Genomic DNA, 115,343 nt, shown 5'->3' on the forward strand with positions numbered 1-115,343 from the left:
AGGCGCCGCACGCCGTCTCGAGCCTGATCACCTCGCACGTGACGGCGTCGGACCCGGCGTACGCGGCGGGGATGAACGTACGCCGCCAGGTGCTCGGCGACGCCCACGTCGACCGGGCCACGGCCGCGATCACCGACATCAACCGCGACTACCAGGACCTGATCACCCGCTACGCCTGGGGCACCATCTGGACCCGCCCCGGTCTGGCCCGCCGGGACCGTTCGATCGGCGTGCTCACCGCCCTGGTCGCGGGGCGCCACTTCGAGGAGCTCGAGTTCCATCTGCGCGCTGCGCTCACCAACGGGCTGACCCGCGAGGAGATCATCGAGGTGCTCCTGCAGACCTCGATCTACGTCGGCGTACCCGCCGCCAACACCGCGTTCGCCGTCGCCAACCGGGTCCTGAACGAGGGCGCCTGAAACGAGTGAGCCCGACCGGCCGATCCCGGTCGGGCCACATCCTTCACCGATCCGACCGCCCCGTTCGCCGCGCCAGCACGACCGCCGCCAGGACCGTCCACACCATCGACCCGACCCGGCCGAGCGGCAGGAACAGGTTGGCGTAGTAGACGGCGAGCGAGATCACCGAGAGCATCGACAGGGTGCCGACGACGTACCCGAGGATCGCGGTGCCCTTCCCCACCGCACCGATGCGGAGGAGCCGGCGCGAGGCCACGAAGGCGACGAAGCCGAGCGTGGCGACGTTGAGCACGCCGCCTGCGTAGAAGCTCGCCATGCGCAGCATCGACAGGTTGTCGGCGGAGAGGTCGGCGGCGAACAGCGCCGACACCAGGGTGATCGCCGAGGAGATCAGCATCGCGGCCACCGAGACACCGGCGACGACGCCCAGGGTCCGGTTGCCGGTCATCGGCACCACCACGCGGGCGAAGGCCGCGAATCCGAGGACGGAGACGGCCTGCAGGACCGCCCCGGAGACCGCGGCGAGCGGGCTGGCGACCAGGAACGCCTTGACCTCCTCGCCGGGATCGGTCGGCAGCGGGATGTCGCCGGTGGCGAACAGGCCCGCCACCGGGCTGACCGCCAGATAGGCGACCAGGAAGACGGCGGCTCCTGCGAGCGCCCAGGCGGAGCCGGACGCGGTTCTGTCTGCCTGTGCAGACGTGATCGACGTGGACATTCTCGAGTCTCCTCGTTTGCTGGGATGGGATGACTCGAGACTTCCGCTGCCGCGCCGCCCCGGCGTCCGGCCTGCCGCGTCATCGACCTACGCAGTTCCACGTACGTCCGCGCGTCGCTTGCCCCCGGTCAGGGCCCGCGTCAGGCTGTGTCCGATGTCGTCCACCGCAACCGTCGTCGGCGCCGGCCCCAACGGCCTGGCGGCGGCGGTCGTGCTCGCCCGTCACGGGGTGGAGGTCACCGTCCTCGAGGCCGCGGAGACCGTCGGCGGCGGCACCCGCACCGCCGAGCTGACCCTCCCCGGACTGCACCACGACATCTGCTCGGCGATCCACCCGCTCGGGGTGGCCTCGCCGCTCTTCCGCGAGCTGGGGCTGGAGAGGTACGGCCTGACCTGGCGCTTTCCCGAGATCGAGCTCGCCCATCCACTCGATGAGGGCGAGGCCGCGCTGCTGCACCGTTCGGTCGAGTCGACGGCCGCGGGGCTGGGCGCCGACCGGCGACGTTGGGAGCAGGTGTTCGGCCCTGTCGTACGTGACTTCGACTCGATCACCGACCAGATCCTCGCTCCGCTGCTGCGCCTGCCGAGGAGGCCGTTTCGGATGGCCGGCTTCGGGCTCCGGGCCGCCCCGCCGGCCACCGTGCTCGCGCGGGCGTTCCGGGAGGAGAAGGCGAGGGCGCTCTTCGCCGGCTGCGCCGCGCACGCGTTCCAGCCGCTCGACCGGCCCGGCACCTCGGCGGTGGGCACGATGCTCGTGGTCAGCGGGCACCGGCACGGGTGGCCGGTCGCCGAGGGCGGCTCCCACGCGATCACGCTCGCCATGGCGAGGCTCCTCGAAGAGCTGGGCGGCACCGTCGTCACGGGCGTCACGGTCCGCACCCGAGCCGACCTGCCCGCGGCGGACGTCACCCTCTTCGACACCAGCCCCGGCGGTTTCGCCGACATCGTCGGGGATGCTCTGCCGCAGCGGCCACGACGGGCCATGCGGCGGTGGCGGCACGGGCCCGCGGCGTACAAGGTCGATCTGGCCGTCCGCGGCCCGATCCCCTGGCGTGACCCGGCGGTCGGTCGCGCCGGGACCGTCCACCTCGGCGGGACGATCGCGGAGGTGGCGGCGAGCGAGCAGGAGATCGCGGTCGGCCGGATGCCGGAGCGCCCGTTCGTGCTGCTGGGCCAGCAGTACGTCGCCGACCCGTCGCGCTCTGCCGACGGTCTCAACCCGGTGTGGGCCTACGCCCAGGTCCCGCACGCCTACGAGGGCGACGCGACCGACGCGGTCCTGGCCCAGATCGAGCGCTTCGCGCCCGGCTTCCGCTCGCATGTCGTCGCCACCCACGTCACCACGCCGGCGGACTATGCGGCGTACAACCTCAACTACGTCGGTGGCGACATCTCCACCGGCGCCAACACCCTGCGCCAGCTCATCGTCCGCCCCACCCTCGCCGCCTACGACACCGGCATCCCGGGGATGTTCCTCTGCTCCGCCGCCACCCCGCCCGGCGCCGGCGTCCACGGCATGTGCGGTTACCACGCCGCCCACCGCGCCCTGCGCCACCTCGGCCGGGGCTAAACCAGGTGCCGGCGGCGTACGTCCTGGCTAACGTCTCGACCATGCCACAAGCCCATCTGCACACCGAGCGCCTCGAGCTGGTCCCGCTGAGCGAGGAGCACCTGCCGTTCCTCGTCGACCTCAACTCGGATCCGGAGGTGCTGCGCTACCTGTTCATCCGCGCCCTCACCCCGGAGGAGACCGAAGAGCGGATGCACCGCTGGATCCAGGCCGCGAGGGAGACCGAGGCGCAGGGCAAGTGGATCGGGTACGCAGCGGGTGAGGCGATCGGGCTCTACATGCTCGAGCCGCCCGACGCCCCGCCGCGGACCGACGCCGCCGAGCTCGGCTACCGGCTCCCCAAGCGCCACTGGCGCAAGGGGTTCGCGAAGGAGGGGTCGCTCGAACTGCTCCGGCACGCCTTCGAGGACCTCGGCTTCGACCGCGTGATCGCGCAGACGATGGCCGTCAACGAGCCCTCCCGGGCCACCATGGTGTCCGTCGGGATGAGCTTCGTCCGCGCCTTCCACCAGGACTTCGAGGAGCCGCTCCTCGGACATGCCGAGGGCGAGGTCGAGTACGAGATCACCCGCGAGGCCTGGCTCCGGCAGCGCGCGGGGTAGGCTGCGAGCACGCTCGTGGCGCAGGAACCCGGTGAGAGTCCGGGGCGGTTCCGCCACTGTGACGTCCGTGCCGCTGTCGGGCACGGACACAGCCAGACACTGGCCGCGGGCGATCCGACCGATCGACGGGGCGAGAACCCCTAGGAGGACCCCGGCATGGCCGACCCTGCACGCGTACGCATCGCTCTTCTGTCCACCTCGGACACCGACCTGCTCTCGGCCCGTGCCAGCGGAGCCGACTACGCCTGGGCGAACCCCTCGCGGTCGACCGACCTCGACGCGGTGGTCGCCGACGCCGACCTGGTGGTGTTCCGGCTGCTCGGCTCCCCCACCGACCTGTGGGACGGCCTGAGCGCGGTCAAGGAGCGCGGCACCCCGGTCGTGGTCCTCGGCGGCGAGCAGCAGCCGAGCGCCGAGCTGATGGAGCACTCCACCGTCCCGATGGGCGTCGCCGCCGAGGCACACCGCTACCTCGCCGAGGGCGGGCCGGCCAACCTCGCCCAGCTGCACGCGTTCCTCTCCGACACCGTCCTGCTGACCGGGTTCGGGTTCGAGCCGCCGGCCACGGTGCCGGCCTGGGGGTTCGCGGAGCGGCCCGCGCCTGCCGATGACACCCTTCCCCGCATCGGGGTGCTCTACTACCGCGCCCACGAGACCAGCGGCAACACCGCGTTCGCGCACGCGCTGGCCGATGCCATCGACGCGACGGGTTCGGCCACCGGCGTACCCGTCTTCGCGGGGTCGCTGCGCTCCGCGCCCGACGACCTCTACGAGGCGCTCGGCAGCCTCGACGCACTCATCGTGACCGTGCTCGCGGCCGGCGGCTCGGTGCCGGCGTCCGCCTCCGCCGGCGGCGAGGACGAGGCCTGGGACGTGGAGCGGATGGCGGCGCTGGACATCCCGGTGCTCCAGGGCCTCTGCCTGACCTCGTCCCGTGCGGAGTGGGAGGCGTCCGACGACGGCGTCACGCCGCTCGACTCGGCCTCGCAGATCGCGATCCCGGAGTTCGACGGACGGATCATCACCGCGCCGTTCTCGTTCAAGGAGCTCGACGAGCAGGGTCTCCCCCACTACGTCGCCGACCCCGAGCGGGCCGCACGCGTCGCCCGGATCGCGGTCAACCACGCCCGCCTGCGCCACACGCCCAACGCCGAGAAGCGCCTCGCGCTGGTGCTCTCCGCCTACCCCACCAAGCACGCCCGTATCGGCAACGCGGTCGGCCTGGACACCCCGGTATCCGCGATCCGGATGCTGCGCCGGCTCCGCGAGGAGGGCTATGACCTCGGCCACGACAACGAGGTCGTACGCATCCTCGACTCTGTTGGTCTCGACACGCCTCCGCCTAGCGGCTCCGGCGGCTCGACCAGCGAAGCGTCGGTCGAGCCCGCGAGCGGTGTCGAGACCAACACATCAGTCTCCGAGCGCGAGACCGCGGCCGGCGACGCGCTGATCCACGCGCTGATCGCCGCGGGCGGCCAGGACGAGGAGTGGCTGACCAACGCGCAGCTCACCGACGCGCACGTCCGGATCTCGAAAGCGTCCTACGACGAGTGGACCAAGGATCTCCCTGCTGACCTGCGCGAGCAGATGGTCGAGACCTGGGGGGAGTCGCCGGGCGGTCTGTTCGTCAACGACGACGGCGAGCTCGTGCTGGCCACGCTCCAGGCCGGCAACATCGTCATCCTGATCCAGCCGCCGCGCGGCTTCGGCGAGAACCCGGTCGCGATCTACCACGACCCCGACCTGCCGCCGTCGCACCACTACATCGGCGCCTACCGGTGGCTGGAGAACGGGTTCAAGGCCGACGCGGTCGTCCACCTCGGCAAGCACGGCTCGATGGAGTGGCTGCCGGGCAAGAACGCCGCGCTGTCGGCGTCCTGCGGCCCGGACGCCGCGATCGGCAACATGCCGCTGATCTACCCGTTCCTGGTCAACGACCCCGGCGAGGGCGCTCAGGCGAAGCGCCGCGCGCACGCCACGATCGTCGATCACCTGGTGCCGCCGATGGCCCGCGCGGAGTCCTACGGCGACATCGCGCGGCTGGAGTCGCTGATGGAGGAGTACGACCGGATCTCCTCCATGGACCCGGCCAAGCTGCCCGCCATCCGTGGCGAGATCTGGCAGCTGATGAAGGCCGCCGAGCTCCATCGCGACCTCGGCATGGAGGAGCGTCCCGAGGACGACGAGTTCGACGACTTCATGCTCCACATCGACGGCTGGCTCTGCGAGATCAAGGACGCCCAGATCCGCGACGGCCTGCACGTGCTCGGCGGCGCCCCTGAGGGCGAGGCACGGATCAACCTGGTCCTCTCGATCCTGCGCGCTGCGCAGGTGTGGGGTGGCGTCGGCGGCGCCGTGCCCGGTCTGCGGGCGGCGCTCGGTCTCAAGGAGGGCGCCGACACCCGGGCCGTCGACGAGATCGAGACGCAGGCGCGCGACCTGGTGCAGCGGATGGACGCTGCCGGCTGGGACCCGGCCGTCGCCGAGACCCTCCACGACGACCCGGCGGTGCGGCAGGTGCTCGTCTTCGCGGCCGAGCAGGTGGTGCCGCGGCTGGCGAGGACCACCGACGAGCTGTCCGCCGTCCTGCACGCCCTGGACGGTGGCTTCGTCCCCGCGGGACCGTCGGGTTCGCCGCTGCGGGGGCTCGTCAACGTACTGCCGACCGGGCGCAACTTCTACACCGTCGACCCGCGCGCGGTGCCCTCGCGGCTGGCGTGGCAGACCGGGCAGGCGATGGCCGACTCGCTGCTGCAACGCTACCTGGACGAGACCGGCGACTACCCGACGAGCGTCGGGCTCTCGGTGTGGGGCACGAGCGCGATGCGTACGTCCGGCGACGACGTCGCCGAGGTGCTCGCACTGCTCGGCGTACGTCCCGAGTGGGACGAGGCGTCCCGCCGGATCACCCACCTCGACGTCATCCCGCTGGAGGAGCTGGGAAGGCCGCGCATCGACGTGACCGTACGCATCTCCGGGTTCTTCCGCGACGCGTTCCCGCACGTCGTCTCGATGCTCGACGACGCCGTCCGGCTGGTGGCCGACCTCGACGAGCCCGCCGAGAAGAACTTCGTCCGCGCGCACACCCTCGAGGACCTGGCCGAGCACGGTGACCAGCGCCGCGCGACGTCGCGGATCTTCGGCTCCAAGCCGGGGTCGTACGGTGCCGGGATCCTGCAGGTGATCGAGGCCGGCAACTGGCGCTCCGACCAGGATCTGGCCGACGTGTACGCAGCCTGGGGCGGCTTCGCCTACGGCCGCGACCTCGACGGCGCCCCGGCAGCCGACGACATGCGCGCCAACTACCGCCGGATCAAGGTCGCCGCGAAGAACGTCGACTCGGCCGAGCACGACATCGCCGACTCCGACGACTACTTCCAGTACCACGGCGGCATGGTCGCGACCGTCCGCGCGCTGACGGGCTCGGACCCCAAGGCGTACGTCGGCGACTCCACCTCCCCCGACGCCATCAAGACCCGGACGCTGCAGGAGGAGACCAACCGTGTCTTCCGCGCCCGGGTGGTCAACCCGCGCTGGATCTCGGCGATGCAGCGCCACGGCTACAAGGGCGCCTTCGAGCTGGCCGCGACCGTCGACTACCTCTTCGGCTTCGACGCGACCGCCGGTGTGGTGCAGGACTGGATGTACGAGAAGCTCGCCCGCGAGTACGTCCTGGACGAGACCAACCAGGAGTTCATGCGATCCTCGAACCCGTGGGCGCTGCGCGGCATCGTCGAGCGGCTCCACGAGGCGGCCGAGCGAGGGCTGTGGGAGGAGCCGGACCCCGAGCTCGTCGCGCAGATGCAGGAGATCTACCTCGACATCGAAGGTGAGCTGGAAGAGGAATGACCCGACGGATCAAGATCATCGGCGTCGGCCCCGGCGATCCCCACCAGGTCACCCTGGAGGCCGTCGCCGCTATGCGGTCGGTCGACTACTTCCTGGTCACCGACAAGTCGGGCACGGCCAAGGGCGGGATGCCGGATCCGCTGGTCCGGGCGCGCGAGGAGCTGCTCGACCGTCATCTGTCCACGCCCGCGCGCGTGGTGAAGGTCGCCGATGCTCCTCGCGAGCGGCGCGAGGAGTTCACCGGGACCGACGAGGACTACCGGGCGGCCGTCCGGGAGTGGCACCGCGCCCGGGTCGAGCGCTACCTCGCCGTGCTCGCCGAGCACCCCGGTGACGTCGGCTTCCTGGTCTGGGGCGATCCGGCCTTCTACGACTCCACGATCCGGGTCGTCGACCAGATCGCCGAGGAGCTCGACATCGAGGTCGACGTCATCCCCGGGATCTCCTCGGTGCAGCTGCTCGCCGCCCGCCACCGCTTGGTGCTCCACGACGTCGGGCGCCCGCTCTACGTCACCACCGGCCGCGCGGTGCTCGAGGCCGTCGAGGCCGGCCACGACAACCTCGTGGTGATGCTCAACCGCGTCGTCGACCTCCCCGGGCTCGAGGACTGGCGGATCTGGTGGGGCGGCAACCTCGGCACGCGCGAGGAGGAGCTGGTCGCGGGCACCGTCGGCGAGGTGCTTCCGGCCATCGACGAGGCGCGCGCACGATTGCGGGCATCGGCCGGCTGGGTGATGGACATCTACCTCCTGCGAGCACCCCGCCGATGAGCGGGCTGCTGGTCGCCGGCACCACCTCCGATGCCGGGAAGTCGGTCGTGACGACCGGGCTGTGCCGGGCGTTCGCCCGCCGCGGCGTGAAGGTGGCGCCCTACAAGGCCCAGAACATGTCCAACAACTCGATGGTCTGCGCCGGTCCGGACGGCACGACGGCCGAGATCGGCAGGGCGCAGTGGGTCCAGGCGCTGGCCGCCCGGGTCACCCCGGAGCCGGCGATGAACCCGGTGCTGCTCAAGCCCGGCTCCGACCGCCGCAGCCACGTGGTGCTGATGGGGCATCCCGCCGGCGAGGTGTCCTCGCACGACTGGGAGGCGGGGCGCCGGCACCTGGCGACCGCTGCCCATGCTGCATACGACGATCTCGCCTCGCGCTTCGACGTGATCGTCGCCGAGGGCGCGGGCAGCCCGGCGGAGATCAACCTGCGGGCCGGCGACTACGTCAACATGGGGCTGGCCCGGCATGCGGGCCTGCCGACGATCGTCGTCGGCGACATCGACCGCGGCGGGGTGTTCGCGGCGATGTACGGCACCTTGGCGCTGCTCGAGCCCGAGGACCAGGCCCTGATCAGCGGCTTTGTCATCAACAAGTTCCGCGGCGACGCCGGGCTGCTTGCTCCTGGGCTGGAGTCCCTGGAGTCGCTCACCGATCGCCGCGTCTTCGGTGTGCTCCCCTGGGAGCCGTCGTTGTGGCTCGACTCCGAGGACGCGCTCGACCTGGAGGGCCGGCGCTCCGCGGCCGGGGCCACCCGCAAGGTCGCGGTCGTACGCCTCCCCCGCATCTCCAACTTCACCGACGTCGACGCGCTCGGCCTGGAGCCGGACCTCGACGTCGTCTTCGCCTCCTCGCCCGCCGACATCGCCGACGCCGACCTGGTCGTCCTGCCCGGCACCCGGTCCACGATCAGCGACCTCGCCTGGCTCCGCTCGCGCGGACTCGACGCGGCCCTCATCGAGCACGTACGCCGCGGCCGCCCGCTCCTCGGGATCTGTGGCGGCTTCCAGATGCTCGGCGGCGTGATCGCCGACCCCGACGGGGTCGAGGGGTCGGTCGCCGAGGTCGACGGGCTGGGCCTGCTGGACGTACGCACCGACTTCGCGCCCGCCAAGAACCTCCGCCTGCCCACCGGGTCGGCCCTCGGGGTCGAGGCGAGCGGCTACGAGATCCACCACGGCCGGATCACCCGCGGCGACGGCGTCACCGAGTTCCTGGGTGGCGCGCGGTCCGGCCAGGTCTTCGGGACGATGTGGCACGGGTCCTTGGAGGGCGACGCTCTCCGCGGCGCGTTCCTCGCAGCGACACTGGATCGCGAACCCTCCGCCGTCTCGTTCCCGGCCGCCCGCGAGCGCCGCCTGGACCTGATCGGCGACCTCGTCGAGGAGCACCTCGACGTCGACGCGCTGCTCGACCTCGCCGTCTCCCCCGTCGGTCGAGCCGACGCACCCGTCGGTCGAGCCGACGCACCCGTCGGTCGAGCCGACGTCGTGAGGGACGAACGACGTCGTGTCGAGACCAACACAGTCCCCTCGAGGTCGACAGAGGACTGTGTTGGTCTCGACACGCCTCCGCCTAGCGGCTCCGGCGGCTCGACCAGCGGCGGGATCCGATGAGGCTGCTGATCCTGGGCGGGACCGGGGAGGCGCGGGACCTGGCGGCGCGGCTGCTCGAAGCGGGGGTGGACGTCACCTCGTCGCTGGCGGGTCGGGTGGCTCGGCCCCGGCTGCCGGTCGGCGCGGTGCGGATCGGCGGGTTCGGAGGGGTCGAGGGCTTGAGGGGGGCTCTCGACCACTTCGACGCCGTCGTCGACGCGACCCATCCGTTCGCACGTGGCATCTCGGCCAACGCGGCCACGGCCTGCGCGCAGACCGGACATCCGCTGCTCCGCCTGGAACGGCCGGGCTGGCCCGCGGACCCGTCCTGGGCTTACGTCGACACCCACGACCAGGCCGCGGCGCTCGCCGCCGACCTCGGGAGGCGGCCGTTCATCACGGTCGGGCGCCAGGAGCTCGCGCGGTTCGTCCCGGCGCTCGCCGGCCATCAGGCGCTCGCCCGCGTGGTCGACCGGCCCGACCTCGACCTGCCCGAACCCTGGACGCTACTGACCAGCCGTGGCCCCTACGAGATCGAGGGCGAGCTCGCGCTGATGCGCGAGCACGGGACCGACGTGCTCATCACCAAGGACTCCGGCGGCACCTTCACCTGGCCGAAGATGGCGGCGGCGGCCGAGCTCGGGGTGCCGGTGGTGGTCGTACGCCGCCCGCCCGGCACCGAGGGCGTCCGCACGGTCAACGACGTCGCCGAGGCGGTCGCCTGGGTCCGGAGCCTCGGATGAGGGTGGTCGTCGGGATGTCGGTGACCGACGTCGACCGGCGCCAGGACCTGCTCGCCTGGGCCGATGAGCTCGACGCGAGCCTCGCGTTCCTGCAGATGGGCGGCCCGTCGCTCTCCGCCGAGCTGACCCGGATCGCCGACACCGGCGCCGAGACGATCACCTTGGTCGGGGTCAGCCTCGGCCCGCTCGCCCCGGGCCACTCCTGGCTGCGCCGGATCGCGGCCCACTGGTGGCGCGAACGCTCCGGCGACCGCCCCGAGATCCAGGTGGCGCCCCGGCTGGCGACGACGCGCGACGAGCTCGTCGAGGCGCTGACCGAGACCAGGCCGGTCACCGGCACCGAACCCGGGCTCACCTCGCCCGCCTGGGAGCGGGTCCCCGGCCACGTACGTCAGGTGCTGATCTGCCGCGGCCCGCGCTGCACCGCGAAGGGCTCGGAGGAGACCGCCAGGGCGGTGATCCTGGGGGCGATGGAGGCCGGTCTCGGCGACGACGACCTGCTGATCACCCACACCGGCTGCCAGTTCCCGTGCAACCAGGCGCCCGTGCTCAGCGTGCAGCCCGACGACGTCTGGTACGGCAACGTGGAAGCGGCCGCCGCCCGGGCGATCGTGCGTGATCACCTGGACGGCGGCCGTCCGGTGGAGGCCTACCGCCTCCCCCGCTAGCCCGTCAGAGGCTGGCGGCCAGGGCCTTTCGCTCCGCGACGGCGCGCTCCGCCGCGTACAGACGAATGACCAGCCCGGTCAGCGCCACCCCGAGCACGCCCCACATCGTGGCGAGCGTGATCAGCGAGGCCCGGCGGAAGAACCACAACGTGTCGGCCGGGAAGTCCCCGACCTCGTTGACCGTCGGGAACAGCTCGCCGGCGACGACCATCACGGCCAGATAGGCCGCGATCGCGCCGACGACGGCGAGGTAGGTGCCGAACCGCCCGCGCAGCCGCACCGCGGCGTACGCCACGACCACCGCCGCCACGACCGAGAGGGCCTGGAAGGCGAAGTAGACCGCGGTGCGTACACCGATGGTGTCACCGCTGCCGACCGCCGGCGGGGTCGCCGGGTACTTGAGGAACGGCACCAGCGCGACCGCGACGAACCCGATCAGGGTGACGAGCGCGGTCGACTGACCGGGTGTCAGCCGTCCGAGACGGCCCAGCGTGGCGGCGGCGACCAGCCCGACGATGCCGCCGAGCGCGACGCCGACCGCCAGGGTGCCGGTCAGCAGCCCCCAGGTGCTCTGGTTGGCGCGGGAGACCTCAGGGGCCTCTTCCTCGCCACCCTCAGCAGCGTGGGAGTGCGAGTGTCCGTCGCCGGCCTCCTCCAGTGCGATGGCTGCACCGACCTGCGGCTCACCGACGGAGTACGCCACCAGGAAGGTGACGACCCCGGCGAGGAGGCCGGCTAGCAGGCCGCGTACGAGAAATGCACGCGGACTCATCAGTGGCAGGGGTAGCCGAGCAGATGACGACCGTCGTGGACCCACTCGTGGATCAGGGTGCCGGACGGGATCGAGACCGCGCCCTGGTCGGCGCTGATGAAGAAGAGCACCAGCAGACCGAGCAGTCCGAAGAAGAGCGCCCAAGGAGCGAGCTCACGGAGCGGGATGGTGGGAAGGTCGGCGCCGGCGACGGGCGCCACAGCGTGCTGCGACATATGTCCTCCTCAGGGATACCTGCGTCCCTGTTCGTTGGGGTTGGACGGACACTCGGGTCTGACTCCACCGCCGCGAGGCGATGTCACAGTAGCGCGACTGTGCCGGAGTTCCACCGGCTTCCTCATGTCCGTTGGGTGCACTCTAGGGCATCGGTACGTCCCCTGGCGACTGGTCAGCTCCGCCGATCGCGACACCTGATCGCGGCCGCGGCCAGGGCCCCCGTGATCGCCGCGCCGACGCCGACGCGGAGGGCCAGTTCGGTGGCGCGCGGGATGTCGGCGGGCTCGGTGGCGAGGCCGTCGCCCATCACCGCGCGGTGCTCGACGCGGTTGCCGTAGTAGGTGTTGGTGCCGCCCAGCCGGACACCGAGGGAGCCGGCGAAGGTGGCCTCGACAACGCCCGCGTTGGGGCTGGGGTGGGCGGCGGCGTCGCGGCGCCAGGCCCGGGCGGCCTCGCGTGCCGCGTCCGGGCTCGGGGAGGTGGCGATCGCGAGGAGGCCGGACAGGCGTGAGCCGGGGAGGTTGAGCAGGTCGTCGAGGCGCGCGCTGGCCCAGCCGAAACGCTCGTAGCGGTCGTTGTGGTGGCCGACCATCGCGTCGAGGGTGTTGGCGGCGCGGTAGCCGAGCAGGCCCGGTACGCCGCCGAGCGCACCCCACACCAGCGGCGCGACGACCGCGTCCGAGGTGTTCTCCGCGACGCTCTCGACCACGGCCCGGGAGACCTCGGAGGCGTCGAGCTGGGCGGTGTCGCGGCCGACGAGGTGGGTGAGCCGCTGCCGCGCGGCGGGCAGGTCACCCGTGTCGAGGTGGGCGTGGACGGCCATGGCCTCACGCTCCAGCGAGCGGCCACCCAGGACCGCCCAGGTCGCGGCCGCGGTCACCAGTGCCTTCGCCGTCGGGCCCGGGGCGAGCCGCTCGGCGGCGGCGCCCAGGACGACCGCTCCCCCGACCAGGGTGACGGTGTGCAGGACTCCTCTGGCCCGGTCGTCGGCGTACCAGGCCTGCTCCGCCTTCATCGCGACCGTGCCGAAGCCGGCAACCGGGTGGTGGCGCCGAGGGTCGCCGAGGAGACGGTCGAGCACGAAACCGGCCAGCAGCCCGATCGCCCGCGGGCTCACCGGTCTCCCCTGGTCCGGCGCAGCGCGGTCAGGAGCCGGCCGGTCGGCTCCTCGGGCCGCACCGCGATCCGCACCCAGTCGGGGCCGAGGCAGGGGAAGGTGTCGGCGCGGCGTACGGCGATGCCCTGCTCGCGCAGGGCCTCCCGGACACCGACGCCCGGGCGGGCGAGGACGAACGAGGCGGTCGAGGGGACGTACTCGATCTCCTGCTCGCGCAGACCCGCTTCGAGACGGTCGCGCCAGGTGGCGATCCGCTCGGCGCGCTCGCGGGCCTCGGCGCTGGCGCGCTCGGTGGCGCAGGCGAGCATCGCCGCGGCGGCGGTGGCCGAGACCGACCACGGGGTGCGTACGGCCTCCAGGTCGTCGATCACCGCGGCGTCGCCGACGACGTAGCCCGCGCGTACGCCCGGGATCGACCAGTGCTTGGTCAGGCTGCGGATCACCAGCAGCCCCTCGGCCCGCTCCGCGGTGAGGGTCTCGGGCTCGCCCGGCACCGCGTCCATGAACGCCTCGTCGACCACGACCAGCCGGCCGGGCTTCAGCAGAGCGCAGAGGGTGTCGGTGGGATGGAGCACGCCGGTGGGGTTGGTCGGGTTGCCGACGACGACCAGATCCGCGTCGTCGGGCACGGTTGCCGGGTCGAGGACGAACCCGTCCTCAGCGCGGAGGCGGACCTCGGTGACGGTGTGGCCGGCCTGCTCGAGCGCCGCATGTGGCTCGGTGAACTGGGGGTGCACGACGACCGGCTTCCGCCAGCTCCTGGCCCGTGCGACCAGCGTGAACGCCTCCGCCGCCCCCGCCGTCGGGAGCACCTCGGCGCGCTCGCGGCCGTGGTGCTTGGCCAGCGCCGCCCGCGCCGGCTCCTCGTCGGGGTAGGCGGTCGGGGCCAGCGAGTCGTGGAGTGCCTGGTCCAGCCACTCCGGGCGCGGTTCGGGGTAGACGTTCACCGCGAAGTCGAGCAGTCCGTCGCCCACCTCGACGTCGCCGTGGTGCCGGAGCGGATCAGCCACCCCGCTGTCCCCACCGCCGGTCGAGCCGCCGGAGCCGCTAGGGTCAGCTCGACCGACGGGGGCGGACGAACGTGCGGCGTCGGCGAAGCGGCGGGCGAGGTGTGGGTGGCCGGCCCAGTGCACGTGCAGGTACGACGCGTGGACGGTGTCGCTGCTGAAGCCCGTCGGTGCGTCGTCGACCGTCCATGCCGCCCTGGTCCCGGCGGGAGGGGTCGTCGTGGTGCGGTGGAACTCGTGGCCCATGACCTCCTCGCCCGCGCGGGTGAGCAGGGAGTCGGAGGCGGCGACCGCGACCGGATAGCGCAGGGTGAGACGCTCGCTCATCGCGGCGTGGGCGGGGATGGCGCCGGCCATGGGTACGCCGTCGAGGGACTCGGCCAGGTAGAGCAGACCGGCGCACTCGGCGACGGTCGGGACCCCCGCCTCCACGGCGGTCCTGAGGTCGCGGAGCAGGCTGTGGTTGGCGGCGAGCTCGGCGGCGTACACCTCCGGGAAGCCGCCCCCGAGGTAGATCCCCCTCGTACCCTCGGGGAGCGCGGGATCGGTGAGCGGGTCGAAGGAGCGTACGTCGGAGCCTGCCGCCTCGAGGAGCTCCTCGGTCTCGGGGTAGCGGAACGTGAACGCCCTCCCGCCCGCGACGGCCACGACCGGACGGTCGCGCCCCGGCGAGGCTTCGATCCCCAGCGCAGCGACCGGGTCCCACGGCTCGGTCTCGAGGTCGGGAGCAGTACGGGCGACGTCCAGCAGTGCCGACAGGTCGAGGTGGGCGGCGACCTGCTCCCCCAGGCGCTCGATCAGCGCGACCGACTCGTCGCGCTCGGCGACGGGGACGAGACCCAGGTGACGCGACGGCGAGGCGAGCGACTCGTCACGCGGCAGCATGCCGAGCACCGGCAGACCGGTCTGCTCCAGCGCCCGCCGGATCTCGTCGGCGTTGCGCCCGGGAGAGCAGCGGTTGAGCACGACTCCCCCGATGCGTACGGACGGGTCGAAGGCCGCCATGCCCGCAGCGATCGCGGCAGCGGAGCGGGACATCCGGGCGACGTCGAGGACCAGGACGACCGGCGAGGAGGTCAGGGCGGCGACGTGGGCCGTGGAGGCGAAGCCGTCGGTGCCGAGGCGGCCGTCGTAGAGGCCCATGACGCCCTCGATGACCGCGACCTCGGCGCCGCTGGCGCCGTGGAGCAACAGCGGTACGACCCGCGACTCCCCCACCAGGTGAGGATCGAGGTTGCGTCCCGGGCGTCCGGTGGCGAGCGCGTGGTAGCCGGGGTCGATGTAGTCGGGGCCGACCTTGTGGCCGCTCACCGCCGTTCCGGAGGCGCGCAACGCCGCCATCAGCCCGGTGGCGATCGTCGTCTTCCCCGAGCCGGTCGAGGGAGCGGCGACCACCAGCCGGGGCAGGGTCACCATTCGATGCCCCGCTGGCCCTTCTGGCCGGCGTCCATCGGGTGCTTGATCTTGGTCATCTCGGTGACCAGGTCGGCGACCTCGAGCAGCGCCGGGTCGGCGTCGCGACCGGTGATCACGACATGCTGGCGCCCCGGCCGCGCGGCGAGCACCGAGGCCACCTCGGCGGCGTCGACCCAGCCCCACTTGATCGGGTAGGTGAACTCGTCGAGGACGAGCAGGTCATAACGCTCGTCCGCCAGGCACCGCTTGATCTCGGCCCAGCCCTCGGCGGCGGCCGCGGCGTGGTCCTCCTCGGCACCCTGCTTACGGCTCCAGGACCAGCCCGAGCCCATCTTGTGCCAGTCGACCGGACCGCCCTCGCCGGTCTCCTCGTGGAGCTTCCCGAGGCGCTCGAGCACGGTCTGCTCGCCGATGCGCCACTTGGCCGACTTCACGAACTGGAAGACCCCGATCCGCCAGCCCTGGTTCCACCCGCGCAGCGCGAGCCCGAAGGCGGCGGTCGACTTCCCCTTGCCGGGGCCGGTGTGGACCATGATCAGCGGCCGGTTGCGGCGCTGGCGGGTGGTGAGCCCGTCGTCGGGTACGTTCAGCGGCTGTCCCTTCGGCATCAGGCAGCGCCCCTTCCCATGGTGGTTCCGGTGAACCCGTGGACGGTGGTGGTCAGCGCCTCGGCGCTCACCTCGGCGACCGGCACGTGCTCGGCGCCCAGGTGCTCGGCCAGCCGGCGCGCCAGCCCGAGCCGCATCGGCCCGCTCTCGGAGTCGATGACGACGGTGGTGACGCCCAGACCGGCGACGTACGCCGCGGCCTGCTGCGAGCGCCGCACCGCGTCCTTCCCGTGGGCCTTGGAGTTGGCACGGCCGTCGGTGACCACCACCAGCAACGGCCGCAGGTCGGGATCACGTAGGTGCTCGCGCTGCAGCACCCGGGCAGCCTCGAGGAGGCCTGCGGCCAGCGGCGTACGTCCCCCGGCAGGCACCTCGTCGAGCCGGGCCGCGGCGAGGTCGACCGATCCGGTCGGCGGCAGCACCAGCTCGGCACCCTCACCGCGGAAAGTGATCATCCCGACCTTGTCGCGGCGCCGGTAGGCGTCGAGGAGCAGCGAGAGGACCGCGGCCTTCACCTGCGCCATCCGCTTGCGCGCGGCCATCGAGCCGGAGGCGTCCACGCAGAAGAGCACCAGGTTGGCCTCCCGGCCCTCACGGACCGCGGTGCGCAGGTCCTCGCTGCGCAGCTCGACCTTCGCGGAGGTACGCGGCCGGGTGGCCTGCTTGCCCGCGGCCGCCTTGAGCGTCTCGACGAGGTGGAGCGAGCCGCGGGTGCTGGTGTTCGCGCCGATCCGGCGGCCGCTGCTGCCGATCGCCTTGCTCCGGCCACCGGTGCGGCCGGTGCCGAGACCGGTCACGGTCAGGAGGCGGGGGCGGTAGGCCGGGGCGGCGGCGGTGACGGACTCGGGTGCTAGGCCGGGAGCGGAGGGCGTGGGCGGAGCCTCGGGCTGGTCGTCCACGGAGTCCGCTGTGTTGGTCTCGACACCGTCTCGCTGGCGCTCGCCGGGCTCGACCGACGGGGGTTCGGCGTCGGTCGAACCGTCGTCGCTGGGCGGAGCCGGGTCGGGCCGGTCCTCCGGCCCGTTCTCCGGCCCACCCTCAGGTGGCTCGGGCGGGAGCTCCTCGTCGCCGAGGATGCGGTCGAGCAGGTCCTCGTCGAGACCGGGGGCGTCGAAGGGGTTGCGCCGGCGCCGGTGCGGCAGGGCGAGCAGGGCGGCGCGGCGGATGTCGGTGCGGGTGACCTCGGAGCGGCCGGCCCAGGCGGCGTGGGCGACGGCGGTGCGGGCGGTGACGATGTCGGCGCGCAGCCCGTCGACCTCGAACGCGGCGCAGACCTCGGCGATCTTGAGCAGCCCGGGCGCGGTGAGCCGGACCTTCCCGACCAGCGCGCGAGCGGCCGAGATCCGGGCGGTCAGGTCGCGCTCAGCGCTGACGTAGCGCTCGACGAATGCGCGAGCGTCCAGGTCGAAGGCCATCCGGCGGCGTACGACCTCGGCGCGCAGCTCCGGGTCCCGGGGCGCGGCGACCTCGACGGTGAGCCCGAAGCGGTCCAGCAGCTGCGGGCGCAGCTCGCCCTCCTCGGGGTTCATGGTGCCGATCAGCACGAACCGGGCCGCGTGCTCGACCGAGACCCCGTCACGCTCGACCGAGACCCGGCCCATCGCGGCCGCGTCCAGCAGCAGGTCGACCAGGTGGTCGTGGAGCAGGTTGACCTCGTCGACGTAGAGCAGGCCGCGGTGGGCCCGGGCGAGCAGCCCCGGCTCGAACTCGACCGCACCACGCGACAGCGCGCTCTCCAGGTGGAGCGATCCGACGACACGGTCCTCGGTGGCACCCACCGGGAGCTCGACCAGCCGTACCGGCCGGCTCTCCACGACGGCGGCCGAGCCGAAGGGACCGTCCGGTGACTCCGCGGACGGGTCGTCGGGGTCGATCGAGAACCGATCCCCCGCGTAGACCGAGATCGAGGGCAGCACGGCCGCCAGGCCGCGTACGGCCGTGGACTTCGCTGTGCCCTTCTCGCCGCGGACCAGGACCCCGCCGATCTCCGGGGAGATCGTGGTGAGCACGAGCGCGAGGCCCATGTCGTCGAGATCATCGGCTTGGCAGCCGAGGACGGCAGAAAATGGGTAGTGCACCGGCATGGAGAGGCTCCCGCTCCCTGTAGTTGTTGCCTGTTGGGGAAGGCGCGGGGCCGGTCTTCGGACTTGTCGAGTCCCTCGTCGGGCTCGATATACCGCAGCGGGCCTGTGCCGGATTCTCACCGGCTTCCCAGATTCTCCCCTCCCACCCGTACACGGATGGTCGGGGCACCTCACGCCTGTGCGGTCACTGTAGCGTCTGGCCTCATGATCGTCGTGGTGGGCATCGGTGCCGGAGGTTGGGACGAGATTCCCGTACGTCACCAGCAGCTGATCCGGGAGTCCGCAGTCCTCCTCGGAGGCAAGCGTCATCTCGACCTCGTCCCGGACGTCTCCGGACAGCGGCGCGAGGCCTGGCCCTCGCCGCTGCGGGAGGGCCTCCCGACGCTGCTCGGGTCGCTCCCGACCGACGCCACCGTCGTCGCGCTGGCCTCAGGCGACCCGCTGGTCTCCGGCATCGGCACGACCCTGATCTCGCTCCTGGGCCGGGAGAACGTACGCATCGAGCCAGCGGTCTCGTCCGTCGCCCTCGCCCGCGCCCGGATGGGCTGGCCGGCCGAGTCCTGCGTGGCCGTGAGCCTGGTCGGCCGGGACGTGTCGCTGGTCGCTCGCGAGCTCGCCCCCGGCCGCCGGATCCTCGCCCTCTCCTCGGACGAGTCGACCCCCGCCTCGATCGCGAACCTGCTGGTCACCGCCGGGTTCGGAGCGTCCACGATGACCGTGCTGGGCGATCTGGGGGCGGAGGCCGAAACGGCCCGGACCGCGACCGCCTCGGCCTGGGACGGCGAGTCCCCGCGCCTCAACATCGTGGCGATCGACTGCACCGGCGCGCCTGCGCTCGGCTGGACCGCCGGCCTCCCCGACGACGTCTTCGAGAACGACGGCCAGCTGACCAAGCGCGACCTGCGGGCCTCGGCCCTGGCTCGCCTGGCACCGACCCCGGGCGAGCGCCTGTGGGACGTCGGCGCCGGGGCCGGCTCGGTCGGCATCGAGTGGATGCGGGCGCACCCCTCCTGCACCACGACCGCGGTCGAGGCCAGCCCCGAGCGAGCCGCCCGGATCGCCCGCAACGCCGCCCGCCTCGGGGTGCCTGGACTGCACGTGGTCGAGGGCCGCGCCCCCGATGCTTTGGCCGGCCTTCCTGCCCCGGATGCGATCTTCATCGGCGGTGGCGCGACCCGCCCCGGGGTCGTCGACGCCTGCCTCGCCGCGCTCCCCCCGGGCGGCCGCATCGTCGTCCACGGCGTCACTCTCGAGACCGAACAACTCCTCGCAGGGCTCTACAAGAATCGTGGCGGTGAGCTCACCCGTATCGCCGTCGAGACGACCTCCTCGATCGGTTCCTTCACCGGCTGGACGCCTGCACGCACCGTCACGCAGTGGGCATTCGCGGCCAACCCTTGATCCCCGGTGGCCAGCGGCCGGTCCATCGCCGGTCTAGGCGAACAGGTGCCACCGCCGTACTTTTGATAGAGGAAACTGGCTTGTGAAAGCTTCACAAGCCAGTTTCCTCTATCAAAAGTACGGGTAGACCTCTATCGCTGCCGTCGCCCGGCCGGGATGCGCCGACCGGTATGCGATGGACGCCACGGTGGTCCCCGACCTAGCGTCATCGAATGCTGATCACCACGCAGCAGGCTTGTGAGCGCCTCGCGAAGGTCCACCTCCTGGGCCGCAACCAGGCGCTGCGCATCCTGCAGTCTGGACTCGCCGGCCCGCGCAGTCGAGTCGGCTCGGCATACCGGTACGACAGCAACGCGGTCGAGCAGCTCCTCGCCCGGCCACGCAGCACTGATGAGGCCCTCGACCGACATCAGCCGTTCATCGCGCGGATCGGCCGCACCAGACCGTTCGACCTCAGCGCCACCTGGGAGGAACAGCGCGCAGACGTCTCGACGGGTTGGTACCTTCCCTCGCTCGCCTACCACCAGATGCGTCCCCGGCTCCCGGTGCCGTTCCTCGCTACGCTCGGCGCCTGGGTCGTCTTCGGCGCGGAGATCACCGGCTATGAGAATTCGCACGAGGCCGCCGACCAGCCGCCCGACCAGCCATCCGGCCAGCCGAGATCCAACCGCGCACAGAACCGACGCCTCCCGCCGGCCAGCCTCGTGCTCGGCCCACCCGGCGATTGGTTCTCGGAGTTCGAGGACACCTGGCTGCCAATCGAGAACGGCGCGACCTGGACGCTGTGGGGCGCGCTCAACTCGACGCCGTCACGCGCCGACCCGCTCAGCATGTACTACTACGACCAACTGGAGGAAGAGCGCTTCCTGAAGCACCTCTACTCGACCGGTCGACACCGGGCCCTGGCCCGCAGGCTAGAAGGTCTCGTCGTGGACGACGCTCGAGAGCGGTGAGCGGTGGCGCCAGCCGAAGCGCTCCAGGTCGGGGACATCAGGCAGATCCTCGACATGACCGACGCAGAGCCAGGCGACGGGGCGTACGCCTTCCGGCATGCCGACCAGGTCGCGCAGGAACTCCTCGCGGTAGAAGCTGACCCAGCCGACGCCGAGGCCCTCGGCGGTGGCGGCGAGCCAGAGGTTCTGAATGGCGCAGACGACCGAGTAGAGGCCGGCGTCTGCGATGGCGTGGCGGCCGAGGACGTTGGGCCCGCCACGGCTCGGGTCGTAGCCGACCACGATGCCCAGCCCGGACTCGCGGATGCCCTCGATCTTGATCCGGGAGAACGTCTCCGCACGCTCGCCGGACAGCGTGGCGGCGAAGGTGTCGCGCTCGGTCGCGACGTGCGCGTGGAAGCGCTCGAGGCGGTCGGCGTCGCGTACGAGCACGAAGTCCCACGGCTGCGACATCCCGACGCTCGGGGCGGCGTGGGCGGCGGAGAGGACGCGCTCCAGTACGTCCGGGGCGACCGGCTCGCCGGTGAACTCGGCGCGGGTGTCGCGGCGGCGGTTGATGGCGTCGTAGAGGTCCATCAGGCACGCACCCGGGCAGCGTCGTAGAGGAACGACTCGCCACCGTCGCGGGCCAGCGCGGGCCCGGCGAGGATGACGGCGGCCTGGCGCAGGCCGGCCTCCTCGACGGCATCGGCGATCGTCGCGACCGTCCCGCGCAGCACCTGCTGCTCGGGCTGGCTGGCGCGGTAGACGACCACGACCGGGCACTGCGGTCCGTAGTACGGCAGCAGCTCGGCCATCAGCTCGCGGGTGCGCCGGATCGCCAGGTGGAGCACCAGGGTGGCACCGGTGGCGGCGTACGCAGCCAGCGACTCCCCCTCCGGCATGGCCGTCGACCGGGCCTGGGTGCGGGTGAGGACCACCGACTGGGCCACCAGCGGGACGGTGAGCTCCCGTCCCACCAGCGCGGCTGCCGCCGCGTAGGCCGGCACCCCGGGCGTCACGTCCCACGGCACCTCGGCGGCATCGAGGCGACGGGTCTGCTCCGCCACGGCGGAGTAGACCGACGGATCGCCGGAGACGAGGCGTACGACCTGCTTGCCGTCGCGGTGGGCAGCGACGATCGTCCCGACGATCTGGTCGAGGTCGAGCTTCTGGGTGTCGACCAGCTCGGCCTCCGGGCTGCAGTGCGCCAGGACCTCGGGGTCGAGGTAGGTGCCGGGATAGAGCACGACGTCGGCAGCCTCGAGAAGGCGGGTCGCGCGTACGGTCAGCAGGTCGGCGGCGCCGGGGCCGGCGCCTACGAAGTGGACGGTCTGCTGGGTGGTCTGCTGGGTGGTCACAGCACGAACCTCGGCGTCCAGACCTGCCCGGCCGCGGTCACCCGGGTGGAGCTCGCCCCCACGATGACCAGGCACTTCATGTCGATGGTCGCCGGATCCAGCTCGCCGAGGGTGGTCACGGTCAGCGACTCCTCGGCCCGCCCGACGTCGCGCCCGACGATGACGACGGTGTCGGGCTTGCGCTGCTCGAGGAGTACGTCACGAGCCCGGCCGATCTGCTCGGTGCGCGAGCGCGAGGCGGGGTTGTAGATCGCCAGCACCAGATCGGCCGCCGCAACCGCGCGCAGCCGGTCCTCGACGACGGACCACGGCTTGAGCCGGTCCGAGAGGGACATGACCGCGAAGTCCGCCCCCACCGGCGCGCCCGCCCGTGCCGCCACCGCCTGGACGGCGCTGACGCCGGGCAGCACGGTGACGCGCACGTCGGCATAGGCCGGGTCCGAAGCCGCCTCGAAGACGGCCGAGGCCATCCCGAAGACCCCGGCGTCGCCGCCGGAGACGACCGCAACCCGCTCCCCGGCGAGCGCCAGGTCCAGCGCGTGCCGGGCCCGGTCGACCTCGACCGTGTTGCCCGACGCGTGCCGCTGCAGCCCGGCGCGCTGCGGCACCCGGTTGACGTACGGCGCGTAACCGACGACGTGGCCGACCTCCGCCAGCGCCGCGCTCACCTCGGGCGTCAACCACCGGTCGGGTCCGGGCCCCAGCCCGACCACGAGCACCTCCCCGGCGCCACCGCTGGTCGAGCCGCCGGAGCCTCTAGGCGGAGGCGTGTCGAGACCAACAGGGTCCCCTGACGCGCTCGATTCGACCGTGTTGGTCTCGACACGGAGTCGTTCGTCCCTCACGACTCCGGCTCGACCAGCGGTCGGCTGCGAGTCGCCAGGGACCACGATGAGCGAGAAGTACGGCACCGACGACGGGTCCACATCAGCGACCGGCAGCCAGCGCTCCTCGGGCTGCGAGGCACGCTCGACGTACCAGGCACCTTCGAGCCGTCCGGCGGCCTCCAGCGCGGAGCGTACGGCCGGGAAGGTCCGGCCGAGCTTCATGACGATGGCGGCCTCGGTGTCGGCCAGACGCCGGGCGAGCTCGGGCTCGGGCAGCGTGCCCGGGAGCACCGTGAGCACGTCGGTCTGCCGCACCAGCGGAGTCGAGACGGCAGCGGTGGCGGCCGCGAAGGCCGGGACGCCCGGCACGACGGAGGTCTCGTAGACCTCCTTGAACCGGTCGTGGAGATACATCGACGAGCCGTAGAAGAGCGGGTCGCCCTCGGCGAGCAGGACCACGTCGCGACCGGCGTCGAGGTGGGCCGAGAGCCGGACCGCGCAGGACTCGTAGAACTCGGCCATCGCACCGACGTACCCGCCGGGGTGGGTCGTGGTTCCCGTCGTGACCGGGTAGCGCAGCTCCTCCTCGATCGCCCCCGAAGGGATCAGCGAGGCCGCGATCCGGCGAGCGTGGGACTGCTTGCGCACCCCGGCGTGATACGCGACCACCGGGGCCGCCCCGATCAGCCGGGCGGCCTTGAGGGTGATCAGCTCGGGGTCGCCCGGGCCGATGCCGACGACGGTGAACCGTCCGGGGGTCGGGCCGGTCATTCCTGCTCCTGGGCGAGTGCGTTGAGTGCGGACGAGGTCATCGCCGAGCCGCCACGGCGGCCCCGGACGGTGACGTAGGGGATGTCGATACCGTGGTCGTCGGCGAAGGAGGCGAGCGCTTCCTTGGACTCGGCGGCGCCGATGAAGCCGACCGGGCAGCCGACGATCGCGGCCGGCCGCGGACCGCCGTCGAGGATCATCTCGAGCAGGTGGAAGAGCGCCGTCGGGGCGTTGCCGATGGCGACCACAGCACCCTCGAGGTAGGGCTCCCACAGCGACAACGCGGCGGCGGTGCGAGTCGTCCCCCAGGCGCGGGCGAGCGCGGGGACCCGGTCGTCGCCGAGCATGCAGAGCACCTCGTTGTCGCGCGGGAGACGGCTGCGGGTGACCCCGGTCGCGACCATCGTCGCATCGCACAGGATCGGCGCGCCGGCCTCCAGCGCACCGCGCGCGGCCTTCACCAGGCCGGGGTGGATGACCAGGTCGGCGGCGAGATCGACCTGACCGCTGCCGTGGATCATCCGCACCGCGAGCCGCTCGGCGTCCGCGGGCACCGCGGAGAGATCCGCCTCGCGCCGGATGGTCGCGAAGGAGTCGACGTAGATCGCCGGTCCCTGGTCGATGTAGTCGTAGCGCCGGGTCGGACGGACCTGCGGCGCAGGCACGAGTACGCCGCGCCACAGCGTCACCACGACCGCGGGCGCCCGCTCCGCCAACGCCTCGACGGCGGCCCGGTCCAGGGCCCCCTCGGCGAAACCGAGGTGCTCACCGCCGGGCACCTCGCCGAACCCCAGCTCGGGAGACTCCGCCGGCATCCGCGCGTCGGCCTCTACCGGCTCGACGAGCAGGCGGTCGAGCTCGTCGACGTGCCAGGGCGCCGACGGCCCCTCGCCGCGTACGTCCAGGAAGCGCGAGGCGAGCGCGATCAACCGGGAGGCGGCCTCGGTGAGCGGCACGACCGGCCCCCACGAGTCGCCGACCCGCAGCTGCCCCTCGGTCTCCGAGAGCGCCACCAGCCCGAGGTCACACTCGCGCGAGACCAGGTCGCCGCGACCGTCGTCGAGCACGAACAGGAAACGCCCGGGCAGCGCGGCCAGCCGCGGCGAGGCGCACAGCAGCCGGTCCAGCGACGCGGCGACGCCGCGCAGGTCGGCCCGTCCCCCGGCGAGACCGGTCTGCGGGGAGACCATCACGTTGCGTACGAGCTCGTGGGTCTGCGCCGGCACCAGACCGGTCGCCTTCAGCGCGGTGAGCACCTCACCGGGAAGACCGCCGTCCTCACCCACGGGGAGGCCGCGCACCTGCAGGTTGGCGCGGCCGGTGAGGTAGACCCGACCGTCGCCGTAGGTCTCCGCGACGGAGACCAGCGACAGCAGCGAGGCGGTGGAGACAGACCCACCGATCAGGCGCAGCCGCACCAGCAGACCGTCGTCAGCCGGCCATGGACGGCCGACTCCTGGGCACCGGTCGGTTCGGACTCGGGACATCGCCACACCTGCTCTGGTCAGGTGCCCTTCCGCGGGGCACGTGGTGACCTGGCGGCGGGCGCCGCCAGAGCCAGCAGGTCTTCGGACTCGGAATCGATCGGAGCGGAGCGCCTTCCCGGAGCCAGGCTCCAGTGGCTGCCCTCCCGGAGGAGGAGCGTGCCCCGCCCGTCATCCTCACCGCTGCGCGTCAGTCCCGGACTCTCACCGGGTTCCCTGACCCCATCAGGATGGAGTACGACTGGCAGGGCGAGACTACCTGGCGTCGGCGCCGAACCGGCAGTCAGCCTGGTCACGACGCTCAGAAGGGGTAGCGCTCGATCTCCGACTGGATCGTGACCCACTGGATGTCGCAGAAGGTGTCCAGGTTGGCCGAGGTGCCGAAGTGGCCGCCGACTCCGGACGCCTTGGCGCCACCGAACGGGGCGACGGCCTCGTCGTCGACGGTCTGATCGTTGATGTGCACCGCGCCCGAGGTGATCCGGTCGGCGAGCTCGAAGGCCTTGAACGGGTTGGCGGTGAGCAGCGAGACCGAGAGACCGTACTCGGAGGAGTTGATGATCTCGATCGCGTCCTCGACGCTCCCGTAGCCCACGACCGGGGCGACCGGGCCGAAGATCTCCTGGCTGAACGCCGGACTGTCCAGGGGTACGTCGGCCAGGACCGTCGGACGGTAGAAGAGCCCGTCGTGGGTGCCGCCGGCGAGCAGCCGCGCACCTGCTGCGACGGTGCCCTCGACGATGTCGTGCACGCTCTTGAGCTGCCGCTCGTCGATGATCGGGCCCAGCGCGTTGGCCGGGTCGGTCGGGTCGCCGACCGGGATGGCCTCGGCCTTGGCGGCCAGCTTGGTGGCGTACTCCTCCACCTTGTCCTGGGGGACCAGGTGACGGCCGGTGGTCATGCAGATCTGGCCCTGGTGGAGGAAGGATCCCCAGGCGCCGGCGGAGGCCGCCGCGTCGATGTCTGCGTCGGGCAGCACCAGCAGCGCGTTGTTGCCGCCGAGCTCGAGGTGGACCTTCTTCAGCAGCGGCCCGGCGGCCTCCCCGATCTTGCGACCGGCGGCGGTGGAGCCGGTGAAGGAGATGCAGGGCACGTCCGGGTGGGCGACCAGCGCGGCACCGACCTCGGCGCCGGCCGGCAGCACGTGCAGCAGCCCCTCGGGCAGCCCGGCCTCGGCGAGGATCTCGGCGAGCGCGAGGCCGCCGGAGATCGAGGTACGCGGGTCCGGCTTGAGCACGACCGCGTTGCCGAGCGCCAGCGCCGGAGCCACCGAGCGCATCGAGAGGATCGCCGGGAAGTTGAACGGGCTGATCACGCCGACGACACCGACCGGGACGTACCGCCCGATCGAGACCCGCGGCTTCATGCTGCGCAGCATCTGCCCGTACGGCTGGGCGGCGAGCGCCGCGGCCGCGCTCAGCTCGGAGGTCACCAGCATCGCCTCGAAGCCGGCCTTGCCCTGGCCGGACCCGGCCTCCGGCACCAGCCAGCGGGTCAGCCGGTCGGGATCGGCCTCGAGGATGGCGGCCGCCTTGGTCATCACCGCGGCGCGCTCGGTGTAAGGCAGGGCGGCCCAGGCGCGTTGCGCCTGCTTGGCGGTCGCGACCGCCTTGTCGAGGTCGGTGACGTCGGCCTGCCCGATCGTGGCGATGGTCTCCCCGGTCGCGGGGGCCGTCACCGCCATGGTCCCGGCGCCGCCGGGCACGAAGGCTCCGTCGAAGATCTTCTCGTCCCAGATGCTCATGTCGCCCGAGGCTATGACCGGCGCCACACCGCGGCCAGGGCATGATTCCGCCCAGCGGAAGTCAGATCTGGACCTCGTCGCCGGCGGCCCCCACGCCCACGCCCCGCAGCTCGGCCCGCGTGGAGGCCAGCTCCTCGCGTACGGCCTTCATCTCCTCGCGGAGCGAGGCCAGCATCTCCATCTGCTCGGCGTCGTTCTCCTCCTCGTGCTTGGTGAGGCTCTCGACGCTCTCCATGCCGGAGACGACGACGGCGAGGAAGAGGTTGAGGACAGCGAAGGTCATCACCAGGATGAAGACGACGAAGAAGATCCACGCCGAGGGGTCCTCGGCCATCACCTCGCGGGCGATGTCGGGCCAGGCCTCGCCGGTCATGGTCTGGAAGAGCGTGAACGCGCTGGTGCCGAGGTCGCCGAAGTACTCGGGCGCGATCTCGCCGTAGAGGTTGGTCGAGATCACCACCGCGACGTACATCATCAGCACCAGCAGCGCTGCGACCGAACCCATCCCCGGCATCGCGGCGATCAGGCCGTCGACGACGCGGCGCATCGACGGGACCGAGTTGACCAGGCGCAGCACGCGCAGGATCCGCAGCGCCCGCAGCACCGACATAGGCCCGGTGGCCGGCACGAGCGCGATCGCCACGATCGCGGTGTCGAAGATGTTCCACGGGTCGAGGAAGAACCTCGGACCGTACGCCACCAGCCGCAGCACCAACTCGACGACGAAGACCCCGAGCAGCAGGCTGTCGAAGAGCGCCAGCTCGTGGGCGAGGTGCTCGGGCACCATCGTCTCCACGCCGAGCACCACCGCGTTGACGATGATCACGCCGATGATGACCTTCTGGAAGGTGTCGTTGTCGACCAGCGCACGCACCCGATCGCGCGCCGAGATGTTGCTCGGACCCATGAACGCTTCGTCCTCCTGAGACTGTGAGCTGCGTTCCGTGACAGCGGCCGGAGCCTATCGGGCCGGGGCGGCGCGGGTCAGGTCGTGGCGAGGTGCAGGGCCAGCCCGAGGCCGGCGAGGCCGACTAGCCAGCGCAGCGGGCGCTCGGGCGCGACCCGGACGATCGCGGGCCCCAGGAACCCGCCGAGCATGGCGCCCACGCCGAGGGCGACCGCGGCAGGCCAGTCGACGGGGGCGAAGAAGACGTACGCGATCGCGGCGGTGCCGTTGGCGACGCCGGTGGCGACGTTCTTGACCGCGTTGGTGATCGCCAGGGCCTCGGCGCGCTCGAGGACGAGGACGGCGAGCGCGATGATGCCGACGCCCGCGCCGAAGTAGCCGCCGTAGATGCCGAGCACGAACACGGCCACGCCCCAGGCGAACCCTCGGCCGACCGTACGCCGCCTGTCGTCGTCGAGCGGATCCCGCCGTGGCGTCCTGGTGGCTGCCAGGGTCGCGGCCCAGACCCGGATCCGGTCGCGGAGCAGCAGCAGGATCGCACCGGCCCCGACGAGCCAGGGCACGACCGTCTCGAACGCCTCGGCCGGCGTGGTGAGCAGCAGGGCGGCGCCGACGGCGCCGCCGAGGAAGGAGGCCAGGGCGAGCCAGGCGATCCTCCGGCCCTGGCCGCGCAGCTCCCGGCGCGAGCCCGCGATGGTGCCGCCGGTGACGCCGAACATGGCCACCGTGTTGGTGACGTTGGCGACCACCGGCGGCAGCCCCGCGGCCAGCAGGGAGGGATAGCTGACCAGCGAGGCCAGGCCGGCCACCGAGCCGGTCAGGCCCGCGCCGATGCCGGCGAGCAGGAGCCAGACGAGCTCAGCGGACAAGGCACGGGCGCTTGGGGTCGAACGTCCACCCCTCCACCAGGTACTGCATCGCGACGCCGTCGTCACGCACACCGAGCCCGTGCTCGAGGTAGAGCTCGTGCGCGGCCGCGACCCGGTCGCGGTCGAGACGGATTCCCAGGCCCGGGGCGGTCGGCACCGCGACGGCGCCGTCCCGGATCTCCAGCGGCGACTCGGTCAGCCCCTGGCCGTCCTGCCAGATCCAGTGGGTGTCCAGGGCGGTGATCTCCCCTGGTGCGGCGGCGCCCACGTGGGTGAACATCGCCAGCGAGACGTCGAAGTGGTTGTTGGAGTGGGAGCCCCAGGTCAGCCCGAACTCGTGGCACAGCTGGGCGACGCGGACCGAGCCGGACATGGTCCAGAAGTGCGGGTCGGCCAGCGGGATGTCGACGGCGTTGGTGCGGATCGCGTGGGACATCTGGCGCCAGTCGGTGGCGATCATGTTGGTCGCCGTACGCAGCCCGGTGGCGCGCTTGAACTCGGCCATGATCTCGCGCCCCGAGTAGCCGCCCTCGGCGCCGCAGGGGTCCTCGGCGTACGCGAGCACGTCGCCCTTGCCCTTCAGCAGTCGCACCGCGTCGGTGAGCAGCCAGCCGCCGTTGGGGTCGAGGGTGATCCGGGCGTCGGGGAAGCGCTCGTGGAGGGCGGTCACCGCGGCGACCTCCTCCTCGCCGGCGAGCACGCCGCCCTTGAGCTTGAAGTCGGCGAAACCGTAGCGGGCCTGGGCCGCCTCGGCGAGACGTACGACCGCCTCGGGGGTCAGCGCGACCTCCCGGCGCACGCGGTCCCACTCGTCGGCAGCGCCCGGCTCCCGCAGGTAGGGCAGGTCGGTCCTGTCGGGGTCGCCGACGTAGAAGAGGTAGCCGAGCATCGGCACCGAGTCACGCTGCTGGCCGTCGCCGAGCAGCTCGGCGACCGGCACACCCTGGGCCTGACCTGCGAGATCGAGGAGCGCGGACTCCAGCGCGGTGACGGCATGGACGGTCGTACGCAGGTCGAAGGTCTGGGCACCGCGGCCGCCGGCGTCGCGGTCGGCGAAGGTGTCCGAGACCTGGCGCAGGAGACTGCGGTAGCGGGTGACCGGCTGCCCCACGAGCAGCTCGGCGGCCTCCTCGATGGTGCGACGGATCGGCTCGCCGCCCGGCACCTCGCCGACGCCCTCGCGACCCTCGGAGTCGGTGAGGATCGCGATGTTGCGGGTGAAGAAGGGGGCGTGGGCGCCGCTGAGGTTCAGCAGCATCGAGTCGTGACCGGCGACCGGGACGACCTCGACCTTCGCGATGGTGGGCACAGAGGTGGTGGCGCTCATGGCAGCTGCAGCTCCCCGTCGATGCGGCGGGCGAGGTGCCACGGGTTGTCGTCCCGTACGGGCTCCGGGAGCAGCGCCGCGGGTACGTCCTGGTAGGCGACGGGGCGCTGGAAGCGCTCGATCGCGAGGCTGCCGACCGACGTGGTGCGGGAGTCGGAGGTGGCCGGGAACGGACCGCCGTGGACCATCGCGTGGCCGACCTCGACACCCGTGGGCCAGCCGTTGAAGAGGATGCGGCCGGCCTTGAGCTCGAGCGCGGAGACGACCTGGGCGGCCGCCTCGTTGTCGGCGTCGGTGGCGTGGACGGTCGCGGTGAGCTGGCCTTCGAGGGACTCCAGGCTGGGCAGCAGGTCCTCGACGGAGTCGAAGCGGACCACGACGCCGGAGGCGCCGAAGACCTCGTCGGTCACGCCGGCGAGGCGGGCCGCCTCGACGATCTGTGGCGCGGGGGCGTCGGTCTCCCCCGCGGCGCCCTCGCCGACGACGGTGACCCCGTCGGTGGCGCGGAGCTTCTCGACGCCCTTCTCGTAGGCGGCGGCGATACCGGGGGTCAGCATGGTGCCGCCGACGGCCTCGGCGGTGGCACGGCCCGCGGCGGCGAGGAAGGTGTCGCCCGCCTCGCCCCTCGGGAGGAAGAGCAGGCCGGGGTTGGTGCAGAACTGGCCGGAGCCGAGGGTCAGCGAGCCGACGTACGCGGTGGCGAGCGCGTCGATGTCCCCCTCGAGCGCGCCGGGCAGGACGACGACCGGGTTGATCGAGGACATCTCGGCGTAGACCGGGATCGGCTCGGGTCGGGCCGCTGCTGCGGCGACGATCGCGAGACCGCCGCCACGGGAGCCGGTGAAGCCGACCGCCCTGATCCGCGGGTCGACGACCAGGGTCTGGCCGAGCTCGATGCCGCCCTTGACGTCGGTGTCGAGGAGGAACGAGAAGGTGCCGGCGTGCAGCCCGGCCTTCTCGACCGCGCGGGTGATCGCCTGGGCGACCAGGTAGCCGGTGAGCGGGTGGGCCGGGTGGCCCTTGACAACCACCGGGCAGCCCGCGGCGAGCGCGGAGGCGGTGTCGCCGCCGGCGGTGGAGAAGGCGAGCGGGAAGTTGCTGGCCCCGAAGACCGCCACCGGGCCCAGCGGGATCTGGCGCTGCCGGATGTCGGCCCGCGGGAGCGGGGTCCGGTCGGGAAGCGCCGGGTCGATGCGTACGCCGAGGTGGTCGCCGCGGCGTACGACGCCGGCGAACATCTTCAGCTGGCCGGTGGTGCGGCCGACCTCGCCGCTGATCCGGCCCTCGGGCAGGTGCGACTCGGCGACGGCCGCCTCGACGATCTCGGCGCGGGCCGCCTCGATCTCGGCGGCGACGGCGTCGAGGAAGTCCGCCCGGGCTTCGGGAGAGGTGGCGCGGTAGCCGGCGAAGGCCTCGGCCGCGGCGCTGGTGGCGGCGGCGACGTCGGGCTGCTCGGAGTCGGCTCCGGCGATGATCGAGCGGTAGCTCATGGTGCCTTTCCTATCGGGTCGGTCTCGGGGCGGGCGGCGTCAGGAGATGCGGGCGATGAGGTCACGCAGCTCTGCGATCTCGTCCTCGCGCAGGTCCGTCAGCGGCGGGCGGACCGGGCCCGCGGGCCGGCCGATCGCGGCCAGACCGCCCTTGACGATCGACACGGCGTAGCCGGCCGTACGATCCCGGATGTCGAGGTAGGGGATCACGAACTCGTTGAGACGACGGTAGACCTCGTCGCGGTCCTGGGCACGTACGGCATCGTAGAACTCGATCGCCCACTTCGGCGCGAAGTTGAACAGCGCCGAGGAGTAGGTGCTCACGCCGAGCTGGAGGAGCGGCAGCGCGAAGGTCTCCGCCGTCGGCAGACCACCGATGTACGTCAGCCGGTCGCCGACCTTGGCGTAGGTGCGAGTCATCTGCTCGATGTTGCCGACGCCGTCCTTGAAGCCGATCAGCGTGGGGTTGCGGTCGGCGAGCTGCGCGACGGCCTCGTCACGCAGCACCGCGTTGGCACGGCTGTAGACGATCACGCCGAGACCGGTGGCCTCGCAGACGCGGCTGGCGTGCTCGACGAGGCCGTCCTGGCCGGCCTCGGTGAGGTAGGGCGGCATCAGCAGCAGCCCGTCGGCGCCGGCAGCCTCCGCCGCCTTCGCCTGTGCCACCGCGTTGGCCGTGCTGCCCGTCGCCGGCGCCAGCACCGGCACGGCCCCGGCTACCTCGTCGACCGCGGCGCGTACGACCCGGTCGGTCTCCTCCGGGTTCAGCGAGAAGCCCTCGCCGGTGCCGCCGGCAGCGAACAGGCCAGCGACCGGGTACTCGGCCAGCCAGCTCAGGTGCTTGCGGTAGCCCTCCTCGTCGAACTGGAGGTCCTCGGTGAAATGGGTGACCGGGAACGAGAGGAGCCCGCTCTTGAGCTGGGCGGCCAGGTCGGTCGGGCTGTACTCGGTCACGAGTCACGTCCTTCAAATGTCGAGAGTTGCTGGGGGAAGGTGGTGACCATCACGTTAGGAACGTTCGGTGATGCCTGTCCAAGCCCGAATTTGAATCTCGTGATGCCGTGGGGGCATTGCCGGGGGTAAGGGCGCTTGGGGTTGGTCGAGCCGCCGGAGCCGCTGGGCGGAGGCGTGTCGAGACCAACACAGTTCCCTGCCGGAACGTTCTGCAAGGGCCGGCGTGGGCCGCCGACCCGTTCTCGAGGGTGTTCTCGATCTGGACCGGCGTCAAGGACGCCCTTCGGGCGCCGGCTTCGCCGGCCGCCTTCGGCGGTCCTGGACTCCGGACCAGATCGAGAAAAACTTGGCTGGCTATCGGGGCGCCGGCCCGGGTGTGGCGCAGCAGATAAGGTTGGTTTCGCTGACCGCGAAAGTGGGGGTTGACCTGGGAAAATAGGTTCTCCCAGGGGTGGTTCCGGAGTAGAATAGGGACTATCACAGCACACCCTTGAAAGCGGGAAAGCGATGAGTCTCGGGAGCGGGATCGACCACTGGGGAACCAACCCCGGCGACCTGGTCGACGCTGCTCTGACCGCTATCGAATCCTCCGTTCAAGAGCTGCTGTCGAGTGATCCGGCGTATTGGCGGATCGAGCAGAAGAAGGACCTGCTCGAGCGGCTCGAGAAGTTGCAGGCCCAGCAGGCGGCGTTGAAGCTCCGGGTGCTCGCGTCGGCTCATGACATCGCCGAGGAGACCGGGGCCAATGACGTCTCGGGGTGGCTGCGGACCGAGCTGCTGGTCGACAAGGCGGTCGCGCGTGCCCAGATCAAACTGGCTGCCGGGGTCGCGAAATACGACCTCGTCGCCGAAGGTCTCGCCGAGGGTGTGGTGTCCCCGGACAAAGCCCGGGTGATCACCAAGGCGCTCGACGCCATCGAGACCGATCCCGCCGCCAGCAGCGAAGACCTGGTCTTGGCCGAGAAGCTGCTGGTCGACTACGCCACCCGGCTGACCGCCAACGAACTCAAGATCGTCGGGAAGCGGATCCTCGCCGAGATCGACCCAGAGCGGTTCGAGCAGACTGAAGCCAAGGCTCTTCAGCGGGAGGAGGAGCGGGCGCAGCGACGCACGTTCTTCCAATCGCGGGACAACGGTGACGGCACCATCGACATCCACGCGAGGGTCTCCCGTGCCGTCGGAGTTCGGCTGCGGACGATCCTGGACTCCCTCGCTCAGCCGCGGAAGCTGTCGGCGGAGGACCGGGGCGTCAAAGCCCCGTATGACCGGCTGCTGGGTCAGGCGTTCGCCCGGGTGGTCGAGACCTACGACGTCGACCAACTCCCCAGGCACGGAGGCCACGCGACCACGGTGTTCATCACCATGACCCTCGACCAGCTGCGTGCCGACCTCGGCACCGCAGCACTGGGGTTCGATGGTAAGAAGATCACCGCAGCCGAAGCCCGCCGGATGGCGTGCAACGCCGACCTCGTTCCCGTCGTCCTCGGCACCGACTCTGAGATCCTCGACCTCGGTCGCACCGCCCGGTTGGCGCATCCGATCCAACACCGCGCACTCCGCCTACGCGACAAGTGCTGCCAAGCCGAGGACTGCGACGCACCAGCGGCCTGGACCGAAGCCCATCACCTGAAACCCTGGTCCGAAGGCGGAAGAACCGACCTCGAAAACATGGTGCTGTTGTGCTCGCGTGACCATCGCCGGATCCACGACCCCAACTACGGCTACGAACGGCTCCCGGACGGTCGGATCCGGTTCACCCGGCGTACCTGAGGCACTGGCTCGTGCCTTGTGAAGGATTCACAAGGTGTCATCGTCTAGTAAAAGCCCAAGGAAAGGCGTCTGCCTGTCCGGAGCACTGGCCGGGTCCCCAAGCCCGCGCCGAAGCCGAATCTCGCTGCGCCAAACTGCCGCCGCCGACCCGATAGCCAGCCAAAAATTCTCGGTAAAGGGTCGGCGGCCACCAGCCTCAGAGAACGAGCGGCCCGAGCAAGTCACACCGCTCCAACCACCTACCGACTCACCTCGATGATCACATCGAGCACCCGCCGCACAACAGGACTCACAGACCCCCGCGCCCAGATCGCGTGCAGTTCCACCGGCCGCTCCGGGTCCTTGTCGAGGCGGGTGTCTCCCCCACCGTGCTCGAGGGGACGGAAGACGACGCCTTCGACGTGCAGCGAGCTCGCCGAGACGGGGACGAAACCGACGCCTCGCTCGGCGGAGACCAGGAGCATGGCGGTGAGGACCTGGTGCACGCGCTGCTCGATACGCGGGTGGGCGTTGGCGAGGAAGCGTACGGAGAGCTCGTGGAAGTAGCGCGACTGCTGCGGGTGGTAGCCGATGACGGGCTGGCCCTCGAAGTCCTGGGGTGTCAGCGGGCGCTCGATGTCGGCCAGCGGGTGGCCCTGCGGGAGCACCGCCATCAGCGGCTCGCGGGAGATCACCCGGGAGGAGAGGAGCTCGGTGTCGAAGGGCGGGCGGGCCAGGCCGATGTCGATCTCGCCGTGGCGGATCCCGTCGACCTGGGCCAGGGTGACGCGCTCGGAGAGCCGCACCTCGACGTCGGGGAGCTCGACGGTCAGCCGCCGCAGCAGCGGCCCCAGGATCGAGATGGCCGAGACCGCGGTGAAGCCGAGCCGGACCACGCCGGCGGCGCCGGCGTCGACGCGGCGGGCCAGGTCGCCCGCGCTCTCGACCAGGTTGAGCATCCGGTAGGCCTCGTCGAGGAAGGCGGCTCCGGCACCCGTCAGGGCGACCCGACGGTTGTCCCGCTCGAGCAGCTGCGCACCGACGGCCTTCTCCAGCTTCTGGATCTGACGTGACAGCGGCGGCTGGGTCATCCGCAGACGCTCGGCCGCACGCCCGAAGTGGAGCTCCTCGGCGACCGCCACAAATGAACGCACCTGGTCGAGCGTGATCATGGGCGACAGCGTAGACCACGATGCACCAAGTGGAACACTCCATGCTGAATCGGGCTTGGACCGGTATCGCTGGGACTCTTAGTGTCGGTGATCACACGACGGAACTAGGAGCAACGATGCGTACGACCACCCACCTTCTCGCCGCGACCGCCGGGGTCGCGGCCCTGGCCCTCTCCGCTTGCGGTGTCTCCAACACCGCCGGGGGCGGCAGCGGCGGCGAGGAGTACCCGTCCGGCAACGTCGAGATGTACGTCGGCGCCTCGGCCGGTGGGTCCAGCGACCTGATCAGCCGGGCGGTCTCCAAGGGCCTGGCCGACGAGCTCGGCGCGTCCTTCCCGGTGATCAACCAGGAGGGCGCCAACGGTGCGCTCGCCGCGAACAAGGTCGCCAAGGCGAAGGCCGACGGTCAGACGATCGCCATCCAGAACGCCTCGCTGTTCGCCATCACGCCGCTGGCGGTCAGCGAGGACGAGGTCACGAACCTCGACGACTTCGACGTCGTCCAGGGCGTCTCGCGCGACGACTACGTGATGGTCACCGGCCCGAAGAGCGGCTTCAAGACCCTCGACGACATCAAGGCGGCAAAGAAGAAGGTCACCTACGGCACCACGGGCGTCGGCACCGGCGCCCAGCTCTCCTGCGGCCTGACGTACGCCTCCGCGGGCGTCGACGCCGAGGCGGTCCCGTTCGACGGTGGCGCGCCGGCCCTGACCGCGGTGCTCGGCAACCAGGTCGACACCGCGTGCATCCAGGTCGGCGAGGCGATCGAGAACATCGAGTCCGGCAAGCTGACCCCGCTGAGCGTCTTCGGTCCCGAGCGGGTCGAGTACCTGCCGGACGTCCCGACCGCGAAGGAGCAGGGCCTCGACGTCGAGGTCGCGCAGTACCGCTTCATGACCGTCCCGAAGGGCACCCCGGACGAGGTCAAGGACGCCATCGCCGAGGCGATGCAGGCGACGTTCAAGACCGAGGAGTACCAGGCCTTCAACGAGCAGAACAGCCTCACCCCGATGGAGATCTCCGGCGACGAGGTGGTGGCCCAGCTCGAGGAGGACAAGAAGAGGTTCGCCGACATGGTCGAGCAGTACGGTCTCGACCTCGGCGCAAGCTGACCCGCCGGCCCCACACGACGAAAGCATGACGATGAGCGACGAACGTACCCCGTCTCCTGACCAGGACATCCTGGCCGAGATCCAGGCCGAGGTGGCCCACGACCTGGAGGAGGAACGGCCTCCCGCAGGCGGCCCCTCCTACCAGGTGGTGGGTGCGCTCGTCGCCCTCGTCGTCGGCATCGGCGGTGCGGTCCTCTCCTACGGCTACGGCCTGGGGTCGCTGCGCCAGCCCGGGCCCGGCCTGTGGCCGTTCGTGGTCAGCATCGCCATCGCGCTGATGGCCGCGGCACTGCTCGTCGTCGGCCGGCGACTGACCGACTCCGAGAAGTTCACCCGCTCCAGCGTGCTTCCCGCAGTCGGCTTGATCACCTTCGTCGGCCTGGCCCTGCTGATGCCCGTGATCGGCTTCGAGATCCCGTCGCTGCTGCTGTGCGTCGTCTGGCTGAGGTTCCTCGGCGGCGAGTCCTGGCGCAGCACGGTCATCACCTCCGTCGTCACGGTCGCCGCCTTCTACTTCCTGTTCCTCTACGGGCTGCGGATCCCGCTGCCCCACCTGTTCTGAGCGGAGCCCCCAGTGGACGTCAACGCATTCCTCGACGGCTTCGGGCTCGTCACCGAACCGCAGAACCTGCTCTACTGCCTGATCGGCGTGCTCATCGGCATGCTGATCGGCGTGCTCCCCGGCCTCGGCCCGGCGGCCACGATCGCCATCCTGCTGCCGATCACCTACAGCATCGACCCGGTCTCGGCGATCATCATGCTCGCGGGCATCTACTACGGTGCCCAGTACGGCGGCACGATCACCTCGGTGCTGCTCCGGCTGCCGGGTGAGGCCTCCTCCGTCGTCACCGTCTTCGACGGCTTCGCCCTCGCCAAGCAGGGCAAGGCCGGCACGGCCCTCGGCATCGCTGCGATCGGCTCCTTCGTCGGCGCGACCGTCTCCATCCTCGGCCTGACCCTGGTGGCTCCGCTGATCGCCGGGTGGGCGCTCAGCTTCGGCGACCCGGAGTACGCCGCCCTGGCCCTGCTCGGCGTCCTGCTGGTCGCCACCATCGGCAACGGCAACAAGCTCAAGGCGATGATCGCCGCCGCGCTGGGCCTGCTGCTGGCCACCGTCGGCCGCGACAGCTTCAGCGGCGCCGAGCGCTTCACCTTCGGCAGCCTGCAGCTGACCGAGGGCATCGACTTCGTCGTCGTGGCGATGGGTCTGTTCGGTGTCGGCGAGATCCTCTACAACCTCGAGGAGCGCCACGGTAAGCCCCACGTGCCCGCCGCCGTCGCCAATATCTGGCCCTCCCGCAAGGACCTCAAGCAGTCCTCCGGCGCGATCGGCCGCGGCTCGCTGATCGGCTTCGTCCTCGGTGTGCTGCCGGGCGGTGGCGCGGTGATGTCCTCCCTCGCCGCGTACGCCACGGAGAAGCGGATCTCGAAGAAGCCCGAGCGCTTCGGGCGCGGTGCCATCGAGGGCGTCGCGGCCCCCGAGACCGCCAACAACGCTGCCGCGACCTCGTCGTTCATCCCGCTGCTGACCCTCGGCATCCCGGCCAACGCGTCGATGGCGATGCTCTTCGGCGCCCTGCTCATCCTCGGCATCTCCCCCGGGCCGCAACTGGTCGACGAGCGCCCCGACCTGTTCTGGGGCGTCATCAACTCGATGTACATCGGCAACCTGATCCTGCTCGTCCTGAGCATCCCGCTGGTCGGCATCTTCGTCCGGATCCTGCGGGTGCGGCCGGCGATCCTGGCCCCGATCACCGCGCTGATCACGATCCTGGGCGTCTACACGATCAACAACTCCACCTTCGACATCTTCGTGATGATCGTCTTCGGCCTGATCGGCTACCTGATGAAGAAGGTCGGCTTCGAGCCCGGTCCGATGGTGCTCGCCTTCGTCCTCGGCTCGATCGTCGAGGACGGCTTCCGCCGCTCGATGCTGATCTTCGACGGCGACCCGACCGGGTTCTTCACCCGGCCGATCTCCGGCACCATCCTGGCCGCTTTCGTCCTGGTCGCCCTCTGGCCCGCGGTCAAGGCGATCCGGGCCCGCCGCAGGGCCGCCACCGCGGCCGCGGCTCCGACCGACCGCGACCACGTCGACACCCCGACCCGCTGACCCCTGGCTCTGAGAGGCACACCATGACCATCCTGATCGGCTACGTCCCCACACCGGTCGGCGAGGCGGCCCTCGAGGCCGGCCTGGCCGAGGCGGCGGCTCGCGGCGACGACGTCGTCATCGTCAACAGCCCGCGCCGCGGCGCCACCGTGGACGCCGACCTCGTCGACGAGGACACCGCCGACAAGCTCGTCGCCCGTGCCACCGAGGCCGGGGTGAGCGCCCGCGTCGACCACACCACCCACGGAGCCGACGTCGTCGAGACCTTCGACGCCCTGGCCGCCGAGACCGGCGCCCGGCTGATCGTGATCGGGCTGCGCCGCCGCTCGCCGGTCGGCAAGGCCCTGCTCGGCAGCGACGCCCAGCGCATCCTGCTCGACGCCAGCGTGCCCGTCCTCGCCGTGAAGCCGACCGCATGACCTCCGGGCCCAACCGCAGCCGGATCTCGAAGGTCGTCGTCACCCCGGTCGCGTTCGCCGACCCGCCGCTGCTCAACGTGGTCGGCGTCCACCAGCCGTGGGCGCTGCGCGCCATCGTCGAGCTCCACACCGACACCGGCCTGGTCGGCCTCGGCGAGACGTACGCCGACGAGACCCATCTCGCCCGCCTCGACGCCGTCGCCGAGGCACTCCCGGGATCGGATCCCTACGACACCCACGGCCTGCGCCGGCTCGTCGTCGACGTGCTCGGCAAGGAGACCGGCGGGGCGGGTGCTTCCTTCGGCGGCATGCTCGATGTCTCCTCGGCGGTCGACACCGTCTACTCCCCCTTCGAGGTCGCTTGTCTCGACCTGGTCGCCCGCGAGGCGGGTCGGCCGGTCAGCGACCTGCTCGGTGGCGCGGTGCGCGACCGCGTGCCGTTCAGCGGCTACCTGTTCTACAAGTGGGCGGGCCACCCCGGTCAGCCCGACGATGACTGGGGCGAGGCGCTCACACCCGACCAGATCGTCGCCCAGGCCCGGCGCATGGTCGACGGCTGGGGCTTCGGCTCGCTCAAGCTGAAGGGCGGGGTGTTCCATCCCGACGAGGAGTGCGCCGCGATCGAGGCGCTACGCGCCGCCTTCCCCGACCTGCCGCTGCGCCTGGATCCCAACGGCGCCTGGACCCCGGAGACGTCGGTGAAGGTCGCCGAGCGGCTCAGCGGCGTCGTGGAGTATCTCGAGGACCCCACGCCCGGGATCGAGGGGATGGCCCAGGTCGCGGCCCGCACCGACGTACCTCTGGCCACCAACATGTGCGTGATCGCCTTCGAGCACCTCAGACCGGCGATCGCGGTCGATGCGGTCCAGATCGTGCTCTCCGACCATCACCTGTGGGGTGGGCTGCGCCGCTCGGCGCTGCTGGGCGGGATCACGGACACTTTCGGGATGGGGCTGTCGATGCACAGCAACTCCCACCTCGGCGTCTCGCTGGCCGCGATGGTCCACCTGGCCGCCGCCACCCCCAACCTGACCTACGCCTGCGACACCCACTATCCATGGAAGACCCAGGACCTCGTACGTCCCGGGGTGCTCGACTTCGACGACGGCGCGGTCGCGGTGCCGACGGGCCCGGGACTGGGGGTGGAGCTTGACCGTGACCTGCTCGGCGAGCTGCACGAGCAGTATCTGAGCTGCGGCGTGCGGCGGCGGGAGGACACGGTCTACATGCGTTCCATCGAGCCGGGATTCACGCCGAACACCTCCCGTTGGTGATCCCACAGCAATACCTTCAGGGCATCGTCTAATGCGATATTCGGCTTGGACATGAATCGCCAATCCTGACAGTCTCCTGTGACACGGGCCACACGTGGGCCCGGTCACAGAACGACGAGCCAGGAGCTTCCACCGGTGACACAGATCGATGCAGGCGGGACCAGGACGATACCGGTCGTCGCCTACGCCTACCCCTGGGACGTGATCGGCGATCCGGACTTCGCCGATCGCGCCCGGGGGCTCGGCGTCTCCAAGATCGCCCTCGCCGCGGCGTACCACACCACCCGCGCGGCGACCCCGCTCCACCCCGGGCACCGGATCGTCGAGGCCCGCAGCGCGGCCCTCTACCGCCCGGTCCGCCCGGAGGCCTGGGACGGTGCCCGGCTGGTCCCGCCCGCAGCGACCTGGGTCGACGCGGAGGACCCCTACGGCGAGGCCGCCGCCATCCTGACCGAGGCCGGCTTCGAGGTCGCCGCCTGGATCGTGCTGACCCACTCGACACGGCTCGGCGAGGCCAACCCCGGCCTCGCGGTCGTCAGCTGCTGGGACGAGCCCTACCCCTACGCGCTGTGCACCCGCCACGAGGACGTCCGCCGCTACGCGGAGACCCTCGCCGCCGAGGCCGTCCGCGACACCCCCACCTCCACGGCCATCCTGGAGGCCTGCGGCCAGCTCGGCTTCGGCCACGGCGGACACCACGAGAAGACCGACGGGGCCTACGACGCCGCCACCCAGGAGCTGCTCTCGATCTGCTGCTGCCCCGCCTGTCGCGCGGACTGGACCGACCGCGGGCTCGACGCCGAGGCCACGGTCGCGGCCCTGCGCGCCGCGACCGGCGCAGCCGCCTCGGGCCAGACCGTGGACCCGAAGGCCCTGGACACCATCCTCGAGTCCCGCCACGCCGCGACCGACGAGCTCCGCCGCCGCGTGATCGCGGCCGTCCGCGAGGCCGCGCCCGACATCGTCGAGATCGCGGTGCACGCCCAGCCCGACCCCTGGGCGACCGGAGCCAGCCCCGGCCTCACGCCGACCACGGCCGACGACGTCGACCTGGTCGTCTCCTTCTGCTGGCCGACCACCGAGGCGTCGGTGGAGACCGGGCGCCGGCTGGTCGAAGCGGTCGACGGCAAGGCGGCGGCCGCTGCGTACGTCACGGTCCTCCCGCCCACCACCGACGACGCCTTCGGTGGCCATGTGCGGGCCTTGGTCGACGCCGGGATCGACCAGATCCACCTCTATCACCTCGGTCTGGCGGGCGCGGACAGGCAGCACCTGCTCGCCGAGGCGACCGAGGTCCCCCACCACCGCCGAGACGAGGACGGACAGACGGTATGAACACATCCCGCGAGAGCGGACCGCTCAAGCGCGCCTGGCGCGCGGTCGACACGGTCTTCGAGGCCTTCTGCATCCTGTGCCTGGTCGCCACGCTGCTGATCGTGCTGTGGCAGGTCTTCAGCCGCGAGGTGCTGAGCAACTCCCCCAGCTGGAGCGAGGAGAGCGCCCGCATCCTGCTGGTCTGGGTCGGCTTCCTCGGCGCCACGATCGGCTTCCGCGAGGGCGCCCACATCGCCGTCACGTTCCTGGTGGACAGGTTCCCGGCGACGCTCCGGTCGATGATCGACCGCGTCGTGCAGGTGCTGCTGCTCGGCTTCGGGCTCTTCCTGATCGTCCAGGGCAGCCAGTTCGTCGTCGACGCCCAGGCCGCGACCCTGCCCGGCACCGGGCTCCCCCGCAGCGTCCTCTACCTCATGATGCCGGTCGCCGGCGTCATGCTCCTCCTCTACACCGTCCTCCAGGCCTTCGGCATCAGCACCCAGCGCTACGCCGAGCCTGACGATGCAGCCGAGATCGGCTGAGCCGCCGAAAGTCGAAGGACTCCCCCATGCCCATCGATCCTCTTGCCATCGCGATCCTGCTCGGCAGCTTCGCCATCCTGATCCTGCTGCGCATCCCCGTCGCCCTGGCCCTCGCCCTGGCCGCTCTCTTCGAGGCGCTCTACATCGGCCTCCCGCTGACCGTCGTGGGGCAGCGGATGGTCGCCGGTCTCGACACCTTCGCCCTGCTGGCCATCCCGTTCTTCATCCTCGGCGGCGAGATCATGGGCGCGGGCGGCATCTCCCGCCGCCTGATCGCCCTCGCCGGGCTGCTGGTCGGCTGGGTCCGCGGCGGTCTCGGGATGGTCAACATCGGCGCCTCGACCTTCTTCGGCGCCCTGTCCGGCTCCTCGGTCGCGGACGTCTCCGCGATCGGCTCGGTGACCATCCCGATGATGAAGAAGCGCGGCTACGACACCGACTACGCGGTCGCGGTCACCGTCTCCGGCGCCACCCAGGCGGTCATGATCCCGCCGAGCCACAACCTGATCATCTACTCGATGGCCGCGGGCGGCGTCTCCATCGGAGCGCTGTTCACGGCGGGCATCCTCCCCGGGATCCTGCTCGGCGCGGCGCTGATGGTGATGGCCTACGCCCTGGCGGTCAAGCGCGGCTACCCGAAGGAAGAGCTCGTCCCGATGAAGGACGTCCCCAAGATCGTCGCCGACGGGCTGCTCAGCCTGCTGATGCCGGTGATCATCCTCGGCGGCATCCTCTCCGGCATCTTCACCGCGACCGAGTCGGCGGCGATCGCCTGCCTGTACGCCTTCATCCTGACGTTCTTCGTCTACCGCGACCTGCCGCTCAAGGCGATGGTCCCGATCCTGCAGAGCAGCCTGCGCACCCTGGGTGTGGTGCTGTTCATCATCGCGGCGGCGGGCGCCTTCGGCTACTTCCTCGCCTTCCTGCAGGTGCCGGCGCTGGCCACCGACGCCCTGCTCGGCATCTCCGACAACATCGTCGTCGTCCTGCTGCTGATCAACCTGCTCCTGCTCGCGCTCGGCGCGATCATGGACATGGCGCCGCTGATCGTGATCATGACGCCGATCCTGCTGCCGGTCGCCACCGGACTCGGCATGGACCCGGTCCAGTTCGGGATCATGCTCGTCTTCAACCTCGCCATCGGCCTGATCACGCCGCCGGTCGGCAACGTCCTCTTCGTCGGCTGCGCCATCGGACGTACGTCCATCGAGAAGGTCATCAGGACGGTCGGTCTCTTCCTCATCCCGATGCTCGTCGTCCTGCTGCTGATCACGTACGTCCCGTTCTTCTCGCTCGCCCTCCCCGAAGCGCTGGGCCAATGAGTCCGAGACAAGTAGTCACCCTCGAAAGGAACCAACCGTGAACACCACCTCCCCCCAGCCGGTCACCCGGCGCTCTCTGTTCAAGGCCGGCGCCTTCGGTGCCGCAGCGGTCGCCGGCAGCCTCGCACTCAGCGCCTGCGGCGGCGGCTCCCTCCGCGGCAGCGGCGGAGGCGGCGGCTCGAAGACCTTCAAGCTCGCCGAGACCCACCCCGACGACTACCCGACCACCCTGGGCGACAAGAAGTTCGCCGAGCTGGCCGAGAAGTACACCGACGGCCGGATCAAGATCCAGGTCTACCCCAACGCCCAGCTCGGCGAGGAGTCCGACGCGATCGAGCAGGTGCAGATGGGCTCGATCGAGATGACCCGGATCAGCTCGGCCCCGATGGGCGAGTTCGTGCCCGCGATGGGGCTGTTCAGCCTGCCGTACCTCTTCGACGACGCCGACCACCTGTGGCGCTTCCTCGACAGCGAGAGCGGCAAGAAGCTGCTCGGTGAGACCGAGGGCGCCGGCTTCAAGGGCCTGGGCTACTTCGACCCCGGCGCCCGCAGCTTCTACACCTCGAAGAAGCCCATCAAGGCACCTGCCGACGTCAAGGGGCTCAAGATCCGCGTCCAGGAGTCGCAGGTGCAGATCGACTTCATCAAGGCGCTCGGCGGCTCGCCCACGCCGATGGACTACGGCGAGGTCTACAGCTCGCTGCAGAGCGGGCTGCTCGACGGCGCCGAGAACAACGAGCCGTCCTACTACTCCGCCTCCCACTACGAGGTCGCGAAGAACTACACCCTCGACCGGCACATGCGCGTCGCCGAGGTGCTCCTCATCAACAAGGACACCTGGGACGGGCTCGACTCCGCGGACCAGGAGGCGCTCCAGAAGGCCGCCGACGAGGCTGCGCCCTTCCAGCGCGAGAAGTGGGACGCCCAGGTCGAGGCCGACCTGGAGAAGCTGCGCGGCGAGGGTGTCACCATCAACGAGATCACCGACCTCGCGCCGTGGCGCGAGGCGACCAAGTCCGTCATCGACAAGCACGGCGCCGACCTCGGCGAGTACATCGACGCCGTCGAGGAGCTGCGCAGCGCATGACACAGGTTGTTCTGATCACCGGCGCGAACGGCGTCGTCGGGCGGCTGATGCGCCCACGCCTGGCCCGTGAGGGCCGCACCCTGCGCCTCCTCGACGTCGTACGTCCCGAGCCCGCTGCCGAGGGCGAGGCCGTCGAGATCATCGAGGCGTCGGTGACCGACGAGGCGGCGATGCGCGCCGCCTGCGAGGGCGTGGACGCGATCATCCACCTCGGCGGCATCAGCGTCGAGGCGCCGTGGGCCGAGATCCTCTCGGCCAACATCGACGGCACCCGGGTGGTCCTCGAGGCCGCCCGGGACGCCGGGGTCGGCCGCGTCGTGCTGGCCTCGAGCAACCACGCGCCCGGCTTCTACGAGATCGACGGGGCCCCGGAGGGCGGGCTTCCTGCGGATGCCTTCCCCAGGCCCGACACCTACTACGGGGTCAGCAAGGTCGCGATGGAGGCCCTCGGGAGCCTCTTCCACGACCGCTACGGCATCGACGTGACCGCGCTGCGGATCGGCTCGTGCTTCGAGAAGCCCTGGGACCGCCGCTCGCTGTGGACGTGGATGTCGCCCGACGACGGCGCCCGGCTCCTCGAGGCCTGCCTGGCCACCCCGCAGCCCGGCTTCCGGGTCGTGTGGGGCATCTCCCGCAACACCCGCAACTGGTGGTCGCTGGAAGCCGGCGAGGCGATCGGCTACCACCCGCAGGACGACTCCGAGGTCTTTGCGGCCGAGCTGCTCGGCGACGCGATCGACGACGGCCCGCAGGGACCCGAGGAGCGACTGGCCGGAGGGAAGTTCTGCTTCACCCCGCTGGGCGAGCACCAGCAGAAATAGACCCCCATGGGGAACGGGTGGTCCGGCTGTCACCGGGCCACCCGTTCCTCTTTTCTCGATGGGTCAGGAGGCGGTCGCGCGGATCAGCGTCCCCAGGTTCTCGACGAACGTGGAGGTGTTGATCAGCTGGGGCGGCTCGGCCGCCTGGTAGGGCGGCACCGCGGGCGGGTTGCTCGACGGGTAGGGCGAGGTGTCGAAGGTGTCCCCGACGTGCTTGCTCATGTAGGCCTTCCCGTCGTAGGGGTGCGTGGTGCCCGGGCCGCGGAACGGGTTGGTCACCGCCTCGGCCGGGGAGAGCCAGTAGCCCTTCTCGCCGAGGTCGGCGACGACCGCCGCGACCTCGGCCTCGCTGGGCGCCTCGACCGCGTGCGAGGTGCCCCGGAGCAGCTCCAGCAGACCCAGGTCGTGCAGCGAGAAGAACGGCGGCAGGTCGTAGGACTCCCCCGGCGTGAGCGGCGAGCGGGCCACCAGATCGGCCACCTCGGCATCGGACAGAGCCCGGAGACGGTCGTACTCGGACCTCAGCCGCGCCTCCGCCACCGAGCGGCCGCCGGAGTAGTGGCTGAGGGTGTCGTGGTGGTCGTAGTCGTAGTAGTACGCCCCGTTGTTGATGTTGGAGCCGAACCGGTGCACGAACAGCGCCCGGTTGGTGCCCGGCTCGACGAAGGTCGGGTGGGTCCGGCTCGCGATCAGCGGGTTCTCCGCCCGCTGCTGCTCGGTCAGCCGGCAGCTCGCCAGCCAGTCCAGCGCCGCCGGGACGCCGTCGAGGAACGTACGGTCGCCGGTGAGCTGGAAGTAGGTGAACAGCTGCTCGATGTTCGTCTGGGTGGTGTGGGTGGTCAGCGCGCGCGGCTCGTAGGAGCGACCCGCGGCCACCGCGCCCGCCGGGCGGCCGTCGCGGTCCTCGGCGAGGTGCTGGAGACCCCAGCCGGCCTGGGGTGCGGGCTGCTGCATGCGGCGTACGCACTCCATCGCCCGGCGGACCGGCTCGACGAGGTCGTCGCGCCCCAGGGAGACGACGCACATCAGCAGGAGCTTGATGTTCTCGCCGAGGACGTTGTCGTTGAAGGTGACGTGCTGGGTGTAGTCGCCGTCGACCATGCCTTCGCGGGCGTCCTCGGGCAGCCAGGACGGCAGCGTCTTCGGCCACGGCATCTCGGTGGTCGCCTTCGGGTCGCGGGGCCACCGCTGCGGCCAGCCACCGTCGCCGATGCCCCCGCTGATCTGAGCGTCCGTGATGAAGCCGATCACCTTGTCCAGCGACCGTCGGAAGCCACGGTCGCGCGGGTCGAGCAGATGCAGCCGCAGGATCAGCTGGCCGGCCGTGGAGGTGGCCGCGTCGTCGAAGGTCGAGTTGTCGTAGAGGTGCTGGAACTCCTCCAGGCGCCAGCCGTTGATCCCGATCGACTCGTACCAGCGCTTCAGCGACTTCGCGCCCGCGAAGTCGTGGACGTAGTTCCAGCCGCCCTCGGGGCGCTGCGCCCGGACGAGCGCCCGGCCGGTGCGCCGGGCGGCGTGCAGGAAGCGCTTCTCGCCGGTGGCGACGTACGCGTCGAGCAGGGCGTGCCCGACGGTCGGCGTGCCCGGTGGCTGCACCCAGCACATGGTGCGCCGGGCCTCCATCTCGCCCCAGGTCAGGGACAGGTCGGGGCGGTAGCTCCAGACGTAGGCGCCCTCGTAGGAGACGGTCTCGTCCATGTAGGTCGCCGCGCGGAGCATCGCGTCGCGGACGGTGTCGGCGGAGGTGGGCGTGGCCGCGGCGGCCGAGGCGGTGAGGCCGGCGGAGACGCCGCTCGCGGCGCCGAGGAGCGGGCCGGCCGCTGCTGCTTGGACGAGCCGACGTCGGCTCAGCGTCGAGCTCGGTGGGGACTTCTTCGCAGGGGAGTTCATCCCTCCATCGTGACGAGGCTCACACCCCTGCGGCCAATACCGATGCCGACTCGCGCGATGCCCGCGGGGGCAACGTCGACGCGGCCTCGGATCACTGCTGCAGGCGCCGGCGGGTGCTGCCCAGGTGCACCCGCATCGCCGCCCGGGCGGTGTCGGCGTCGCGGGAGAGGATCGCGGCGGCGATGTTGTCGTGCTCGCGCTGCACCCGCTCGACGTGGAGCGCGTCGCTGGGCGAGTAGGCGTCGCCGAGCCGGGTGCGCGGCAGCATGATCATCATCGGACCCAGCGAGTCCATCAGGTCCAGGTAGAAGCGGTTGCCGGTGGCGGCCGCGACCGCGCGGTGGAAGGCGAAGTCGGCCTCCACCGCTCCGTCCGGGTGCGCGGCGGCCAGCGCAGCGAGCGCCTCCTCGATCGCACGCGACCCCTGCTCGTCGAGGTGGGCAGCGGCCAGGGCCGCCGCCTCGCACTCCACGCCGAGCCGGAAGTCGACCATGTCGAGCACGTCGTGCTGCGTACGGATCGCGGAGGACTCCAGCGCGAACGGCGAGGGCGCCGGGACCGCCAGCACGAACGAGCCTCGCCCCTGGAAGGTCTCGACCAGGCCCTCGGCGCGGAGGCGGGTCACCGCCTCCCGGGCCACCGTCCGCGACACGCCGTAGGTGGCGACGAGGTCGGACTCCGAGGGCAGCTTCGCCCCCGGGGCCAGGTCTCCGGCCAGGATCTGGTCCTTGATCCCGGAGACGACGCGGTCGGCGAGCCCGGTGCTGATGCTCATGCCGAGAACTTAGCGCTCTCCATGGTGAGCTTGCGCATCTGGTCGCTGAGCGTGAAGCCGAGGCCCGGGCGGTCCGGCACCCACATCCGGCCGTCGTGGATGTCGATGCGCTCCTCGAAGAGCGGGTTGAGCCACTCGAAGTGCTCGACCCACGGCTCGGTCGGGTAGGCCGCGGCGAGGTGCAGGTGGATCTCCATCGCGTAGTGCGGCGCGAGCGCGAGGCCGGCGTGGGCGGCGAGGGTGGCGAACTTCAGGAACGGGGTGATGCCGCCGATGCGCGGCGCGTCCGGCTGCACGATGCCGCGGTAGCCGGCGTCGAGGAGGGCCATGTGTTCCGGCACCGAGGTCAGCATCTCGCCGGTCGCGATCGGCGTGTCGAACGTACGCGACAGGTCGGCGTGGCCGACCGCGTCCCAGGCGTCGAGGGGCTCCTCGATCCAGATCAGGTCGAACTGCTCGAGCTCGCGGCACATCCGGCGGGCGCGGGCACGGTCCCACTGCTGGTTGGCGTCGACCATGAGCGGGGAGTCGCCGAGGTGCTCGCGCATCGCGGCGACGCGGCGCAGGTCCTCGGCCCAGTCGGGCTGGCCGACCTTGATCTTGATGCCGCCGATGCCGGCGTCGAGCGAGGCGGTCGCCTTCTCCTTGATCTCCTCGACGCTCGCCTGGAGGAAGCCGCCGGAGGTGTTGTAGACGCGGCAGGAGTCGCGGTGGGCGCCGAGGAGCTTGGCCAGGGGCAGGCCGGCACGCCGCGCCTTGAGGTCGTAGAGCGCCACGTCGAGGGCGGCGACGGCCTGGGTCGCCACCCCGCTGCGGCCGACGGAGGCGCCGGCCCACATCAGCGACTCGTAGATCCTGGCGATGTCGGAGGGGTCCTGGCCGATGGCGACCTGGGCGATCTCCTTGAGGTGGGCGTACTGCGCCGGACCACCGGCCCGCTTCGAGTAGCTGAAGCCCATGCCCTCGAGACCCTGCTCGGTCGTCACCTCGACGAAGAGCAGCACGGTCTCGGTGAGCGGCTTCTGGCGCCCGGTGAGCACCTTGGCGTCACTGACCGGGTTGTCGAGCGGGAGGACGACGTGGGAGAGGGTCAGTGACGTGATGCGGTCGGCTGCCATGGCGGAGTGCTCCTCGATGGGCTAAGTTGTATGACAAGTTCAAAACTTATCCGATGAGTGATGAGGAGTCCAGAGCGTGACCGCCAGTCCTCAGGTCGTCCGGGTCCCCCGACAGGTCCCCCGATGGCGCGATCTCGCGCCCTTCCTGCGTCCGCGCCCGTTCCACTGGCGCGCGGCCGACCGCCGGCTGGCGCGCTGTCTCAGCGTCGACGACCTGGAGCGGGCCGCCCGCCGCCGGGTGCCGACGGCGGTCTGGGACTACGTGGACGGCGGCTCGGACGGCGAGCACGCGATGCGCCGGAACCGGGAGGCCTTCGACCGCGTGGAGCTGCGGCCCACGGCCTTCGGCCAGGTGGCCGAGCCGGAGGTGCGTACGTCGATCCTCGGGCGGCCCGCGGCCGCACCCATCGTGCTCGCGCCGACCGGCTACACCCGGCTCAGCCACCACACCGGCGAGCGGGCGGTCGCTGCGGCGGCGGCCGCCGCGGGGCTCCCCTACACGCTCTCGACCTACGCGACGACGTCGATCACCGATGTCGCCGCCGCGGCTCCGCAGGGACGCAACTGGTTCCAGGTCTACCTGATGAAGGACCGTTCGGTGACGCTCGACCACCTCGCCGAGGCCGCCTCGCAGGGCTACGAGGCGCTGATGCTGACCATCGACACGACCGTGACCGGGATGAAGCGCAAGGACAAGCTCAACGGGTTCGCGATCCCGCCACAGCTGAGCCTGCGTACGTTCGCGGGCATGGCCCGCCACCCCGGTTGGGTCGCCAACATCCTGACCACCGAGCCGCTGCGGTTCGCGACCTTCCCCGAGGGGTCGCACCACGGCCGCTGGGGCATGTCCAACGAGCTGCGCGAGCAGGCGATCCGGCCCGCGGACATCGGCTGGCTCAAGGAGCACTGGGACGGCCCGGTGGTGGTCAAGGGCGTGCTCTCGGTCGCCGACGCGGTCACCTGCGTCGAGGCCGGTGCGGACGCGCTGGTGCTCTCCAACCACGGCGGCCGTCAGCTCGACCGGGCGCCGGTGCCGCTGGAGCTGCTGCCGGCGGTGGTCGACGCGGTGGGCTCACGGACCGAGGTGTTCATCGACTCCGGCGTCCGCTCCGGCGGCGACATCGCGGCCGCGCTCGGGCTCGGCGCCCGCGGCGTGATGATCGGCCGGCCGTACCTCTACGGCCTGATGGTCGGTGGTCGCCAGGGGGTCGATGCCACGCTGAGGCTGCTGGTCGAGGAGCTGCGGCGGGCGATGTGCCTGCTCGGCACCCCCGACATCGCCGCGATCGGCCCCGAGCACGTACGGCTGAGGTCGACATGACCGGCGACCTGGCGTCCCGCCTGCGCGCTGCGCTGGGCGAGAGCGCCGTGCTGACCGACCCCGCCGACATGGCCGCGTACGTCACCGACTGGACCGGCAGCTTCACCGGCACCGCCCTCGCCGTGGTCCGCCCGGCCTCGACCTCCGAGGTGGCGACCGCTGTTCGACTGTGTGCGGAGGCGGGCGTCGGGGTCGTCCCGCAGGGCGGCAACACCGGCCTCGTCGGCGGCGGAGTGCCGGACTCCGGCGGCGACCAGGTCGTGCTCTCGCTCGGCCGGATGCGGCGCGTCCGGGAGGTCGACCCGGTCGCCGACACCCTTGTCGTCGAGGCGGGGGCCGTGCTGGCCACCGTGCAGGAGGCCGCCGTGGCCGCCGGGCGGCTCTTCCCGCTCTCGCTGGGCTCGGAAGGCTCGTGCACCATCGGCGGCACGATCGCGACCAACGCCGGCGGCACCGCGGTCCTGCGCTACGGGATGATGCGCGAGCTGGTGCTCGGCCTGGAGGTCGTGCTCCCCGACGGCCGCGTCTGGGACGGGCTGCGGCCGCTGCGCAAGGACAACACCGGCTACGACCTCAAGCAGCTGTTCATCGGCTCGGAAGGCACCCTCGGCGTGGTCACCGCGGCCGTGCTGAGACTGCTGCCCGCGACGCCGCGGCGTGCGACCGCCTTCGTCGCGCTCGACTCGGTCGAGGCGGCGACCGCGCTGCTGCCGCTGCTCCGATCCCATGGCGGTGGACTCCTGACGACCTGGGAGCTGCTCGGGCGCCAGGCCGTCGACCTGGTCCTCGCCCACCTTCCCGGCGTCCGCGACCCGTTCGCCGAGCGGCACGAGTGGTACGGCCTCGTCGAGCTCGCCGGCACCCCCGCCGACGTCGACGAGCGGCTCGAGTCGGCGCTCGAGGCCGCCGCGGAGGCCGGGCTGATCGCGGACGCCGTGGTCGCCGGCAGTCCCGCCCAGCGCGAGTCGCTCTGGGCGCTGCGCGAAGGGGTCTCGGAGGCCCAGAAGAGCGAGGGCGCGACCCTCAAGCACGACGTCACCCTGCCGATCACGGCGCTGCCACGGTTCGTCGCCGAGACCGGCCCGCGGTTGCTCGAGACACTGCCGGGGCTGCGGCTGGTGACGTACGGGCACATCGGCGACGGCAACCTGCACTACAACCTCTCCGCCCCCGTCGGCGACGACGCGGCACTGAGGCGGGAGGGCCCCGCGCTGACCCGGATCGTGTACGACGCGGTCACCGCGCTCGGTGGCAGCATCTCCGCTGAGCACGGCATCGGCGTGCTCAAGCGGGATGCAGCGGCGGCGTACAAGACGGGGGTCGAGGTCGACCTGATGCGGGCGGTCAAGCAGGCGATCGACCCCGACGGGGTGATGAATCCTCGGAAGGTGCTGTGAGTCGGAGCAGCGCGGTGCGGGCTGTGGTCAGCCTTCGGTCTCGAGGATCTGCCTGAAGCAGAACCGCTTGCCGCGTGGCGTTCGCGGTGATTGCGTGTCCTCATGCGAATCCTGGTGCTCGGCGGCACAGTCTTCCTCTCCCGCGCAGTGGCGGAGTCGGCAGCACGCAGCGGTCACGAGGTGGTCTGCGCAGCGCGCGGCCGTTCGGGGACCGTCCCGGAGGGCGTGGAGCTGGTGCCGTGGGACCGCGCCGAGCCACCTCCCTCCGCCCTGACGGCTGCGAAGTTCGACGCGGTCGTCGACGTGGCCCGGATCCCCTCGTGGGTTCGCTCTGCCGTCGCCGCCTTCAGCGAGGCCCACTGGGTCTTCGTCTCGACCATCAGCGTGTACGCCGACCACGGCACCCCCGGCGGCACTCCGGACTCGCTCCCTGTCCTCGCTCCGGCGACGGACGACGTCGAGGATGACGATTCCGATGCGTACGGCTCGATGAAGGTTGCCTGCGAGGAGCTCGTCCGCGCGGGTGCGGCCTCAGCCACCGTCGTCCGCCCCGGCCTGATCGTGGGCCCTGGGGACCCCAGCGGCCGGTTCTCCTACTGGCCGCGGCGCATGAAAGCCGGCGGCGAGATCCTCGCTCCCGGCTCGCCCGACGACAGCACCCAGGTCATCGACGTGCGCGACCTGGCGGACTGGATCCTCCACTGCGCGATCAACCGGGTGGATGGCACCTTCGACGCCACCGGTCCGTCGATGCCGATCAGCACCCTGCTGACCGAGACCGCGAGCGGCGTCGGCACCACCCCGACCTGGAGCTGGCTCCCCCAGGACTTCCTCCAGGCCAACGACGTCGACCCCTGGTCAGGCCCCGGCTCGATCCCGCTGTGGCTCCCCCGTCCCGAGTACGACGGGATGCTCGCCCACGACACCACCTCGGCCATCGCAGCCGGCCTCGCCACCCGCCCGATCGCCGAGACCGCCCGCGACACCCTCGCCTGGCTGCAGACCACCCCCGATGCGTACGTCACCGGCATCTCGCCGGCCCGCGAGGCCGAGCTCCTCGACGTATGGCGTCACAGCCCCTGGGCGACCCGGTAGAACACCTGGTTCCAGCGCACCTGGTCGGCGAAGCCGCGCCGGGTGGTGGACTCGTCGATGACCAGCAGCTCGGTGCGGGCGATGTTCGCAAAGACCTCGAAGGCCTCGATCCCGGCGGCGGTCGACATCACGGTGTGGTGCGCGCCGCCGGCGGTCAGCCAGGCCTCGGCCGAGGTGGCGAAGTCGGGGCGCGGGGACCAGACGGCGCGGGCTACCGGCAGGTTGGGCAGCGCCTCGGTCGGCGGCACGACGTCGACCACGTTGGCGGTCAGCCGGAAGCGGTCCCGCATGTCCGCCAGGGACACGACGACAGCGCCCTCGCGGGTGTCGGCGTCGAAGACCATCCGGACCGGGTCCTCGCGATCGCCGATCCCGAGCGGATGGATCTCCACGCGCGGCGTGGAGGTCGTCAGCGACGGGCAGATCTCGAGCATGTGGGCCCCGAGGATGAGCTCCGCGCCGGGGGTGAGGTCGTAGGTGTAGTCCTCCATCAGCGAGGCGCCACCGGGCAGCCCCTCCCCCATCACCTTGGCGGCCCGCACCAGGACGGCGGTCTTCCAGTCGCCCTCAGCGCCGAAGCCGTAGCCCTTGCTCATCAGCCGCTGCACGGCGATGCCGGGGAGCTGGCGCAGGCCGCCGAGGTCCTCGAAGTTGGTGGTGAACGCCTTCGCGTCGCGCTCCAACAGGAACGCCTCCATGGCGATCTCCTGGCGGGCTGCGTAGCGCAGCGACTCGTGGCGCTCGCCGCCACGGCGGAGCTCGGGGACGACGTCGTAGAGGTCCTCGTACTCGGCGACGAGCGCGTCCACCGCGTCCTCCGCCACCGCCTCGACGGCGGCGACGAGGTCGTTGACACCCCACGTGTTGACCGAGACGCCGAAGCGCAGCTCGGCCTCGGTCTTGTCGCCCTCGGTGACCGCGACGTTGCGCATGTTGTCGCCGAAGCGGACCAGGTTGAGCCCGTGGGTGGCGGCCCATCCGGCGGCGCCGCGGACCCAGGTGCCCACGCGGCGGGTGACCGCCGGGTTGGAGACGTGGCCGACGACGGTGGTGCGGGCGACGCCGAGGCGGGTCGCGATGTAGGCGTACTCACGGTCGCCGTGCGCGGCCTGGTTGAGGTTCATGAAGTCCATGTCGATCTCCGACCAGGGAAGCTCGACGTTGGCCTGGGTGTGCAGGTGCAGCAGCGGCTTCTGCAGCGTGTCGAGGCCGGTGATCCACATCTTCGCCGGGCTGAAGGTGTGCATCCAGGTGACGACGCCGAGGACGCTGTCGTCGGAGTTGGCCTCCAGCATCGCGCGGCGGATGGCCGCGGAGTCCTTCAGGACGGGCTTCCACACGACCTTCGCCGGGACGTCGTCCGACGCGTCGAGGGCACGGGCGACCTCCTGGGACTGCTCGGCCACCTGACGAAGGGTCTCCTCGCCGTAGAGGTCCTGGCTGCCGGTGAAGAACCAGACCTCGCGGTCCGTGTAGGGCTTGCTCATGGGGGGTCCTTTTCAGTGTTGGCCGTAGACGTTCTGGTAACGGTCGTAGAGGGAGTCGACGTGGTGCTGGTCGATCGGCAGCGGCTGGCCGAGCTGGCGCGCGATGTGCACGGTGCGGGCGACCTCCTCGCACATCACCGCGGCCTTGACCGCCGCGCGGGCGTCCTTGCCGATGGTGAACGGGCCGTGGTTCTGCATCAGCACCGCCGGGCTGCGCGACTCTCGAAGCGTCTCCACGATCCCGCGGCCGATCGAGTCGTCGCCGATGATCGCGAACGGGCCGACCGGGATCGGGCCACCGAACTCGTCGGCCATCATCGTGAGCACGCAGGGGATCTCCTCCCCGCGGGCGGCCCAGGCCGTGGCGTACGTGGAGTGGGTGTGGACCACTCCACCGACCTCGGGCATGTTGGCATAGACGTACGCATGGGCGGCGGTGTCCGAGGACGGCGACCGCTCCCCCTCGACGAGGTTGCCGGCCAGGTCGCACACGACCATCGCCTCGGCGGTGATGTCCTCGTAGGCCACCCCGGAGGGCTTGATGACCAGCAGGTCCTCGCCGTCGGGGTTCGGCACCCGCTCGGAGACGTTCCCCGCGGTCCACACGACCAGCTCCCAACGGGGCAGCTCGGCGTGGAGCGCGGCGACCCGCTCCTTGGCGGCGTCGACGGCGGCGCGAAGAGCGGTGGGGACGCCCGTCATCACTGGTCTCCTTCTGGGTTCTGGGTGTTCGGGACGAGCGACGCCACGGCGGCGCGCTCGATGTCGAGACCGGCCTCGTAGCGCTCGAGATAGGTCCGGAAACCGGCGAGGTCGGCGGCGTCCGGCTCGACGACCTCGAGGTCGATGTCGCCGAAGACACGCTCGGCGAGGTAGGCGCTCAGGGTGAGGTCGCTGCCGGCCTCGACCGCACGGGCGTACGCAGCCAGGACCGCGATCCCCCAGGCACCGCCCTCGCCGGCGGTGCGCCCGACCGCGACCGGGGCGCCGGTGGCCGCGGCCAGCAGCCGCTGGGCGACGCCGGCGGTGCGGAACAGGCCACCGTGGGCGAACATCGCGTCGATCTCGACGCCCTGGTCGGCGAGCACCCGCATGCCGAGGGCGAGGGTGCCGAAGACGCCGTAGACCTGAGCACGCGCGAAGCCGGCGAGGTCGAGGCGGCTGCCAGGGATGCGTACGAACAGCGGGCGACCCTCGTCGAGGCCGGTGATCGGCTCGCCGGCCAGGTAGTTGTAGGCCAGCAGGCCGCCGCCGTCGGGCGAGCCCTTCAGCGCAGCGGTGAGCAGAGCGCCGAAGACGGCGTCGGGCTCGCAGGGCTGGCCCAGCGCGGTGGCGAACTCGCCGAAGACCCCCGCCCAGGCGTCGAGCTCGCTGGCGCCGTTGTTGCAGTGCACCATCGCGACCGGGTCGCCGGCCGGGGTGGTGACGACGTCGATGGCGTGGTGGACGGTGGCGAGCGGCTCCTCGAGGACGACCATCGCGAAGATCGAGGTGCCGGCGCTGACGTTGCCGGTGCGCTGGGCCACCGAGTTGGTGGCGACCATCCCGGTGCCGGCATCGCCCTCGGGCGGGCACAGCGGGATGCCGGGCCGGAGCGTGCCGGTCGGGTCGAGCAGCGCTGCGCCCTCGGGGGTCAGCCGTCCGGCGTCGGCGCCCGCCGGCAGGACCTTCGGGAGCAGTCCCTCGACCCGCAGGCCGGGGTGCTTGGCGGCGGCCAGGTGAGCGGTCTGCTCGAGCATCCGCTGGTCGTAGGTGCCGGTGGCCGGGTCGATCGGGAACATCCCGGAGGCGTCGCCGACACCGAGCACGTGCTCGCCGGTCAGCGCCCGGTGGACGTAGCCCGCGAGCGTGGTCAACGAGGCGATCTCGGGCAGGTGGGGCTCGTCGTCGAGGATCGCCTGGTAGAGGTGGGCGATCGACCAGCGCAGCGGGATGTTGGTGCCGAGCGTCTCCGACAGCTCGGCGGCGGCGACCGCCGTGTTGGTGTTGCGCCAGGTGCGGAACGGCACCAGCAGCTCGCCGGCCCCGTCGAAGGCGAGGTAGCCGTGCATCATCGCCGAGACACCGATCGCCCCGAAGGTCGTCGGCCGGGCGCCGTAGCTGCGCTCGACCTCGTCGGCCAGCGCAGCGAAGGCGCCCTGGACACCGGCCCAGACCGCCTCGAGCGAGTAGGTCCACAGCCCGTCGGCGAGCTCGTTCTCCCACAGGTGCGAGCCGGTCGCGATCGGCGCATGGTCAGGCCCGATCAGGCACGCCTTGATCGTGGTGGAGCCCAGCTCGATACCGAGCGCGGTCTCGGTGAGGTCAGGCAGGTCGCCTGCTCGCTGCGTCATCACGGCTCCGTTTCTGCCCGACGGCTGGGGGGTGGGGTTCGAGGCGATGTGAACGCTAACATATGACGCGCGGGTTACCGCTGTGTTCCCTGGAACCTGCGAGACGTCGGCCCCGTCGGCCGAGACGTCAGGCCGGTCGGCCGAGTTGGCATCGCAGTGCCGACTCGCCCGACCTAGGTGACGCCTCGACCGACGTACGTGACGCCTCGGCGGCTATCGGTCAGCTCGACCTGCGTGCAGCAGAGGATCGCACCACGAGCTCGGGCTGCAGCAGCGGTGGCACCTCGACAGACCCGTCGGCGATGGCCTTGGTGGCCACCTCGACGGCGAGCTCGCCGAGCGACGCGAAGTCCTGACGGACGGTGGTCAGCGGCGGCCAGAGATAGGCGGCGTCGGGGACGTCGTCGAAACCGACGACGCTCACGTCCTGAGGTACGCGGCGACCGGCCTCGTGCAGCGCCCGGATGACCCCGAGCGCCATCGAGTCGTTGGCCGCGAAGACCGCGGTGACCGACGGGTCGCGGGCGATCTGGGCCCCGGCCTCGTAGCCGCTCCTGCTCGACCAGTCGCCGAAGATCTCGGGGCCCGGCTGAGCATCGGCGTCGCGCAGCGCCGCCAGCCATCCCTCGCGGCGCTGCCGGGCGTCGATCCAGCCGACCGGACCCGCGACGTGGGCGATGGTGCGGTGGCCGAGGTCCAGCAGATACTGCGTGGCCAGCACGGCTCCGGCGCGCTGGTCGATCCCGACCGAGCGCACCCCCTCCGGCGGGTCGCTGTGGATCATCACGACCTCGACCGTGGACGTGATCTGGGCGACCAGGTCCTCCAACGACTGGTGCGAGACGCCGAGGAGCACAGCCTCGACCGCGTCGTCGAGCAGCGCCTCGATCGCCCCCTCCGCCGACGTCGCGTCCAGGTGCGGCACCGGGCTCAGGACGATGTCGTAGCCGGCCCGCTGACCGGCCTGGTGCACCGAGGCCGCCAGCGTGCCCGGGCCGTACAGATGCGGCTGGGAGTAGAGCAGCCCCAGGCGCCCGGACCGCCGCGTCACCAGCGCCCGCGCCGACTTGTTGCGCCGGTAGCCCAGCTCCTCGATCGCCGCCAGCACCCGGTCGCGGGTGTCGCCACGTACGGCATCGGAGCCGTTGACCACCCGGGACACGGTCTGGTGCGAGACCCCTGCCCGGGCCGCCACATCCGCCATGCTCGGCGCGTTCTTCGACTCCCCGCGAACCATGCGGTGATCCTAAGCGTGATCACCTCCGGCGTACGGCAGGGCCTCAGGTCTCCTCGAGTTCGGGAAGCCCGTGGCGTGCTCGGGTGAGCGCGGCCGCGAGGGGTGCGCACCGCCCGCCGGGCACCAGCGCGGCGAGCTCGTCGGGATCACCCGGCAGGCCCAGATCCCGCGCCTGGTCGAGGAGCGGGTCGTCGAGGAAGGGCGACAGCGCGGGCCACACGTCCTGCACCTCACGGCAGAAGATCCGCGCTCCCACGGGGCCGATGCGGGGCGACTCGGTGAGCGCGTCGATCAGCGCGCCGGCGTCGTCGCGGGAGGACGGGCGGATCCGGCGGAGGTCGCCGCGATAGTTCTCCAGCAGCCACTGCGCCTGCTCCTCGAGCTTGGTCGCGGTGCTCTCGTCGTAGCGGCGGTAGTGGGCCCGGCCGAGCGCGTCCACCCGCTGCTGCCAGGTGGAGTCGAGCAGCCGCTGCGGCGTACGCCATCCGGCGGCCGACACCTCACGCGCCGCCGCGACCGCGATGTCGGTCGAGATCCGGGTCGAGGAGAGCATGGCCAGGACGAGCAGCCGGTAGAGCGGCGAAGGGTTGTCCCGGAGCCGGATGCCGGCCTCCTCGGCGTACGTGGTGCCGCCGGCGTCCAGCAGCCGCCGCATCACCTCGCGCTCCCGCTTGCTCATCCGTTTCGAAGTACCCGGCATCGGCCGGACACATGCACCGCCCGCTGAGACCGGGATCGGCAGACCCTGGATCAGCGTCGCGGTCAACCGGGAGGTGCCCGAGCTCCGACGAACCTGCTGGTCGCTCGCCCCCGAAAGTCTCACCCGGACGGCACTGCCGCCCTCGTGACCGAGCGCTCAGGCCGGTGCCGCCGCCCCTACTGCGTACGTCAGCGCGACCAGCTTCGAGTCCGGGAGTGGTCGCACCTCCACAGGCGTGAGCTCGGCCTCGACCGCGTGCTGGAAGGTCGGGAGCCCGGCACCGATGATGCCGGGCCCGACCAGCAGGTGCAGCTCGTCGACCAGTCCCTGGGCGAGCAGGTCGTTCCAGGCGGTGATGCTGCCGAAGCAGACGATGTCGGCTCCCTCGCCGGCCTTGAGCTCCGCGACCCGCGCGGCGGCGTCGGCGCGGCGTACGATCTCGGTGGTCTCGCCCCAGGGCTCGATGTCCTCGGGGCTGGTGCTGTCGGAGATCACGACCTTCTCGAGCGTGTTGTGGAGCCGCGAGATCTCGCGCTCCACCTCAGGCGCGGAGTCGTCGTCGGCCAGCGGCGGCCAGTAGCCGCGTGCGCCGTGGAAGCTGGTGGCGCCGAACAGCATCGTGTCTGCCGCCCGCATCCGCTCCAGGTTGTAGTGGTCGAATCCCAGGTCGATCGGCATCACGAACACGTTGCCGCCCTCACCCGCGGCATATCCGTCCAGCGTCGACAGTATGGTGACGATCAGCTTTCTCATGGCGTTTCCCCTCAGGTCCGTGCCCGAGCATCGATGCTAGGCCCGTCAACGGAGAACGAACAGGGGTCACGGAGCGCGCTGCGGGAAGGCGTGGAGGCGCGAGACCGAGCCTCACCGCCCGAGTACGTGACGCAGCGCCGCCTCCAGCGAGGGATGACGGAACTCGTGGTCGGCCCCGAGCGCGGCCGGCTCGACCCGCTGGCTCGCCAGCGCCATCTCGTCGGCACCCTCCTTGCCGAGCAGGAGCCGCGGCCCGAAGGCCGGCGTGGGCAGCAGCGCGGGGCGGCGCAGCACGTGGGCGAGGGTCCGGGCGTAGACCCGGCCGGTGACCGGCTCGGGAGCGACCGCGTTGACCGGACCTTCCAACCCCGGGTCGAGGATCGCGCGGTGGTAGATGTCGACCAGGTCGTCGATGCCGATCCAGCTCAGCCACTGCTCACCGCTGCCGAGCGGTCCGCCCAGACCGGCCGCGAACAGCGGGCGCTGGAGGCGCAGCGCTCCCCCGGCGGGCGTCTGCACGATCCCCGTCCGCACGTTCACCACGCGCGGCCCGTCGACCCGGCTCGCAGCCTCCCAGTCGTCGACCACGTCGGCGAGGAAGCCGCCGCCCCGTGACGAGGTCTCGCTGAGGACCTCGGCGCCTCGGTCGGCGCCGTAGATGCCGATAGCGGAAGCGCTCACAAAGGTGCGTACGCCGCCACGGGCCGCCGCCACGGCGAGCCGGCGGGTCGGCTCGATGCGGGAGTCGCGGATGGCCGCCTTGTGCGCCTCGGTGAAGCGGCCCGCGATGGACGCACCCGCGAGGTGGACGACCGCGTCGACGCCGTCGAGGAGGTCCGGCGCGGGCGCGGCCGGGTCCCAGCGGCGTTCGTCCGCGCCCGTCGGCGCGTGCCGGACCAGCCGGAGAACCCGGTGTCCACCCGTGGTGAGAAACGGGACCAGGGCACGCCCGACGGTCCCGTGGGAGCCGGTGACCGCGACGGTGAGGGCTTTGCCCGCTGCGTACGTCCTGTGGTGGGCGGCCAGGTCGGCAGCGAGCTGTGCGTGCCGGTAGCCGAGCATCCGGTCCACCATCTTCCCGAGCACGTTCGTCTCGATCCGGTCGGTGACCAGCGTGGCATCACCGGAGGCGGCGAACTCGTGCCGGTGGGTCCACGACAGCGGCCGCAGCGAGGCGAGCCGGTCGGTGAACAGGTGCGGCGCCTCGTAGGCCTCCGGATCGTGGCGGGCCACCCAGTCCACGCCGCGGCCGAGCGAGAGCACGGCCGTGCCGTCGGCCAGATCGGTCGCCTCCACCCTCACCTCCCCCGGCATCCACGGTGGCATCAGCCGGTGGATCGCCCCCGGTCGCCGATGCCACTCGAACACCTCCTCCACCGGCGCCTCGACGCGTGTCGTCAGCGAGTGGACCCGGACAAGCGGCGACGTCATGCCTGGAACTCTTTCACCATCTGCTTGGCGATGATCAGCTTCTGGATCTCGCTGGTGCCCTCGTAGAGCCGGAACAGCCGCGCGTCGCGGTAGAACCGCTCGACCGGCACCTCCCGCATGTAGCCGAGGCCGCCGTGGATCTGGACGGCCCGGTCCGCGATCCGGTCCACCGCCTCGGTGCAGAACAGCTTGCACAGCGACGGCGCCATCCGGCGGTCGCTGCCGTCGTCCCAGCTGCGGGCGGCCTCGAGCACCATCGCCCGACCGGCGTACGCCTCGGTACGGCTCTCGGCCAGCATCGCCTGGATCAACTGGAACTCGGCCAGCTTCTGGCCACCCTGGCTGTTGGTCGTGGCATGGCGCAGGCTCTCGTCGATCAGCCGGTCGGCCAGCCCGACGGTCATCGCCGCGATGTGCAGCCGACCCTTCGCCAGCGAGCGCATCGCGGCGGAGAAGCCCTCGCCCTCGACCTCGCCGACCAGGTTCTCGGCGGGCACCCGGACGTTGTCGAAGAAGATCTCCGACGTCACGGATCCGCGCTGGCCCATCTTGTGGTCCTTCGGACCCACCGTGACACCTGGGCTGTCGGTCGGCACCACGAAGACCGAGATGTTCCGCGCGCCCTCGGCGAGGTCGCCGGTGCGGGCGAAGACCATCAGCAGGTCGGCCCAGATCGCGTTGGTGATGAAGCGCTTCTGCCCGTTGATGACGTACGCGTCACCCTCACGCACCGCGCGCGTGCGCAGCCCGCTCGGGTCGGAGCCGGCCTCCGGCTCGGTCAGCGCGAAGGACGCCACCAGCTCGCCGCTCGCCAGCCCGGGCAGGTAGTGCTGCTTCTGCCGCTCGGTGCCGCAGTTGACCAGCACCTGGCCGGCGATCCCGTTGTTGGTGCCGAACATCGAGCGGAACGCCGGCGTGGTCCAGCCGAGCTCCATCGCCAGCCGCACCTCCTCCGACATGGTGAAGCCGAGACCGCCGTACTCCTCCGGGATGGCATAGCCGAACAGCCCCATCGCCGCTGCCTGCTGCCGGAGCCGGTCGGGGATCTGGTCGGTCTCCTCGATCTCGTCCTCGGCGGTGACGACCTCCTTGCGGACGAACGCGCGGACGGCGTCGATGATCGAGTCGAACTCGTCGGGCTCCATGGGTGCTCCTTCGTGGGGCGATCAGGGCGTAGGACGAGTATGTCGGCGAACCGGCCGACCGCGCGACGGACTCAGCCCTCGGGGTGGCCGTCGTAGGTGCGGATCTTGTATTCGGTGGTCTCCAGCGCGAGGGTGAGCTCGCGGAGGCGTTGTCTGATGCGGTCCCGCTGCTCGTGCAGGATCCGTCGCCGCTCGGGGATCGTGCTCTCGCCCTCCTCGACGAGCGCGATGTATCGGCGCAGGTCGCGCATGGTCATGCCCGACAGCCGCATCCGGGTGAGGAAGACCAGACGGCGCAGGTCGCCGGCGGCGTACTCGCGATAGCCCGAGGAGTTCCGTGCCGGGCGCACTAGGTCCTGCTGCTCGTAGTAGCGGAGCGTGGGTGCCGGCACGCCGATGAACTCGGCTGCCTCCGCGATGCTCATCGGCGCGGCTGCGGCGTCGATCGCCGCGTGGTCCTGCAGGCCGTGGACCGCATCGACGACGGAAGCCGACGGGTCCTCGCCGGCGGCGAGGACCCGGTCGCGAAGCTCGTCGGTCGCCATGGGTGACATGGTGCCTCAGAACGCGCGGACCGCGGGCGGCACACCGGGAAAGTCCGCCGACCTGCTCACCTCGGCCCACCGCTCGACGTCGTCGAGACCACGCTGGTAGGTGCGGGTGAGGTTGCGGACCGCCTCCGCGCCGAGCGGAAGCCGCAGCGGCGCGTCCTCCGCCTCGAGCACCTCACGGATCGCGACCGCGGCGCTGGCCGGGTCGCCCTCCTGGATGCCGTCGGCCTCGGCCATGTTCGCGCGGACCGCACCGACCACCCCGTCGTACGTCGCCTGCTGCCGCGCCGTGCGGAGCACCCCGGTCGCGTTGAACTCGGTGCGGAACCGGCTCGGCTCCACGATCAGCACCCGGATGCCGAACGGCGCGACCTCCCCGGCGAGCGCCTCCGACCAGCCCTCCAGCGCGAACTTCCCGGCCGAGTAGCTCCCGACCGCGGGGAACGACATCCGGCCGCCCTGGCTGCTCATCTGCACGATCGCTCCCGAGCCGTTCGCGCGCATGTGCGGCAGCACCGCCCGCACGTACGCCGCCGGCCCCAGCAGATGCTGGTCGAGCATGTCCCGCAGCTCGGCGTCGGTGACCTCCTCGGCCGTCCCGACCTGGCCCGCGCCGGCGTTGTTGACGAGCACGTCGACGCCGCCGAAGCCCTCGACCGCCCGCCGCACGACCGCGGCCGCTCCCTCGACGTCCCGCACGTCGTGCTCGACGGCGATCAGCCGCTCCCCGTACCGCTCCTTCAACGCGTCGAACCGGTCCGCACGCCGCGCCGTGCCGAGCACCCGCTCACCACGCTCCAGCGCGGCCTCGGCGAGCGCCAGGCCGAGGCCCGAGCTCGCACCGGTGATGATCCATGTCCTGGTCGTCGTCTCCATGACCCCGACGCTAGAGATTCAAGCGCGCTAGAAGGCAAGCCCCTCCGGCGGCAGCTCGACGGAGTGGGCGACCACACCGTTGATGTCTCGAAGACGGACCGTCATCACCCGCGACTCGCCGTCGATGCTCACCTCGCCGAAGTACTGGTAGCCGAATCCGGGATTGTTGACCTCGGGGGAGGGCGCGCCCTTCGAGAAGACGACCTCGGGACCGAAGGTGTTGTCGACCGGGTTGGGCTCGGGCTCGACCCCCACCGCGGCGTTGAGCGGTCCGGAGACGAACTCCCAGAACGGGTCGAAGTCGGTGAACGCGGCTCGCGAGGGCTGGTAGTGGTGCGCCGCGGTGTAGTGCACGTCGCCGGTGAGCCAGACCATCCCGCGGATCCGGTTCCGCTTGGCGTACGCGAGGAGCTCGGCGATCTCGAGCTCCCGGCCGAGCGGGCTGCCGTGGTCACCCTGGGCGAGCGCCTCGACGGCGGTGCCGTCCGGGACGACGAGGCTCAGCGGCATGTCCGCGGCGAGCACCTTCCACGTGGCGCGCGAGGCCTTGAGCTGCTCCTTGAGCCAGGCGAGCTGCCGGCGACCGAACACGCCGCCGTCGCTGACCGTCTCCCGGCCGGGAGTGTTCGGGTCCTTGTAGGAGCGCATGTCGAGCACGAAGACGTCGAGGAGCTCGCCGTAGCGCTGAACCCGGTAGATCCGGCCGTCGTCGTCGCCGCGGGTGCGGGTCGGCAGGTACTCGTGGAAGGCCTGCCGGGCGCGGGCGGCGAGCACGTCGACCCGCTTCTCGGTGTAGCGAGGATCGTCGAGGATCTCGCCCGGGTACCAGTTGTTGATGACCTCGTGGTCGTCCCAGGAGTTGATCTGGGCGACCTCTGCGTTGAACCGGCGCAGACTGTCGTCGAGCAGGTTGTAGCGGTAGTTGCCGCGGTACTCGTCGAGGGTCTCGGCCACCTTCGACTTCGCCGGCGTGACGACGTTGCGCCACACGGTGCCGTCGGACAGCGGCTTCTCGCTGGGGATCACGCCGTCGGCGTAGATCAGGTCCCCGGAGCAGAGGAAGAAGTCCGGCGAGAGCCGACGCATCGACTCGAAGATCCGGTAGCCGCCTCGCGACCGGTCGATGCCCCACCCCTGGCCGCCGAGGTCGGCGGACCACACGAACCGGATGTCGGATGCGCCGGTGGGTGACGTACGGAACCGGCCGATCTGGGGCTCTCCGGTCACGGTGTCGTCGTCGGGGTCGGCGAGGACGACCCGGTAGTGGACGTCCTGGCCGGCAGGCAGGCCCCGCAGGAGGGTCTTCCCGGTCAGGTCGGTGCGGGCGTCGAGCACCGGGCCACGTACGCGGCGAACGTTCCGGAATGTCTCGGTCGGACTGATCTCGACGTACATCCGGGCGACGCGGTCGGCCCGCGCCCAGACCACCGCGGCCGAGGCCGACACGTCACCCGACTGGACACCGTCGGTGAGCATCGGACGTCCGGAACGCGCCAGCAGGGGCGCCGCGACAGAGCGATCGGGAAGGAAGAGCGCGGACCCGGCCGCAGCTCCTCCGAGCAGGAATGAACGGCGACCGAGAGGACCGAGGAACGTGGGCTCAGGCATGACGACGACTCCATACGGATGAGGGGGCGTGGGACGGTCGGGGAGAAGCCGATCAGTGCGCGGTGTCGCGAGGATGAACCAGCCGTCCGACCAGCCTGGACGAACGACGGTTCACAGAGTTGCGTCCCTGCGGGACGGCCCTGCTGACCTGCGCCGATTGGTTTCCGGCATCGATCGATCGAAAGACTCGAACGGTTCACCGCAGCGACACGCGCCATTGAACGGCGCGCGTCACGCTCGTCGCGGATCCCTGCGGAGGCGAGATGGACATCAGGCTGTTGGAGTCGTTCCTGGCGATCGTCGAGGAGCGACACTTCGGACGCGCGGCCGCCAGGCTGCACCTCGCCCAGCCAACCCTCAGCCAGCACCTCCAGCGCCTCGAACAGTCGGTCGGCGCGAAGCTGGTCGACCGGTCCTCGCACGCCGTGGAGCTCACCGACGCGGGCAGCGCCTTCGAGCCGAACGCCCGTGCCGTGCTCTCTCACCTCAGCAAAGCGACCCGGTCCGCCCGCGCCGCCGCGGAGGGCCACCTCGGGTCGCTCGCGGTGGGCTTCAACTTCGCCGCGGCGCACCACATCCTTCCCGCCACGCTCCAGCACCTACGGCACCGGCACCCGGGCGTACGCGTCCACCTCGAGGAGCTGCGCTCGGGACCTCAGCTCACGGCGCTGGCGGACGGCCGACTCGACGTGGGTCTGCTCTACGGACCGCCCACCGCTCCGGACCTCCGGTCGCGTCCCCTGATGTCCCTGCGCCTGTGCGGTGTCGTCGGCCCGATGCACCGCTGGGCCCACCGCCCGGCAGCACCGTTCATGGAGCTCGCCCGGCATCCGTGCGTGCTGTTCGACCGCGGCCAGTCCCCCGCGATGTACGACGCCATCCAGCAGGCAGCGGCCCAGGCCGGCATCGAGCTGGACGTCGCCGAGCTCGCGGACGATCCCGCCGCCACCGGCGTCCTCGTCCGCGCCCATCAGCTGGTCACCTTCGCCTCGGAGTCCCGCGCCGTCCAGCTCGCCCGCTCCGGCAGCGGCCTGACCCCGGTTCGTCTCCACGGTCCCGTGCCCATGCTGGACCTCCACGCCGCCTGGCACGCCGACAACGGCTCGCCGTTGCTGCAACTGTTCCTCGACACCCTCGAGGCTTCGGGTACTTCGCGGGGAACGGCAACACTCTCGAAACCCACGGCAGCTAGCGTGCAGGCATGACGGGGGCGATCGTGGAGCAGTCGCAGGTGATCCACGGCTACAGGCGTGCGTACCGCATCGGCGGCGAGGGCTCCGCGATCCTGTTCATCCACGGTATCGGCGACAGCTCACGGACATGGGACGACGTGCTGCCGCTGTTCGCCGAGAACCACCTCGTCATCGCACCCGACCTCCTCGGGCACGGCGACTCCGACAAGCCGCGTGCCGACTACTCGATCGGCGGGTTCGCCAACGGCATGCGAGACCTGCTGGCCGTGCTGGACGTGGAGCGGGTCACCCTGGTCGGCCACTCCCTCGGCGGAGGCGTCGCGATGCAGCTCGCCTACCAGTACCCGCACCTGGTCGAGCGGATCGTGCTGGTCTCCAACGGCGGATCCGGGCGTGGGGTCTCCACCTGGCTGCGCCTCGCGACCCTGCCGCTGGGGCCGGAGCTGCTCACGCTGTTGCGGCTCCCGTTCTCGAGGACCGGGTTGTCGATCTCCCTCCGCCTGCTCCGTCACCTGGATCACGACCTCGGTGTCGACGCCCTGGACCTGGCCCGGATCACCGACGCGCTGCCCGACACGCGCTCCCGCCAAGCCTTCGCCCGGACACTGCGCTCGGTCGTCGACTGGCACGGCCAGGTCGTCACGATGCTCGACCGCAGCTACCTGGTCGAGGACATCCCGACGCTGATGATCTGGGGCGACCGCGACGGGATCGTCCCGTTCCGGCACGCCGGGCAGGCGCGGCTGGCGATGCCCTACGCACACCTCGACGTGTTCCACGGCGCCGGCCACTTCCCGTTCCGGTCCGACCCCGAGCGCTTCGTGAGGACCGTCGAGCAGTTCGTACGCAGCACCGACCCCGCCACCTGGGACCGCGATGCGTGGCAGAAGCGGCTGCGCACCGGCCCCGAGACGGGTCCCGAGGCGGCACCCGAAGCGTCACGGCATCGAACGATGCCGTGACGATCTTGGACGCGTCTCGAGCTGATTGCCTAGCCTCGGATCCGTGAATCGTCGCATCCTCCAGGTGGGCCCGCTCAAGCCGTCGCTGGCCGCGACCCTCACCGAGCGCTACAACGCGCTCGTGCTGCCCGACGACGACACCCGGTCAGGGTTCCTCGCCGAGCACGGCCCCACGATCGGCGCGGTGGTGACCACCGGACGCACCGGCGTGAGCGCCGACCTGATGGCGCGGCTCCCGTCGCTCGGCGTGATCGTCAACTTCGGGGTCGGCTACGACACCACCGACGTCGAGGCGGCCGTCGAGCGCGGCGTACTCGTCTCCAACACCCCCGACGTCCTGACCGACTGCGTCGCCGACACCGCGATCGGGCTGGCGATCGACACCCTGCGCGGGCTGAGCGCCGCCGACCGGTTCGTACGCCGCGGCGACTGGCCGCAGGCCGCCTACCCGCTGACCCGCAAGGTCTCGGGCAAGCGGGTCGGCATCCTCGGCCTGGGCCGGATCGGCCGGGCGATCGCGACCCGCTTCGAGGCGTTCGGCTGCCCGGTCTCCTACCACTCCCGCCGTGAGGTCCCCGGCTCCCCGTACCCTTACGCCGTCTCCCCCGCCGAGCTCGCCGCCGAGGTCGACATCCTGGTGCTGGCCACCTCCGGCGGCAGCGGTACGCAGCACCTCGTCGACCGCAAGGTGCTCGAGGCGCTCGGGTCCGAGGGCTACCTCATCAACATCGCGCGGGGCTCCGTGGTGGACCAGGACGCCCTGGTCGAGCTGCTGCTCGAGGGCGACATCGCCGGCGCCGGTCTCGACGTCTACACCGACGAGCCCGAGGTGCCCGCCGAGCTGATGGCCCTGGACAACGTGGTGCTCCTCCCCCACCTGGCCAGCGGCACCGTCGAGACCCGGGCCGCCATGGAGCAGCTGACCCTGGACAACCTCGACCGCTGGCTCGCCGACGGGACCGTGCTCACTCCGGTGCCGGAGGTGGCGTCTCGGGGTGCAGCGCGATCTCGGTGACCCGGTTGCCGTTCCGTGCGGCCACCTCCAAGGTGACGCCCGGCAGGGTCAGCACCTCGCCGACCTGCGGGATGTGGCCGAGCCGCGAGATGAGGTAGCCCGCGACGGTCTCGTAGCCGCCGTCCTCGAGCTCGATGCCGGTGCTGTCCGCGAAGTCCTCGATCGTCGTCGCGCCGTCGATGCGGGAGAGGTCGCCGTAGTCGCGGATGCGGGCCTCCCCGTGGTCGTACTCGTCACGGATGTCGCCGATCATCTCCTCGACGAGGTCCTCGAGGGTCACGATGCCGTCGGTGCCGCCGTACTCGTCGATGACCATCGCCAGGTGGGTGCCACCCTCGCGCATCGTGGCGACCGACGGGATCACCAGCTTGCTCCCGGGCAGCGCGAGCACCGGTCGGCAGACGTCGCGGATCGTGCGCTGGTCGGTCGCGGCGACACCGAGCAGGTCGCGGACGTGCAGGAAGCCGAGGATGTCGTCGAAGCCCTCGCCGGTCACCGGATAGCGTGAGTAGGGCAGGTCGCGCACCTTCTCGGCGGCCACGGGCAGCGGCATCGAGGCAGGCATGAAGGTGACGTCGCCACGCGGGCGCATCACCTCCTTCAGCGTCGTCTCGGTGGTGGCGAACACGTCGCGGAGGATCCGGCGCTCGTCCTCCTCGAGGTCCCGGTTGGTCGAGACCATCTCGCGCAGCTCCTCCTCCGAGACCTCTTCGGCCGCGGCCTTGGGGTCGCCGCCGAGCAGGCGTACGACGGCGTCGGTGGAGACCGAGAGCAGCCAGATCACCGGCCGCATCACGCTCGCGAACCTGTCCAGCACCGGCGCCACGGCCAGCGAGATGCCGGCGGCCTTCTGCAGCGCCAGCCGCTTGGGCACGAGCTCGCCCAGCACCAGGGAGAGATACGCGATGAACAGGGTCAGCACGATCAGCGCGACGGTCTCGGCGACCGCCTCGCCCAGGCCGAGTCGCTCGAGGTAGGGCGCGACGTCGGGAGCGATCGTCGACCCGCCGTAGGCCGCGGAGAGGAAGCCCGCGACGGTCACGCCGATCTGCACCGCGGCCAGGAAGCGGTTGGGGTCGCGCGCGACCTCGGCCACCCGTGCCCCGCGAGGCCCCTGACGCTCCATGGCGGCCAGCTGGCTCTCCCGCAGCGACACCAGCGCCAGCTCGGTCGCCGCGAAGACACCGCCGACCAGCACGAAGACCAGCACCAGCCCGAGACTGAGGAATGTCTGGCTGTCCATCAGGCCCGCTCACCCCTCGTGTCGATCCGGGATGAGCGGTTGGAACTTCGAGGCCTCTTCACAGGTACGAATCTACAGCCACGCCGCGCTTCAGGCCGACTCCTCTGCGGCAGCCTCGAACCGGACCACGACCCCCTTCGACGTCGGGGTGTTACTGCTCTCGGCGACGCTGTCGAGCGGGACCAGGACGTTCGTCTCCGGATAGTACGCAGCCGCCGACCCCCGGCTCGCCGGGTAGGCGACGAGGGTGAACCCCGGCGCCCGCCGCTCCACGCCGTCCTCCCAGACGCTGACGATGTCGACGCGGTCGCCGTCGGCGAACCCGAGCTCGGCGATGTCGGCCGGGTTGACCATGACGATGCGACGCGCGTGGTGGATGCCGCGGTAGCGGTCGTCCATGGCGTACGGGATGGTGTTCCACTGGTCGTGCGAGCGCAGCGTCTGCAGGATCAGATGCCCCGGAGGGGCCTCCAGCCAGGTCAGGTCGTTGCGCGTGAAGACGGCCTTCCCGCTCGGGGTGCGGTAGATCCCGGAGTTGACCGGGTTCGGGAGCACGAAACCCTTCGGGTCCTTGATCCGCTCGTTGAAGTTCTCGAACCCCGGCACCACCCGGGCGATCCGGTCGCGGATCCGGCCGTAGTCCGCCTCGAAGTCGGCCCAGCGGATGCCGTGCCGGTCGCCGATGGTGGCCCGCGCGATCCGGGAGACGATCGCGACCTCGCTGAGCAGGTGCTCCGAGGCGGGCGGGAGCTTGCCGCGGGTGGCGTGCACGGCGCTCATCGAGTCCTCGACGGTGACGAACTGCTCGCCGCTCGCCTGGACATCGATGTCGCTGCGGCCGAGGGTGGGCAGGATCAGGGCGGTCTCGCCGACCACCGTGTGGGACCGGTTGAGCTTGGTGGAGACCTGGACGGTCAGCCGGCACCTCCGCAGCGCGGCCTCGGCGACGTCGCTGTCCGAGATCGCCCGGACGAAGTTGCCGGCGACGCCCATGAAGACCTTCGCCCGTCCGTCCCGCATCGCGCGGACGCCGTCGACCGAGTCGTACCCGTGCTTGCGGGGCGGCTCGAACCGGAACTCGGCGGCCAGCGCGTCGAGGAAGGAGTCGGGCATCTTCTCCCAGATGCCCATCGTCCGGTCGCCCTGCACGTTGGAGTGGCCGCGCACCGGGCACACCCCGGCCCCGGGCTTGCCGATGTTGCCCCGCAGCATGAGGAAGTTGACGACCTCACGGATCGTCGGCACCCCGTGCTTGTGCTGGGTCAGTCCCATCGCCCAGCAGACGATGACCGAACGGCTGGCCAGCACCTGCTCGTGGACCGCCTCGATCTCCTCGCGGGTCAGCCCGGTTGCCTCGAGCGCGTCCTCCCAGGTGATCGTGCGGGCGTGCTCGGCGAAGGCGTAGAACCCGGTGGTGTACTCGGCGATGTACTCCCAGTCGAGCACGCCGCCACCTTCCTCCTGGTCGGTCTCGAGCAGACGGCGGTTGAGCATCTGGAACAGCGCCAGGTCACCGCCGGGGCGGATCTGCAGGAACTGGTCGGCGATCGCGGTGCCCCGGCCCACCACCCCGCGGGCCTTCTGCGGGTTCTTGAACCGCATCAGGCCCGCCTCGGGCAGCGTGTTCACCGCGATCACCCTGCCACCGCGCTGCTTGGTCTCCTCCAGCGCCGAGAGCATCCGCGGGTGGTTCGTGCCCGGGTTCTGCCCGACCACGAACACCAGGTCCGCGTTGTAGATGTCCTCGAGCTGGACGCTGCCCTTGCCGATCCCGAGCGTCTCGTTCAGCGCCGAGCCGCTCGACTCGTGGCACATGTTCGAGCAGTCCGCAAGGTTGTTGGTGCCGTACGCCCGAGCGAAGAGCTGCAGCAGGAAGGCGGCCTCGTTGTTGAGCCTGCCCGAGACGTAGAACATCGCCTCGTCGGGTGAGTCCAGGCCATTGAGCTCCCCGGCGATGGTCTCGAAGGCGTCCTCCCAGGAGATCGGCTCGTAGTGGGTCGCCCCGGGACGCTTGACCATCGGCTCGGTCAGCCGGCCCTGCTGGTTGAGCCAGTAGTCCGACTTCCCGTCCAGCTCGGCGATCGAGTGCTGCTCGAAGAACTCCCGCGTCACCCGGCGCGACGTCGCCTCGTCGGCGATGTGCTTGGCGCCGTTCTCGCAGTACTCGTTCTTGTGCCGGTGCCCGGGCTCCGGCCATGCGCACCCCGGGCAGTCCATCCCACCGGCCTGGTTGAGGTTCAGCAACGTCAACGCCGTACGCCGCACCGATGTCTGCGTCAGCGAATACTCGATCGCCTTCCGCACCGCGGGCACGCCCGCGGCCCAGGTCTTCGGCTCGGTGACGCTGAGCGCGTCCACCGGATCTTCCACGGAGTACGCGCCGTTCGCGTCTCGCTTCACCACAACCGCTCCTTCGCGACTCGTGCTAGCTGGCCGACCTGGGCAGCTCGGCCTTCCCGTCGGCCTTCTCGGCCTCCTCCGCCAGCTCGTCGAGCTCGTCGGCCAGCTCGTCAGCCAGCTCCTCGGCCAGCTCCTCGACCGACTCGTCGGCGGGCGCATCCGGATCGCGGGAGACCCTGATGACGAAGTCGTCACCGTGCTCCGAGACCCCGTAGACGACCGCCTGCTCGACAGCCTTGGAGGCGTACTGGGCGCGGACCACCAGCGGGTCCTCCCGGAGGTCCTTCACCAGGGCGACGCACAACCCGACCATGACCAGCACGAACGGCACGGCCGCGACGATCGTGACGGTCTGCAGCCCGCTCAGCGCGTCGGAGCCACCGACCAGGAGCATCACCGCAGCGACCGCGCCGGTGGCGACACCCCAGAAGATGACCGTCGGCTTACCCGGCTCGATGGAGCCGCGCTCGGAGAGCGTGGCCATGACGATCGAGGCGGCATCCGCACCCGAGACGAAGAAGATCGCGACCAGCACCATGACCACGACACTGGTCACCGTGGCGAGCGGGAAGGACTCCAGCGTGCTGAACAGCTGCGTCTCCACACCGCCCGCACCGGCGATGTCGACGCCGCCCTGCTGCAGGTCGATGGCCGCACCACCGAAGATGGCGAACCAGGCCAGGCTGACCAGCGACGGGACCAGCAGCACACCGATGACGAACTGGCGGATGGTCCGGCCACGCGAGATCCGGGCGATGAACATGCCGACGAACGGCGTCCAGGAGAGCCACCAGGCCCAGTAGAAGACCGTCCACCCCGACAGCCACGACGCGGTCTCGGACCCCTCGGCCGACGTACGCGCCGACATCATCGCGACCTCTTGGAAGTAGCTTCCGACGCTGGTGGGGACCAGGCTCAGGATGAACACGGTCGGACCGGCCACGAAGACGAACAGCGCGAGCCCGACGGCCAGCACCATGTTGGTGTTCGCCAGCCACTGGATCCCCTTGGCCACACCCGAGACCGCCGAGAGGACGAACCCGACGGTGAGCACCGCGATGATCCCGACCAGGATGCCGTTGCCGGTGCGACCGAGACCGCCGACGATCTCGAGGCCGCTGCGGATCTGCAGCGCCCCCAGGCCCAACGACGCGGCCGACCCGAAGAGCGTCGCAAAGATCGCGAGCATGTCGATGACCTTGCCGCCGGCTCCGTGCGCGTGGCGCCCGAGGAGCGGCTCGAAGACCGCGCTCAGGAGCAGACCGCGACCCTTCCGGAAGACGCTGTAGGCGATCGCGAGGCCCACCAGGGCGTAGATCGCCCACGGGTGGATGCTCCAGTGGAAGAGGGTCGTGGCCATCGCCGTCTGGATCTTCTCGGCCTCCCCCTCGCCGACCGAGCCCGGCGGCGGCGAGACGAAGTGGCTGACCGGCTCACTGACGCCGTAGAAGATCAGGCCGATCCCCATGCCGGCGCTGAACATCATCGTGATCCACGAGACCGTCCGGAACTCGGGCTCCTCGCCGTCCCGGCCGAGCGGGATGTTCCCGAACTTGCCGAACGCCAGCCACAGCACGAACCCGACGAAGGTCGACGCCGCGGTGACGAAGAGCCAGCCGAGGTTGGACATCACCCAGGACAGCGACTTCCCCGAGACCGACGCCAGGGAGTCGGTGCTGACGAATCCCCAGGCGAGGAAGGCGACCGCGATGACCGCGGTCACGCCGAAGACGACGCGGTCGAGGCCGCCGGCGTTCTTGGCGGGTTCCTCGGGCGGACAGTCGAGGGCCGGATGGGTGGCGTTGCCGTTCTGTCCGACGGACTTGTGGCGTGGCGACGCTTCTGGGGAAAGGTCTCCGTTGCCTGCAGATGATCTCATGACGCACTCCGATCGAGAGCTCTTGGGATGAGCAGCATCTGTCGGTGCCTTCAAGGCTCCGGGTGGCGGCACTTCAGTGGGGCGCTACGCGGGCAGACGCTGATATACTAGTCACCTTATATGTGATGCATCACACAAGGCAAGGGTCAGATCTGAACGACGAGCTCGAGCTCGACCGGCGCGTCCAGAGGCAGCGCCGAGACCCCGACAGCGGAGCGCGCATGCCGCCCCACCTCGCCGAACACCTTGCCCAGAAGCTCCGAGGCACCGTTGGCGACCAGGGCCTGATCGGTGAAGAGCGGGCCGGAGGCGACGTACGCCACGACCTTGACGATGCGCTTCACCTGGCCGAGATCGCCGATCTCCGACCTGATCGCGGACAGCGCGTTGATCGCGCACCATTGCGCGCATGCCTGACCGTCGGCGACACCGAGCGTGTCGCCCACCCTGCCCGTGGCGAGCAGCTCGCCCTCCCGGATCGGCAGCTGGCCCGAGGTGAAGACGAGCGTCCCCGCCCGGACCGCGGGCACATGGGTGGCGGCAGGCAGCTCTGCCTCGGAGAGCGCCAGACCGAGCTCAGCCAGCGCGACGTCCGGCGCGAGCGCCGCAGCACTCGCCCTCCAGGGGCTCATCAGCCGCAGAACCCGGCTCGCTCGATCCGACATGGTCGGGATACTAACACTGATATACTAGTTGTCGATACTGTGACTTTCAGGAAGCCGGCTCATGACCCAGGCGATGGCGACGACCACCGAGGAACGGTTCGCCGAGATGGCGAGCACGCGTCCGCGGTGCTTCTGGCTCGACGCGGGCCCCGGTGACGGGACCACCCGCCGGTCGATCATGGGCGCTCTGCGCGACGACGACGTCTCGCTCACTTATGACGCCGCTCGCCGCGAGGTGCTGCGGCACCGCGACGGAGAGACGAGCCGGGCCGGCGACGACATCTTCACCGTCCTCGAGGACGAGCTCGCCCGCACCCCGCCCGACGAGATCTGGGTCGGCTACCTCGGCTACGCCTGCCGCCCCGACCTGCCGGCCGGAGTCGACGCCGGGATGGTGCCCGACGCGATCTGGATGCGTACGCCGCGCGCGACGACGGTCGAGCCGTCGCCGGCGCGCACGGCGAGCCGCGCACGACACCGCCCGGAGCGGTCCGGCCGGGACACCCCTCCGGCTTACACCCGGGCCTTCGACGCCGTGCAGCGGGAGCTCCGGGCCGGCAACTCCTACGAGGTGAACCTGACCCAGCGCATCCGGGTCCGGGACGAGATCGACCCGGCGCTCGCGTACCTGCGGCTCCGCGACCTCAATCCCGCGCCCTATGCGGGCTTCATCCAGCATCACGACGTCCGCCTGCTCAGCTCCTCCCCCGAGCGCTACGCCACGATCGACACCGACCGGATGATCGAGACCCGGCCGATCAAGGGCACCACCCCGCGCGGGACGACAGCCGCCGAGGACGAGGCGCTGCGTCGCGACCTGGCCTCGAACCCGCGGTTCCGCGCCGAGAACCTGATGATCGTCGACCTCCTCCGTAACGACCTGGCGATGGTGTGCGAGCCCGGGTCGGTGACCGTGCCCTCGCTGATGGCGGTCGAGTCCTACACCTCCGTCCACCAGCTCGTGACGACCGTGCGCGGCCGGCTGCGCGACGACGTCAGCAGCATCGGAGCCCTGCGTGCCCTCTTCCCCGCCGGCTCGATGACCGGCGCGCCGAAGCTGCGGACCATGGAGATCATCCGCAGCGTCGAGTCCACCGCCCGCGGGGTCTACTCCGGCGCCTTCGGCTGGATCGCGCCCGACGGCCGGGCCGACCTCGGCGTCGTGATCAGGAGCCTCACCACCGCCGGCGACGGCACCTGGGAGCTCGGCACCGGAGGCGGGATCACCATCCACTCGACCGCTCCCGAGGAGTACGCCGAGGCGGACTGGAAGGCGGAGCGACTCCTCCGGGTGTTCGGCACGCCGCTACCCGGCGACTGATGTATCAGACTAGGATGGCAAAAATCGCACAGGCCATGACGGACAAGTGGGGCACGACTCGATGACGGTAGACGAGATCCTGGCAACGACGGCGAATCCGCCCGCCAGCTCACTCGCCGAGCAGGCCTACCAATACATCCGCGACCGCCTGGTGATGCTCGACATCCGCCCGGGTGCGCCGATCAACGACGGCCAGATCGCCGCGGCCATCGGCATGGGCCGCACCCCCGTCCGGGAGGCGATCAAGCGCCTCGAGGCCGACCACCTGGTCCATTCCTTCCCACGCCGCGGCACCTTCGCGACGACCATCGACGCGACCGAGCTCAGCGCGATCGCGGAGATCCGGCGACAGCTGGCGCCGTACGCATCCCGTGCCGCCGCGGAGCGGGCGACGCCACAGCAGCGCGAGCAGATGCGCGCCCTTGCGGCCCAGATCGGCAAGGGCCGGCTGGGCGACGGCGACCGCACCGCGCTGATGCGGATCGACAAGGCCGCCCACGGCCTGATCTACCAGTCGAGCGGCAACGCCCACCTCGAGGACATCCTGATCAGGTACGACAACCTCGCCATCCGGATCTGGTGGATGGTTATCGACCGCCTCCCCGACCTGGCCCACCACGTCGTCGAGCAGGCGCAGCTCCTCAACGCGGTGGCCGACGGTGACGCCGACCGGGCCGAGAAGCTCACGCTCGAGCACATCGGTGGCTTCGAGCGGGAGATCCGCCAGGTCCTCTGACATCCCGGGGACACCCGGTGGCTGTCGGATCGGGTCGCCGACCCGACAGCCACCGATGCTGCGTACGCCTTCTAGCAGTCGAGCTGAATGTCACCCAGCGGCTTGGAGCAGCACATCAGCACCTTGTTGTTGGCGATCTCCTTCGGCCGGATGCCGCCGTTGTGCTTCATGTCGACCTCGCCGGAGAGCATCGACACCTTGCAGGTGCCGCACATGCCCTGACCACAGGCGGACATCGGACGCATGCCGGCGGCGATCGCCGCCTCCAGGAGCGTCTCGTCCGGTCCGCAGGTGATCATCCGGCCGGTGCGCGCGAACTCGACCGAGAACCCGGCCGCGGCCTCGTCCTCGGAGTCCTGCTCGACCGGCGGGGCCGCCGTCGGTGCGGGCACCGCGGGAGCGCCGAAGTCGAAGCTCTCCTCGTGGTACTTCTCCATGTCGTAGCCGAGCTCTTCGAGCAGCGACTTCGCCGAGGCCATGTAGCCCGCCGGACCACAGATGAACGTCTCGCGCTCATTGAGGTCGGGCGCCAGGATCTCGAGCACCGGCTTGGAGATCCGACCCTGCAGCCCCATCCAGCGCTCCGTGGGGGCGTCGCCCTCACAGATCTCCACCACCCGGAGGTTGGGCATGAGGCGGGCCATCGCCTCGAGCTCACCGCGGTAGATGATGTCGGCCGGCGTACGCGCGCTGTGCACGAAGAGGATGTCCGCCTCGGAGCCGAGGTCGTACAGCGTCCTCGTCATCGAGAGCACCGGGGTGATGCCGCTTCCCGCCGAGAGGAAGAGGTACTTCGGCGCGTCCTCCTCGGGCAGGACGAACGCACCCGCCGGGGCGTGCATCGAGATCCAGGTGCCGGGCTCGAGGTTGTCGTGGAGCCAGTTCGACACCACGCCGTCGGGGACCCGCTTGACCGTGATGGCCAGCCGGTCGGGCCTGGTCGGCGGCGACGCGATCGTGTAGCAACGCGTCATCAGCTCGCCGTCGATCTCGACCCGGATGGTGATGAACTGGCCCGCCTCGAAGTCGAACGGACGACGCTCGGGGGTCGTGAAGACGAAGGTCTTCACGTCATGGGTGACCGCGAGCACCTGGCTGCACACCAGGTCCATCACGTCGCTCTCGGCCCAGCAGGGCTCGAGCATCCGCTTGCTGCGAACGGGCGCGGGGCGGCCGTTCTGCAGCCCGAAGGAGTTCGGCTCCGACACCTGGGGGATGTCGGTCTCGATGATGGTCATGTCTCCTCCCCGACTTCGGCTAGGCGTTGGCTTGGATGCGTTGGACGTACCAGGTGACGAATGCATCGACCTCACCCTCGACCTCTGAGTACGGACCAGGTACGTAGCCCGGGTCCGTCACTCCTCGCTGGGTGCCCTCGACCAGGACGCGATCCTGGTCGTTGGTGGCACGCCAGACGGAGGTGAGCGACTCGACCGAGTAGTCGACGCCTTCGACGGCGTCGGGGTTCACCAGCCAGGTCGTCCGGACCAGGGTCCGGTCGACGGCGAGCGGGATCACCGAGAAGACGACGGCGTGGTCACCGAGGAAGTGGAACCACGAGTTGGGCTGCATGTGCAGCGACAGGTCGCCGAACCTCGGGTCCTCGATGGATCCCATCAGCTTCGCGCAGAGCTGCTGACCGTCGGGACCGAACGAGGCGCCCGCACCGTCGAGCGGCAGGTGGGAGATCTGGAACCCGGTCGCCTTGCCCTCCAGCTGACAGATGTCGCCGTTCGGGAAACCGATCGCCTCGCGGGCCTTCTCCAGCTCGGCCTGCGCCTCGAGGTAGCGCTCGAAGATCTGCTGCTGGCGCGGCGGCACGTCCTCGGCCTCGTAGCGGCTGATCGGGAAGTACGCCGTGAGCAGCTCGGGGTGGGAGGCGTCGCAGTGGTGGCACTCGCGGTTGTTCTCCATCACCAGCTTCCAGTTGCCCTCCTCGACGATGTCGGTCTGGTGGGCGATCTTGGCCGAGGCGAGGTCATAGGGCTTCAGGTAGGGCTCGATGAGCTGGCTGACCTCGTCGAAGTCGGCCGGCGGCTCGTCGGCCAGGCAGAGGAAGACCAGCCCGCCGACCGCACGCACGTTCACCGGCTTGAGCCCGAACTTGTCGTACTCGAAGGTGTCGGCCTGCGACTCGGCGAAGATCAGGCTGCCGTCGACCCGGTAGGTCCACTGGTGGTAGGGGCACACGATGTTGCCGATCGAGCCGCAGCCCGACTCGAGCAGTCGAGATCCACGGTGGCGGCAGACGTTCCGGAAGGCGCGGACGTTCTCGTCGTCGTCGCGGACGACGATCACGGAGTGGGGCCCCAGATCGACGGTGACGTAGTCACCGGGGTCCGGGATCTCCGCCTCGGCGACCGCGAAGATCCAGTGCTGACCGAAGATGAGGTCGAGGTCCTGCTCGTAGATCTCCGGGCTGGTGTAGAAGGGCGCCTCCAGGCCGAAGCCGGCTGCTCGCTCGTCCGCCATGGACGCCAGATCCACTGGCGTCGTTTCGATGCTCATTCGCGTCACGTTGATGTCTCCCACGCTCAAACCGGGCAGATTCCGGGTTCAGATAACGGCGGCCCGTCGGATGACGGTTGTTTCACTCTGCAAAACTGCTGCGCAGAACGCAACACGATTCTGCCGCGCGCCCCGAGAGCCTGTCAACGGCTCGATGTGGATTCCCTCACAGGATTTACAAGCGGTTTACGACGGACGCGAAGTGGCCCGCATGCACGGCATGCGGGCCACTTCGGGGGCCGATCGGTTCGCCTCGGCCGGGGCAGGTCACTCGGCCTTGGGGAAGCCGTTTCGCTCGGAGATCGCCGCGGCGGCAGCGAGCACGTGCTCGGCCAGCTCGGGTGCATTCTCGGAGGTGATCCGGAACGACGGGCCGGAGACCACCACGGCGGCGATCACCCCGCCACCGAGGGAGCGGATCGGCGCCGCCACGCCGGCCAGGCCGATCTCGTGCTCGTCGACGGAGTAGGCGTAGCCCAGCCTCCGGACCTCGGCGAGCTGCTCCTCGAGCCGCACCGGGTCGACCACGGTCTCCTCGGTGTAGCGCTCGAGCCCACGATCCAGGATCCGCTGACGCTCCTCGGGGCGCATCATCGCCAGGAAGACCTGACCGGACGCGGTGGTGTGCAGGGGGCTCCGCTGCCCGACCCAGTTCACGGACGTGATCTCGGCGCTCCCGATCACCTGGTCGATCGTGATGGCCTCCTCACCGTCGTTGATGACGATGTTGACGGTCTCCCCCACCTCGTCGGCCAAGGCCATGCAGATCGGACGACTGGTGACCGAGAGGTCGTGCTTGCGGGTCGCACCTGCGGCCAGCTGGATGACGCCATAGCCGAGCTGATAGTGCCCGCGACTCGCGTTCTGCTCCACCAATCCGCGGGCCTCGAGGGTGGCCAGCAGCCGGAAGACCGTCGACTTGTGCACCCCCAATTCCTCGGAGATCGGCGTCACGCCGACAGCGCCCCGACGGGCGAGCACCTGGAGGATGGAGATGGCGCGGTCAACTGAGTGAACGGTCGTGCTCCGTGTTTCGCTCGTGTTGCTCATGCTGAAACAGTATGCCTCCCTGCCAGAGTCGCCTCGCCACCCCTACTGCCGGGTAGGCGAGTCGCGTACGACCGGCCGTTCTCGAACGAGGCATGAAATCGGTCACATCAGGGTCTTGATGCCGATGCCGTCGACGGTCTAGTTTGTTTCATATAGCGCTGCTGTTTCGCTATGAGAAACAACCTGGAAATCTGAGTACGCCGGACGCCCCCGTCCCCGGGGGCAGGAAGAAGAGACGCCATGGCAGACAACAGAGTCGTCGTCTACAAGGGGCCGGGAGAGGTGGCCGTCGAGTCCATCGACTACCCGAAGCTGGAGCTCCCCCAGGATGTCGTCAGCGGTCTCGGCATCAAGCGTGCGGCGCCGCACGCGGTGATCCTCAAGCTCGTGACGAGCAACATCTGCGGCAGCGACCAGCACATGGTGCGCGGCCGGACGACCGCCCCCGTGGGCCAGACACTCGGCCACGAGATCACCGGCGAAATCGTCGAGATCGGCGACGACGTCCTCTTCCACGAGGTGGGCGACATCTGCTCGGTCCCGTTCAACATCGCGTGCGGCCGTTGCCGCATGTGCAACGAGGGCAAGACCGGCATCTGCCTCAACGTGAACCCGGCGCGGGCCGGCGCGGCCTACGGCTACGTGGACATGGGCGGCTGGCTCGGTGGCCAGGCGGAGTACGTCATGGTCCCGTTTGCCGACTTCAACCTCCTGAAGTTCCCGGACCGGGACCAGGCCCTGGAGAAGATCCTCGACCTGACGATGCTCTCCGACATCTTCCCGACCGGCTACCACGGTGCGTACACCGCCGGTGTCACCACCGGGTCGACGGTCTACGTGGCGGGTGCGGGCCCGGTCGGGCTCGCCGCGGCGTACTCGGCCCAGCTGCTCGGCGCGTCGACCGTCATCGTCGGCGACATGAACGCCGACCGGCTCAAGCAGGCCGCCAGCTTCGGCTGCGAGACCGCCGACCTGTCCTCCGGTGACGCCCTCGCGGACATCATCGACGACATCCTCGGCGAGCCGGTCGTGGACGCCGCCGTCGACGCGGTCGGCTTCGAGGCCCGCGGCCACGGCCGCGACGCCGCCGAGCAGCCCGCCACCGTCCTCAACGACATCATGGACGTCGCGCGCGCGGGTGCTTCCCTCGGCATCCCCGGCCTGTACGTCACGGGCGACCCGGGTGCCGTCGACGACGCCGCCAAGCAGGGCCAGATCGGCGTCCGCCTCGGCCTGGGCTGGGCGAAGTCGCACACGTTCGTGACCGGCCAGTGCCCGGTGAAGCAGTACAACCGCCAGCTGATGAACCTGATCCTCGCGGACAAGGCCCACATCGCCGAGGCCGTCAACGCGAAGACGATCAGCCTCGACGAGGCCCCGGCGGGCTACGCCGCGTTCGACCAGGGCGCCGCCACCAAGTACGTCATCGACCCGCACGGCATGGTGAGCTGATCCCGACCGGACAGCAATGACGGGCCTGCCCCGGCCAGATCGGCCGGGGCAGGCCCGTCTCAATGCCCAGAAGGCTCACAGGCCCAGCAGTCGGCGCACCTCACCGACGGTCACGACGGAGCCGGTGACCAGCACCTGGCCGCCAGCCCTGGAGGCGGTCTCGGTCGCCTCGGTGAGCGCGTCGGCGAGGTCGTCGACCTCCACGACCCGATCGGCGCTCAGGACCTTCCGCGCCGCGGCCGCGACGGCCTCGGAGGAGAGCGACCGCGGGCTGCTGTTGCGGGTGCAGACCATGGTGGTCACCACCGGCTCGAGCTCGGCGAGCATGCCGGCGAGGTCCTTGTCGCCCAGGGCGGCGACCACGGCGACGGTCGGGCGCGGGCCCAGCTCTGGGAGCGCGGCAGCCAGGGCCCGGGCGCCGTCGGGGTTGTGGGCGGCGTCGAGGACCACGGCAGGGGTGCCGGGCAGCACCTCCAGGCGGCCGGGCGACCGGACCGAACCCAGCGCTCGTCGCAGCGCGTCCAGCGGGATCGTCTCCTCGAGGAGTGCCTCGACGCTCGCGATCGCGAGCACGGCGTTGTGCGCCTGGTGGCGTCCGTGCAGACCGAGTGGGACCTCGGGATAGCGGCCCGCGAGACCGTCGACGGAGATGGTCTGCCCGTCGTCGGAGCCGCGCCGGTCGCTCAGGCCGAAGTCACGCCCCTCGACCATGAGCCTGGCGAGATGCGCGTCGGCATGAGCCCGGAGGAGCTGTTCGACCTCGGGCGTCTGACGCGCGGTCACTGCCAGCGCACCGGGCTTGATGATCCCGGCCTTCTCGGCGGCGATGTCGAGCCGGGTCGGGCCCAGGTGGTCGACGTGGTCGAGCCCGATGGGGAGGATCGCGGCGACCCGGGCATCGATGACGTTGGTCGCGTCCCACATGCCACCCATGCCGACCTCGACCGCGGCGACGTCGATGGCCGCGGTCGAGAACGCCTGGTAGGCCATCGCGACCGTCATCTCGAAGAACGACAGCGGCGTCGGGCTCTCGCGGTCCACGGCCTGGGCCGCGGGCAGGACGTCCAGGTAGGCCCGGACGAAGGCTTCGTGCGAGATCGGCCGGCCGCCGATGCTGATCCGCTCCCGGATGTCGGTGAGGTGGGGGCTGGTGAACCGGCCGACCGTCGAGCCGAGCTCGAGCAGGATCGCCTCCACCATCCGAGCGGTGCTGGTCTTGCCGTTCGTGCCGGTGATGTGGACCGACCGGTAGCCATGCTGCGGCTGCCCGAGCGCGTCCATCACCGCCCGGATGCGCTCCAGCGACGGGGCGATCCTGGTCTCCGGCCAGCGGGCGAGGAGCCGACGCTCCACCTCTGCCACATCGAGGTCGAGAGCTGTGTCCGTCAAAGCGGGTCACCTCCGAGGCGGGTCAGCAGGTCGCGGCGCCACGCCTCGGTCTCGGCGACCTGGTTGAACGTGAACAGGTGCAGGCCGGCGACCGCGGCCTCGGCGCCGTCCAGCCCGGGGCCGGCGCGGGTGAGGAACCGCTCCGGCGAGTAGCCGCCGGGCGCGGCGATGCGGGCGAACATCCCCTTGTTCTTGGCGAGGAACCGCGTCGACTCCCCCACTCCGATCTTGGTCGCCATGGAGAGGAGCTTGGTGCGCTCGACCGGGCCGGGCAGCCCGACGAGGATCGGTGTCGTGACCCCGCGGGCGCGCACGCGGCGTACCCAGTCGGTGAGGGCGCGGTCGTCGAAGGTGAGGTTGCTGACGATCTCGGTGGCGTGGTGGCGCTTGTCCCACATCGCCTGCACCAGGCGGTCGTGGATGATCGTCGGGTGGTCCTCCGGGTAGCCGGCGACGCCGACGTGTCGGAACGGGTCACCGAGGTCGACGAGGGCCTCGAGGAGCTCCAGCGCGCCGGGGAACGCCCCCGGCTGCTCCGCGTCGCCGGCGGGCACGAAGACCTTCTCGATGCCGGCCGCCTTGAGGCGACCGGTGATGTCGGCGAGCTCGGCCCTGCTCGAGACCATGCGCGCGGCGAGGTGGGGCACGACGTCGTACCCGTGGCCGGCGAGCCGGATCGACAGATCGACGGTCCGCTCCAGACCCTTGGCCGGGGAGGCGGTCACGGTGATCGTCCGGCCCGCCGGGAGGGCGGCGGTGACGACCTTCTCGATGGCGTCGGTGGGCAGGACCTCGTAGCGCGCGGCGAGCAGCAGGCGACGTACGACCGTGGCGGCCGAGCGGCGGCTCACCGCTCCCCCGCTCGGGCACCGACCAGCCCGGTGGCGGCCGTGGAGGCCCGCAGTCGCGCGGCCACCCGGGAGGCGGCCGCGGCGCCGGAGACCGAGTGGACGCGTACGCCCCAGGCTCCTCCGGCCGCGGCCACGGCGGCGACGGCGTCCGAGGCTTCGTCACGGTCGGCGGGCACGTCCGGGTCACGTCGCCCGTACGCGGCGGCCTCGGCGAGGAAGCGCTTGCGGGACGCGCCGACGAGGACGGGGAAGCCGAGCTCGTGCAGCCTCGGGAGAGCCGCGAGCAGCTCCCAGGACTGGCTGGCGTTCTTCGCGAACCCCAGTCCCGGGTCGAGCACGATGCGCTCTGCGCGTACGCCAGCGGCGAGCGCCGCCTCGACCCGACCGTGGAGCTCGGCGCAGACGTCGTCGACGACCGAGTCGTAGAAGCAGAAGTCGTCCATCCGGGTGGAGTGCGCCCGCCAGTGCATGAGTACGCAGGTGACGTCCGCCTCCGCGAGGAACGGCAGCATCTCGGGGTCGGCGAGCCCGCCGGAGACGTCGTTGACGATGACCGCGCCGGCGGCGACGGCCTGCTCGGCGACCGAGGCCCGCATGGTGTCGACCGAGACCGGGAACCCGCCGCGGGCCAGGGCCTCGACCACCGGGATCACGCGGGCGAGCTCCTCGGCCTCGCTGACCCGCTGGGCACCGGGCCGGGTGGACTCGCCGCCGACGTCGAGGAGGTCGGCGCCGTCCCGCATGAGCTCCAGGCCCCGGCGTACGGCCGCGTCGACCTCGTGGAACCGGCCGCCGTCGGAGAAGGAGTCGGGGGTGACGTTGATGATGCCCATCACCTGACACCGCTGAGCGGTGTCGGTGGGCAGCTGCACCGTCGTCATGTCAGTGCCCCGACGATCGCCTCCCTGGCAGCCAGCTGCTGTTCGGCGATCTCGACGATGTTGGTCAGCAGCATCGCGCGGGTCATCGGGCCGACCCCGCCGGTGGCGCCGGTCATCTTGCCGGCCACGACGTCGACGTTCGGGTCGACGTCGCCCAGGATGCCCTCGATGGTGCGGGTGATGCCGACGGAGAGGACGGTGGCACCGGGACTGACCCAGTCGGGCTTGACCAGGTGGGCGACGCCGGCCGCGGCGACGATGACGTCCGAGGCCCGGGCGTGGGCGGCGACGTCACGGGTCTCGATGTTGCACAGGGTCACGGTGGCGTGCTCGGTCGGGCGGGTGAGCATGAGCCCGAGCGGGCGGCCGACGGTCAGGCCGCAGCCGATCACGCAGAACCGCTGGCCGGTGATCGGCACGTCGTGCTGCCGCAGCAGCTCGATGATCCCGCGCGGTGTGCACGGCAGCGGGGCCGGGGTGCCGAGCACCAGCTTGCCGAGGTTGGTCGGGTGCAGCCCGTCGGCGTCCTTGTCCGGGTCGATGAGCTCCAGGACCCGGTGGGTGTCGACGTGCGGCGGCAGCGGCAGCTGGACGATGAAGCCGGTGCAGCTCGGGTCCTCGTTGAGCTGCTGCACCGCGGCCTCGATCTCCGCCTGCGTCGCGCTCGCGGGGAGCTCGATCCGGATCGAGGCGATGCCGACCTCGGCGCAGTCGCGGTGCTTGCCCGCGACGTAGGAGTGGGAGCCGGGGTCGTCACCGACGAGGATGGTGCCGAGACCGGGGTCGATCCCGGCCTCGTGCAGCGCCTTCACCCGCACGGCGAGCTCGGCCTTCAGCTCGGCAGCGACCCGCTTGCCGTCGATCTTTGCTGCGGTGGTCATGCACTTCTCCTTAGGCCCGGGACTTCAGCACTCGATGACGTTGACGGCGAGGCCTCCGCGGGAGGTCTCCTTGTACTTGATCTTCATGTCGGCCCCGGTCTCGCGCATGGTCTTGATCGCGGCGTCCAGCGAGACCCGGTGGCTGCCGTCGCCGCGGGCGGCGATCCGAGCGGCGTTGATGGCCTTGTTGCTGGCGATCGCGTTGCGCTCGATGCACGGGATCTGCACCAGACCGCCGACCGGGTCGCAGGTGAGGCCGAGGTTGTGCTCGATGCCGATCTCTGCGGCGTTCTCCACCTGCTCAGGGGTGCCACCGAGCACCTCGCACAGCGCCCCGGCGGCCATCGCGCAGGCCGAGCCGACCTCACCCTGACAGCCGACCTCGGCACCGGAGATCGACGCGTTGATCTTGAACAGGATCCCGATCGCGGCAGCGGCGAGGAGGAACCTGACGATCCCGTCCTCGTCCGCGCTCGGCACGAACTTCTCGTAGTAGTGGAGCACCGCCGGGACGATGCCCGCGGCGCCGTTGGTCGGAGCGGTCACGATCCGGCCGCCCGAGGCGTTCTCCTCGTTGACGGCCAGGGCGAATAGGTTGACCCAGTCCATCGCGCGGAGCGGGTCGGTCTCGTCCGTGGAGGCGTGCAGGTGGGCGTACAGGCCAGGGGCGCGCCGCGGGACCTTCAGCCCGCCGGGCAACGTGGGCTCGACCCGGGTGCAGCCGTTGTGCACGCACTCCTGCATCACCGACCAGATGTGCAACAGCTCGCCGCGCACCTCGTCCTCCGTACGCCACGCCAGCTCGTTGGCCATCATGACGTCACTGATCCGCTTGCCCGACTCGGCACAGACCGCGAGCAGCTCCGCCCCGGTCGTGAACGGGTACGGGATCGGGGTCGAGTCCTCGACGATCCGGTCGGCGCCGGCCGCGTCCTCGTCGACGACGAACCCGCCGCCGACCGAGTAGTAGGTGCTCTCCTGGAGCATCTCCCCGCTGCCCCCGAACGCCCGGAAGATCATCCCGTTCGGGTGCGCGGGGAGGGTCCGGGTGCGGTGCATCACGACGTCGTCGGCGTCGAACTCGATGTCCCGCGCCCCGGACAGCGTCAACCGGCGGGTTGCCCGGACCTGGGCCACCCGGGCGTCCGCGTTGTCGGTGTCGACGGTCTCTGGACGGTTGCCCTCGAGACCGAGGATGACCGCCTTGTCGGAGCCGTGGCCGTGACCGGTGGCCCCGAGGGAACCGAACAGCTCCACCTGGACCCGGGCGACGGCGTCGAGCAGCGACCCCGCCTTCAGGGCATCGGTGAACTGCACCGCCGCGCGCATCGGGCCGACCGTGTGGGACGACGACGGCCCGATGCCGACGGAGAACATGTCGAAGACGCTGAGTGCCATCAGCCGGATCCCAGAACTTTGAACTCGGCCATGGCGTCGACCAGCCAGCGGCCCAGGTAGTCGGCGTACGAGGACCTCGGCAGGATCCGGTAGGAGTCGAGGTCGACCTTCCACAGGATCACCGGGACGCGTCCGATGTTGGTGGCGACCGCCGTGCCCGGCGCGAAGACCCGCGGGTGGAGGTCGAGCGGGCAGCCCTTCTCCAGGACCGCCTGCGCGGACGGACCCTCGAGCCGGAGGGTGGTGCGGTTGGCCGACAGGTCGACGACCGCGGCGGCACCACCTTCCGAGAGGCCTGCGCGCAGGTAGGACACCAGGGTGGAGCCGGCCACGCTCTGCGAGATGACCAGGAACTCGTCGGGCGAGAGCCACAGCACGACCACGTCGTGACCCGTGGCGACCTCGCCGCACCGGGCGGGGAGCTCGGCGCCGACGATCTTGGCCAGGCGTGCCCGGTCGGGCGACCCGACCGCGACCCGCAGGCCCACCATGGTGAGGAACTGCTCCTCGCGCAGCCGCACCCCGAAGGCGCCGGTGACCCCGGCGTCGACGAAGGCGCCGTGGAGGTGCTGGGCAGGGCTGACGCGCAGCGCCGAGATCTTCTTGTCGAGCGGCTCGATCGTGGTCTCAACCATCGCGGCGGCTTCCTTCCGGGTCGTAGAGGACGGTTTCAGCGACGACGACGTCGACCAGTCGGTCACCGACCGGAGCGACGAGGGTCTGGCCGATGCGGTTGCGGCCATCCTTGATGAGCGCCAGGGCGAAGGAGCGCCCGAGCGCGGCACTGTGGTAGCTCGAGGTCACGTGCCCGAGCATCGGCACCGGACCGTCGGCAGGGGTGATCGGCGTACCGGACTCGACCAGCTGGGTGCCCTCGGGCAGCCGGAAGGACTTGTCGACGGGGAGCACCGAGACGAGGTGCTTGCGGTCGGTGCGGGACGTGTCGGCCCGGCTGTAGGACCGCTTGCCGACGAAGTCCTTCGCCTTGGAGATGATCCACTCCATGCCGGCGTCCTGCGGGGTGACCGTGCCGTCGGTGTCCTGACCGACGATCGGATAGCCCTTCTCGGCGCGGAGCACGTGCATGGTCTCCGTGCCGTACGGGGTGATCGACCACTCCTGGCCGGCGGCGTGGATCTCCTCCCACACCTGCGGACCGAACCAGGTCTCCACGTTGACCTCGAAGGCGAGCTCACCGGAGAAGGAGATCCGGCACACCCGGGCGGGGATGCCCGAGGCGAGCGTGGTCTCGCGGAACGTCATGAACGGGAACGCCTCGTTGCTGACGTCCAGGTCCGGGGCGATCTTGGCGATCACCTCGCGCGACTTCGGGCCGACGACCGCGACGGTGGACCACTGCTCGGTGACCGAGGTGAAGCTGACGTCCAGGGTCGGCCACTCGGTCTGGTGCCACTCCTCGAGCCAGTCGAGGACCTTGGCGGCGCCACCGGTGGTCGTCGTCATGAAGTAGCGGCCCTCGTCGATACGGAGCGTGACACCGTCGTCGAACATCATCCCGTCGGGCGTGCACATGACGCCGTAACGGGCGGAGCCCGGGGCGAGCTTCTTGAAGGCGTTGGTGTAGATCCGGTTGAGGAACTCGCCGGCGTCGCTCCCCCACACCTCGATCTTGCCGAGGGTGGTCGCGTCCATCATGCCCACGGACTCGCGGACGGCGGCACACTCGCGGAGCACGGCCTCGTCGAGCGACTCGCCGTCCTGCGGGTAGTACCAGGGGCGCAGCCACTGTCCCACGATCTCCATCTCGGCGCCGTGCTCGACGTGCCAGGGGTGGATCGAGGTCAGCCGGGCCGGGTCGAACAGGTCGCCCCGCTCGCGGCCGGCGAGCGCGACGAACGGGACCGGAGCGTACGGCGCGCGGTACGTCGTCGTGCCGATCTCGCCGGGGCTGCGACCGTCGTTGAGCGCGGCCGCGATGACCCCGATGGCGTTGACGCCGGAGGTCTTGCCCTGGTCGTTGGCGGTGCTGATGGAGGTGTAGCGCTTGACGTGCTCGACGCTGCGCATGCCCGCGCCGGTCGCCCGCAGTACGTCGTGCACCGTCTGGTCGCGCTGGAAGTCGACGAAGTGGTCGACGAGATCGTCGAGCCGGGCGCCTTCCTCGGTGACGAGCCAGAGCGCGCGGGTCGTGCCGTCACCCGTCGCGGCGGGAAGCGGGCCCTCCGGCGCCTCGGCCGCGCCGATGAAGCCGGTGGCGCGCAGCGCGGTCGCGGCTGCGTACCGGCCCTCGGCCAGGCACGCGTCGAGGGTGTAGCTGCCGCGGGCCGATCCGACGATCTGCTGGTCGGCGACCTGGCCGTCGGGGACGAACCCGGCAAGGTCCTCGTCCCAGCGGACCTTGCCCTGACGCTGGCTGTGCAGGTGGACCACCGGGCTCCAGCCACCGGCGACGGCGACGAGGTCGCAGGCGATCTCCCGGCGCTCGCCGACCGCGGCGCCGTCGGCGTCGATGGCCGACACCGTCGCCGCGGTGACCCGTGGGTCGCCGGCGGTGTCGAGGACGGCGGAGCCGAGGACGACCTCGATGCCGGCCTCCTCGGCGCGGCGCGCGGCCTCGGACCGCTCGGTGCGGGCGTCGACGACGGCCGCCACGCCGACTCCGGCGGCGGCCAGGTCGGCGGCGACCTCGTAGGCGCTGTCGTTGGTCGTCGCGAGCAGGACGTTGGAGCCGGCGGCGACGCCGTAGCGGTTCAGGTAGGTGCGGACCGCGGAGGCGAGCATGACGCCGGGACGGTCGTTGTTGCCGAAGACGAGCGGACGCTCGTGAGCCCCGGTCGCGATGACGACCTGCTGGGCCCGGACGTGCCACAGGCGCTGACGAGACAGGCCGTCGAGCGCGGCCTTGGCGGACGCGTCCAGGTGGTCGAGCCGGCTCTCGAGGGCGATCACGTAGTTGGCGTCGTAGCTGCCGAAGGCGTTGGTGCGGGTGAGCACCGTGACCTCGGGGGCGGCCGCGAGCTCCTCGGCGACGCCACGCAGCCAGGTGTCGCTGTCCACGCCGTCGATCTCGAGGTGGCGGGCCGAGAGGAGCGACCCACCGAGCTCGGGCTGGTCGTCGATCAGGATCACCCGGGCGCCGGATGCGGCGGCGGTACGGGCCGCGGTGAGCCCGGTCGGGCCGGCACCGATGACGAGCACGTCGGTGTGGACGTACTTCTTGTCGTAGATCGCGGTGTCGTCGTTCGGGTCGAGCTCGCCGAGCCCGCTGAGGTAGTCGGCCTGCAGCCCCTCGACGAGCTCGACAGCGGTGGCCGGGAGCATCGACTCGGCGACGGCGTCACCGGGGCGGCGCAGCCTGACCAGCGCGTTGGACTCCTCGACCCCGGCGGCGAGTACGCCACGGGGACGCTGCAGGTACAGCGAAGGACCGCACTCGAGGACACCGTTGGCGATCAGGGCCGAGGCGAGGGTGTCACCGGCGTGGCCGGCGTACTCCTGGCCGGCGACGCTGAAGGTGAGACGGGTGGATCGGTCGATGCGGCCGCCGGCTGCGAGGCGGTGCGACGTCGTGCTCACTGCGGGTCTCCATCCAGGCTGGGGCGTGGTTCGCCGTTCCGGTAGACGGCGGCGATGCGGTAGGTGACGGTGTCGCGAAGGACGTTGAACCACTTGCGGCACCCGGCGCTGTGGACCCAGCGCTCGGCGAAGATGCCCTTCGTGTTCTCGCGGTAGAACAGGTAGCGACCCCATTCCTCGTCGCTGAGGGCGCTCGGGTCCTCCGGGTACGGCACGTGGGCCTGACCGCCGTAGTGGAACTCGGTCTCGTCGCGGGGCCCGCAGTCGGGGCAGCTGATGAGGATCATCGTCGGCTCCTTTCAGTGGGCCACGGCGGCTGCGCCGTGCTCGTCGATGAGGGCACCGGTGCTGAATCGCTCGAGGGCGAACGGTGCGTTGTACTCGTGGGGCTCGTCGTGGGCGATCGTGTGCGCCAAGGTCCAGCCGGCGCCGGGCGTGCCCTTGAAGCCGCCGGTGCCCCAGCCGCAGTTGACGTAGAGCTGGTCGATCGGCGTCTTGCCGACCACCGGGGAGGCGTCCGGCGTGACGTCGACGATGCCGCCCCAGGTCCGGAGCAGGTGCGCGCGGGCGAAGATCGGGAACAGCTCGACGGCGGCCGCCATCTGCTCCTCGATCACGTGGAACCCGCCGCGCTGGCCGTAGCCGTTGTACGCGTCCACACCCGCGCCCATGACGAGCTCGCCCTTGTGGGCCTGGGAGACGTAGACGTGGACGTGGTTGGACATCACCACGGTCGGGTGGACGGGCTGGTGGAGCTCGGAGACGAGCGCCTGGAGCGGGTGCGACTGGATCGGCAGGTCGAAGCCGGCCATCTCGGCGAGGACGCTGGAGTGCCCTGCCGCGCAGAGCGCGACCTTCCCGGCCGCGATCGTGCCGCGGCTGGTCTGCACGCCGACGACCCGGTTGCCCTCCTTGAGGATCCCGGTCACCTCGCAGTCCTGGATCAGGTCGACGCCCAGCTCGTCGGCCTTGCGGGCGAACGCCCAGGCGACGTGGTCGTGCTTGGCGATGCCCGCGCGGGGCTGGTAGGTCGCGCCGAGGACCGGGTAGCGGATGTTGTCGCTGGTGTTGATGATCGGGCAGACCTCCTTCACCTGGTCCGCGTCGAGCCACTCGGCGTCGATCCCGTTGAGACGGTTGGCCTCGCAGCGCCGCACCGAGTCGCGTACGTCCTGCAGCGTGTGGGCGAGGTTGAGCACACCGCGCTGGCTGAACAGGAAGTCGTAGTCGAGCTCGTCGGGGAGCACCTCCCACTGCTTGAGGGAGTGCTCGTAGATCGCCGCGGACTCGTCCCACAGGTAGTTGGACCGGATGATCGTGGTGTTCCGGGCCATGTTCCCGCCGGCGAGCCAGCCCCGCTCGAGCACGGCGACGTTGGTGATGCCGTGGTTCTTCGCCAGGTAGTAGGCGGTCGCGAGGCCGTGACCGCCGCCCCCGATGATGACGACGTCGTAGGAGGACTTGGGCTCCGGGTTGCGCCAGAGGAACTCGGGGTGCTCGGGCAGCAGGTCTGCCATCAGTCGGCTCCGTTCGACTCGATGAGGTGGGGGTAGAGCGGGTGCTTCTCGGCGAGGTTGGTGACCCGGGCGCGCAGCGCGTCGGCCGTCTCCTCGGTGAAGTCGTCCTTCAGCGCGGCCGCGATGATGTCGGCCACCTCCTGGAAGTCGGTGTCGCCGAAGCCACGGGTCGCGAGCGCGGGCGTCCCGATCCGCAGGCCGGAGGAGACCATCGGCGGGCGCGGGTCGAACGGGACCGCGTTGCGGTTGACGGTGATGCCGATGCGGTGGAGACGGTCCTCGCCGTCCTGGCCGTTCAGCTCGGAGTCGCGCAGGTCGACCAGCACGAGGTGGACGTCCGTGCCGCCGCTGACCACGGAGATGCCCGAGGCCTTGACGTCATCGGCGAGCAGCCGCTCGGCGATGATGCGGGCACCCCGCAGCGTACGCTCCTGGCGCTCGCGGAACTCCGGCTCCGCGGCGACCTTGAAGGCGACCGCCTTGCCGGCGATGACGTGCTCGAGCGGGCCGCCCTGCTGGCCGGGGAAGACCGAGGAGTTGATCTTCTTGGCGATGTCGGCGTCGTTGGTGAGGATGACGCCGCCGCGCGGGCCGCCGAGGGTCTTGTGGGTCGTCGAGGTGACGACGTCGGCGAAGGGCACCGGGTTCGGGTGGAGGCCGGTGGCGACCAAGCCGGCGAAGTGGGCCATGTCGACCATGAGGCGGGCGCCGACGAGATCGGCGATCCGGCGGAACTCCGCGAAGTCGAGCTGGCGGGGGTAGGCGGACCAGCCCGCGACGATCAGCTTGGGCCGGTGCTCGAGAGCGAGGCGCTCGACCTCGGCCATGTCGATGAGGAAGTCCTCGCGGCTGACCTCGTACGGCACCACCTGGTAGAGGCGGCCGGAGAAGTTGATCTTCATGCCGTGGGTGAGGTGGCCGCCGTGGGCCAGCGAGAGGCCGAGGATGGTGTCGCCGGGCTCGAGCAGCGCGAACATCGCCGCGGCGTTGGCCTGAGCGCCCGAGTGCGGCTGCACGTTGGCGTACTCCGCGGAGAAGAGCGCCTTGAGGCGGTCGATGGCGAGCTGCTCGATGACGTCGACGTGCTCGCAGCCGCCGTAGTAGCGACGGCCGGGGTAACCCTCGGCGTACTTGTTGGTGAGAACCGAGCCCTGGGCCTCCATGACGGCGGCGGGGGCGAAGTTCTCCGAGGCGATCATCTCCAGCGTCTGCTGCTGGCGGCTCAGCTCGGCGTCGATCTGCTGGCGGACCTCGGGATCGAGGTCCGCGAGCGAGGCAGTCAAGACGTCAACCACGGTGAGCTCCCAAACTTTTGAAGTACGATTGATATATCAGTTCCGGATCACCAGTATGCTTGCTGGCGAAGACACCTGTCAACGGCCCAGATCAGGCGGTTCAGATCAAAGAAAGTGGTGACATGGGATGACCGACCTTCAAGCGCCCGTCCGGCCGACGGTCGGCGCGCCGCCGACCTCACTGGCGTACGCCGCCTACGAGCGCATCCGGGACCGGCTGATCATGCTCGACATCAGGCCGGGCGAACCGATCAACGACGGCCGGCTCGCGGACTCGCTCGGGTTCGGCCGCACCCCTGTCCGGGAGGCCCTCAAGCGCCTGGAGACCGACCATCTGGTCGTCTCCTACCCGCGCCGCGGCACGTTCGCGACGCCGGTCGACGTCACCGAGTTGGGCGCGATCTCCGACCTGCGCCAGCAGCTCGAGCCGTTCGCGGCCCACCGCGCAGCGACGGCGGCGACCGAGCCGATGCGGGCCGAGCTGCGCGCCATGGCGGCCCGGGTCCGCGGCCTCGACGCGTCGGGCGACGACCGGCCCACGCTGATGCGGCTCGACCTGTCGGTGCACCGGATGATCTACCGGGCCACCGGCAACAAGCACCTCGAGGACGTCCTGATCCGCTACGACAACCTGGCCACCCGGATCTGGTGCCTGGTCGTCGACAAGCTCCCCGAGCTGGCCTCCCACATCTCCGAGCACGCCCAGCTCCTGGAGACCATCGCCGACGGCGACGCCGAGCGAGCCGAGCGGCTCACCCGCGAGCACGTCGACAGCTTCGCGACCGAGATCCGTCGCGTCCTCTGACAGCACTCTCCCGAGACGCACGATCGGGCGCCGGCCTCACGGCCGACGCCCGATCCGGACCCCCACAGGTCAGCCGCGCAGGCGGCTCATCTCCGGGTCGAAGAGCGGCTCCGGGGTGACCGTCGCCGGGATCCGCTGACCGAAGTACTCGATCTCCACCTGGTCCCCCTCACCGATCTCGGCCGGAAGGTAGGCGTAGGCGATCGGCTTGCCGATCGTGAACCCGTACGCCGCGCTGGTGACGTACCCGACCGCGGTCTCGCCAGACAGCACCGGCTCCTTGCCGAGCACCATGGACTTGCCGTCGTCGATGGTGAGGCAGCGGAGGCGGCGGGACGAGGTCTCCACCGAGCGGCCCTCGAGCGCGGCCTTGCCGACGAAGTCCTCCTTGGCGGTCTTCACCGCGAAGCCGACGCCGGCCTCGTACGGGTCGTGCTCCGTGGTCATGTCGGCACCCCAGGACCGGTAGCCCTTCTCCAGCCGGAGCGCGCCGAACGCGGCCCGGCCGGCGGCGATGACGCCGTGCTCCTGGCCGGCCTCCCACAGCACGTCCCACAGCTTCTGGCCGTTCTCGGCGGAGGCGTAGATCTCCCAGCCGAGCTCGCCGACGTACGAGAGCCGCAGGGCCGTGACGGGGATGCCTCCGATGGTGGCCCGCTTGCCACGGAAGTACTTCAGACCGTCGTTGGTGAAGTCGTCGGTGCTGACCTTGGCGATCAGGTCCCGGGCCAGCGGACCCCACAGACCGATGCAGCAGGTGCCGCCGGTGGTGTCGCGGATCTCGGCGGCGAGCGCGGGGTTCTCGGCCCGCAGCTTGCGGGCCTCCCGGCGGAGGTAGGCCAGATCGACCGGGCCGTTGGCGCCGACCTGGTAGAGCTCCTCCTCGAGGCGGGCGACGGTGATGTCGCTCTTGATCCCGCCCTGCTCGTCCAGGAACAGGGTGTAGGTCACCGCACCGGGCTTCTTGCTCACGTCACCGGTGGTGAGCCGCTGCAGCAGGGTCTCGGCGCCAGGGCCGGAGACCTCGAGCCGGCGCAGCGGCGTCATGTCGTACATGGCGACCGCGGTGCGGGTCTTCCAGGCCTCGACGGCCGCGATCGGCGAGTAGTAGCGGGCCGACCAGTCGTCGCGCGTCGGCGACTTCCACTCCTCCGGCAGCTGGTCCAGCAGGGCCGCGTTGGCCTCGTACCAGTGCGGCCGCTCCCAGGTCCCGGCCTCGAGGAAGAAGGCGCCGAGCTCGACCTGGCGGGCGTGGAACGGGCTGACCCGGATGTTGCGCGGCGACTCCTTGGGCTGCAGCGGGTGCAGGATGTCGTAGATCTCGACGAAGTTCTGCTGCGAGGTCTCGCTGACGTACGCCGGGGCCAGCTGGGTCTCCTCGAACCGGTTGAGCTCGCAGTCGGCGAGGTCGTACTGGGACCGGCCGGTGGTCAGCACCTCGGCGACCGCGCGGGCGACGCCGGCGGAGTGGGTGACCCAGACGGCCTCGGCCACCCAGAAGCCGTCGACCTCGCGGGACTCGCCGACGAGCGAGCCGCCGTCGGGCGTGAACGAGAAGATGCCGTTGAACGACGACTCCGCGATCTCCGTCTCCTGCAGGCACGGGAGCAGCTTGCGGCACTCGTCCCAGGGGCCCTCGAAGTCCTCCGGCGTGAAGTCGAGGCGCGAGGGCATGTTCTCGTCGTCGACGTGCTCCGGGGTCGGACCGAGGTCGGCCGCGACGTACGGCATCGGCTTGTGGGCGTAGGAGCCGATCCCGTAGACCTCGCCCCACTCACGGAAGTAGAGATCCTGGTCCTGGTGGCGCAGGATCGGCAGGGTCGCGCCGTCGGCGAGCTTGTGCTTGCCGGCGAGGGCCGGGACCGGGGTGGTCTTGACGAACTGGTGGGCCAGCGGGAGGAGCGGTACGTCGGTGCCGGCCATCTTCCCCACCTCGACGCCCCAGAAGCCGGCGCACGAGACGACGATGTCGGCCTCGACCACACCGTTGGTGGTCTCCACGCCGGTGACATGGCCGTTCTCCTGGAGGACTCCGGTCACCGCGGTGTGCTCGAGGTAGGTGACGCCGGCCGCCTGCGTACGCTCGATGAGCAGGTCGACGGCACGAGCCGCCCGGGCGAGACCGTCGGTGGGGATGTGCAGGCCGGCGAGGACCTGAGACTCGTCGATGTGCGGGTAGAGGTCCTTGCACTCGGCGGGACCGATGACCCGGGCCTCGATCCCCCAGGACTTCGCGTAGCCGAGCTTGCGGTAGAGCTCCGCGACGCGGGCCTCGGTGGTCGCGACCTCGAGGCCGCCGACCTGGTTGAAGCAGTTCAGGCCGTCCTTCTCCAGGCCCATGAACTTCTCGACCGTGTACTTGGCGAACAGGGTCATCGTCTTCGACGGGTTGATCTGGAAGACGAGACCGGGCGCGTGGGAGGTCGAGCCGCCGGGCATGCTGAGCGGGCCCTGTTCGATGACCGTGATGTCGGACCACCCGCGGGACACAAGTTCGTCCGCGAGGTTCGTGCCGACGATGCCGGCGCCGATGATGACTGTCCGGGGCGAGACGGTGCTGCGAGAGGATGGCATGAGCTTCTCCGATTTCGGCGTGGTTCGGGGTGGGTGGTCAGCGGAACACGACGGTGCTGGAGCCGTGCATGAGGACGCGGTGCTCGCAGTGCCAGCGGACAGCACGCGAGAGCGCGAGGCACTCGGCGTCCTGACCCACGTTGGCCAGCGCCTGCGGGGTGTAGGTGTGGTCGACCCGGTTGACCTCCTGCTCGATGATGGGCCCCTCATCGAGGTCTGCGGTGACGTAGTGGGCGGTGGCCCCGACGAGCTTCACGCCGCGCTCGTGCGCCTGGTGGTAGGGCTTGGCGCCCTTGAAGCCGGGCAGGAACGAGTGGTGGATGTTGATCGCACGTCCCTCGAGCTGGCGGCACAGGCCGTCGGAGAGGATCTGCATGTAGCGGGCGAGCACGACCAGGTCGATGTCGTACTCGTCGACGAGGTCGAGCATCCGCTGCTCGGCCTCCGGCTTGGTCTCCGGCGTGATCGGGATGTGGATGAACTCCAGGCCGGCCGCCTCCGCCATCGGGCGGAGGTCCTCGTGATTGGACGCCACGACCGCGATCTCGCCGCCCAGGGTCCCGCCTCGCCAGCGGAAGATCAGGTCGTTGAGGCAGTGGCCGAACTTCGAGACCATCACCAGCAGCCGCGGCTTGCGCTCGTCGTGGAAGGTGAACGACATCCCGAACCGGTCCGCGATCGGACCGAACGCAGCGGTGAGCTCGTCGACATCAGCACCGTCGGCGGAGGCGAACGCGGTGCGGAGGAAGAAGAGCTCCCCCATCCGGTCGTCGTGCTGCTGGTGCTCGAGGATGTCGAAGCCGCGTTCGTACAGGAAGCTGGTGACCGCCTGCATGATCCCCGGGCGCTCCGGACACGAGAGCGTGAGCACGTTGGTCGTCGCCGTCGGGGCGGTCGCCACGGACGCAACAGCGGTCGAGCTGGGAGGACTGATGGTCATGCTGGGCTCCTGATTGCCGGTAATGATACACAACTCATATATCAGAATGATCGTAGAACGGCTCTCAGAGCGCCGTCAAGGGTTTCCCGTACGTCACGACCGGACCGCACACGACAAGGAGGGCGGGCCCAAGGGACATGCCCTTGGACCCGCCCCTCGGGTGGACTCACCTCAGAGCTGGCCGATCACCGCCTGAGCGTCCCGCTGCAGCGCGGCACGAGCCTCGGCGTCGGCGACGTTGACCGAGCTGGCCGCCAGCTCGGCGTACTCCTGCAGCTGCGATCGAGCAGAGGCGTGGCGCCCGGCTTCGAGGTGCTTGGCCGCCTGGCGGAGCCGCTTCTCGAGGACGCTCTCCCCGGCGGCGGTGATCTCGCCGGAGCGGGCGAGCCGCTCGGTCAGAGCGGTGAGCTCGGCCAGAGACGTGGCGGTCGTGAACGTGACCTTCTTCGTCGTCGTACGTCCCGCCTCGTCGGTCGCGGTGACCTCGAGCGTGTGCGAACCGAGCGGGAGCCGCCACAGGGGAAGCGTCTCGCCGGCGACTGCGGCACCGTCCAGGGTGGCAACCACGGACCCGACACCGGAGGTGGCGTCGGTCGCCGACCACGACACGTCCCCGGCGTCGCCGACGGTGGCTCCGTCGGTGACCCCGCCGACAGCCACCTGCGGCGCGGTCTTGTCGATCCGCACCACGACCTTTCCGACCTCGGAGACGTTGCCGCCGTTGTCGGTCGCGCGGTAGTGCACGGTCGTGACGCCTTCCGCGGACACGGTCAGCGGGTTGTTGGCGTTCTCCCAGGTCTGGCCGCCGTTGGTCGAGCGCTGCCGGGAGGCGACGGTGCCGTTGTCGGTCGCGGTGACCGCCACCGACACGTTCCCCGTCCACCAGCCGTGCGTCCCGGTCGGCTGCGCCGGGTCGAGCGTCGCGGAGACCGTGGGAGGCGTGACATCGGCGAAGCCGTCGCCGACGAACCTGATCCGGTCCAGGGTCACGCCGCCGGTGGAGGTCACGAACAGCTCACCGCTGCCCGTCGGCGCCCCGGTCAGGTCGGCCGCCGTCTCCGACCAGTCCTCGCTGGAGACGTCGAACGAGGCGAACGGCGTCGCGTCGGCCGATCCCCAGCGCAGCTGCACGATGCCGGTGCCGCTGGCGCGCAGCTTCGCCGAGGTGATGCCGGCGAGGTCGACGGGCTTCCAGGAGAGCCAGTCGCCCGCATCGAGCGAGGTGACCTTGCGCAGCCCGCTGGCCGTGTCGTCCGGCGCGATGGCGATGCCCTCGGAGGCGTCGGCCCACTCGGCCTCCTGCGACTTGGGGTTGAGGATCAGCGACACCTCGGACCGGGCCGCCGGCACACCGTTGGCGCCGTTGTCGGTGTAGCCGATGACGACGACCCCGTAGATGTTCTCCGTCTCGCCGTGCTCGGTGGCGTCGGCGGGCGTCGGGATCGCGAACCGGCAGCCGGTCCCCTGGCTGAGCGGGTGGGCGTGGACGTCGTGGCCGAGGCCGAACGTCCAGGTCACCCGCGAGCAGACGGTCGCGCTCCCGTCCTCGGCGTCGTCGGTCGACACCTGGAACGGCACCGCCTGACCCCAGTCGAAGAAGCCACCGTCGGCCGGCGTGGCCACCTCGATCGTCGGCGCGACGTTGCCCACGCTGATCGAGGTCGAGGTGATGCCGCGACGCCCCTCGGCGTCGGTGACCCGGAGCCGGGCGGTGTAGCGGCCGAGCTCGTCGTAGGTGTGCGTCGTGGTCGCTCCGGTGGCGTCGAAGGTGCCGTCGCCGTCGACGTCCCACTCGTAGGTGAGGGCGCCGCCTTCGGGGTCGACCGACCCCGAGCCGTCGAAGTCGACGGTCAGCGGCGCCGAGCTGCTGGAGATCGGGTCGGCGACGATGTCCGCGCGCGGTGCCTTGTTGCCGACGCTGTAGTCGATCCGGTAGAGCCCGGCGTCAGGGTTGGCGCGGAAGAAGCCATCCCCGTAGTCGAGCACGTAGAGCGAACCGTCCGGTCCGAACTCGATGTCGATCGGGCTGTCCGTGATCGGCTGCCGGTTGGTCTCGAGATCGGTGTTGGGCAGGAAGTGCTCGATGTGCGAGACCGGGCCGTTGGGCCAGTCGACGGTGAAGGCCGCCAGGTAGTCCTGGGAGAACTCGGCGAAGAAGGCCTTGCCGTCCCAGTACTCGGGGAACTTCGTCGGCGAGGGGTTGTCCGCGTCGTAGTGGTACACCGGACCGCCCATCGGTCCCTGGCCGCCGGCCGGACCGAAGTCGGTCAGCTCGGGCCACGGCTGGTGGGTGTTGTTGTCGCCGTAGTAGAGGGTCGCGGCCGTGGCCGGCGGAACGGTCGGAAGTCCCGTGTTCCAGCGCGAGTTGTTCTCCGCTCCGGCGGCACAGTCGAAGAACTCCCCTGGTGTCGCCGTCGCGAAGTCCCACTCGTTGTAGTTGAACTGGTTGCCGGTGCAGTACGGCCAGCCGCCGTTGACCGGCTCGTCGATCGAGGTCGTCTGCCACTCGACGTACCCCATCGGGCCGCGTTCCGGGTTCGGCGCACCGGCGTCCGGGCCGTAGTCGCCCCAGCTCACCGAGCCGGTGGCCGGGTCGACGTCCATCCGGAACGGGTTGCGCAGACCCATCGCGAAGATCTCCGGTCGCGTCCCCTCCGTGCCGGGAGCGAAGAGGTTGCCCTCGGGGATGGTGTACGACCCGTCCTCCTGCACCGCGATCCGCAGGATCTTGCCGCGCAGGTCGTTCGTGCTGCCCGCGCCGCGGCGGGAGTCGAAGCCGGGGTTGAACCCGGGGGCATCGTTGTTGGGCGCGTACCCGTTCGCGCCCGGTGTGCCAGCCGGGGTGTTGTCACCCGTGGACAGGTAGAGGTTGCCCTGGTCGTCGAAGTCGACGTCGCCGGCGACGTGGCAGCACTGGCCGCGCTGCACCTCGACCTTGAGGATCACCTGCTCGGTCGCGAGGTCCAGCTTGTCGGCGGCCTCGTCCCACTTCACCCGGGTGAGCTGGTTGTAGCCCTTCCACTGGTCCCAGTAGGCCTCGGTCTGACCGGCGGGCAGCGTGTTGGGAGCCGACCCGGACGGCGTGGTCGTCGGGTACGGGCCGGTCATCGTGCGCGGCGCGTAGTAGAGGTAGACCCAGCCCGACTCCTCGAAGTCGGGCGCGAGGGTGATCGTCTGCAGGCCGTCCTCGGAGTTGTTGTACGTCGAGATCGTGTTGACCACTCGGGTCGTACCGGCGTCGGGGTCGACGAGCCGGACGTCGCCGTTGCGCGCGGTGGTGAGCACCCGCCGGTCCGGCAGGACGGCCATGTCGATCGGCTCACCGGTGTCCTTGGTGAGCGTGACCTTCTCGTAGTTGGACCAGTCCAGGGCGACCTCGGCCCCGGGCTCGGTGCCGTGGTCGACACCGTCGTGGGCTGCGGCGGGCGTCGCGAGTGCGAGCCCGGAGGTGAGAGCGAGGGCGAACCCGGAGGTCACCGCGAGGAGTGATCGCCGGGCACGACGGCGGGGTGCGCCGCCGGCTGAGCTGTTGTGAGGCATGACGGTTCCTTGGAGGGCGAGGGAGGAATGCCGGAGAAGGGCGTGCGGGCACGCCGGTGGCCGGAGCGCGACCCGGTGAGGGCGCGCTCCGGCTGTTCACGCAAGGGAGATGCGGCGGCCGGTCAGCCGCGGAGCTCGTCCATGTTCTGGTAGCTCAGCTTGGCCAGGGCCAGCGACTGTCCCGGGTTCAGCGCGCCGCCGGGCGCAGTGTCCTGCTCCCACATCGGGTTGTGGTAACCGCGTGCCGGCATGTCGCCGAAGAAGGCCTGGTAGTCGATGTCGCCCTCCCCGAACGGGGACATCACATAGCCGTTGGCCTGCGTCGGGTCCTTCTTGCCGTCCTTGGCGTGGAAGAGCGGGAAGCGCATCGGCGCGGACCTGACGACCTCGAGCGGGTCGAAACGGTCCTCGACGAGGCTGCCGTCGGGCGCGGTGTAGGTGTGGTGCTTGTGCTGAGCGACGTGGGCCCAGTAGATGTCCATCTCCAGCCACACGTACCGGGGGTCCGTGTTCGCCAGGAACCACTCCAGCCGGCGCACCCCGGAGGACCGGGTCGGACGGCCGAGCGCGTCGGTGGGTCCGCTGTCCAGGAGGAAGCTGTACGCGATGTCGTGGTTGTGCGTGTAGAGCTTGAGGCCGTGCCCGGCCGCCCGCTCACCGAGGATGTTCCAGCGGTCGGCCGCGGCCTGCCAGTCGGCCAGGTAGGCCGACCCGGTGGGGTCGCTCCCGGTCCCGATGTGCCTCATCCCGAGGATGTTGGCGACCTCGCACGCCGCGTCGAACGCGGCCAGCGACGCATCGGTGATGGTCGACGGGACCGACCCGTGGTTGCCCTCGGCCTCGAGCCCGTTGTCGTCGAGCCACATCCGCAGCAGGCGCGCGCCCTCGACGTTGTTGACGTTGCCGCCGGGAGCGTTGACGCTCTGGTTGTAGCCGGCGAACTCGATCTGCCGGTAGCCGATCTTCGACAGCTCCTCGAAGACCGCCCTGAACCCCGAGGCGTACGGGCTGGTGGCCGGATCGCGGCTGATCGCGTCGCGCACCGTGTAGAGGATGATGCCGCGGCGCGGCCGGGGGATCAGCAGCGCGTCAGCGGCTGCGGATCCGGCGAGAGGGACGCCGCCGAGGGCGATTCCCGCCGCGGCCATACCTGTTGTCGCCGCCAGCAACTGACGACGGTTGAGCCCGAGCTTGCGTGCGATAGCCGGAACCTCGCGGTCCGCGGCAGGGGTGGGACGGTTGCGCATCAGTGCTCCTTCGGAGGGTGAAGCCAAGCGAGCCGCAGCTGTGACTTACGTCACGTTTTGCGATCGCCAACCTACGGTTTCAGCCAGGCACTCGTCAATAGCTGCGACTCACATCTCGAAAGTCGGAAAGTCACTTTCGAAAGTTGGGTCACTAGTCTCGCCGTCACCCCTGTCCCGCCATCGCCCCCAGAACCACGCTGACCGGCATGGTCCACGGTTGGCACCAGATCTCATCTGGCAGCGTCGATCAGCTCGACGCGCCGACTCCGCTGCGTCGTGCCGACGCCTCTTACCTCATCACCGGCTACCTCACCGGCTACCTCACCGGCGTCGTGCTTCCGGTGGACGGCAGGCAAACCGTTCACGAGCCCCGCAATCGCGGCAGACTTCACCAACCTTGCTTCATCAGTGCTGTCTTATACTGGCTCTTCGCCACATCCGAAGGAATGCCCCGATGCTTGCACGCCTTCACGTCGTTCGCGCAGCGTCAGCCATCCTTGCCACGCTTCCACTGCTCCTCTGGCAGTCCCCTGCCCAAGCCGTCGTGGATCAGCCGCAGGGCTACTCAGTGCACGCCCAGCCCGACACACCTGCCTACTTCTCCCTCGCCCAGCGAGGCGGGTCGACGTCGGTCCGGACAGACCTGTCCTGGGCGCTTGCCGAGCCCACGCGGGGTGTCTTCGACTGGACGGAGTCGGACAGCTTCGTCCGTAGTGCTGCGGTCGCCGGACAGCGTGCTCTGCTGATCGTCGATCAGGCGCCGTCGTGGGCGACCGGCGTCTCGCCTTCGACTCCGTGGTCCACCTGGTACCCACCGCGCAGGGCCAACGACTACGGCGCCTTCGTCCGGCGGGTGGTCGCCCGCTATGGCACCAATGGCGAATTCTGGAAGGCCAACCCGTCCACTCCCAAGGTGCTGCCGGCCGGCATCGAGGTCTGGAACGAGCCCAACCTGGCCGCTTTCTGGCGCTCGGGTCCGGCCCCGGTCGCCTACACACGTCTGGTCAGGGCCGCCTACCGTGAAGCCTCGTCCGTCGACCCGACAATCCCGATCGTGGCAGGCGCGCTGGCGGGTCATGGTGCCTACAACGACTCAGGCTGCACCGGCGTCAACGACGGAGGCGTCTCCGCCAACGGGATCAATCCGGTGAACTTCCTGTCCAGGATGTACGCCGCGGGCGCACATGGCTACCTCGACGGCGTCTCGGTGCACCCCTACCGGTTCTGGCGAGGAGCAACCGCGGCCGAGATGCTCGCCTACCACCGCTGCTCTGCTTGGTCGCAGATCGCCCAGACGCCGGTCAGCATCCGTAGCGTGATGCGTTCTGCCGGCGATTCGAACCGGGAGGTGTGGATCACCGAGGCGGGTGCGCCGACGTGTGTGACCGGTGCGGCCTACGCCTGCGTCTCCGAGGAGGAGCAGGCAGATCTCGCCGCCGGACAGGTCAGCGCCTTCCGCGACCAGACCTGGGACGGCGGCTACTACTGGTACGACCTGCGCGACGACGCCAACCTGGGGACGAATCCTCTCCTCGATGCCGAGCAGCACTTCGGCGCGGTGCGCGCGGACAACAGCCTCAAGCCGGCCTACGCAGCCTTGAAGGACGCCTACGCCCGATAGCCCTCCGCGACACTGCGGAGATACGCGTACGTAGCCGCGTTCCGCGCATCCAGGTCGAACCGCTCGACGGCGATCTCACGCGACGCCGCGCCCATCCGGCGAGCTAGCTCGGGGTTCTCGAGGACGCGAGCCAGCGCGTCGGCGAGCGCGACGTGGTCCCCGGGCGGCACCAGATATCCGTTCTCCCCGTCGCTGATGTTCCCCGGGATCCCACCGACATCGGAGCCGACGACCGGGGTGGCGCAGGCCATCGCCTCGACGATCACCGTGCCGAAGGACTCCGCGTCGGTAAGCGAGGGAAGCACGGCGACCGACGTACGCCGAAGGTGCTCTGCGACCTTGTCGTGCGAGAGCGAACCATGCCAGCGGATCCGGCCCGCCACCCCGAGCCTCTCCGCCCGCGACTGAAGCACGGCGACGTCATCACCTTCGCCGATGAGGTCGAGCCGAACGCCGGGAACACGCTCCGCAACGAGGGGCAGAGCGTCGACAAGCACATGGAGGCCCTTCCAACGCGACGACGACTCGATCCGCCCGACATAGGTGATCGACCCGTCACGCTCGAGAGGACCAGGGGCGAAGTCGCTCAGATCCACGCTGGGCGGAATGACCACTGCACGGCCGGTGGCATGGGCCATCGAGACGGGAGAGCAGGCGATCAGCCCGGCTGCCCGATCCAGCGCACGCGGCAGGACGAACCTCTCCCATGTGCGGAGGAGCAGGTCGACCCAGCGGGGCGCAGGTGCCCCCTTCACCATGGAGCCGGAGTGATAGGTCATCACCACCGGTCGCCCGGCGGACCGGAAGCAGGCCAGCTCGGCAAAGCCGGGGCCCGGCGAGTGCACGTTGACGACGTCGACCTGCAGCCGACGCAGCAGGCGCGGCACGGTGACGAACCACCCGGGGTTCAGCGGCGTGGCGCCCAACCGGAAGGGCGCAGGCAGGCGGATCACGCGCACACCGTCGACACTCTCCTCACGGCTGCGCCACCCCGGGCACGTGGTGATGACCACGACCTCGGCGTCCGAGGCATCCTGTCCCGCACGAGCAAGCTGCTCGACGTACTTCTCGACGCCGCCGATCCATGGTGGATAGCGCGGGCTGAGCAGTGCCACCCGCAGCGGCTGCTCCCGCGGAAGCAGGCCGCTGAGGAAGCCGTCGAGCTGCTCGACCTGGGTCGCGCGGGAGTGCATTCCGCGAGCTTCTGCGGCTGCCGCCTCTCCTGCCGCGGCCAGGTCATCGGCGAGCAGCTTCTCCAGATGGCGGCGCAGGTTGTCGGGCGTCATCGTCACGTACGTCGCGCCATCGCCCAGACCCAGGGCCTGCAGAGCCGGATCGTCGTTGACCACGACCGGCAGCCCGGAGCTCATCGCCTCCAGCACCGTCAGCGGCGCCTCACCGACGCTGGCGCAGACGAACGCGTCCGCCGCCCGGTAGAGCTCCGCCACCTCCTCGACCGGGCGAGACCCGAGATAGAGGTGCCCGTGGCGCTCGGGCGGAGCATCCACCCCGGCGAAGACGATCCGGTAGGCCGGCGACCCGGCCGCGGCGACGATGCCGTACCCCTTCTTGGGAACCGGACGGCCGACGAAAAGGACGAGCGCTTCGTCAACCGGAAGCCCATGGCGAGCCCGGATCAGGGCCTTCTCCCCTGGTGCAGCAGGGCGGAAGAAGCTGGTGTCGACGCCGTTGGGCAGCACGGTCGTGCGGGCCTCGGGCGCGACCTCCAGCAGCTGTTGCTCGATGGACGCGCTGATCGGAAGGACATGGTCGGCACCAGCCAGCACGCGACGGCCGATGGTGCGATGAACGATGCGCTGCACGCCGCGGACAAGGCGGCTCGGGTGGTCGACCAGTCCGACGTGGCCGGTCACGACGTACGGTGTGCGGCGCAGTCGGCAGACCAGAGCGATCCACCAGGAGCTGAGATAGAGCATGTCGTGGATCTGGGCGACATCGGCCCGGCCCACGGCCCGCCACCCGATCACCAGCAACGACGGCCAGAAGATCGGGAACGGCACCCCGAACCGCTCGAACGGATTGAGCGCCCGCAGCCGCGTGACAAGCACGCCGTCCTCATCAATCGTCCCAGCCGGGGCACCGATCGCCGACGTCAACACATCGACGCGGTGCCCACGCGCCTGCAGGCCATGGGCGACCTCGTGGGTCACCCGTTCGAGCCCGCCGACGTGGGGCGGGTAGTAGTGAGCGACCTGCAGGATCCGGCTCATCGCCGCCCTCCCCACCGGACCAGGACCAGCCCCAGCAGCGCGCCGCAGCCGTGGCCGATGAGCCAGGCGAGCGCGGCAGCCTCCGCGCCTCGGTCGGCGAGGAGCCAGGCGAGCAGCGTGGTCCCTCCGGCCGAGACCGCCGCCACCGCGACGCTCGCCATGAGTCGGTGGCGAACCCGAAGTGCGGTGATCGCCCAGTACGCGGTGGCGACCGCGATGGCGCCGACGGCGAGGATCCTGAGGGTGGGAACGCCCGTCTCGGCGTACTCTGCCCCGAAGATCAGCAGCATCAGACGTGCCGCGAGCACCGTGACCGCCGTCCCACCCAGGATGATCACAGCCATGACCTTCGCCGAGTGACGAAGGGCGTGGCCCGCACGGTCAGGGACGCGTGCGGCCTCTGCGAATGCGGAGTTGCCGATCGCGTACGCCGAGGCGTTGAGCATCAGCACGATCTGGAATGCGATGAAGAAGACCGCATTCTCAGCCGCGCCGGCTGCGTTCACCAGGATGATCGGAAGCAGCAGGATCGGCACGAAGTCGATCAGGCTGGACAGATAGGAGGAGAAGCCGAGCCGCCGTTCGGTGCGGAACGCCGGCGACCAGCCTCCTCCGGGCGGACGCGACGGGCGCGGCAGACGCACCAGGACGATCAACACACAGGCCACCGCCGCCGCCAACGAGGCGAACCCCACCGAGGCAGCGAGCCCGAAGGCACCCCACGACCCGAGCGCGAAGGGCAGCGCACACTTGAGGATGCCCATCCCGATCCCAGTCACCAGCAGGTTGTCCTGAACGCGACGCAACGACAGGAAGGCGACATCGGTGGTGAGGTTGACCGCGGTGCCGGCGACGAGCAGCCCGAAGCACCACGGCCGCCAGCCGGACAACGCTTCGGCCGTCTCCGGCGCGAGATACGGGAGCGCGGTAGCGAAGCCGACACCGAGGAGATACCCCAGAACACCGACTACTGCGACCGCTCTGGCGAAGTCGGCCGCCGGCCGGTCGCTGTGCGGGAGGGACGCGAGGAGCGTGCGATCGATGCCGATCTGCGCGACGAAGCAGAGCACGATGATCGCTGAGACCAAGGTGCCGGCGACACCGATGGCGGTGGCGGACTGCAGGCGCCCCGCGATCACCCAGAAGATGCCACCGAAGCCCGCCAAGGCACCGGTCAACGCGGTCATCAACAACGCATCCGCAGTGACCGGATCCGCACGCCTACCCTCGGTCACGGACAATGCACCCATGTATCGACCCCCGTCGTGCAGCCATGACTGATTGGACGACATTCTAGGCACCGCGAACGCGCGGAACCGGCAACATCCGAAGCCAACTGCGTCATAGTGGGATCGACTGCTCGTCACATGGGCACATCAGGACGATCGGGGGGTCGGCATGACGGGTCATCGCGGGACGCGACGTCGCAGGGTCATCCTGCCGTTTGCCGTTCTGGCCATCAGCACGATGGTTCTCGCAGCACTGGCCGTCCACGGTCGTACTAGTCCCCAGGCCTCAGCGCCACCCGCCCCCTCGACGCCGTCGCCGGCCGTCACGAAGCCCGCGCTTCCGCAGCTGAACGCCGGCCTCAACACGGGGCGATCCCTGCTCGGACTCGGCCGACGAGAGCTTGAATCGGCGCTCGACGACATCGCCGGAGCGGGCTTCACCTGGATCCGGGTCGACTTCTCCTGGACTGACATCCAGCCCGTCTCGAAGGACTCCTACACCTGGGGACCGACCGACCGGGTCGTTCGGGCGGCGCGTGCGCACGACCTCGATGTCCTGGGCCTGATCAGCTACACGCCCGCCTGGGCCCGGCGGGCGGGCTGCCGGGACTTCACCTGCCCACCGGCATCGACGCCCGCGTTCGCGGACTTCGCCGGCGAGGTCGCTGACCGCTACGTGTCACGTGGTGTGGGGACCTATCAGCTGTGGAACGAACCCAATCTCGATCTCTTCTGGCAGCAGCCCGACCCGGTCGCCTACGGCGACCTGGTGCGGCGTGCAGCGACCGCTCTGCGACGCGGTCACGATGGCGTCCGAGTGGTGTTCGGGTCGATGGTCGTGCGCGACCGCGACGCCGACGGTGTCGACCCAGCGGTCTTCGTGCGCGCCGCCTGCAAGCGTGGCTGCCCCGTCGACGCGGTCGGGTTCGATCCGTACACCTTTCCCGACCTTCCATCGGCGACCGGCAAGCGCTCTGCCTGGGCGACGATCAGTCGCGGCGGAGTCGTCCGCCGCACCATCGACCAGAGCATCGGCGCGGACGTCCCGGTGTGGGTCACGCAGTTCGGTGCCCCAGTCACCGAGAAGACCGTCCACCCGCCGTACGTGGACGTCGATCGCCAGTCCGAGATCATCATGGCCGGCCTTCGTCTGGCTCGGCAGGACCAGCTGATCGGCGGGTTCTTCGTCAACTCATGGCGCGACGCGCCGAGCTCGAGCGACTACCGTGACCACTTCGGGCTCTGGGGCGCCGACGGCACCGCTCGACCGGCCGTCGCATCCTTGCGCAAGGCACTGTCGCGGCAGCCCTGAGGACGGATCGATCAACGGTAGATCTCGGTGTCGCCGCTCGAGTAGATCAAGCTCAGCCTGCGTTCCAGCAGGTCGCGCGGATAGGAGTAGCTGAGCAGATCGCCGGAGTGGAACACGGTGGCTCGCCCGTAGGTCACCGTCTCCATCGGGACCACGACGTACGCCCCGCGCTGCATCAGCACGGGGAGGAAGTTGTCGAGAACGGTCACCGACTCCGGCATCATCGCCTGCATCCGGGTCATCGTGACCATCCCGCTGGCAGTGACGTAGCCGTCGCTTTGCGGACCGAGATGCGCGGCCAGCCATCGCTCGGCCGCGAGCTCGGGCTCGTCGACGTAGAGCATCTGGTAGTACTGCCCGGCATTGCCCTGAGCGATGCTGCCCGAGTATCCGCCCAGGACTGCCGCCTGGACCCCGGTCAGGATCAGGCCGGCCACCGCCAGCGTGACCGCGCCTGCGCGGACGGCGCGGCGCCCGAGCCAGTCGACCGCACCCCACACGCCCACGCCCACCAGCGGTGCCACCAGGATCAGCGTCTGCTGGAAGGCCCGCAGGACGCCGAAGTCCGCGGAGAGACCCGGGACCACGACGATGACCGCGAGCGAAACCAGGCTGCCGAGCATCAGCCAGAACTGCTCCCTTCCCACCATTTCCGTCGAACGCGCCCGGAGGAGAAGCCCGAGGACACCGACCATCAGCAGCAGCTCCAGCGCCACCCCGGCCACCGTACGTATCACTCTGTTCAGGGTGACCGGGTCGACGCCGGTCATCTCCAGAGCCTCACCGGCGCCCGTGAGGGGCACCGTCGCCGGCTCGAGCACGGTCGGCTGATCGGCATCCGGCGAGTCCACGGGAACCACGTAGTCCCCCGGCGTCTCCTCGCGTAGGTCAAGCGCCCCGTCGTAGTAGTCGGTGAAGCGGGTCTCGGCCGACGGTCCGCCGCCACCGATGAACCGGAGGTCCGAGGATCCGGTGACGAGCCTGCCCTCGACCAGAGCACCGGAGAGGTTGCCCACGACATCGACCAGATGGCCACCCGAGTGTGTGATCGGGGTCGACCATCCCCAGGCAGTGAAGACCAGGGCGAGGATGACCCCCGGAGCCGCCAGCGACCAGCTGAGGTGACGACGCCCGATCCGGTGACGTCCCCGCCACGCGCGCCGTTGACCGCGCGCCGTGGCACGGGCGCGTCGCCACCGTCGGATAGCCGGCAGGCCGCGCGAGGAGAGGAACGCGAAGGTGAGCATGATGATCAGCAGGTACGTCGTCGAGTAGTGCGACAGCACCACACCGACGCCGAAGACGAAGGTGAGTCCCTGGCGCGGGAGCGGCCGCATGTCGTCCATGCAAGTCGCGAGGACAGCCAAAGCGACGAACAGGAAGGCGTATTCCTGCCGGGTCAGGTACGCCATGTCGGTGGCGAACGTCGGAAAGAACATGAAGACGCCCGCGCCGAAGAGGGCCACCCGCGGCGAGAAGAGCCGTCGGCCGGTGATGTAGACGATGACCGGCACGAGCGCGAAAATCAGCTGGGTGACCAGCTTGAACACGATGATCCCGGAAATGCCGAGGTAGGAGGAGAGAACCGACGGCAGCAGGTTGACGCTCAGGCAGGAGTGGTAGGCCGACGGGAAGTCGGTCATCGACCAGTGCTGGTCTTTGCTGGTGATGACATAAGACAGGTACTCCATGTTGATGTCGTGGCCAGTGATATACCAGCCGCGCAGCGACGTGCCGAGCAGGAGCGCCAACCCGACCAGGTAGACGGTCCACATATGGTGGCGCAGGATCGGACGCCGACCGAACGCGACGACCAGCGCCATCACCGCAGCCGCATGGGCAGACACAGCGACACCGCCACCGGCACCGTTGTTGAGCCTGATCGCACCGCCGACCGCCAACAGCACGGCGATCGACGCCAGCGCGACGTCGGGGCTGATGCGTGCCATGGCGACGCTACGTAGCGACCGAGCGGCCACCGACCATGTGGGGACGGTGCGTCCCGCAGCGAGCAGGAGGAGAACGTCGACCACGGTCGAGGTCGTCACGAAGACCGGGCGTTGCAGCGGGTGCGGCAGCCCGACGAGCGGCAGCACCGTATTGAGCAGCAGGGTGACGAGCAGGATGCCGAGCACGACCGCCCCGAAGGCGAAGAGACGCGCTGCGGGACGATCGCGAATCCGGCCGAACGTCCAGCGAGCGAGCACCAGCGTCGGCAGCCCGACCAACACCGCGGCCCCGATCAGGGGCCGGAGAACCGGGACGTCGAGATCGACGAGAACCCATCCCTGCCCGGCGAGCACGACGAGAACGACCATCAGCCGCTCCCGACGAAGGTGCCCGGGCTGAGCCCGGGGAGCGACCGTCGGCGCGCGCTGGTCGGCCGCGAGCGTACTCACCTGACCTCCTCGTGGAGGGGCCGCAGGATCTCGGCTCCTTCGTCGAGGAACCGGCGGACCCCGGCGCTGATCAGGTCACCGTCCCAGGCTTGCGGGAAGTAGGCGGTCGACACCGTGATCCGACCGCCCGTCTCGACGGTCTGGAACGTGATCGCGTCGAGACCGTTGGGCATGCTGTCGGTGATGATCGAGGAACGCCCCGGGACGAATCCTGGCGTGCTCTCCAACGCGCGACCCGACATGTAGGAGAGGGTCAGGCGGGGCGTACCTTCCGCAGTGGCTCCCTGCAGCGGGCCGGTCTCCGCCTTGCGCGCCATCCTTGCCGCCGCCAACCCATAGGCGGCGACGCCCCGGGCGCGCGCCTCGGTCATGGCGGCGCCGATGCTCAGCGGATCCAGGTCGTCCTCGGGATACAGGTAGGCCCCGATCGACCAGTTACCCCACGGCACCAGACCGCTCCGGCCCGAGGCCCGGCTGTTGAAGAGACACTCGAACCCAGGACGTGGCTCGCCGAGGACGTCCGCCACGCCGGCCCTCAGCCCGGCACCGACGATTGCCGCGGCCGATGCCCCGGGAAAGCGCTCGGCCCGTGCACGTCGCAACCGGTCCATGAAGCGGGCATCGCTGTGAGAGACCACGATGCGGTGTGGCCCGGCCGGTTCGAGCGGCCCGTAGGTTCCACCTGCCAGCCCGGCGCGGTTGCGCAGCATCCACGGAAGCGACCCCAGGTTGCGGGCTACGCCGGCCACGATGGCACGGTCGCGGCGTAGCGGCCCCAGTCGCTCCCACGGCACCGGGATGCGTACCGGGGTGGCGGCCTGGGTGAGGATCTGTGCGATGAACATGTCGGCGCTCTGGCCGTCGCCGAAGGCGTGGTCCGCGCACAGAGCGAACCAGTCCGGGCCGACGAGAAGATGGAATCGGCTGGGCAGACGCTGCTCACGACCGAGTGCGAAGATCCGGTCCGGATCCGCCCCCGGCTCATCGACCCACGTGACCACCGCCTGAGCCCAGGCGCACACCCGAGTCATCGGGACCGACCGCCATGATCCGCGGTCGTCGTAGACCCGAGGGATCCCCGATGACGGGGAGGCGATCGTGATGAGTGCCGCCCGCACCGCTTGCACCGTGGGCATGTCGAGGCCGAGGCACGCTCTGGTGTATCGGATCCCGGCCCATCCTCGGTCGATCGGGTCGCCGCTGCGCCAGTCCTCACCGCCCTTCATCCGCGCGCTCCTTCCCGCATTGAAGGACCACATGCTCCGGACGGCCGGCCAGAGTGACCCGCACGTCGTAAGGCTCCTCGGGTGCCTGGTAGCGGAGGAGTGCCTGCGACACCTCCCCTGGCCGGGTCGGCAGAGTTCCTCCCACCGCAGTGGCCTCGCCACCGACGACAGCGGACAGCTCCAGGTTCTCGGCCTCAGCCAGATGGCTGCGAACAGAGACCGAGAGCTCCGATGTCCGACCTGTCCGCAGGCAGGCTCGTGCGAGGCCCTCGTCGGTGAGGTAGAGCTCGATGAACCCCGGGTCGACGCGAGTGGCCGACATCCGCAGCTCGTGCCGTAGACCCGGCGACACCGCGACGCCGGCTGCCGCGACCGCGAGGACCAGAGACCCCACGACCCAGACGTCGGTCCACCATGATGTGGCCCGTCCCCCGCCGAGTCGTCCTGGTTCGGACCAACCCCCGTTCACGAGATGACCGAATCCGCGGGCTCCTCGTCGAGAGCGTCTATCGGCAGCGCTCGTGCAACGAGCTTGCCGATCGGGTTGGCCTCGAGATGGAGTGGAGCAGGGTGCTGCATGTAGATCAGGTGAGCGCTGTCATGGCGAGCACGGGTGTGTGCATCGTTGATCATGCTGACCGTGACCACCAGGCACAGCGCGACCAACGCGGCCACCCCGAGAAAGCCCGGGAACTCGAACGGCAGCAACAGGCTTGCGACCCATGGCGCCCCGATCATCAACAGGCCCAACTGCACGATCGCGGGATAGAAGCGTCCCGGACGCTCGTAGCGAAAGAGCCGCAGGACCGTCGACATGATCCGAAAACCGTCGCGGAAGGTGTTCAGCTTGGACTCGCTTCCCTCGGGACGATCACGGAACCCCACCTGCACGACTGCACACGGAACCCGAAGGGTGAGGCAGCGTACGGTCAGCTCGGTCTCGATCTCGAAACCGTACGAGGAGGCCGGAAAGCTCTTGACGAAGCGGCGGCTCATCACCCGATAGCCGCTCAGCATGTCCGTCATGTGCTCCCCGAAGAGCCACGCGACGACATGGTTGATGACCTGATTGCCGAGCCGGTGGCCAGGGCGATAGGCCGACTCGGCGGTCTCGGGAAGTCGAGTCCCCAAGACGTGGTCGTACGGCCCCTCGAGTAGGGTCCGGATCATCTTCGGTGCGGCGGACACGTCGTAGGTGTCGTCACCGTCGATCATCAGATAGACATCGGCGTCGATGTCCGCGAACGCCCGCCGGACCACGTTGCCCTTGCCCGGGCGCGGCTCACAGCGCACGTTGGCACCGGCCGCACGAGCGACGGCGACCGTGTCGTCCGAACTGGCGTTGTCATAGACATAGACCTCGATGCCCGGAACAGCCTCGAGAAGCCCTCGAACGACGTCGCCGACCGCCGCTTCCTCGTTGCGGCACGGCACGATGGCTGCGACAGAAACCTGTGGGAAGAGCGGCTCACGCTGCCCTCCATTGAAATCCTCCGCTGAACGCACGACACGCATTTGCTCCCCCAAGCACTCACGCTACGGGCCGGGGAAGATCGACGCTGATCTCTCCGGCCCCACCCCCGAGCGGCGAGCCAAACCGATTGATGCACATCCAAACGTGGAGATGACAACAAAGTCACGACATACGGCCACGGGTATCCACAAAGACCATCAAATTCATACCAACGGGCCATCAGTGGCCCGACAGGACTAGCCCATTTGGGGGATTGCTACCCGATGCGCTCGGCCAACCAGTCCAGTTGAGACGGGACCAAAGGCAGCCAGTAGTCGAGATCGTGACCACCCGGCGCCGAGTTCAGGCTCAGACCCTTCTCCTCGGCGAACCGACGCACCGCCGGGTAGAGGCCGTCCTCGGTGCCGCAGTCGACCCGCACCAGCTCCGGATCGAGATCCCACCTTTTTCGCAGGTCCCATCGACGGAAGTCGTCGGGACCGTCGAAGGCCCACTCCGGCGCATCTGCGTACCGCAGGAGGATGCCGGGACTGACCGCACAGACGGGCAGCTTCTCCTTCGACGGGAGCAGCGAGTCGGCGAGAAGTGCACCGTAGCCGCCCATCGACCAGCCGATCAGTCCCGCCGGCCGCAGGGCATAGTCCTTCAGTGCGGGAAGGAACGCCTCGAGCAGAAGGTGAAGCGGGTCGCGCCCGTCGGCCCGTGGGTGCCAGAATCCCTCAGCGCCCCCGTCGATGGCAGCGATCGCGAACCGGTGCCCCGACGCAGCGAGAGCACTGTCGAGATGGTAGGCCCCCAGCAGCCCGTCGGCGCTGCCGCCGTGACCGTGCAGGGCCACCACCACCGGCAGGTCGCCCGAGGAGCCCGGCGGTAGCGACACCCACCAGCGGGCCGTCCCCATCTGTCCTCGATGCAGTTCCCCGGGTGCGACGGTCGGGGTCGGGGCGAGACGTGGAGGCGCGGTGGCACCCTGGTCCAGTGACCGGAACGCCACAGCTCCGGCTCCAGCGGCCCCGAGGCCAGCCGCGCCAAGGATCAGTCCTCGCCGGGTGACACGCACGGCGACATCATAAGCATCGGTCCCGAGGTCCTGAGCCGCATCTGAAGCGTGAGCAACCCGCGAAGGTCATCTGCACCCGCGCGATGACAACAGGCGGCGGCCCCGAGATCGGGACCGAGAATGCGGCACAAATGAGATCGGGCCAGGTTTCAGATCCTCTGTGAGGATCTGAAACCTGGCCCTGATCAGGTATTTCGGTGGAGGTAAGGGGACTCGAACCCCTGACCCTCTGCATGCCATGCAGATGCGCTACCAGCTGCGCCATACCCCCGTGGCGTTGTCCCGGTTGATCACCCCCGGGCAACGAGAAGAACAGTAGCGGAACCCGCTCCCGATCACGAAATCGGGGCCCCCATCCCGTACGTCGCGAGCCGCCAGGGCGCCGCCGGGATGAGCCCTGGCGCGGACTCCCGGGCCACGAGCTCGATCCAGGAGCAGTTCGACAGCGGAGCGAGGGTGGTGACGACGGAGGGGTCCCAGCCGAGGAACGCGGCCAGGCCCTGACGGATGGCGCCGCCATGGGCGACGACCACGACGGTCTCGCCGGGCGCGACGGTGTCGGCGACGTCGTTCAGCGCTGCCGAGAAGCGGGCGGCGACGGTGGGCCAGGACTCCCCGCCGTAGGGCTCCCAGCTGGCCGGCATCTCAC

The 115,343-nt window shown here is 70.6% G+C and carries 94 protein-coding genes, 1 tRNA gene, 1 pseudogene and 3 riboswitches (2 of these 99 running past the window's edge); of the genes and pseudogenes, 33 read left to right on the forward strand and 63 right to left on the reverse strand.

Annotation, left to right across the window (positions count from 1 at the left end; all coding sequences use genetic code 11):
* Positions 1–419 carry the 3' end of a bifunctional 3-oxoadipate enol-lactonase/4-carboxymuconolactone decarboxylase PcaDC gene (gene pcaDC / locus G5C66_RS04175; protein WP_165109708.1) on the forward strand. 739 nt of this gene lie to the left of the window's left edge, so only the last 419 of its 1,158 coding nucleotides appear in the window; its start codon lies off the left edge, out of view; the stop codon is at positions 417–419.
* 43 nt (positions 420–462) lie between these two features.
* On the opposite strand, the gene G5C66_RS04180 is transcribed toward pcaDC, so the two are convergent.
* On the reverse strand, positions 463–1,137 hold the full coding sequence (locus G5C66_RS04180; RefSeq protein WP_165109709.1) for a hypothetical protein: 675 nt from the start codon (positions 1,135–1,137) through the stop codon (positions 463–465).
* A 154-nt stretch (positions 1,138–1,291) separates the two neighbouring features.
* Here G5C66_RS04180 and G5C66_RS04185 point away from each other — a divergent pair, with 154 nt between their 5' ends.
* The 7 genes from G5C66_RS04185 to G5C66_RS04215 all read left to right on the forward strand — a co-directional run bounded on the left by G5C66_RS04185 (position 1,292) and on the right by G5C66_RS04215 (position 10,934).
* The gene (locus G5C66_RS04185; protein WP_165109710.1) at positions 1,292–2,707 is read left to right on the forward strand and encodes a phytoene desaturase family protein; all 1,416 of its coding nucleotides are present in this window, start codon (positions 1,292–1,294) and stop codon (positions 2,705–2,707) included.
* Positions 2,708–2,748: 41 nt separating this feature from the next.
* Complete coding sequence (locus G5C66_RS04190) at positions 2,749–3,309, forward strand: GNAT family N-acetyltransferase (protein ID WP_165109711.1); 561 nt, start codon at positions 2,749–2,751, stop codon at positions 3,307–3,309.
* A riboswitch (cobalamin riboswitch) is annotated at positions 3,305–3,414 on the forward strand. Its footprint overlaps the gene before it by 5 nt.
* A 51-nt stretch (positions 3,415–3,465) precedes the next feature.
* Positions 3,466–7,158, forward strand: coding sequence for a cobaltochelatase subunit CobN (gene cobN, locus G5C66_RS04195; protein WP_165109712.1), 3,693 nt, complete (start codon positions 3,466–3,468; stop codon positions 7,156–7,158).
* Entirely contained in the window at positions 7,155–7,928 is a 774-nt protein-coding gene (cobF, locus tag G5C66_RS04200; RefSeq protein ID WP_165109713.1) for a precorrin-6A synthase (deacetylating), read from the forward strand. Before cobN ends, cobF begins: the two co-directional genes overlap by 4 nt.
* Positions 7,925–9,544 carry a cobyric acid synthase gene (locus tag G5C66_RS04205; RefSeq protein ID WP_165109714.1) on the forward strand — a complete coding sequence of 540 codons (1,620 nt, stop codon included), beginning with the start codon at positions 7,925–7,927 and terminating at the stop codon, positions 9,542–9,544. Before cobF ends, G5C66_RS04205 begins: the two co-directional genes overlap by 4 nt.
* Positions 9,541–10,266: a cobalt-precorrin-6A reductase gene (locus tag G5C66_RS04210; protein ID WP_165109715.1), complete on the forward strand. Its 726-nt coding sequence runs from the start codon at positions 9,541–9,543 to the stop codon at positions 10,264–10,266. Before G5C66_RS04205 ends, G5C66_RS04210 begins: the two co-directional genes overlap by 4 nt.
* Entirely contained in the window at positions 10,263–10,934 is a 672-nt protein-coding gene (locus G5C66_RS04215) for a (2Fe-2S) ferredoxin domain-containing protein (RefSeq protein WP_165109716.1), read from the forward strand. Before G5C66_RS04210 ends, G5C66_RS04215 begins: the two co-directional genes overlap by 4 nt.
* A 4-nt stretch (positions 10,935–10,938) precedes the next feature.
* Here the strand turns inward: G5C66_RS04215 and G5C66_RS04220 are convergent, their stop codons facing one another.
* From G5C66_RS04220 to G5C66_RS04245, 6 genes are all read right to left on the reverse strand, one after another.
* The gene (locus tag G5C66_RS04220) at positions 10,939–11,706 is read right to left on the reverse strand and encodes a CbtA family protein (RefSeq protein ID WP_165109717.1); all 768 of its coding nucleotides are present in this window, start codon (positions 11,704–11,706) and stop codon (positions 10,939–10,941) included.
* Positions 11,706–11,921 carry a CbtB domain-containing protein gene (locus G5C66_RS04225; protein ID WP_160028078.1) on the reverse strand — a complete coding sequence of 72 codons (216 nt, stop codon included), beginning with the start codon at positions 11,919–11,921 and terminating at the stop codon, positions 11,706–11,708. Before G5C66_RS04225 ends, G5C66_RS04220 begins: the two co-directional genes overlap by 1 nt.
* A gap of 173 nt (positions 11,922–12,094) precedes the next feature.
* Positions 12,095–13,039 carry a cobalamin biosynthesis protein gene (locus tag G5C66_RS04230; RefSeq protein ID WP_165109718.1) on the reverse strand — a complete coding sequence of 315 codons (945 nt, stop codon included), beginning with the start codon at positions 13,037–13,039 and terminating at the stop codon, positions 12,095–12,097.
* Positions 13,036–15,462: a bifunctional hydrogenobyrinic acid a,c-diamide synthase/histidinol phosphate aminotransferase CobBC gene (locus tag G5C66_RS04235; protein ID WP_165109719.1), complete on the reverse strand. Its 2,427-nt coding sequence runs from the start codon at positions 15,460–15,462 to the stop codon at positions 13,036–13,038. The genes G5C66_RS04230 and G5C66_RS04235 overlap by 4 nt, the downstream gene beginning before the upstream one ends.
* A complete protein-coding gene (gene cobO / locus G5C66_RS04240; protein ID WP_165109720.1) occupies positions 15,456–16,070 on the reverse strand; it encodes a cob(I)yrinic acid a,c-diamide adenosyltransferase in 615 nt (204 codons plus the stop codon). Before cobO ends, G5C66_RS04235 begins: the two co-directional genes overlap by 7 nt.
* The gene (locus tag G5C66_RS04245; RefSeq protein ID WP_165109721.1) at positions 16,070–18,154 is read right to left on the reverse strand and encodes a VWA domain-containing protein; all 2,085 of its coding nucleotides are present in this window, start codon (positions 18,152–18,154) and stop codon (positions 16,070–16,072) included. Before G5C66_RS04245 ends, cobO begins: the two co-directional genes overlap by 1 nt.
* Positions 18,155–18,185: 31 nt before the next feature.
* A riboswitch (cobalamin riboswitch) is annotated at positions 18,186–18,342 on the reverse strand.
* A gap of 16 nt (positions 18,343–18,358) precedes the next feature.
* Here G5C66_RS04245 and cbiE point away from each other — a divergent pair.
* Positions 18,359–19,555, forward strand: coding sequence for a precorrin-6y C5,15-methyltransferase (decarboxylating) subunit CbiE (cbiE, locus tag G5C66_RS04250; RefSeq protein ID WP_206443718.1), 1,197 nt, complete (start codon positions 18,359–18,361; stop codon positions 19,553–19,555).
* Positions 19,556–19,767: 212 nt separating this feature from the next.
* Positions 19,768–20,508, forward strand: a complete 741-nt coding sequence (locus G5C66_RS04255; RefSeq protein WP_165109723.1) for a hypothetical protein — start codon at positions 19,768–19,770, stop codon at positions 20,506–20,508.
* Here G5C66_RS04255 and bluB read toward each other — a convergent pair.
* The 11 genes and pseudogenes from bluB to kdgD form a co-directional block, all read right to left on the reverse strand.
* Positions 20,470–21,084 carry a 5,6-dimethylbenzimidazole synthase gene (gene bluB, locus G5C66_RS04260; RefSeq protein WP_165109724.1) on the reverse strand — a complete coding sequence of 205 codons (615 nt, stop codon included), beginning with the start codon at positions 21,082–21,084 and terminating at the stop codon, positions 20,470–20,472. The genes G5C66_RS04255 and bluB overlap by 39 nt on opposite strands.
* Positions 21,084–21,848: a precorrin-4 C(11)-methyltransferase gene (cobM, locus tag G5C66_RS04265; RefSeq protein ID WP_165109725.1), complete on the reverse strand. Its 765-nt coding sequence runs from the start codon at positions 21,846–21,848 to the stop codon at positions 21,084–21,086. Before cobM ends, bluB begins: the two co-directional genes overlap by 1 nt.
* The gene (gene cobJ / locus G5C66_RS04270) at positions 21,845–23,446 is read right to left on the reverse strand and encodes a precorrin-3B C(17)-methyltransferase (protein WP_165109726.1); all 1,602 of its coding nucleotides are present in this window, start codon (positions 23,444–23,446) and stop codon (positions 21,845–21,847) included. Before cobJ ends, cobM begins: the two co-directional genes overlap by 4 nt.
* On the reverse strand, positions 23,443–24,051 hold the full coding sequence (locus G5C66_RS25810; protein ID WP_338144074.1) for a precorrin-8X methylmutase: 609 nt from the start codon (positions 24,049–24,051) through the stop codon (positions 23,443–23,445). Before G5C66_RS25810 ends, cobJ begins: the two co-directional genes overlap by 4 nt.
* Positions 24,052–24,744: 693 nt before the next feature.
* Positions 24,745–24,933 (reverse strand): annotated as a pseudogene (locus G5C66_RS25815) (nitrite reductase); the annotation flags it as partial.
* Positions 24,934–24,988: 55 nt separating this feature from the next.
* Positions 24,989–25,190: riboswitch (cobalamin riboswitch) on the reverse strand.
* A 41-nt stretch (positions 25,191–25,231) separates the two neighbouring features.
* Positions 25,232–26,674 (reverse strand): aldehyde dehydrogenase family protein, encoded by a 1,443-nt coding sequence (locus tag G5C66_RS04280; protein ID WP_165109728.1) that lies wholly within the window; start codon positions 26,672–26,674, stop codon positions 25,232–25,234.
* 61 nt (positions 26,675–26,735) lie between these two features.
* A complete protein-coding gene (locus G5C66_RS04285) occupies positions 26,736–27,581 on the reverse strand; it encodes an ion transporter (RefSeq protein ID WP_165109729.1) in 846 nt (281 codons plus the stop codon).
* Between the two features lie 77 nt (positions 27,582–27,658).
* Positions 27,659–28,450 carry a sulfite exporter TauE/SafE family protein gene (locus G5C66_RS04290; protein WP_165109730.1) on the reverse strand — a complete coding sequence of 264 codons (792 nt, stop codon included), beginning with the start codon at positions 28,448–28,450 and terminating at the stop codon, positions 27,659–27,661.
* Positions 28,440–29,777 carry an enolase C-terminal domain-like protein gene (locus G5C66_RS04295; RefSeq protein WP_165109731.1) on the reverse strand — a complete coding sequence of 446 codons (1,338 nt, stop codon included), beginning with the start codon at positions 29,775–29,777 and terminating at the stop codon, positions 28,440–28,442. Before G5C66_RS04295 ends, G5C66_RS04290 begins: the two co-directional genes overlap by 11 nt.
* The gene (locus G5C66_RS04300; RefSeq protein WP_165109732.1) at positions 29,774–31,267 is read right to left on the reverse strand and encodes an aldehyde dehydrogenase (NADP(+)); all 1,494 of its coding nucleotides are present in this window, start codon (positions 31,265–31,267) and stop codon (positions 29,774–29,776) included. The genes G5C66_RS04295 and G5C66_RS04300 overlap by 4 nt, the downstream gene beginning before the upstream one ends.
* A 39-nt stretch (positions 31,268–31,306) precedes the next feature.
* Positions 31,307–32,221: a 5-dehydro-4-deoxyglucarate dehydratase gene (gene kdgD, locus G5C66_RS04305; protein WP_165109733.1), complete on the reverse strand. Its 915-nt coding sequence runs from the start codon at positions 32,219–32,221 to the stop codon at positions 31,307–31,309.
* 507 nt (positions 32,222–32,728) lie between these two features.
* Here kdgD and G5C66_RS04310 point away from each other — a divergent pair.
* The gene (locus G5C66_RS04310) at positions 32,729–33,991 is read left to right on the forward strand and encodes an HNH endonuclease signature motif containing protein (RefSeq protein ID WP_165109734.1); all 1,263 of its coding nucleotides are present in this window, start codon (positions 32,729–32,731) and stop codon (positions 33,989–33,991) included.
* 239 nt (positions 33,992–34,230) lie between these two features.
* On the opposite strand, the gene G5C66_RS04315 is transcribed toward G5C66_RS04310, so the two are convergent.
* Positions 34,231–35,142: a LysR family transcriptional regulator gene (locus tag G5C66_RS04315; RefSeq protein ID WP_165109735.1), complete on the reverse strand. Its 912-nt coding sequence runs from the start codon at positions 35,140–35,142 to the stop codon at positions 34,231–34,233.
* Positions 35,143–35,258: 116 nt separating this feature from the next.
* On the opposite strand from G5C66_RS04315, the gene G5C66_RS04320 reads away from it, so the two are divergent.
* From G5C66_RS04320 to G5C66_RS04365, 10 genes are all read left to right on the forward strand, one after another.
* Positions 35,259–36,254, forward strand: coding sequence for a Bug family tripartite tricarboxylate transporter substrate binding protein (locus G5C66_RS04320; protein ID WP_165109736.1), 996 nt, complete (start codon positions 35,259–35,261; stop codon positions 36,252–36,254).
* 31 nt (positions 36,255–36,285) lie between these two features.
* Positions 36,286–36,816 carry a tripartite tricarboxylate transporter TctB family protein gene (locus tag G5C66_RS04325; protein WP_241248233.1) on the forward strand — a complete coding sequence of 177 codons (531 nt, stop codon included), beginning with the start codon at positions 36,286–36,288 and terminating at the stop codon, positions 36,814–36,816.
* A 12-nt stretch (positions 36,817–36,828) separates the two neighbouring features.
* Positions 36,829–38,367, forward strand: coding sequence for a tripartite tricarboxylate transporter permease (locus tag G5C66_RS04330; protein ID WP_165109737.1), 1,539 nt, complete (start codon positions 36,829–36,831; stop codon positions 38,365–38,367).
* A 23-nt stretch (positions 38,368–38,390) separates the two neighbouring features.
* Positions 38,391–38,786 (forward strand): universal stress protein, encoded by a 396-nt coding sequence (locus tag G5C66_RS04335; RefSeq protein ID WP_165109738.1) that lies wholly within the window; start codon positions 38,391–38,393, stop codon positions 38,784–38,786.
* Positions 38,783–40,060: a glucarate dehydratase family protein gene (locus G5C66_RS04340; RefSeq protein WP_165109739.1), complete on the forward strand. Its 1,278-nt coding sequence runs from the start codon at positions 38,783–38,785 to the stop codon at positions 40,058–40,060. Before G5C66_RS04335 ends, G5C66_RS04340 begins: the two co-directional genes overlap by 4 nt.
* 135 nt (positions 40,061–40,195) lie before the next feature.
* Positions 40,196–41,395 carry a hypothetical protein gene (locus G5C66_RS04345; protein WP_165109740.1) on the forward strand — a complete coding sequence of 400 codons (1,200 nt, stop codon included), beginning with the start codon at positions 40,196–40,198 and terminating at the stop codon, positions 41,393–41,395.
* The gene (locus G5C66_RS04350; RefSeq protein WP_165109741.1) at positions 41,392–41,916 is read left to right on the forward strand and encodes a TRAP transporter small permease; all 525 of its coding nucleotides are present in this window, start codon (positions 41,392–41,394) and stop codon (positions 41,914–41,916) included. The genes G5C66_RS04345 and G5C66_RS04350 overlap by 4 nt, the downstream gene beginning before the upstream one ends.
* Before the next feature lie 26 nt (positions 41,917–41,942).
* Positions 41,943–43,238: a TRAP transporter large permease gene (locus G5C66_RS04355; RefSeq protein WP_165109742.1), complete on the forward strand. Its 1,296-nt coding sequence runs from the start codon at positions 41,943–41,945 to the stop codon at positions 43,236–43,238.
* Between the two features lie 37 nt (positions 43,239–43,275).
* On the forward strand, positions 43,276–44,325 hold the full coding sequence (locus G5C66_RS04360) for a TRAP transporter substrate-binding protein (RefSeq protein WP_338144062.1): 1,050 nt from the start codon (positions 43,276–43,278) through the stop codon (positions 44,323–44,325).
* Positions 44,322–45,146, forward strand: a complete 825-nt coding sequence (locus tag G5C66_RS04365) for an NAD-dependent epimerase/dehydratase family protein (protein ID WP_165109743.1) — start codon at positions 44,322–44,324, stop codon at positions 45,144–45,146. The genes G5C66_RS04360 and G5C66_RS04365 overlap by 4 nt, the downstream gene beginning before the upstream one ends.
* A gap of 63 nt (positions 45,147–45,209) precedes the next feature.
* Here the strand turns inward: G5C66_RS04365 and G5C66_RS04370 are convergent, their stop codons facing one another.
* From G5C66_RS04370 to G5C66_RS04380, 3 genes are all read right to left on the reverse strand, one after another.
* The gene (locus G5C66_RS04370; RefSeq protein ID WP_165109744.1) at positions 45,210–47,036 is read right to left on the reverse strand and encodes a pectate lyase; all 1,827 of its coding nucleotides are present in this window, start codon (positions 47,034–47,036) and stop codon (positions 45,210–45,212) included.
* 91 nt (positions 47,037–47,127) lie between these two features.
* Positions 47,128–47,811, reverse strand: coding sequence for a FadR/GntR family transcriptional regulator (locus G5C66_RS04375; protein ID WP_206443720.1), 684 nt, complete (start codon positions 47,809–47,811; stop codon positions 47,128–47,130).
* The gene (locus tag G5C66_RS04380) at positions 47,808–48,929 is read right to left on the reverse strand and encodes an L-talarate/galactarate dehydratase (RefSeq protein WP_165109745.1); all 1,122 of its coding nucleotides are present in this window, start codon (positions 48,927–48,929) and stop codon (positions 47,808–47,810) included. The genes G5C66_RS04375 and G5C66_RS04380 overlap by 4 nt, the downstream gene beginning before the upstream one ends.
* A gap of 76 nt (positions 48,930–49,005) precedes the next feature.
* Here G5C66_RS04380 and G5C66_RS04385 point away from each other — a divergent pair, with 76 nt between their 5' ends.
* From G5C66_RS04385 to G5C66_RS04395, 3 genes are all read left to right on the forward strand, one after another.
* Positions 49,006–50,250 carry an alpha-hydroxy-acid oxidizing protein gene (locus G5C66_RS04385; RefSeq protein WP_165109746.1) on the forward strand — a complete coding sequence of 415 codons (1,245 nt, stop codon included), beginning with the start codon at positions 49,006–49,008 and terminating at the stop codon, positions 50,248–50,250.
* On the forward strand, positions 50,247–51,647 hold the full coding sequence (locus tag G5C66_RS04390) for an FAD-binding oxidoreductase (RefSeq protein WP_165109747.1): 1,401 nt from the start codon (positions 50,247–50,249) through the stop codon (positions 51,645–51,647). Before G5C66_RS04385 ends, G5C66_RS04390 begins: the two co-directional genes overlap by 4 nt.
* A 102-nt stretch (positions 51,648–51,749) precedes the next feature.
* Complete coding sequence (locus G5C66_RS04395) at positions 51,750–52,742, forward strand: NAD-dependent epimerase/dehydratase family protein (RefSeq protein ID WP_165109748.1); 993 nt, start codon at positions 51,750–51,752, stop codon at positions 52,740–52,742.
* Here the strand turns inward: G5C66_RS04395 and araA are convergent.
* From araA to G5C66_RS04450, 11 genes are all read right to left on the reverse strand, one after another.
* Positions 52,718–54,229 carry an L-arabinose isomerase gene (araA, locus tag G5C66_RS04400; protein ID WP_165109749.1) on the reverse strand — a complete coding sequence of 504 codons (1,512 nt, stop codon included), beginning with the start codon at positions 54,227–54,229 and terminating at the stop codon, positions 52,718–52,720. The genes G5C66_RS04395 and araA overlap by 25 nt on opposite strands.
* Before the next feature lie 12 nt (positions 54,230–54,241).
* The gene (locus G5C66_RS04405; RefSeq protein WP_165109750.1) at positions 54,242–54,931 is read right to left on the reverse strand and encodes an L-ribulose-5-phosphate 4-epimerase; all 690 of its coding nucleotides are present in this window, start codon (positions 54,929–54,931) and stop codon (positions 54,242–54,244) included.
* Positions 54,931–56,562 (reverse strand): xylulokinase, encoded by a 1,632-nt coding sequence (locus G5C66_RS04410; RefSeq protein ID WP_165109751.1) that lies wholly within the window; start codon positions 56,560–56,562, stop codon positions 54,931–54,933. Before G5C66_RS04410 ends, G5C66_RS04405 begins: the two co-directional genes overlap by 1 nt.
* A 220-nt stretch (positions 56,563–56,782) precedes the next feature.
* Positions 56,783–57,799: a LacI family DNA-binding transcriptional regulator gene (locus G5C66_RS04415; RefSeq protein ID WP_165109752.1), complete on the reverse strand. Its 1,017-nt coding sequence runs from the start codon at positions 57,797–57,799 to the stop codon at positions 56,783–56,785.
* Between the two features lie 43 nt (positions 57,800–57,842).
* Complete coding sequence (locus G5C66_RS04420) at positions 57,843–58,478, reverse strand: endonuclease (protein WP_241248234.1); 636 nt, start codon at positions 58,476–58,478, stop codon at positions 57,843–57,845.
* 177 nt (positions 58,479–58,655) lie between these two features.
* Positions 58,656–59,252, reverse strand: coding sequence for a dihydrofolate reductase family protein (locus tag G5C66_RS04425; protein WP_165109753.1), 597 nt, complete (start codon positions 59,250–59,252; stop codon positions 58,656–58,658).
* Between the two features lie 111 nt (positions 59,253–59,363).
* Positions 59,364–60,683 (reverse strand): TIGR01777 family oxidoreductase, encoded by a 1,320-nt coding sequence (locus G5C66_RS04430; protein ID WP_165109754.1) that lies wholly within the window; start codon positions 60,681–60,683, stop codon positions 59,364–59,366.
* Positions 60,680–61,828, reverse strand: a complete 1,149-nt coding sequence (locus tag G5C66_RS04435; RefSeq protein WP_165109755.1) for an acyl-CoA dehydrogenase family protein — start codon at positions 61,826–61,828, stop codon at positions 60,680–60,682. Before G5C66_RS04435 ends, G5C66_RS04430 begins: the two co-directional genes overlap by 4 nt.
* Before the next feature lie 71 nt (positions 61,829–61,899).
* Positions 61,900–62,373, reverse strand: coding sequence for a MerR family transcriptional regulator (locus G5C66_RS04440; protein ID WP_165109756.1), 474 nt, complete (start codon positions 62,371–62,373; stop codon positions 61,900–61,902).
* A gap of 15 nt (positions 62,374–62,388) precedes the next feature.
* Positions 62,389–63,255, reverse strand: a complete 867-nt coding sequence (locus tag G5C66_RS04445) for an SDR family NAD(P)-dependent oxidoreductase (RefSeq protein WP_165109757.1) — start codon at positions 63,253–63,255, stop codon at positions 62,389–62,391.
* Between the two features lie 27 nt (positions 63,256–63,282).
* Positions 63,283–64,863, reverse strand: a complete 1,581-nt coding sequence (locus tag G5C66_RS04450; RefSeq protein ID WP_165109758.1) for an alkaline phosphatase D family protein — start codon at positions 64,861–64,863, stop codon at positions 63,283–63,285.
* A 263-nt stretch (positions 64,864–65,126) separates the two neighbouring features.
* Here G5C66_RS04450 and G5C66_RS04455 point away from each other — a divergent pair, with 263 nt between their 5' ends.
* From G5C66_RS04455 to G5C66_RS04465, 3 genes are read left to right on the forward strand one after another with little or no spacing between them, the layout of a single operon-like run.
* Complete coding sequence (locus tag G5C66_RS04455) at positions 65,127–66,068, forward strand: LysR family transcriptional regulator (protein ID WP_165109759.1); 942 nt, start codon at positions 65,127–65,129, stop codon at positions 66,066–66,068.
* Complete coding sequence (locus tag G5C66_RS04460) at positions 66,065–67,018, forward strand: alpha/beta fold hydrolase (RefSeq protein WP_165109760.1); 954 nt, start codon at positions 66,065–66,067, stop codon at positions 67,016–67,018. Before G5C66_RS04455 ends, G5C66_RS04460 begins: the two co-directional genes overlap by 4 nt.
* 43 nt (positions 67,019–67,061) lie before the next feature.
* The gene (locus G5C66_RS04465; protein WP_165109761.1) at positions 67,062–68,033 is read left to right on the forward strand and encodes an NAD(P)-dependent oxidoreductase; all 972 of its coding nucleotides are present in this window, start codon (positions 67,062–67,064) and stop codon (positions 68,031–68,033) included.
* On the opposite strand, the gene G5C66_RS04470 is transcribed toward G5C66_RS04465, so the two are convergent.
* From G5C66_RS04470 to G5C66_RS04485, 4 genes are all read right to left on the reverse strand, one after another.
* Entirely contained in the window at positions 67,984–69,276 is a 1,293-nt protein-coding gene (locus G5C66_RS04470) for a hemolysin family protein (RefSeq protein ID WP_165109762.1), read from the reverse strand. The genes G5C66_RS04465 and G5C66_RS04470 overlap by 50 nt on opposite strands.
* 90 nt (positions 69,277–69,366) lie before the next feature.
* Complete coding sequence (locus G5C66_RS04475) at positions 69,367–71,676, reverse strand: FdhF/YdeP family oxidoreductase (protein WP_165109763.1); 2,310 nt, start codon at positions 71,674–71,676, stop codon at positions 69,367–69,369.
* Positions 71,677–71,701: 25 nt separating this feature from the next.
* Positions 71,702–73,555, reverse strand: coding sequence for a BCCT family transporter (locus G5C66_RS04480; protein ID WP_206443722.1), 1,854 nt, complete (start codon positions 73,553–73,555; stop codon positions 71,702–71,704).
* 146 nt (positions 73,556–73,701) lie between these two features.
* Positions 73,702–74,187, reverse strand: a complete 486-nt coding sequence (locus tag G5C66_RS04485) for a RidA family protein (RefSeq protein ID WP_165109947.1) — start codon at positions 74,185–74,187, stop codon at positions 73,702–73,704.
* Positions 74,188–74,281: 94 nt separating this feature from the next.
* Here G5C66_RS04485 and G5C66_RS04490 point away from each other — a divergent pair, with 94 nt between their 5' ends.
* Together G5C66_RS04490 and G5C66_RS04495 are read left to right on the forward strand one after the other, a co-directional pair.
* A complete protein-coding gene (locus G5C66_RS04490; RefSeq protein WP_165109764.1) occupies positions 74,282–75,541 on the forward strand; it encodes an anthranilate synthase component I family protein in 1,260 nt (419 codons plus the stop codon).
* 61 nt (positions 75,542–75,602) lie between these two features.
* Positions 75,603–76,277, forward strand: a complete 675-nt coding sequence (locus G5C66_RS04495) for a GntR family transcriptional regulator (protein WP_165109765.1) — start codon at positions 75,603–75,605, stop codon at positions 76,275–76,277.
* A gap of 71 nt (positions 76,278–76,348) precedes the next feature.
* On the opposite strand, the gene G5C66_RS04500 is transcribed toward G5C66_RS04495, so the two are convergent.
* The 3 genes from G5C66_RS04500 to G5C66_RS04510 form a co-directional block, all read right to left on the reverse strand.
* Positions 76,349–77,515, reverse strand: a complete 1,167-nt coding sequence (locus G5C66_RS04500) for an FAD-binding oxidoreductase (protein WP_206443723.1) — start codon at positions 77,513–77,515, stop codon at positions 76,349–76,351.
* A 19-nt stretch (positions 77,516–77,534) separates the two neighbouring features.
* Positions 77,535–78,785 (reverse strand): aromatic ring-hydroxylating oxygenase subunit alpha, encoded by a 1,251-nt coding sequence (locus G5C66_RS04505; protein WP_165109766.1) that lies wholly within the window; start codon positions 78,783–78,785, stop codon positions 77,535–77,537.
* Between the two features lie 267 nt (positions 78,786–79,052).
* On the reverse strand, positions 79,053–79,835 hold the full coding sequence (locus G5C66_RS04510; RefSeq protein ID WP_165109767.1) for an IclR family transcriptional regulator: 783 nt from the start codon (positions 79,833–79,835) through the stop codon (positions 79,053–79,055).
* A 240-nt stretch (positions 79,836–80,075) separates the two neighbouring features.
* Here G5C66_RS04510 and fdhA point away from each other — a divergent pair, with 240 nt between their 5' ends.
* On the forward strand, positions 80,076–81,287 hold the full coding sequence (fdhA, locus tag G5C66_RS04515; RefSeq protein WP_165109768.1) for a formaldehyde dehydrogenase, glutathione-independent: 1,212 nt from the start codon (positions 80,076–80,078) through the stop codon (positions 81,285–81,287).
* Between the two features lie 75 nt (positions 81,288–81,362).
* On the opposite strand, the gene G5C66_RS04520 is transcribed toward fdhA, so the two are convergent.
* The 10 genes from G5C66_RS04520 to glyA are packed head-to-tail and all read right to left on the reverse strand — an operon-like array spanning position 81,363 to position 93,024.
* Entirely contained in the window at positions 81,363–82,676 is a 1,314-nt protein-coding gene (locus G5C66_RS04520) for a bifunctional folylpolyglutamate synthase/dihydrofolate synthase (protein ID WP_165109769.1), read from the reverse strand.
* The gene (locus G5C66_RS04525; RefSeq protein WP_165109770.1) at positions 82,673–83,527 is read right to left on the reverse strand and encodes a methylenetetrahydrofolate reductase; all 855 of its coding nucleotides are present in this window, start codon (positions 83,525–83,527) and stop codon (positions 82,673–82,675) included. Before G5C66_RS04525 ends, G5C66_RS04520 begins: the two co-directional genes overlap by 4 nt.
* Positions 83,524–84,408 (reverse strand): dihydropteroate synthase, encoded by an 885-nt coding sequence (gene folP, locus G5C66_RS04530; protein ID WP_165109771.1) that lies wholly within the window; start codon positions 84,406–84,408, stop codon positions 83,524–83,526. The genes G5C66_RS04525 and folP overlap by 4 nt, the downstream gene beginning before the upstream one ends.
* Positions 84,405–85,289: a bifunctional methylenetetrahydrofolate dehydrogenase/methenyltetrahydrofolate cyclohydrolase gene (locus G5C66_RS04535; protein WP_165109772.1), complete on the reverse strand. Its 885-nt coding sequence runs from the start codon at positions 85,287–85,289 to the stop codon at positions 84,405–84,407. Before G5C66_RS04535 ends, folP begins: the two co-directional genes overlap by 4 nt.
* 24 nt (positions 85,290–85,313) lie before the next feature.
* A complete protein-coding gene (locus G5C66_RS04540; protein WP_165109773.1) occupies positions 85,314–86,687 on the reverse strand; it encodes an L-serine ammonia-lyase in 1,374 nt (457 codons plus the stop codon).
* Positions 86,687–87,322 carry a sarcosine oxidase subunit gamma gene (locus tag G5C66_RS04545; protein WP_165109774.1) on the reverse strand — a complete coding sequence of 212 codons (636 nt, stop codon included), beginning with the start codon at positions 87,320–87,322 and terminating at the stop codon, positions 86,687–86,689. Before G5C66_RS04545 ends, G5C66_RS04540 begins: the two co-directional genes overlap by 1 nt.
* On the reverse strand, positions 87,315–90,224 hold the full coding sequence (locus G5C66_RS04550) for a sarcosine oxidase subunit alpha family protein (protein WP_165109775.1): 2,910 nt from the start codon (positions 90,222–90,224) through the stop codon (positions 87,315–87,317). The genes G5C66_RS04545 and G5C66_RS04550 overlap by 8 nt, the downstream gene beginning before the upstream one ends.
* On the reverse strand, positions 90,221–90,511 hold the full coding sequence (locus tag G5C66_RS04555; RefSeq protein WP_165109776.1) for a sarcosine oxidase subunit delta: 291 nt from the start codon (positions 90,509–90,511) through the stop codon (positions 90,221–90,223). Before G5C66_RS04555 ends, G5C66_RS04550 begins: the two co-directional genes overlap by 4 nt.
* Positions 90,512–90,523: 12 nt before the next feature.
* Positions 90,524–91,741 (reverse strand): sarcosine oxidase subunit beta family protein, encoded by a 1,218-nt coding sequence (locus G5C66_RS04560; protein WP_165109777.1) that lies wholly within the window; start codon positions 91,739–91,741, stop codon positions 90,524–90,526.
* Positions 91,741–93,024, reverse strand: coding sequence for a serine hydroxymethyltransferase (gene glyA, locus G5C66_RS04565; protein ID WP_206443724.1), 1,284 nt, complete (start codon positions 93,022–93,024; stop codon positions 91,741–91,743). Before glyA ends, G5C66_RS04560 begins: the two co-directional genes overlap by 1 nt.
* 139 nt (positions 93,025–93,163) lie before the next feature.
* On the opposite strand from glyA, the gene G5C66_RS04570 reads away from it, so the two are divergent.
* Complete coding sequence (locus G5C66_RS04570) at positions 93,164–93,841, forward strand: GntR family transcriptional regulator (protein WP_206443725.1); 678 nt, start codon at positions 93,164–93,166, stop codon at positions 93,839–93,841.
* 69 nt (positions 93,842–93,910) lie between these two features.
* Here the strand turns inward: G5C66_RS04570 and G5C66_RS04575 are convergent, their stop codons facing one another.
* The 4 genes from G5C66_RS04575 to G5C66_RS04590 all read right to left on the reverse strand — a co-directional run bounded on the left by G5C66_RS04575 (position 93,911) and on the right by G5C66_RS04590 (position 102,142).
* Positions 93,911–96,415 (reverse strand): GcvT family protein, encoded by a 2,505-nt coding sequence (locus G5C66_RS04575; RefSeq protein ID WP_165109779.1) that lies wholly within the window; start codon positions 96,413–96,415, stop codon positions 93,911–93,913.
* A 37-nt stretch (positions 96,416–96,452) separates the two neighbouring features.
* Positions 96,453–97,355, reverse strand: a complete 903-nt coding sequence (gene purU, locus G5C66_RS04580) for a formyltetrahydrofolate deformylase (protein WP_206443726.1) — start codon at positions 97,353–97,355, stop codon at positions 96,453–96,455.
* Positions 97,356–97,526: 171 nt separating this feature from the next.
* Positions 97,527–100,895: a PQQ-dependent sugar dehydrogenase gene (locus G5C66_RS04585; protein ID WP_241248235.1), complete on the reverse strand. Its 3,369-nt coding sequence runs from the start codon at positions 100,893–100,895 to the stop codon at positions 97,527–97,529.
* Positions 100,896–101,017: 122 nt separating this feature from the next.
* Entirely contained in the window at positions 101,018–102,142 is a 1,125-nt protein-coding gene (locus G5C66_RS04590) for a sugar phosphate isomerase/epimerase family protein (protein WP_165109780.1), read from the reverse strand.
* A 544-nt stretch (positions 102,143–102,686) separates the two neighbouring features.
* Here G5C66_RS04590 and G5C66_RS04595 point away from each other — a divergent pair.
* Complete coding sequence (locus G5C66_RS04595; RefSeq protein ID WP_165109781.1) at positions 102,687–103,763, forward strand: hypothetical protein; 1,077 nt, start codon at positions 102,687–102,689, stop codon at positions 103,761–103,763.
* On the opposite strand, the gene G5C66_RS04600 is transcribed toward G5C66_RS04595, so the two are convergent.
* Complete coding sequence (locus G5C66_RS04600) at positions 103,751–105,994, reverse strand: glycosyltransferase family 4 protein (RefSeq protein ID WP_165109782.1); 2,244 nt, start codon at positions 105,992–105,994, stop codon at positions 103,751–103,753. The two genes, G5C66_RS04595 and G5C66_RS04600, sit on opposite strands and share 13 nt — an antisense overlap.
* A complete protein-coding gene (locus tag G5C66_RS04605; protein WP_165109783.1) occupies positions 105,991–107,181 on the reverse strand; it encodes a lipopolysaccharide biosynthesis protein in 1,191 nt (396 codons plus the stop codon). The genes G5C66_RS04600 and G5C66_RS04605 overlap by 4 nt, the downstream gene beginning before the upstream one ends.
* 280 nt (positions 107,182–107,461) lie before the next feature.
* Between G5C66_RS04605 and G5C66_RS04610 the strand changes: the two genes are divergently transcribed.
* A complete protein-coding gene (locus tag G5C66_RS04610) occupies positions 107,462–108,535 on the forward strand; it encodes a glycoside hydrolase 5 family protein (RefSeq protein WP_165109784.1) in 1,074 nt (357 codons plus the stop codon).
* A gap of 11 nt (positions 108,536–108,546) precedes the next feature.
* Here the strand turns inward: G5C66_RS04610 and G5C66_RS04615 are convergent, their stop codons facing one another.
* The 7 genes from G5C66_RS04615 to G5C66_RS04645 all read right to left on the reverse strand — a co-directional run.
* Positions 108,547–110,934, reverse strand: coding sequence for a DUF2206 domain-containing protein (locus G5C66_RS04615; protein WP_165109785.1), 2,388 nt, complete (start codon positions 110,932–110,934; stop codon positions 108,547–108,549).
* Positions 110,931–112,160, reverse strand: a complete 1,230-nt coding sequence (locus G5C66_RS04620) for a hypothetical protein (RefSeq protein ID WP_165109786.1) — start codon at positions 112,158–112,160, stop codon at positions 110,931–110,933. Before G5C66_RS04620 ends, G5C66_RS04615 begins: the two co-directional genes overlap by 4 nt.
* Complete coding sequence (locus G5C66_RS04625; protein WP_165109787.1) at positions 112,147–112,554, reverse strand: hypothetical protein; 408 nt, start codon at positions 112,552–112,554, stop codon at positions 112,147–112,149. Before G5C66_RS04625 ends, G5C66_RS04620 begins: the two co-directional genes overlap by 14 nt.
* 71 nt (positions 112,555–112,625) lie before the next feature.
* Positions 112,626–113,675, reverse strand: a complete 1,050-nt coding sequence (locus tag G5C66_RS04630; protein WP_165109788.1) for a glycosyltransferase — start codon at positions 113,673–113,675, stop codon at positions 112,626–112,628.
* A gap of 215 nt (positions 113,676–113,890) precedes the next feature.
* The gene (locus tag G5C66_RS04635; protein WP_165109789.1) at positions 113,891–114,535 is read right to left on the reverse strand and encodes an alpha/beta hydrolase; all 645 of its coding nucleotides are present in this window, start codon (positions 114,533–114,535) and stop codon (positions 113,891–113,893) included.
* Positions 114,536–114,892: 357 nt separating this feature from the next.
* Positions 114,893–114,965: transfer RNA gene (locus G5C66_RS04640), tRNA-Ala, on the reverse strand.
* A 64-nt stretch (positions 114,966–115,029) separates the two neighbouring features.
* Positions 115,030–115,343 carry the end of a histidine phosphatase family protein gene (locus tag G5C66_RS04645; RefSeq protein WP_165109790.1) on the reverse strand. Its footprint extends 322 nt past the window's final position, so 314 of the gene's 636 nt are visible here — the last part of the coding sequence; its start codon lies beyond the right edge, outside the window; the stop codon is at positions 115,030–115,032.

The sequence above is a fragment of the Nocardioides turkmenicus genome, from assembly GCF_011045035.1.
In the GTDB taxonomy this organism is placed as follows: domain Bacteria; phylum Actinomycetota; class Actinomycetes; order Propionibacteriales; family Nocardioidaceae; genus Nocardioides; species Nocardioides turkmenicus.

Excerpts from the sequence above, each read along its gene's own strand:
- G5C66_RS04560 (WP_165109777.1), bottom strand. The coding sequence starts at position 91,741 with ATGGCAGACCTGCTGCCCGAGCACCCCGAGTTCCTCTGGCGCAACCCG.
- G5C66_RS04630 (WP_165109788.1), bottom strand. The coding sequence starts at position 113,675 with ATGCGTGTCGTGCGTTCAGCGGAGGATTTCAATGGAGGGCAGCGTGAG.
- folP (WP_165109771.1), bottom strand. The coding sequence starts at position 84,408 with ATGACGACGGTGCAGCTGCCCACCGACACCGCTCAGCGGTGTCAGGTG.
- G5C66_RS04370 (WP_165109744.1), bottom strand. The coding sequence starts at position 47,036 with ATGAACTCCCCTGCGAAGAAGTCCCCACCGAGCTCGACGCTGAGCCGA.
- purU (WP_206443726.1), bottom strand. The coding sequence starts at position 97,355 with ATGACCATCAGTCCTCCCAGCTCGACCGCTGTTGCGTCCGTGGCGACC.
- G5C66_RS04545 (WP_165109774.1), bottom strand. The coding sequence starts at position 87,322 with ATGGTTGAGACCACGATCGAGCCGCTCGACAAGAAGATCTCGGCGCTG.
- G5C66_RS04635 (WP_165109789.1), bottom strand. The coding sequence starts at position 114,535 with ATGGGGACGGCCCGCTGGTGGGTGTCGCTACCGCCGGGCTCCTCGGGC.
- G5C66_RS04425 (WP_165109753.1), bottom strand. The coding sequence starts at position 59,252 with ATGAGAAAGCTGATCGTCACCATACTGTCGACGCTGGACGGATATGCC.
- cobF (WP_165109713.1), top strand. The coding sequence starts at position 7,155 with ATGACCCGACGGATCAAGATCATCGGCGTCGGCCCCGGCGATCCCCAC.
- G5C66_RS04320 (WP_165109736.1), top strand. The coding sequence starts at position 35,259 with ATGCGTACGACCACCCACCTTCTCGCCGCGACCGCCGGGGTCGCGGCC.
- G5C66_RS04485 (WP_165109947.1), bottom strand. The coding sequence starts at position 74,187 with ATGAGCCCCTGGAGGGCGAGTGCTGCGGCGCTCGCGCCGGACGTCGCG.
- G5C66_RS04590 (WP_165109780.1), bottom strand. The coding sequence starts at position 102,142 with ATGCGCAACCGTCCCACCCCTGCCGCGGACCGCGAGGTTCCGGCTATC.
- G5C66_RS04540 (WP_165109773.1), bottom strand. The coding sequence starts at position 86,687 with ATGGCACTCAGCGTCTTCGACATGTTCTCCGTCGGCATCGGGCCGTCG.
- G5C66_RS04285 (WP_165109729.1), bottom strand. The coding sequence starts at position 27,581 with ATGGGTCCGAGCAACATCTCGGCGCGCGATCGGGTGCGTGCGCTGGTC.
- G5C66_RS04190 (WP_165109711.1), top strand. The coding sequence starts at position 2,749 with ATGCCACAAGCCCATCTGCACACCGAGCGCCTCGAGCTGGTCCCGCTG.
- G5C66_RS04605 (WP_165109783.1), bottom strand. The coding sequence starts at position 107,181 with ATGACCGCGTTGACCGGTGCCTTGGCGGGCTTCGGTGGCATCTTCTGG.
- G5C66_RS04415 (WP_165109752.1), bottom strand. The coding sequence starts at position 57,799 with ATGGTTCGCGGGGAGTCGAAGAACGCGCCGAGCATGGCGGATGTGGCG.
- G5C66_RS04220 (WP_165109717.1), bottom strand. The coding sequence starts at position 11,706 with ATGAGTCCGCGTGCATTTCTCGTACGCGGCCTGCTAGCCGGCCTCCTC.
- G5C66_RS04325 (WP_241248233.1), top strand. The coding sequence starts at position 36,286 with ATGAGCGACGAACGTACCCCGTCTCCTGACCAGGACATCCTGGCCGAG.
- G5C66_RS04585 (WP_241248235.1), bottom strand. The coding sequence starts at position 100,895 with ATGCCTCACAACAGCTCAGCCGGCGGCGCACCCCGCCGTCGTGCCCGG.
- G5C66_RS04575 (WP_165109779.1), bottom strand. The coding sequence starts at position 96,415 with ATGCCATCCTCTCGCAGCACCGTCTCGCCCCGGACAGTCATCATCGGC.
- G5C66_RS04365 (WP_165109743.1), top strand. The coding sequence starts at position 44,322 with ATGACACAGGTTGTTCTGATCACCGGCGCGAACGGCGTCGTCGGGCGG.
- G5C66_RS04280 (WP_165109728.1), bottom strand. The coding sequence starts at position 26,674 with ATGAGCATCTGGGACGAGAAGATCTTCGACGGAGCCTTCGTGCCCGGC.
- fdhA (WP_165109768.1), top strand. The coding sequence starts at position 80,076 with ATGGCAGACAACAGAGTCGTCGTCTACAAGGGGCCGGGAGAGGTGGCC.
- G5C66_RS04430 (WP_165109754.1), bottom strand. The coding sequence starts at position 60,683 with ATGACGTCGCCGCTTGTCCGGGTCCACTCGCTGACGACACGCGTCGAG.
- G5C66_RS04495 (WP_165109765.1), top strand. The coding sequence starts at position 75,603 with ATGACGGTAGACGAGATCCTGGCAACGACGGCGAATCCGCCCGCCAGC.
- cobO (WP_165109720.1), bottom strand. The coding sequence starts at position 16,070 with ATGCCGAAGGGACAGCCGCTGAACGTACCCGACGACGGGCTCACCACC.
- G5C66_RS04255 (WP_165109723.1), top strand. The coding sequence starts at position 19,768 with ATGCTGATCACCACGCAGCAGGCTTGTGAGCGCCTCGCGAAGGTCCAC.
- G5C66_RS04410 (WP_165109751.1), bottom strand. The coding sequence starts at position 56,562 with ATGACGCAGCGAGCAGGCGACCTGCCTGACCTCACCGAGACCGCGCTC.
- G5C66_RS04555 (WP_165109776.1), bottom strand. The coding sequence starts at position 90,511 with ATGATCCTCATCAGCTGCCCCGACTGCGGGCCCCGCGACGAGACCGAG.
- G5C66_RS04405 (WP_165109750.1), bottom strand. The coding sequence starts at position 54,931 with ATGACGGGCGTCCCCACCGCTCTTCGCGCCGCCGTCGACGCCGCCAAG.
- G5C66_RS04225 (WP_160028078.1), bottom strand. The coding sequence starts at position 11,921 with ATGTCGCAGCACGCTGTGGCGCCCGTCGCCGGCGCCGACCTTCCCACC.
- G5C66_RS04185 (WP_165109710.1), top strand. The coding sequence starts at position 1,292 with ATGTCGTCCACCGCAACCGTCGTCGGCGCCGGCCCCAACGGCCTGGCG.
- G5C66_RS04295 (WP_165109731.1), bottom strand. The coding sequence starts at position 29,777 with ATGAGCGCCACCACCTCTGTGCCCACCATCGCGAAGGTCGAGGTCGTC.
- G5C66_RS04470 (WP_165109762.1), bottom strand. The coding sequence starts at position 69,276 with ATGGACAGCCAGACATTCCTCAGTCTCGGGCTGGTGCTGGTCTTCGTG.
- G5C66_RS04380 (WP_165109745.1), bottom strand. The coding sequence starts at position 48,929 with ATGGCAGCCGACCGCATCACGTCACTGACCCTCTCCCACGTCGTCCTC.
- G5C66_RS04490 (WP_165109764.1), top strand. The coding sequence starts at position 74,282 with ATGACCCAGGCGATGGCGACGACCACCGAGGAACGGTTCGCCGAGATG.
- G5C66_RS04335 (WP_165109738.1), top strand. The coding sequence starts at position 38,391 with ATGACCATCCTGATCGGCTACGTCCCCACACCGGTCGGCGAGGCGGCC.
- G5C66_RS04420 (WP_241248234.1), bottom strand. The coding sequence starts at position 58,478 with ATGAGCAAGCGGGAGCGCGAGGTGATGCGGCGGCTGCTGGACGCCGGC.
- cobJ (WP_165109726.1), bottom strand. The coding sequence starts at position 23,446 with ATGACCGGCCCGACCCCCGGACGGTTCACCGTCGTCGGCATCGGCCCG.
- cobN (WP_165109712.1), top strand. The coding sequence starts at position 3,466 with ATGGCCGACCCTGCACGCGTACGCATCGCTCTTCTGTCCACCTCGGAC.
- G5C66_RS04500 (WP_206443723.1), bottom strand. The coding sequence starts at position 77,515 with ATGACCATCATCGAGACCGACATCCCCCAGGTGTCGGAGCCGAACTCC.
- G5C66_RS04600 (WP_165109782.1), bottom strand. The coding sequence starts at position 105,994 with ATGAGCCGGATCCTGCAGGTCGCTCACTACTACCCGCCCCACGTCGGC.
- G5C66_RS04445 (WP_165109757.1), bottom strand. The coding sequence starts at position 63,255 with ATGGAGACGACGACCAGGACATGGATCATCACCGGTGCGAGCTCGGGC.
- G5C66_RS04450 (WP_165109758.1), bottom strand. The coding sequence starts at position 64,863 with ATGCCTGAGCCCACGTTCCTCGGTCCTCTCGGTCGCCGTTCATTCCTG.
- G5C66_RS04535 (WP_165109772.1), bottom strand. The coding sequence starts at position 85,289 with ATGACCACCGCAGCAAAGATCGACGGCAAGCGGGTCGCTGCCGAGCTG.
- bluB (WP_165109724.1), bottom strand. The coding sequence starts at position 21,084 with ATGGACCTCTACGACGCCATCAACCGCCGCCGCGACACCCGCGCCGAG.
- G5C66_RS04375 (WP_206443720.1), bottom strand. The coding sequence starts at position 47,811 with ATGAGCATCAGCACCGGGCTCGCCGACCGCGTCGTCTCCGGGATCAAG.
- cbiE (WP_206443718.1), top strand. The coding sequence starts at position 18,359 with ATGATCGTCGTGGTGGGCATCGGTGCCGGAGGTTGGGACGAGATTCCC.
- G5C66_RS04570 (WP_206443725.1), top strand. The coding sequence starts at position 93,164 with ATGACCGACCTTCAAGCGCCCGTCCGGCCGACGGTCGGCGCGCCGCCG.
- G5C66_RS04435 (WP_165109755.1), bottom strand. The coding sequence starts at position 61,828 with ATGGAGCCCGACGAGTTCGACTCGATCATCGACGCCGTCCGCGCGTTC.
- araA (WP_165109749.1), bottom strand. The coding sequence starts at position 54,229 with ATGAGCAAGCCCTACACGGACCGCGAGGTCTGGTTCTTCACCGGCAGC.
- G5C66_RS04245 (WP_165109721.1), bottom strand. The coding sequence starts at position 18,154 with ATGCCGGTGCACTACCCATTTTCTGCCGTCCTCGGCTGCCAAGCCGAT.
- G5C66_RS04390 (WP_165109747.1), top strand. The coding sequence starts at position 50,247 with ATGACCGGCGACCTGGCGTCCCGCCTGCGCGCTGCGCTGGGCGAGAGC.
- G5C66_RS04340 (WP_165109739.1), top strand. The coding sequence starts at position 38,783 with ATGACCTCCGGGCCCAACCGCAGCCGGATCTCGAAGGTCGTCGTCACC.
- G5C66_RS04440 (WP_165109756.1), bottom strand. The coding sequence starts at position 62,373 with ATGGCGACCGACGAGCTTCGCGACCGGGTCCTCGCCGCCGGCGAGGAC.
- G5C66_RS04355 (WP_165109742.1), top strand. The coding sequence starts at position 41,943 with ATGCCCATCGATCCTCTTGCCATCGCGATCCTGCTCGGCAGCTTCGCC.
- G5C66_RS04510 (WP_165109767.1), bottom strand. The coding sequence starts at position 79,835 with ATGAGCAACACGAGCGAAACACGGAGCACGACCGTTCACTCAGTTGAC.
- G5C66_RS04620 (WP_165109786.1), bottom strand. The coding sequence starts at position 112,160 with ATGAAGGGCGGTGAGGACTGGCGCAGCGGCGACCCGATCGACCGAGGA.
- G5C66_RS04350 (WP_165109741.1), top strand. The coding sequence starts at position 41,392 with ATGAACACATCCCGCGAGAGCGGACCGCTCAAGCGCGCCTGGCGCGCG.
- G5C66_RS04180 (WP_165109709.1), bottom strand. The coding sequence starts at position 1,137 with ATGTCCACGTCGATCACGTCTGCACAGGCAGACAGAACCGCGTCCGGC.
- G5C66_RS04505 (WP_165109766.1), bottom strand. The coding sequence starts at position 78,785 with ATGAGCATCGAAACGACGCCAGTGGATCTGGCGTCCATGGCGGACGAG.
- G5C66_RS04310 (WP_165109734.1), top strand. The coding sequence starts at position 32,729 with ATGAGTCTCGGGAGCGGGATCGACCACTGGGGAACCAACCCCGGCGAC.
- G5C66_RS04235 (WP_165109719.1), bottom strand. The coding sequence starts at position 15,462 with ATGGTGACCCTGCCCCGGCTGGTGGTCGCCGCTCCCTCGACCGGCTCG.
- G5C66_RS04205 (WP_165109714.1), top strand. The coding sequence starts at position 7,925 with ATGAGCGGGCTGCTGGTCGCCGGCACCACCTCCGATGCCGGGAAGTCG.
- G5C66_RS04455 (WP_165109759.1), top strand. The coding sequence starts at position 65,127 with ATGGACATCAGGCTGTTGGAGTCGTTCCTGGCGATCGTCGAGGAGCGA.
- G5C66_RS04395 (WP_165109748.1), top strand. The coding sequence starts at position 51,750 with ATGCGAATCCTGGTGCTCGGCGGCACAGTCTTCCTCTCCCGCGCAGTG.
- G5C66_RS04315 (WP_165109735.1), bottom strand. The coding sequence starts at position 35,142 with ATGATCACGCTCGACCAGGTGCGTTCATTTGTGGCGGTCGCCGAGGAG.
- G5C66_RS04460 (WP_165109760.1), top strand. The coding sequence starts at position 66,065 with ATGACGGGGGCGATCGTGGAGCAGTCGCAGGTGATCCACGGCTACAGG.
- G5C66_RS04215 (WP_165109716.1), top strand. The coding sequence starts at position 10,263 with ATGAGGGTGGTCGTCGGGATGTCGGTGACCGACGTCGACCGGCGCCAG.
- G5C66_RS04480 (WP_206443722.1), bottom strand. The coding sequence starts at position 73,555 with ATGAGATCATCTGCAGGCAACGGAGACCTTTCCCCAGAAGCGTCGCCA.
- G5C66_RS04210 (WP_165109715.1), top strand. The coding sequence starts at position 9,541 with ATGAGGCTGCTGATCCTGGGCGGGACCGGGGAGGCGCGGGACCTGGCG.
- G5C66_RS04300 (WP_165109732.1), bottom strand. The coding sequence starts at position 31,267 with ATGAGCTACCGCTCGATCATCGCCGGAGCCGACTCCGAGCAGCCCGAC.
- G5C66_RS04610 (WP_165109784.1), top strand. The coding sequence starts at position 107,462 with ATGGTTCTCGCAGCACTGGCCGTCCACGGTCGTACTAGTCCCCAGGCC.